This window comes from Pseudomonas sp. PS01303, from assembly GCF_029959385.1.
GTDB classification, from domain to species: domain Bacteria; phylum Pseudomonadota; class Gammaproteobacteria; order Pseudomonadales; family Pseudomonadaceae; genus Aquipseudomonas; species Aquipseudomonas rustica.
On the sequence record NZ_JASCPK010000002.1, the window covers coordinates 1 to 115,343 of the forward strand.

The 115,343-nt window shown below is 59.4% G+C and carries 81 protein-coding genes and 3 pseudogenes (1 of these 84 running past the window's edge); 39 read left to right on the plus strand and 45 right to left on the minus strand.

Annotation, left to right across the window (positions count from 1 at the left end; genetic code table 11):
- Positions 1–108: 108 nt before the first annotated feature.
- Positions 109–1,491, minus strand: coding sequence for an aspartate aminotransferase family protein (locus QMX93_RS00995; protein ID WP_282351637.1), 1,383 nt, complete (start codon positions 1,489–1,491; stop codon positions 109–111).
- 157 nt (positions 1,492–1,648) lie between these two features.
- Here QMX93_RS00995 and QMX93_RS01000 point away from each other — a divergent pair, with 157 nt between their 5' ends.
- A complete protein-coding gene (locus tag QMX93_RS01000; RefSeq protein WP_212549482.1) occupies positions 1,649–2,254 on the plus strand; it encodes a TetR/AcrR family transcriptional regulator in 606 nt (201 codons plus the stop codon).
- A 955-nt stretch (positions 2,255–3,209) separates the two neighbouring features.
- On the opposite strand, the gene proP is transcribed toward QMX93_RS01000, so the two are convergent.
- From proP to QMX93_RS01015, 3 genes are all read right to left on the minus strand, one after another.
- Positions 3,210–4,715 (minus strand): glycine betaine/L-proline transporter ProP, encoded by a 1,506-nt coding sequence (gene proP / locus QMX93_RS01005; protein ID WP_053120021.1) that lies wholly within the window; start codon positions 4,713–4,715, stop codon positions 3,210–3,212.
- A 190-nt stretch (positions 4,716–4,905) separates the two neighbouring features.
- Positions 4,906–6,183 carry an OmpP1/FadL family transporter gene (locus QMX93_RS01010; RefSeq protein ID WP_282351647.1) on the minus strand — a complete coding sequence of 426 codons (1,278 nt, stop codon included), beginning with the start codon at positions 6,181–6,183 and terminating at the stop codon, positions 4,906–4,908.
- Between the two features lie 206 nt (positions 6,184–6,389).
- Entirely contained in the window at positions 6,390–7,655 is a 1,266-nt protein-coding gene (locus QMX93_RS01015) for a mechanosensitive ion channel family protein (RefSeq protein WP_282351649.1), read from the minus strand.
- Positions 7,656–8,006: 351 nt separating this feature from the next.
- Between QMX93_RS01015 and QMX93_RS01020 the strand changes: the two genes are divergently transcribed.
- The 4 genes from QMX93_RS01020 (at position 8,007) to aspT (ending at position 13,591) form a co-directional block, all read left to right on the plus strand.
- Positions 8,007–9,122, plus strand: coding sequence for an AI-2E family transporter (locus QMX93_RS01020; protein WP_212549485.1), 1,116 nt, complete (start codon positions 8,007–8,009; stop codon positions 9,120–9,122).
- 55 nt (positions 9,123–9,177) lie between these two features.
- Entirely contained in the window at positions 9,178–10,188 is a 1,011-nt protein-coding gene (locus QMX93_RS01025) for an AraC family transcriptional regulator (RefSeq protein WP_282351657.1), read from the plus strand.
- A gap of 72 nt (positions 10,189–10,260) precedes the next feature.
- Complete coding sequence (locus tag QMX93_RS01030) at positions 10,261–11,874, plus strand: mechanosensitive ion channel domain-containing protein (protein ID WP_282351659.1); 1,614 nt, start codon at positions 10,261–10,263, stop codon at positions 11,872–11,874.
- A 25-nt stretch (positions 11,875–11,899) separates the two neighbouring features.
- Positions 11,900–13,591: an aspartate-alanine antiporter gene (aspT, locus tag QMX93_RS01035; RefSeq protein WP_282351660.1), complete on the plus strand. Its 1,692-nt coding sequence runs from the start codon at positions 11,900–11,902 to the stop codon at positions 13,589–13,591.
- A 1,079-nt stretch (positions 13,592–14,670) separates the two neighbouring features.
- Here the strand turns inward: aspT and QMX93_RS01040 are convergent.
- Genes QMX93_RS01040 through QMX93_RS01060 form a run of 5 tightly spaced genes read right to left on the minus strand, consistent with a single transcriptional unit; the run spans position 14,671 to position 31,761 of the window.
- The gene (locus QMX93_RS01040; protein WP_282351662.1) at positions 14,671–16,767 is read right to left on the minus strand and encodes an HlyD family efflux transporter periplasmic adaptor subunit; all 2,097 of its coding nucleotides are present in this window, start codon (positions 16,765–16,767) and stop codon (positions 14,671–14,673) included.
- A complete protein-coding gene (locus tag QMX93_RS01045) occupies positions 16,767–18,113 on the minus strand; it encodes an HlyD family secretion protein (protein ID WP_282351664.1) in 1,347 nt (448 codons plus the stop codon). The genes QMX93_RS01040 and QMX93_RS01045 overlap by 1 nt, the downstream gene beginning before the upstream one ends.
- Positions 18,110–18,883 carry an efflux RND transporter periplasmic adaptor subunit gene (locus QMX93_RS01050; RefSeq protein ID WP_282351665.1) on the minus strand — a complete coding sequence of 258 codons (774 nt, stop codon included), beginning with the start codon at positions 18,881–18,883 and terminating at the stop codon, positions 18,110–18,112. The genes QMX93_RS01045 and QMX93_RS01050 overlap by 4 nt, the downstream gene beginning before the upstream one ends.
- Positions 18,864–20,399: a TolC family protein gene (locus QMX93_RS01055; protein WP_053120049.1), complete on the minus strand. Its 1,536-nt coding sequence runs from the start codon at positions 20,397–20,399 to the stop codon at positions 18,864–18,866. Before QMX93_RS01055 ends, QMX93_RS01050 begins: the two co-directional genes overlap by 20 nt.
- A gap of 25 nt (positions 20,400–20,424) precedes the next feature.
- On the minus strand, positions 20,425–31,761 hold the full coding sequence (locus tag QMX93_RS01060) for a VCBS domain-containing protein (protein WP_282351670.1): 11,337 nt from the start codon (positions 31,759–31,761) through the stop codon (positions 20,425–20,427).
- Positions 31,762–32,002: 241 nt separating this feature from the next.
- Between QMX93_RS01060 and QMX93_RS01065 the strand changes: the two genes are divergently transcribed.
- The 4 genes from QMX93_RS01065 to QMX93_RS01080 all read left to right on the plus strand — a co-directional run bounded on the left by QMX93_RS01065 (position 32,003) and on the right by QMX93_RS01080 (position 34,249).
- Entirely contained in the window at positions 32,003–32,500 is a 498-nt protein-coding gene (locus QMX93_RS01065; RefSeq protein WP_282351672.1) for a hypothetical protein, read from the plus strand.
- 146 nt (positions 32,501–32,646) lie between these two features.
- Complete coding sequence (locus QMX93_RS01070) at positions 32,647–33,417, plus strand: DUF2092 domain-containing protein (RefSeq protein WP_159811807.1); 771 nt, start codon at positions 32,647–32,649, stop codon at positions 33,415–33,417.
- 1 nt (position 33,418) lies between these two features.
- Positions 33,419–34,000 carry a hypothetical protein gene (locus QMX93_RS01075; RefSeq protein WP_159811806.1) on the plus strand — a complete coding sequence of 194 codons (582 nt, stop codon included), beginning with the start codon at positions 33,419–33,421 and terminating at the stop codon, positions 33,998–34,000.
- Between the two features lie 3 nt (positions 34,001–34,003).
- Positions 34,004–34,249, plus strand: a complete 246-nt coding sequence (locus QMX93_RS01080; protein ID WP_282351679.1) for a hypothetical protein — start codon at positions 34,004–34,006, stop codon at positions 34,247–34,249.
- Between the two features lie 21 nt (positions 34,250–34,270).
- Here QMX93_RS01080 and QMX93_RS01085 read toward each other — a convergent pair whose 3' ends face one another.
- Together QMX93_RS01085 and QMX93_RS01090 are read right to left on the minus strand one after the other, a co-directional pair.
- Positions 34,271–34,933, minus strand: a complete 663-nt coding sequence (locus QMX93_RS01085; RefSeq protein WP_159811805.1) for a DUF3313 domain-containing protein — start codon at positions 34,931–34,933, stop codon at positions 34,271–34,273.
- A complete protein-coding gene (locus QMX93_RS01090; RefSeq protein WP_282351683.1) occupies positions 34,933–35,247 on the minus strand; it encodes a hypothetical protein in 315 nt (104 codons plus the stop codon). Before QMX93_RS01090 ends, QMX93_RS01085 begins: the two co-directional genes overlap by 1 nt.
- A 147-nt stretch (positions 35,248–35,394) precedes the next feature.
- Here QMX93_RS01090 and QMX93_RS01095 point away from each other — a divergent pair, with 147 nt between their 5' ends.
- On the plus strand, positions 35,395–36,117 hold the full coding sequence (locus tag QMX93_RS01095; RefSeq protein WP_282351685.1) for a response regulator transcription factor: 723 nt from the start codon (positions 35,395–35,397) through the stop codon (positions 36,115–36,117).
- Complete coding sequence (locus QMX93_RS01100) at positions 36,114–37,460, plus strand: ATP-binding protein (protein ID WP_282351687.1); 1,347 nt, start codon at positions 36,114–36,116, stop codon at positions 37,458–37,460. The genes QMX93_RS01095 and QMX93_RS01100 overlap by 4 nt, the downstream gene beginning before the upstream one ends.
- Here QMX93_RS01100 and QMX93_RS01105 read toward each other — a convergent pair.
- On the minus strand, positions 37,449–38,561 hold the full coding sequence (locus QMX93_RS01105; RefSeq protein ID WP_053120113.1) for a helix-turn-helix domain-containing protein: 1,113 nt from the start codon (positions 38,559–38,561) through the stop codon (positions 37,449–37,451). The two genes, QMX93_RS01100 and QMX93_RS01105, sit on opposite strands and share 12 nt — an antisense overlap.
- Before the next feature lie 47 nt (positions 38,562–38,608).
- Here QMX93_RS01105 and QMX93_RS01110 point away from each other — a divergent pair, with 47 nt between their 5' ends.
- From QMX93_RS01110 to QMX93_RS01145, 8 genes are all read left to right on the plus strand, one after another.
- Complete coding sequence (locus QMX93_RS01110) at positions 38,609–39,586, plus strand: ABC transporter substrate-binding protein (protein WP_282351692.1); 978 nt, start codon at positions 38,609–38,611, stop codon at positions 39,584–39,586.
- A gap of 61 nt (positions 39,587–39,647) precedes the next feature.
- Positions 39,648–40,766, plus strand: coding sequence for an aryl-sulfate sulfotransferase (locus QMX93_RS01115; RefSeq protein WP_282351694.1), 1,119 nt, complete (start codon positions 39,648–39,650; stop codon positions 40,764–40,766).
- 161 nt (positions 40,767–40,927) lie between these two features.
- A complete protein-coding gene (locus QMX93_RS01120; RefSeq protein ID WP_282352008.1) occupies positions 40,928–43,168 on the plus strand; it encodes a TonB-dependent receptor in 2,241 nt (746 codons plus the stop codon).
- Positions 43,169–43,240: 72 nt separating this feature from the next.
- Entirely contained in the window at positions 43,241–45,913 is a 2,673-nt protein-coding gene (locus QMX93_RS01125; RefSeq protein ID WP_282351696.1) for an RHS repeat-associated core domain-containing protein, read from the plus strand.
- Between the two features lie 132 nt (positions 45,914–46,045).
- Positions 46,046–47,335 (plus strand): FAD-binding oxidoreductase, encoded by a 1,290-nt coding sequence (locus QMX93_RS01130; protein WP_282351698.1) that lies wholly within the window; start codon positions 46,046–46,048, stop codon positions 47,333–47,335.
- 25 nt (positions 47,336–47,360) lie between these two features.
- Positions 47,361–47,918: an XRE family transcriptional regulator gene (locus QMX93_RS01135; RefSeq protein ID WP_053120121.1), complete on the plus strand. Its 558-nt coding sequence runs from the start codon at positions 47,361–47,363 to the stop codon at positions 47,916–47,918.
- A 25-nt stretch (positions 47,919–47,943) separates the two neighbouring features.
- Complete coding sequence (locus QMX93_RS01140) at positions 47,944–49,290, plus strand: glutamine synthetase family protein (protein WP_053120123.1); 1,347 nt, start codon at positions 47,944–47,946, stop codon at positions 49,288–49,290.
- Between the two features lie 83 nt (positions 49,291–49,373).
- The gene (locus QMX93_RS01145; protein WP_282351702.1) at positions 49,374–50,558 is read left to right on the plus strand and encodes a DUF2252 family protein; all 1,185 of its coding nucleotides are present in this window, start codon (positions 49,374–49,376) and stop codon (positions 50,556–50,558) included.
- A gap of 196 nt (positions 50,559–50,754) precedes the next feature.
- On the opposite strand, the gene QMX93_RS01150 is transcribed toward QMX93_RS01145, so the two are convergent.
- Both QMX93_RS01150 and QMX93_RS01155 read right to left on the minus strand, forming a co-directional pair.
- Positions 50,755–52,053, minus strand: coding sequence for a carbohydrate porin (locus QMX93_RS01150; RefSeq protein ID WP_282351705.1), 1,299 nt, complete (start codon positions 52,051–52,053; stop codon positions 50,755–50,757).
- An 89-nt stretch (positions 52,054–52,142) separates the two neighbouring features.
- Positions 52,143–54,548 carry a glucose/quinate/shikimate family membrane-bound PQQ-dependent dehydrogenase gene (locus tag QMX93_RS01155; protein ID WP_282351708.1) on the minus strand — a complete coding sequence of 802 codons (2,406 nt, stop codon included), beginning with the start codon at positions 54,546–54,548 and terminating at the stop codon, positions 52,143–52,145.
- A 373-nt stretch (positions 54,549–54,921) separates the two neighbouring features.
- On the opposite strand from QMX93_RS01155, the gene solA reads away from it, so the two are divergent.
- Positions 54,922–56,100 (plus strand): N-methyl-L-tryptophan oxidase, encoded by a 1,179-nt coding sequence (solA, locus tag QMX93_RS01160; protein ID WP_282351711.1) that lies wholly within the window; start codon positions 54,922–54,924, stop codon positions 56,098–56,100.
- Between the two features lie 183 nt (positions 56,101–56,283).
- On the opposite strand, the gene QMX93_RS01165 is transcribed toward solA, so the two are convergent.
- Complete coding sequence (locus QMX93_RS01165) at positions 56,284–57,492, minus strand: MFS transporter (protein WP_282351713.1); 1,209 nt, start codon at positions 57,490–57,492, stop codon at positions 56,284–56,286.
- Between the two features lie 231 nt (positions 57,493–57,723).
- On the opposite strand from QMX93_RS01165, the gene QMX93_RS01170 reads away from it, so the two are divergent.
- The 4 genes from QMX93_RS01170 to QMX93_RS01185 all read left to right on the plus strand — a co-directional run bounded on the left by QMX93_RS01170 (position 57,724) and on the right by QMX93_RS01185 (position 62,810).
- The gene (locus QMX93_RS01170) at positions 57,724–58,644 is read left to right on the plus strand and encodes an AraC family transcriptional regulator (protein WP_282351715.1); all 921 of its coding nucleotides are present in this window, start codon (positions 57,724–57,726) and stop codon (positions 58,642–58,644) included.
- Positions 58,645–58,732: 88 nt separating this feature from the next.
- Entirely contained in the window at positions 58,733–59,188 is a 456-nt protein-coding gene (locus QMX93_RS01175) for a (2Fe-2S)-binding protein (RefSeq protein ID WP_282351718.1), read from the plus strand.
- A complete protein-coding gene (locus QMX93_RS01180) occupies positions 59,188–61,440 on the plus strand; it encodes a molybdopterin cofactor-binding domain-containing protein (protein ID WP_282351720.1) in 2,253 nt (750 codons plus the stop codon). The genes QMX93_RS01175 and QMX93_RS01180 overlap by 1 nt, the downstream gene beginning before the upstream one ends.
- 17 nt (positions 61,441–61,457) lie before the next feature.
- Positions 61,458–62,810, plus strand: a complete 1,353-nt coding sequence (locus QMX93_RS01185) for a cytochrome c (protein ID WP_282351722.1) — start codon at positions 61,458–61,460, stop codon at positions 62,808–62,810.
- 24 nt (positions 62,811–62,834) lie between these two features.
- Here QMX93_RS01185 and QMX93_RS01190 read toward each other — a convergent pair.
- Positions 62,835–63,957: pseudogene (locus QMX93_RS01190) on the minus strand (sensor histidine kinase).
- 155 nt (positions 63,958–64,112) lie between these two features.
- On the opposite strand from QMX93_RS01190, the pseudogene QMX93_RS01195 reads away from it, so the two are divergent.
- A pseudogene (locus QMX93_RS01195) lies at positions 64,113–64,259 on the plus strand (LysR family transcriptional regulator); the annotation flags it as partial.
- The gene (locus QMX93_RS01200) at positions 64,259–64,507 is read left to right on the plus strand and encodes a hypothetical protein (RefSeq protein WP_282352033.1); all 249 of its coding nucleotides are present in this window, start codon (positions 64,259–64,261) and stop codon (positions 64,505–64,507) included. The pseudogene QMX93_RS01195 and the gene QMX93_RS01200, both read left to right, overlap by 1 nt.
- A 36-nt stretch (positions 64,508–64,543) precedes the next feature.
- Here the strand turns inward: QMX93_RS01200 and QMX93_RS01205 are convergent, their stop codons facing one another.
- The 3 genes from QMX93_RS01205 to QMX93_RS01215 all read right to left on the minus strand — a co-directional run bounded on the left by QMX93_RS01205 (position 64,544) and on the right by QMX93_RS01215 (position 68,111).
- A complete protein-coding gene (locus QMX93_RS01205) occupies positions 64,544–65,776 on the minus strand; it encodes a nucleoside permease (RefSeq protein WP_282352010.1) in 1,233 nt (410 codons plus the stop codon).
- A 69-nt stretch (positions 65,777–65,845) separates the two neighbouring features.
- Entirely contained in the window at positions 65,846–66,898 is a 1,053-nt protein-coding gene (locus QMX93_RS01210; protein ID WP_282352013.1) for a sugar phosphate isomerase/epimerase, read from the minus strand.
- Between the two features lie 19 nt (positions 66,899–66,917).
- Positions 66,918–68,111, minus strand: coding sequence for a Gfo/Idh/MocA family oxidoreductase (locus tag QMX93_RS01215; RefSeq protein ID WP_282351724.1), 1,194 nt, complete (start codon positions 68,109–68,111; stop codon positions 66,918–66,920).
- A 187-nt stretch (positions 68,112–68,298) separates the two neighbouring features.
- On the opposite strand from QMX93_RS01215, the gene QMX93_RS01220 reads away from it, so the two are divergent.
- Positions 68,299–69,318 carry a LacI family DNA-binding transcriptional regulator gene (locus QMX93_RS01220; protein ID WP_282351726.1) on the plus strand — a complete coding sequence of 340 codons (1,020 nt, stop codon included), beginning with the start codon at positions 68,299–68,301 and terminating at the stop codon, positions 69,316–69,318.
- A 7-nt stretch (positions 69,319–69,325) separates the two neighbouring features.
- Here QMX93_RS01220 and QMX93_RS01225 read toward each other — a convergent pair whose 3' ends face one another.
- The 16 genes from QMX93_RS01225 to rfaH all read right to left on the minus strand — a co-directional run bounded on the left by QMX93_RS01225 (position 69,326) and on the right by rfaH (position 88,232).
- Positions 69,326–70,228 carry a bestrophin family ion channel gene (locus tag QMX93_RS01225; protein WP_053120153.1) on the minus strand — a complete coding sequence of 301 codons (903 nt, stop codon included), beginning with the start codon at positions 70,226–70,228 and terminating at the stop codon, positions 69,326–69,328.
- Positions 70,229–70,341: 113 nt separating this feature from the next.
- Complete coding sequence (locus QMX93_RS01230; RefSeq protein ID WP_282351731.1) at positions 70,342–71,391, minus strand: acyltransferase; 1,050 nt, start codon at positions 71,389–71,391, stop codon at positions 70,342–70,344.
- Positions 71,392–71,509: 118 nt separating this feature from the next.
- Complete coding sequence (locus QMX93_RS01235) at positions 71,510–72,985, minus strand: family 16 glycosylhydrolase (RefSeq protein WP_282351735.1); 1,476 nt, start codon at positions 72,983–72,985, stop codon at positions 71,510–71,512.
- Positions 72,982–74,037, minus strand: a complete 1,056-nt coding sequence (gene galE / locus QMX93_RS01240; protein ID WP_282351738.1) for a UDP-glucose 4-epimerase GalE — start codon at positions 74,035–74,037, stop codon at positions 72,982–72,984. The genes QMX93_RS01235 and galE overlap by 4 nt, the downstream gene beginning before the upstream one ends.
- 30 nt (positions 74,038–74,067) lie before the next feature.
- Positions 74,068–75,486 (minus strand): oligosaccharide flippase family protein, encoded by a 1,419-nt coding sequence (locus QMX93_RS01245; protein WP_282351740.1) that lies wholly within the window; start codon positions 75,484–75,486, stop codon positions 74,068–74,070.
- A 13-nt stretch (positions 75,487–75,499) separates the two neighbouring features.
- Positions 75,500–76,453, minus strand: a complete 954-nt coding sequence (locus QMX93_RS01250; protein WP_282351742.1) for a glycosyltransferase family 2 protein — start codon at positions 76,451–76,453, stop codon at positions 75,500–75,502.
- Between the two features lie 17 nt (positions 76,454–76,470).
- Positions 76,471–77,784, minus strand: coding sequence for an O-antigen ligase family protein (locus QMX93_RS01255; protein ID WP_282351745.1), 1,314 nt, complete (start codon positions 77,782–77,784; stop codon positions 76,471–76,473).
- Positions 77,781–78,893: a glycosyltransferase gene (locus QMX93_RS01260; RefSeq protein ID WP_282351747.1), complete on the minus strand. Its 1,113-nt coding sequence runs from the start codon at positions 78,891–78,893 to the stop codon at positions 77,781–77,783. The genes QMX93_RS01255 and QMX93_RS01260 overlap by 4 nt, the downstream gene beginning before the upstream one ends.
- Positions 78,890–79,972 carry a glycosyltransferase gene (locus QMX93_RS01265; protein WP_282351749.1) on the minus strand — a complete coding sequence of 361 codons (1,083 nt, stop codon included), beginning with the start codon at positions 79,970–79,972 and terminating at the stop codon, positions 78,890–78,892. Before QMX93_RS01265 ends, QMX93_RS01260 begins: the two co-directional genes overlap by 4 nt.
- Positions 79,973–79,974: 2 nt before the next feature.
- Positions 79,975–80,679 carry a WecB/TagA/CpsF family glycosyltransferase gene (locus tag QMX93_RS01270; protein ID WP_282351751.1) on the minus strand — a complete coding sequence of 235 codons (705 nt, stop codon included), beginning with the start codon at positions 80,677–80,679 and terminating at the stop codon, positions 79,975–79,977.
- A gap of 13 nt (positions 80,680–80,692) precedes the next feature.
- Positions 80,693–82,033, minus strand: a complete 1,341-nt coding sequence (locus tag QMX93_RS01275; RefSeq protein ID WP_282351753.1) for a UDP-glucose/GDP-mannose dehydrogenase family protein — start codon at positions 82,031–82,033, stop codon at positions 80,693–80,695.
- A gap of 69 nt (positions 82,034–82,102) precedes the next feature.
- Positions 82,103–83,494, minus strand: coding sequence for an undecaprenyl-phosphate glucose phosphotransferase (locus QMX93_RS01280; protein WP_282351755.1), 1,392 nt, complete (start codon positions 83,492–83,494; stop codon positions 82,103–82,105).
- A gap of 145 nt (positions 83,495–83,639) precedes the next feature.
- Positions 83,640–85,952, minus strand: a complete 2,313-nt coding sequence (locus tag QMX93_RS01285) for a GNVR domain-containing protein (protein WP_282351758.1) — start codon at positions 85,950–85,952, stop codon at positions 83,640–83,642.
- A gap of 2 nt (positions 85,953–85,954) precedes the next feature.
- Complete coding sequence (locus tag QMX93_RS01290) at positions 85,955–86,488, minus strand: polysaccharide biosynthesis/export family protein (protein WP_053120180.1); 534 nt, start codon at positions 86,486–86,488, stop codon at positions 85,955–85,957.
- 12 nt (positions 86,489–86,500) lie between these two features.
- Positions 86,501–87,661 (minus strand): outer membrane beta-barrel protein, encoded by a 1,161-nt coding sequence (locus QMX93_RS01295; RefSeq protein WP_282351761.1) that lies wholly within the window; start codon positions 87,659–87,661, stop codon positions 86,501–86,503.
- A 37-nt stretch (positions 87,662–87,698) separates the two neighbouring features.
- Positions 87,699–88,232 (minus strand): transcription/translation regulatory transformer protein RfaH, encoded by a 534-nt coding sequence (rfaH, locus tag QMX93_RS01300; RefSeq protein ID WP_282352016.1) that lies wholly within the window; start codon positions 88,230–88,232, stop codon positions 87,699–87,701.
- 605 nt (positions 88,233–88,837) lie between these two features.
- Here rfaH and QMX93_RS01305 point away from each other — a divergent pair.
- From QMX93_RS01305 to QMX93_RS01330, 6 genes are all read left to right on the plus strand, one after another.
- A complete protein-coding gene (locus QMX93_RS01305) occupies positions 88,838–89,815 on the plus strand; it encodes an NAD-dependent epimerase/dehydratase family protein (RefSeq protein WP_282351763.1) in 978 nt (325 codons plus the stop codon).
- Between the two features lie 143 nt (positions 89,816–89,958).
- Positions 89,959–91,116 carry a two-component system response regulator gene (locus tag QMX93_RS01310; protein ID WP_282351768.1) on the plus strand — a complete coding sequence of 386 codons (1,158 nt, stop codon included), beginning with the start codon at positions 89,959–89,961 and terminating at the stop codon, positions 91,114–91,116.
- A gap of 43 nt (positions 91,117–91,159) precedes the next feature.
- Positions 91,160–95,533: a response regulator gene (locus QMX93_RS01315; protein WP_282351770.1), complete on the plus strand. Its 4,374-nt coding sequence runs from the start codon at positions 91,160–91,162 to the stop codon at positions 95,531–95,533.
- Between the two features lie 118 nt (positions 95,534–95,651).
- Positions 95,652–95,891 (plus strand): hypothetical protein, encoded by a 240-nt coding sequence (locus QMX93_RS01320; RefSeq protein ID WP_282351772.1) that lies wholly within the window; start codon positions 95,652–95,654, stop codon positions 95,889–95,891.
- Complete coding sequence (locus QMX93_RS01325) at positions 95,888–97,114, plus strand: radical SAM protein (protein WP_282351774.1); 1,227 nt, start codon at positions 95,888–95,890, stop codon at positions 97,112–97,114. The genes QMX93_RS01320 and QMX93_RS01325 overlap by 4 nt, the downstream gene beginning before the upstream one ends.
- Position 97,115: 1 nt before the next feature.
- The gene (locus QMX93_RS01330) at positions 97,116–97,679 is read left to right on the plus strand and encodes an AAA family ATPase (protein ID WP_282351776.1); all 564 of its coding nucleotides are present in this window, start codon (positions 97,116–97,118) and stop codon (positions 97,677–97,679) included.
- 271 nt (positions 97,680–97,950) lie between these two features.
- On the opposite strand, the gene QMX93_RS01335 is transcribed toward QMX93_RS01330, so the two are convergent.
- The 4 genes from QMX93_RS01335 to QMX93_RS01350 form a co-directional block, all read right to left on the minus strand.
- Positions 97,951–99,084 carry an aminotransferase class V-fold PLP-dependent enzyme gene (locus tag QMX93_RS01335; RefSeq protein WP_282351778.1) on the minus strand — a complete coding sequence of 378 codons (1,134 nt, stop codon included), beginning with the start codon at positions 99,082–99,084 and terminating at the stop codon, positions 97,951–97,953.
- A gap of 123 nt (positions 99,085–99,207) precedes the next feature.
- Entirely contained in the window at positions 99,208–100,806 is a 1,599-nt protein-coding gene (locus tag QMX93_RS01340) for a hypothetical protein (RefSeq protein WP_282351780.1), read from the minus strand.
- 12 nt (positions 100,807–100,818) lie between these two features.
- Positions 100,819–101,883: a hypothetical protein gene (locus QMX93_RS01345; RefSeq protein WP_282351783.1), complete on the minus strand. Its 1,065-nt coding sequence runs from the start codon at positions 101,881–101,883 to the stop codon at positions 100,819–100,821.
- A gap of 135 nt (positions 101,884–102,018) precedes the next feature.
- Positions 102,019–102,891 (minus strand): WYL domain-containing protein, encoded by an 873-nt coding sequence (locus QMX93_RS01350; protein WP_282351785.1) that lies wholly within the window; start codon positions 102,889–102,891, stop codon positions 102,019–102,021.
- Between the two features lie 117 nt (positions 102,892–103,008).
- Between QMX93_RS01350 and QMX93_RS01355 the strand changes: the two genes are divergently transcribed.
- Both QMX93_RS01355 and QMX93_RS01360 read left to right on the plus strand, forming a co-directional pair.
- Entirely contained in the window at positions 103,009–103,275 is a 267-nt protein-coding gene (locus QMX93_RS01355; protein WP_282351787.1) for a hypothetical protein, read from the plus strand.
- Positions 103,276–103,333: 58 nt separating this feature from the next.
- On the plus strand, positions 103,334–103,960 hold the full coding sequence (locus QMX93_RS01360; RefSeq protein WP_282351789.1) for a dTMP kinase: 627 nt from the start codon (positions 103,334–103,336) through the stop codon (positions 103,958–103,960).
- On the opposite strand, the gene QMX93_RS01365 is transcribed toward QMX93_RS01360, so the two are convergent.
- Both QMX93_RS01365 and QMX93_RS01370 read right to left on the minus strand, forming a co-directional pair.
- Positions 103,927–104,055, minus strand: coding sequence for a DUF2256 domain-containing protein (locus tag QMX93_RS01365; RefSeq protein ID WP_159811761.1), 129 nt, complete (start codon positions 104,053–104,055; stop codon positions 103,927–103,929). The genes QMX93_RS01360 and QMX93_RS01365 overlap by 34 nt on opposite strands.
- Positions 104,052–105,590 (minus strand): annotated as a pseudogene (locus tag QMX93_RS01370) (cryptochrome/photolyase family protein). Before QMX93_RS01370 ends, QMX93_RS01365 begins: the two are co-directional and overlap by 4 nt.
- Before the next feature lie 243 nt (positions 105,591–105,833).
- Between QMX93_RS01370 and QMX93_RS01375 the strand changes: the two are divergent.
- The 4 genes from QMX93_RS01375 to QMX93_RS01390 all read left to right on the plus strand — a co-directional run bounded on the left by QMX93_RS01375 (position 105,834) and on the right by QMX93_RS01390 (position 109,738).
- Positions 105,834–106,082, plus strand: coding sequence for a CsbD family protein (locus QMX93_RS01375; protein ID WP_053120194.1), 249 nt, complete (start codon positions 105,834–105,836; stop codon positions 106,080–106,082).
- Between the two features lie 87 nt (positions 106,083–106,169).
- Complete coding sequence (locus tag QMX93_RS01380) at positions 106,170–107,285, plus strand: aromatic ring-hydroxylating dioxygenase subunit alpha (protein WP_282351794.1); 1,116 nt, start codon at positions 106,170–106,172, stop codon at positions 107,283–107,285.
- Between the two features lie 75 nt (positions 107,286–107,360).
- Positions 107,361–108,932 carry a gamma-glutamyltransferase gene (locus QMX93_RS01385; RefSeq protein ID WP_282351796.1) on the plus strand — a complete coding sequence of 524 codons (1,572 nt, stop codon included), beginning with the start codon at positions 107,361–107,363 and terminating at the stop codon, positions 108,930–108,932.
- A 113-nt stretch (positions 108,933–109,045) separates the two neighbouring features.
- Positions 109,046–109,738 carry a GntR family transcriptional regulator gene (locus QMX93_RS01390; protein ID WP_282351798.1) on the plus strand — a complete coding sequence of 231 codons (693 nt, stop codon included), beginning with the start codon at positions 109,046–109,048 and terminating at the stop codon, positions 109,736–109,738.
- Here QMX93_RS01390 and QMX93_RS01395 read toward each other — a convergent pair.
- The 4 genes in view from QMX93_RS01395 to QMX93_RS01410 are tightly spaced (at most 3 nt apart) and all read right to left on the minus strand, a layout consistent with a single transcriptional unit that may run on beyond the window.
- Complete coding sequence (locus tag QMX93_RS01395; protein WP_282351800.1) at positions 109,735–110,961, minus strand: amidohydrolase family protein; 1,227 nt, start codon at positions 110,959–110,961, stop codon at positions 109,735–109,737. The genes QMX93_RS01390 and QMX93_RS01395 overlap by 4 nt on opposite strands.
- Positions 110,958–113,438 carry a branched-chain amino acid ABC transporter ATP-binding protein/permease gene (locus QMX93_RS01400; RefSeq protein ID WP_282351802.1) on the minus strand — a complete coding sequence of 827 codons (2,481 nt, stop codon included), beginning with the start codon at positions 113,436–113,438 and terminating at the stop codon, positions 110,958–110,960. Before QMX93_RS01400 ends, QMX93_RS01395 begins: the two co-directional genes overlap by 4 nt.
- Positions 113,435–114,304, minus strand: a complete 870-nt coding sequence (locus QMX93_RS01405; protein ID WP_282351804.1) for a branched-chain amino acid ABC transporter permease — start codon at positions 114,302–114,304, stop codon at positions 113,435–113,437. The genes QMX93_RS01400 and QMX93_RS01405 overlap by 4 nt, the downstream gene beginning before the upstream one ends.
- Positions 114,305–114,307: 3 nt before the next feature.
- Positions 114,308–115,343, minus strand: the 3' portion of a protein-coding gene (locus QMX93_RS01410; protein WP_282351806.1) for an ABC transporter substrate-binding protein. It continues 158 nt past the right edge of the window; the window shows 1,036 of its 1,194 coding nt (coding positions 159–1,194); its start codon lies beyond the right edge, outside the window; the stop codon is at positions 114,308–114,310.

Genomic DNA, 115,343 nt, shown 5'->3' on the forward strand with positions numbered 1-115,343 from the left:
ACCGATTTTCATCCCGACTGGCCCCATCGCGAGCAGGCTCACTCCTACATTTGAAATGCGTTCCAACTGTAGGAGTGAGCCTGCTCGCGATAGCATCATTTCAGCCGATCAGAGGACGCCGTACTCCCGCGCCGTGCGATCTACGGCGATGCGGGTCTTGTCGATCAACTCATCCAGCTCCGCCCGGGTCGCTACCAGCGCCGGCGCCATGATCATCCGGCCCAGTGTCGAGCGGATGATCAAGCCTTCTTCGAAGCCAATCGTGCGGCAACGCCAGGCCATGTCGTTCTCATTGGCAAAGCGCTTGCGGCTGGCCTTGTCTTCAGCAAACTGCAACGCGGCCACCAGGCCGACGCCCTGAATCTCGCCGATCAACGGGTGATTACCAAACACCTCGCGCAAGCAATTTTGCAGATACGGCCCGGTATCAGCTTTCACCTGAGCGACCACGCCTTCATCGCGCAACGCCTTGAGGTTGGCAATCGCTACGGCAGCCGCCACCGGGTGCCCGGAATAAGTCAGGCCGTGGGCGAACACGCCACCTTTCTCAACCAGTGCATCGGCCATACGCCGCGACAGAATCAGACCGCCCATAGGGATGTAACCGGAGGTCAGGCCCTTGGCGATCGACAGGGTGTCGGGCTCGAAACCGAAGGTCTGATGCGCGAACCATTCGCCGGTGCGGCCGAACCCGCCGATCACTTCGTCGGCGCACAGCAACACGTCGTACTTGCGGCAGATTTGCTGGATTTCTGGCCAGTAAGTAGCCGGCGGAATGATCATGCCGCCCGCGCCCTGGAACGGTTCGGCGACGAAAGCGGCGACCTTGTCGGCGCCCAGTTCGAGAATCTTGTCTTCCAGTTGTCGCGCGGCTTGCAGGCCGAACTCTTCCGGGCTGAGGTTGCCTTCGTGGGCAAACCAGTACGGCTCGTCGATGTGTGCGACGTCAGGAATGGTGCCGCCCATTTCGTGCATGAACTTCATGCCGCCCAGCGCCGTCGCCGCCAGCGTCGAGCCGTGGTAGCCGTTCCAGCGGCCGATCATGATTTTCTTTTCGGGCTTGCCCATCACTTGCCAGAACTTGCGCACGGTGCGGATCAGCACTTCGTTGGCTTCGGAGCCGGAGTTGGTGTAGATCGCGTGGCTGTAGTGCTTGGGTAGCAGGCTGAAGAGCAGCTCGGACAGTTCGATCACCGCCGGGTGGGTCGTGTGGAAGAACATGTTGTAGTAGGGCAGCTGTTCCAACTGCGCGGTCGCGGCGGCGGCCAGATCCTTGCGGCCGTAGCCGAGGTTGGTGCACCACAGGCCAGACATGCCGTCGAGGTAGCGATTGCCATCGTTGTCCCACAGCGCCAGGCGATCACCGCTGACCATCACCCGTGGGCCTTCTTCGTTGAGGGCCTTTTGGTCGACGAACGCGTGAATGTGGTGTGCGGCATCGGCGGCTTGGTAATCGCTGGTACTGCGGGTCGAATCGAATTCGGCGGACATGGCGGATCTCCAGAGAAAAGGGCGGGTGAGTGCGTTCGTTGCCGCGCTGCACGAGTAAAGTTTTGTCACCTAAAAATATTTTTGTAAAGAAAATATTTGTCGGTGAAAAAATATCGCCGTAGGCTGAGGGTCATTGGCAAGTATCATCAGAGGCAACATGAGCGGACTTCGAGAGCGGCAAAAGGAACAGCGCCGGCAGGTGATTGCCGAGGCGGCGCTGGAGCTGTTCAAGACCAACGGGTTTGCGGCGACGACGCTGGATCAGATCGCGGTGCAGGCCGGGGTGTCGGCGCCGACGGTGGTGAATTATTTCGGCGGCAAGCAGGAGATTTTGTTGGCGTTGCTGAAGCAGCCTGACGAAAAAGCCATGCGCGATTCGCGGGCCCGTCTTGATGACGACAGTGATCCGCTGGAGGCGTTGTGTGCGTTTGAGGGGTTGATGACGCATTACCAGTTGGAGGCTATGCCGGCTTCACTGTGGCGGGAGTTGGCGCCGTTTTTGTTTACCGGGGAATTGGCTCGGGCGCTTGATCCTTGGAATGCGGCGGTGATTGAGGAGACCAAGGCGCTGCTCGTGCATTTTCAGGGAGTTGGCAGGATTCGCGACTCGGTTGATATTGATGTGGCGGCGACGGTGTTTAATCAGTATGCGAATGTGGCGTTTATTCGGTTGGCGACTGAGGTGACGCCGGATCGGGAGGCGCATTCGCGGCATATGCGGAGTGTGTTGGGGTTGATGTGTCATGGGATGTTGTCTGGGTGATTGGGGGCATATCCGTTGCTGCGGGTGGGGCTGATTAGGGTTTCGCCCTTACGGCGAGTCACCTTTTCCAAACGCCGAAAAGGTAACCGAAAAGGCTTTGCCCTGACGTTCGGCCCTCGCTGGGGCTCGGGTTCCTTCGCTGCGGGATTGATCCGGGGGGCAGCGCCTACGGTTTGCTTCGCTGCACCTCCTCTCGCTGTGTTTGGCTGCGCCAAACGGTCGCTACGCTCCCACCCCCGGATCAATCCCTCCGCTCAGCCTGCCGACGGGCCGGTGAGTCAAGATCAAGAGCAGGCGAGCTGACACTCGGCCTATTGAGTGGTGAAGGGCGGGGCGTGCTTGGCTTTGGTTTTTGTGGTGTTTTCGCCCCTCACCCCAGCCCTCTCCCGAGGGAGAGGGAGCCGATTGGTGGGCTTTTTAAAATGTGTGTTCGATTCGGTAATCCACGTCGGCGTACCTCTCCCAATCCACGCAATCAGTCCCCTCTCCCTCCGGGAGGGAGAGGGGGCCGATTGGTGGGATTTTCAAGATATGCGTTCGACTCGGTCTTTCACGTCGGCGTACCTCTTCCATTCCACGCAATCAGTCCCCTCTCCCTCCGGGAGAGGGCTAGGGTGAGGGGCCTTTGATCTTGATCTGGCTTTTGATCTAAAGCCCCTTCGGCAGGCCGAGCGTAGGTGTCCATCCGGGGATCAGGCGCGTAGCGCCGTGCGGCGTAGCCGCACACATCGAGAGGAGGTGCAGCGAAGCAAACCGTAGGCGATGTCCCCGGATGGACACCGTAGCGAGGGAACACTGAGCCTCAGCGAAGTGCCGTACGCCGGGGCGAAAGCCTTTTGCTTACTTTTCGCTGGGCCGGCACTCCGGCGTCTGGAAAAGTGAGTCGCTGTAAGAGCGAAACCGCCAGCAGCCATCACCGCAGCAACGGATATGCCCCCACCCCTAGAAACCAACCTCACTCATTAATCCGCGGATGCTGCTGCACCAGGTTCTTGCGCTTCGCCTCCAGCTCAGCAATCTCGGCATCAATGTCTTCAATCTTCTGCTCAATGTTGTCGTGATGCTCTTTCAACAGCTCCTTCGCCTCCGCCAGATCCGAAGCCGCCGGGGCCGCGCCGCGTAGCGGTTGGTTGGCGGTTTCTTTCATGGTGACGCCGGTGAACAGGCCGACCACGGCGATGACCATCAGGTAGTAAGCCGGCATGTACAAGTCGTTGGTGCTTTCGACCAGCCAGGCGACGATGGTCGGGGTCAAACCGGCGATCAGCACGGAGATATTGAAAGCAGCGGCCAAAGCGCTATAGCGAATGTGCGTAGGGAACATCGCCGGCAGGGTCGAGGCCATGACGCCGATGAAGAAGTTGAGCAGCACCGCGAGCATCAGCAGGCCGGAGAAGATCAGGCCGATCTTGCCGCTGTTGATCAGCATGAACGCCGGAATCGCCAGAATGAACAGGCCGATACTGCCGACGACGATGAAGGGTTTGCGGCCGATCTTGTCGCTGATAAAACCAATCGCCGGTTGCACAAACAGCATGCCGACCATGATCGCGATGATGATCAGCACGCCACGGTTTTCGCTGTAGTGCAGGTTGTGCGACAGGTAGCTCGGCATGTACGTCAGCAGCATGTAGTAGGTGACGTTGGTCACGACCACCACGCCGACGCAGGTCATCAGGCTGCGCCAGTACTTGGTGGCGACTTCCTTGAACGAGACTTTCGGGCCATCGGCGAGGCCTTCGCGGTCGCCTTGTTCGAGTTTCTCGACGTGCTGCTGGAACGCCGGTGTTTCTTCCAGTGCGTGGCGCAGGTAGAGGCCGATCATGCCCAGGGGCAGGGCGAGGAAGAACGGCAGGCGCCAGCCCCAGGATTCAAACTGCTCTTCGCCGAGTGTCGAGGAAATCAGCACGACGACACCGGCACCGAGAACAAAACCGGCGATGGAGCCAAAGTCCAGCCAACTGCCGAGGAAGCCGCGTTTGCGATCCGGCGCGTATTCGGCGACGAAGATCGAGGCGCCGGTGTATTCACCGCCGACCGAGAAGCCTTGAGCCATTTTCGCCAGCAACAGCAGGATCGGCGCCCAAATGCCGATCGACGCATAAGAGGGAATCAAACCGATGGCGAAGGTGCTCAGCGACATGATCACGATGGTCGCGGCGAGGACTTTCTGTCGCCCGTACTTATCGCCTAGCCTGCCGAAAAACAGGCCGCCCAGCGGACGGATGAGGAAGGGCACGGAGAACGTCGCCAACGCGGCGATCATCTGTGTGCCGGGGTCGGCGCCGGGGAAGAACACTTTGCCGAGGACGTAGGCGACGAAGCCGTACACGCCAAAGTCGAACCATTCCATGGCGTTGCCAAGCGCAGCGGCGGTAATCGCTTTGCGCATTTTTGCGTCGTCGACAATGGTGATGTCTTTCAGTCTGATTGGACTGACGCTTTGTTCATTGGATTTCATGGGCGGTTTCCCTGTACCTGATCTGAATCGGTGCTATCTGTTTGATGGCATTGCGCTTTGGGTTCAGATACATGGCGATACGAAATAATTCAGCGTTCACTGAATTATTTCGTGGCGAGCTTCAAAAGGCAGTGCCGGGCGAACTGAAAGCTCCATGCAAACAGGCTAGTTCATCGACGGCCAATGTCGATCAGAAACGCCAGGTCGCACCGCCGCCAACGATATGAAGGAGGGCGTTGGGGTAGCTGCCCGACAGCGACTGGCCATTGCGTTTGGTCTGTTCAACGTCCATGTCACCGAGCCATACCAGGGTGTAGTTGAGGTTGATGTCCATGTCTTCGGTCATCTTGTAGCTGATGCCGGTTGCCAGCCGCCAGGCTTCGGCCATCGGGTTGTCGACGGTGCGATCCTTGTCTTTCACCGCCGAGCTGTCGTAGCCCACGCCCATGTTCCAGCGCAGTTTCGGCGTGAGCTGATTTTGCGCACCGAGCGACAGGTGCCAGGTGTCCTGATATTTACGGTTGACCGAACGCGACACGTCGGCACCGGCGGTATCCACCGAAACGCCGATGTCGGCAAAATCGCTCCAGTCCTGCCAGTCAACGGAACCCAATAATGTCCACTGCTCGTTCAACTGGTGGGCAACGCTCAAGGTTGCGGTTTGCGGGATGTTCATGTCGATTTCCAGATCGTCGACGTTGGCCCGGGAAAACGCGAAATTGAGCAGCGGATTGCGAATGCCGTGCACCGAGGGCGAATCCTTGAATTCCAGTTTGACCTTGCTGGTATACGCCAGGCCCACGGTGGTGCGCGGATCCAGTTGATAGCGCAGGCCGAGGTTGATCCCGGTGCCGGTGTCGGTGTCTTTGTATTGCACGTTGCCATCCTGCTGGAACGGCGTGCCGGGCAGGAGCGCGTTATTGTCGATGGCTATTTTTGTGTAGTAGTAGCCGTAGACCAGCCGCGGGCCGATACCCATCGAAAGGTCATCGGTGATCTTGTAAGCGAAGGTCGGTTGCAACGAGATGCCGATCAGCGTCGCTTCCTGAGTGAAATACCGGCCGGCCCAGTCATCGTCGTACTTCACGCTCAGGCCAAAATTGCCGTACATGCCGAAACCGATACTGGCGCGGTCATTGACCTCATGACTGATGAACAGACTGGTGCCCGGCAGGAAAGGCAGCGGATTGCCGCCCTCGTTGCCGGCGAAGTCATTGTTGCCGTCGCGATCAAACTTGATGCCGCCAAACAGCGCCTGACCGGTCAGACTGACCTGCGTGCCCTTGAGCGCCGCGATGCCCGCCGGGTTGTTCATCATCACGCTTGGGTCGGTGGCCTGCGCCGCCGACCCGGCATTTGCCAGCCCGGCCCCTTCCTGTCCTGCTTCATACAACTGAATGCCACCTGCCAATGCCTGCCCGCTGCAGCCGGCCAGTGCAAGAATCAACAGTGAGTGCGTGGATCTCATCCGTAACTTCCTTATACATAGGGACGTGCATCAGTTTTAGACGGGAATCGGCCCGCGCACCAGTCTCCAGGCGGATGTATCGTCAGTAAGTCAGTCCCTAATGTATTTCACCGCAGAATTGCAGGAGCCGGGCTTGCTCGCGAAGGCGTCATTTCATTCACCATCGCCGTCACGGACACAACGCTTTCGCGAGCAAGCTCAATGTTTCAAACGATCGCATCAGCCATCGGGAATACACCGCGCAAGTCCTTACCGCTCGGTTGCTGGTACAGGCTCAGGCCGAACTCGGGCAATACGGCCAGCAGGTAATCGAAAATATCCGCCTGAATGCGCTCGTAGTCCGCCCAAACGGTGGTTTGCGTGAAGCAATAGATCTGCAGCGGCACACCCTGAGCGGTGGATTGCATCTGACGCACCATGCAGGTCATGTTTCGCGCAATCGAAGGATGGCTGTCCAGATAGGCCTGGGCGAAGGCGCGGAAGGTGCCGAGATTGGTCATGCGGCGACGATTGGCCGAGAGCGCCGCGACATTGCCCTGCGCTTCGTTCCAGTGCTTGAGTTCAGGCAGTTTGCGCGCCAGATAGGCGCTCAACAGGCTGACCTGACTCAGGTGATGTTCTTCCTCGTCCGTCAGGAAGCGCACGCCACCGGAATCAATGTGCACGTCACGCATGATCCGTCGGCCACCGGCCTGCTGCATGCCACGCCAGTTCTTGAACGAGTCGGACATCAAGCGCCAGGTCGGAATCGAGACAATGGTCTTGTCGAAATTCTGCACCTTGACCGTGTGCAACGTGATGTCGACCACGTCGCCATCGGCACCCAGTTGCGGCATTTCGATCCAGTCACCCACGCGCAGCATGTCGTTGCTGGTCAACTGCACACTGGCGACAAACGACAACAGGGTGTCCTTGTAGACCAACAGGATCACCGCCGACATCGCGCCAAGCCCCGACAGCAGCAACAGCGGCGAGCGGTTGATCAGAATGGCGACAATGATGATGGCGCCGAGCACGTACAACAGCATTTTCGCCAGTTGCACATAACCCTTGATCGAGCGGGTGCGCGCATGTTCGGTGCGCGCATAGATGACCAGTAGGGTGTCGAGCACGGCGCCGATAGCCATCACCAGCGACAACAGGGTAAAGGCCAGTGCGATGTCACCCAGGATGGTTTGCAGCTTTGGGCTTAACCCCGGAATGATGTTCAAACCGAACTGGACGATCAGCGACGGGATGATTTGCCCGAGGCGCAGAAACACTTTGTTGTTGTGCAGATCGTTGATCCAGCGCATCGACGCCTGACGCCCGAGCAACCGGACGCCTTGCTGGATCAGAAAGCGACCCAGACGCCCCAACAGCAGCGCGACGAACACCAGCACCAGCAATGTCAGCGTGGCGTTCACGTAAGGATGATTGTCCAGCGAGCGCCAGAACTGCTCAACATTGAGCCAAATCTCTGTGAAATTCATCTGTTTGATATTCCTGTACGGCGCGGCCCTTTCCTTGATGAGAGAGGGGGCGGCTGAGGGAAAGACGTTGCGAAGGCTGCGATTGGCGGTTGTTTTTCAATCGCGGGAGAAGCGATTCAGCAAGTCCATCAAGGTTACGCAGCAAGCAAATAAGCAACTTGATTTTTCGCGAACAAAGGTTGATGGATCACGAACGTGGCATTGACGGGTCAGGCGCTGCGCAATAAGTTCTGCCGCGCCCGGGCAAGCCTCTGGCCGCTAAATCATGCGTAAAAACGGCTGGGCCCGGCCGTTGTGTTCTAGGCTGAGCCAACCGACATCCCGCAATGGGTGCTTCTCAGGAGAACCACGATGGAAGAGAAACCGCTGCTCACGTTCAACAGCTCAAGGGCGTTACTGGACGTGTTGATACGCGCCGGCTTGATCACGGTTCTGGTGCTGTTCTGCTACGACATCTTTCATCCATTTCTCAACGTGATGCTCTGGTCGCTGATACTCGCGGTCACCCTCTACCCACTGAACCAGATGCTCGGCGCCAAGCTGGGTGGGCGTAACGGCTGGGCGGCAGTGATTCTGGTGATTCTCGGGCTGGTGATCCTGATGCTGCCGTTAAGCTTGCTGGGTGCCTCGGTGGCGGACTCGGTGCAAACCGGCATCCACGCGGTGGAGAATGGTCAGTTCGAAATTCCGCCGCCACCGGCCAACGTCGAAAACTGGCCACTGATCGGTGCGCCGTTGTATGGCATCTGGCTGCACGCCTCGCAGGATTTGAGTTGGGCCTTTCACCAGGTCGCCCCACATCTGAAAGACTGGAGCAAGGTTGCGCTGCACCAGGTAGCCGGCGTCGGCACCGGCATTGTGGTGTTTATCCTTGCGCTGATTTTCGCCGGGCTGATCATGAAAAACGGCGAGCGCGGTCAGCGGACAGCCGTCGCAATCACCAGTCGTGTCTCCGGACCGGTGCGCGGGCCGCAGATTGCCGAACTGTGTACCGCGACGATTCGTGCCGTGGCGCAGGGTGTGGTCGGGATTGCGTTCATTCAGATGCTGTTGATCGGTGTGGCGCTGGTGATCATGGGCATTCCGGCAGCCGGCGTGCTGGCGCTACTGGTGTTGCTGCTGGGCATCATGCAATTGCCGGTTCTGCTGATCACGCTGCCGGTGGTGATCTATGCATTCGCTCAGGGCGGTGTCAGTGCCAGCACGATTATTTTTGCGATCTGGATGATCATCGCCGGGCTTTCTGACAACGTCCTCAAACCGATGCTGCTAGGGCGCGGTGTGGCCGTGCCGATGCCGGTGGTGTTGATCGGCGCGCTCGGCGGGATGATCACCAGTGGCATCATCGGCTTGTTCACGGGGCCGGTGATTCTGGCGATCGGCTACGAGCTGTTTATTGGCTGGGTGTATCAACCTGCCGAAGCCGTCACGCCATTGACGCAGACCGTTGAGGAACATACCCCTTGAGCGCCCACGGTTAGTAGCTGATCCATCACTTTTTTTACGGCTAAGGATGCAGGCAATGTTTCTGTTACGCAGCGGTGCCATCGAGGGCTACAGCGCGCTAGTGACCGAACTGGGTCACAACCCGGTAAGTCTGCTGCGCGATGGCGGCATGGTGGTGGCGCAATTGCGCGAACCGAACAGTTATCTGTCGTATGAAAAAACCGCAGACCTGCTGGATGACACCGCACGTCATTGTCAGGAACCGCTGTTCGGTTTGCGGCTGGCATCAAGACAGAATCTGCTCGCCATTGGCGACGTGGCCCTGTCCGGCAGTCGCCAACCCACCGTGGGCGAGGCATTGAATTTCGCCCGCCAATACTTGTACCTGCACGCCAGTGGCTTGCACCTTGAAGTCAGTCGACGGGGCGAGCGTGCCGAAATCAGGTTCAAGTTCGACTTCACCAATGACCTCGGCCTGCAGCAACTGAGGCAGCTCAGCGGCGCGCACCTGTTCAACGCGGTGAAGATTCTCACGGGCGCCGACAGCCCGCAGATTCGTTTGCACTTGCAGCAAGGCATCTTGAAAAACCCGGGTTGGTCATTTGCCGACGTCTACGGAAAAGTCCGTTTCGACAGCAGCTTCGACGGTGTCAGTTTTCCTTTCGATTACCTCAAACGCGCGCCGCTCGCCGATGAGGTTTTGATGCGCGAACACTGGAACAACCGCATGCAATTGCTCAAAACCCAATACCCCGACAACCTCAAGGCGCAGGTTTGCCATCTGATCGGCAGTCTGCTCAACACCGGCGAATGCAATATCGATGCGGTCAGTCACTCGCTGGGGCTGCAGCCACGTGTTCTGCAAAAACGCCTTAAAGCCGAAAACATCAGTTTCAGTCGCCTGCTGCAGGACACGCGCCTTGATATCGCCAGGCAAAACTTGCTGCTGGACAAGACCAGCATCACCGATCTGGCGCTGAATCTGGGCTACGCCGACGTCTCGGTGTTCAGCCGTCACTTCAAACAATGGACGGGTGTTTCGCCCAGAAACTGGCGGGCACAACAACTGTCGACTGTGGAAATCTGACAACCGTTCATCGCTCAACTACGCTGCCTTACGTATCCCTCACAAACAACTGTGGCGTAAGGAAAAAGGCGCATGCGAAGCAAGCTGCTGGCTGTATTAATAGTGGTTTTCGCGATGCTCTGGACGGGGGCTGGCTGGGCGCTCGACGCTGCGGAAAAAGCGGAAAATGATGCGGTAGAGCTCAAGGTCGCGAATCGCAGCATCATGCTGTTTCGCGCAACCATTCTGGGCGAGGCGCCGGCCTCGCGGGTCAAACGGGCGAAAATGGTCATCAGTGAAGCGCTCGATGAAGACGCCGAACTGAACATCAGCATCGATTCGATCCAGAACAGTTACATGGTGCTGCTCGGCAACAAACGGGCATTCATCGTTTCACCCAACGATGTCGACAGCCTGCAATATTCCTCGGTGCAGCAGGCCGCCGAAGGTGCGGCTGAAAAACTGCGTCAGGTCGTCTCCGAGACCCGTGAAGCGCGCAGCATGGATCTGATCATCAGGTCGCTGGCCTTGGCGGCGGTGGCCACTGTCATCTATGTCGCGTTGTTGTGGGCGCTGGCCTGGATGCGCCGGCGCTTGCTGAGAAAACTCCCCGAACTGATGGATCGCCACACCAAGGCGTTGAAGGTCGGGCGGGTGCAGGTCATCGACGCCAATTTCCTTTATCCCTTGGTCAGCCGTTTACTGTTGGTGCTGCGCTGGCTGGTGATTTTGCTGCTGACCTATGAGTGGTTGGGCTTTGTCCTGTCGCGGTTTCCCTACACCCGGCCTTGGGGTGAAAGCCTCAACAACTACCTGTTCGAACTCGCCGACTATCTGCTGCAAGGCATCGTTGGCGCCGTCCCGGGATTGGGCGTGGCGTTGGCGATTTTCTTTATTGCGCGCGGCGCTACCGCGTTTACCCGGCGCATGCTGCGGCGCATGTCGACGCCGGGCACGTTCAGTTGGCTCAATCACGAAACCCTGCAACCGACTCAGCGGCTGACGTCGCTGGCGATCTGGTTGTTTGCGCTGGCGATGGCTTATCCGTATCTGCCCGGCGCCGGTACCGATGCGTTCAAGGGCTTGTCGGTGTTGATCGGTCTGATGATTTCCCTCGGTGCGACCAGCGTGGTGGGGCAGGCAGCGGCAGGGTTAATCCTCACGTATACCCGCACATTGCGCCCGGGCGAGTTCGTCAAAATCGGCGAATACGAGGGTACGGTCACCGAGCTGGGCATGTTCACCACACGTATTCGCACGGGGCTTGGTGAAGTGCTGACGCTGCCCAATTCACTGATCACCGGTACGGTGACCAAGAACTACTCGCGCACCGTGCAAGGCCCGGGTTACGTGGTCGACACGGTGGTGACCATCGGCTACGACACACCGTGGCGGCAGGTCGAAGCGATGCTGCTGGAAGCGGCCAAACGCACGCCGGGGATTCTCGAAGACCCGGCGGCGCAGGTGTTTCAAACCGCGCTGTCGGATTTCTATCCCGAGTACCGATTGGTGGCGCAGGCGATTCCGAGTCAGCCACGGCCACGCGCGGTGCTGTTGAGCATGCTCCACGCCAATATTCAGGACGTGTTCAACGAGTACGGCGTGCAGATCATGTCGCCGCATTATCTGGGCGATCCGCAGGCCGAGAAGTGGGTGCCGCGAGAGAAGTGGTTTACCTCGCCGGCGCAAGAACCGAAGGATCAGTGACCGTCGCTGCAAGGGAGTCCGCACCATGCTCGATTTTGTCCTTCACGCGTTACGCGCTGATCCGGAAATCGCCGTGTTTCTGGCGATCGCGCTGGGCGTGTTTGTCGGGCGCATTCACATCGGCAGCTTTCATTTGGGCTCGGTGGCCGGCGCGCTGTTGATGGGGTTGCTGATCGGCCAGATCGGTCTGGAAGTGCCGACGGGTTTGAAGTCGGTGTTCTTCGTGATGTTCATCTACGCCGTCGGCTTCAAGAGCGGGCCGGAGTTTTTCGGCAGCCTCAATCGCGGCACGCTGAAACTGGTGTTGTTGTCGGTGGTGCTGTGTGCAACGGCATTGGTGGCGATTCTGGCGATGTATTGGCTGTTTGATTTCGACGCCGGTTTCACCGCCGGACTCGGTGCCGGTGCGCTCACCGATACGGCGATCATGGGCACCGCGACCAGCGCGATCAATCAGTTGAATCTCGACGCGGCAGCCGTGGCGAAACTCAACAGCCACATGGCGATTGCCTACGCGATCACTTATCTGTTCGGCACCATCGGTTTGATCGTGTTTGTCGGCAGCATTGCGCCTAAGTTGCTCGGTGTGAATCTGCGCGAATCGGCGCGTGAACTGGAGCTGGAACTGGGCATCGCCAAGGAAGAGGAGGCGATCACTGTGCCGTACACGAGGATCGTTGTGCGTGCGCATCAGGTGGCGAGTAACGGCCAGGCCGATGGGCAGCGGATCATCGACATCGAAAAGCTGCACGAATCGCTGACGGTCGAGCGGGTGGTGCGGGCCGGGCAGGTGATCGAGCGCGATGAAAATTTTGTGTTGATGGCGGGGGATGTGGTCGGTGTGTATGCCTTGCGCGACGCGGTGGGCACGCTGAGCCATTGGGTCGGGCCAGAGATCGATCATCCGGAATCGCTGTCGTTTCCGACCCGTGAGGTGGACATTGTGCTGACCTCGGCGGAGTTCGCCGGCAAGACGATTCATCAGGCGAAAAGCCGTTTAGCCAATGAAAAGCGCCTGGGCTGCTTCGTCAACAACATCACGCGTCAGGGCTATGACTTGCCGTTGCTGCCGAACACTGTGTTGCGCCGGGGGGATGTGATTACGTTGACCGGGCGCACCGCCAGCGTCGAAATGATCGCCAAACGGCTGGGGCGCATTCGCAAGAACAATTACAAAAGTGACATCGCCATGCACACGCTGGGGATGGTCGTGGGCTCGTTGATCGGCTTGCTGTCGACGCATATCGGCATGATCCCGGTGGAGCTGGGTATTGGCGGCGGGGTGTTGGTCGCGGCATTGGTGATTGGCTGGTACAACTCGCGCCACCCGGAAATCGGCGCGTTGCCACCGGCGGCGCAATGGGCGTTTTCCGAGTTCGGCCTGACCGCGTTTGGTGCGGTGGTCGGCTTGCTTGCAGGGCCAGCGGCGTTTGCGGCGATGAAAGAGCAAGGGTTGGCGTTGTTGCTGTCCGGCGCCGTGGTAACGATTGTGCCGCCGCTGGTGGCACTGTACTTCGGTCGCTACGTGCTGCGCTTGCACCCGATGATTCTTTTTGGCGCATTGGCCGGGGCACAGACAGAGGCGGCTTCGATGAACAAGATCATTGAGCAGTCTGGCAGCAATACACCGGTGATTGGCTTCACCGTGTGTTATGCAATTTCCAATGTGCTGCTGGCGGTGTGCGGGCCGATCATTATCTTTGTGGTGGCTGGCTGAATTTCCCCGGAGCTACCTACACACCACCTTGAAGCTCCCCATTCCCTGTGATGTGTCAGTGGAATTGAATTTGATGGCTGGCTGGGGTCAGCAGAAGTGCAGATTTTTCTGAGTAACCCAGCTCTCCTTGTGGTGAGGGGATTTATCCCCGTTCGGCTGCGCAGCAGTCGTGAATCCAGTGCATGCGGTGTGTCTGATGTATCGGGATTGTAGGTTTTGGGGCCGCTTCGCAGCCCAGCGGGGATAAATCCCCTCGCCACAGGGTTTGTGGTGTGTCAGTTGAAATGGGGTTGATGGCTGGCTGGGTTTCGCAGAAGTGCAGCTTTCTGAGGTGACCCCCATTCCCCTGTGGTGAGGGGATTTATCCCCGACCGGCTGCGCAGCAGTCGTGAAGCCATTGCATGCGGTGTGTCTGATGTACCGGGATTGTAGGTTTTGGGGCTGCTTCGCAGCCCATCGGGGATAAATCCCCTCGCCACAGGGTTGGTGGTGTGTCAGTTGGGATGGGGTTGTGATGTGTCGGTTGATATGGGTTTGTGGTGTGTCAGTTGAAATGGGGTTGATGGCTGGCTGGGTTTCGCAGAAGTGCAGTTTTCTGAGGTGACCCCCATTCCCCTGTGGTGAGGGGATTTATCCCCGACCGGCTGCGCAGCAGTCGTGAAGCCATTGCATGCGGTGTGTCTGGTGTACCGGGACTGCAGGTTTTGGGGCCGCTTCGCAGTCCATCGGGGATAAATCCCCTCGCCACAGGGTTTGTAGTGTGTCAGTTGGAATGGGTTTGTGGTGTGTCAGTTGAAATGGGGTTGATGGCTGGCTGGGTTTCGCAGAAGTGCAGTTTTCTGAGGTGACCCCCATTCCCCTGTGGTGAGGGGATTTATCCCCGACCGGCTGCGTAGCAGTCGTGAATCCAGTGCATGCGGTGTGTCTGATGTACCGGGATTGCAGGTTTTGGGGCCGCTTCGCAGCCCATCGGGGATAAATCCCCTCGCCACAGGGTTGGATGTGTTCTCAAGGGTTGGGGGTGTGTCTGGAGGACAGCCTTTGCTTGTGGTGAGGGGGATGGACTGAGAGCTTGGGGGTTAGAAGCCACTTTCGCGCATTAGCACCGCCAATACATGCGTTGCACCATCGGCCAGCAAACTGCGCCGTTCGCCTTCGATTTTCAGATGCCCACGGGTTTCGCGAAGGGTGGGCATGGGTTCGTCGAGTTGGATCAGTACCTGAAACAACGCGCTGCTCGGGATCAACGAGTGCTCGGCAGTCGTGGTGGGTACCGGGCCGCCGAAGCGTGACGAGAGCATGCGGTGGGACAACTGGCTCGCGCGGGTGCTGCCGATTTGCAGGACACGGCCGCTACGTGGCGTGGTCTGGCCGTCGGGGTAGAAGCGTACGTGGTCGCCGATGGCCATGCGGTGCACTTGATCCTGCGCGACATACGCATCCACCTGCCAGCTGCGCGGGTCAACCAGCATGCCCAGCGACTCTTGACGACCGACCCATTGCCCCGGTTTCCAGTCCGGGTTGACGTCCAGCCACACCCCGGCAAACGGTGTTTGCAGATTCAGCCGGGCGATTTCCGAGCGGGCCGCGCGGGCTTCTTCGAATTGCACGTTGAGACGCTGACGGGTCACGGCATCTTCAGCCAAACCACCAGGATCGGCGATCAGCCCGGACAGCCGCGCTTCATAGCTACGTGCATTGGCTTCACTGCTGCGTACCCGCGAGGCGATGTCCGGCTCATCCAGCACCACCAGATTGGTGCCAGCCTCGACCGGGCCATCGGCGTGAATCGATTGCAACCGCGCCGGGTAGGGCGCATAGACGCGCATCTGATGCTCGGCCCGCGCCACACCCACCGCATCGATCTGCGTGCGCCAAGGGATCGCCAAACCCGCCAGAATCGCCAGCAACACCAGATACAGTTGCACCTTGCGCCGGCTCGGTACCGCCGCACGGTGCTTCCACCAGTGACCGAGTTCGCGCATGACGGGCAGGGCGATAAACCACGACAGTTCGACCATGAACAGGAAAATCCCCAAGACCTTGAAGAAGAACAGATAGACCGCCAGCGCGATCCCCAGAAACAGCACCAGACGGTATATCCAGGTGAAGATCGCAAACGTCACTAACAGTCGCCGCTGACCGGTCGGAAACGTCTCCGGCCAGTCCTCGCGCAAACCGAGCAGATTGCGCCGCAACGTCACCCGCGCCAGTGCCGACGCACGCTCATGCAGATTGGGGAAATCAAGTAAATCGGAAAGAATGAAGTAGCCGTCAAAACGCATGAACGGACTGGCATTCAACGCCAGCGACAGCAACCAACTGGTGGTCGCCAGATACAGCAGGGCATTGCGCAGCGCCCCCGGATCGCACACCGCCCAGCCCAACGTCGACAGACCGGCCAGTGACAATTCGGTGATGATCCCCGCCGAGGCAATCGCCAGACGCTGCCGCGAACGGCTGAGTTTCCAGCTCTCGCCGGTGTCGGTATAGAGCATCGGCCACATCACCACAAACGCGATGCCCATGTGCCCGACGCGTAAGCCCAGCCGCGTCGCGACCAAGGCATGGCCGAGTTCATGCAGAGTCTTGGCGACGATCAACGCCAAGGCAAAACTCAACAGGCCTTCGGTGGAAAACGACTCGACCACCGCGCTGGTAAACGTGTCCCACTGCTGCAACACCAGAACGATGCCGAGCAGGCTCAAACCGAGCACGAGCATGCCGGTGAGCGGATGAAACAGCCAGCCCAGCGCCTTCGCCAGATGCTGTAAATGTTGTTGCGGGCGCAGCAGCGGAATGCGGAAAAACAGGTAATGGTGCAGCCACCAGCGCCAGGTCAGCCAGCCACCTTCTTCGCCTTTGGCTTTAAGCTTTTCCAGCGCCGCCGGGCCGGCACGCAGCAGCTGATGCTGTTCAAGAAACTGGCGGAAATCGAGAATCTGTTCGACGTCGGGTTTCAGTGCCGTGCCTTCAGCTATCTGCTCGCTGATCTGCCGGGGCGATTGGCCCCAACGCAGCAGGCACTCGAATTCCAGCCAGCCGATGCGGTAGAAACGATTGATCACCGTGTCTTGAATCACCCACGCCGGTTCACCGTTGCTGCCATCGGCAGCCTCGCTCAGGCGCAGGTCTTCACGCAGCGGGGGCAGGGGCAGATCGGCCGGATCGAGCATTACCAGCCACTCCACGCCCGCATTGTCGCCAGTGGTCGACGCAGCAAGTAATAACCGAGCATCACTCGCCCGCCGTACAGTTTCGCGGTGCCGTGCAAGCCCAGTCGCGCGTGTTCCGGTGCGCCGTCGATGCTCGCCAGCAAGCGATAGGCGACCACGCCTTCGTCACTCGGCCGTGCCTGATAGCTGGTTTCAAGGATCTTGCCCTTGAGCGGCGTCAGCGGGTAAGCGGTCAAAAACAGCGTGACTTCGGCGCCCGGTTCCAGCGCGATCGCGTCGGCTACGGCCAGTTGAATCAGCATCGCCGGCTGCGTCGGATCAGCGACTTGCATGATGCGTTCGCCAGTCACCACCGGTTTGCCCAGCCAGTCATTGGGATCACTGAACACCGCAACGCCGCCTCTCGGCGACAGCACTTTGGTGCGCTTCAACTGCGCGGTGACTGCCGCCAATTCTGCGCGCCGTTGTTGCGAACGACCTTCGAGCAGGGTCAATTCGCTTTTGCTTTGCGGGTTGTCGAACGCGCGTTGACTGGCCGCCTGCAACTCGGCATCGGCCACCGCGACTTCCTTGCCGAGCACTTCGGCGCGACTGCGCAATGTGGTTTCGTCGAGGGAAAACAGCAGCGTGCCAGCATCGACTGGTTGATTGGGGCGAACCTCGATCTTCTCGATCACGCCATCAATGGGCGAACTGATGATTTGTGCCTGACGGGAAACGATTTCGGTCGGCGCCAGCGCGGTTTGCCGTACCGGCAACAGCAGCAGGGCACCGAGCACAATCGCGGTCAGCAGCAATTGCTTGCGACTGGGCCGCAAGCGATTGAAACGCTTGCGCTTGGTCAGCGCCGCCCAGCAATACGCCCAGGTACCGACCAGACCTTTGAGGTGCTGCCACAACACCGCTGGCGGTTCTTGCTCCAGGAGCAACAGCAGCAAGCCGAGGCGCTGCTCATCGCGATCCTGAATCGGAACGCACCAGACGCCCGACGGCCACCATTCGCCCCAGCCTTCGGCGATGTCGGCCGGTGCGTCGACCGTTTCCTGTGTCAGCCACACCGGTTCGCCAGCAGGGACTTGCGTGGCGATCCAGCGACTGGCGCGGCGCAGCCACACCAGATACGGCGAGTCTTCACTGGGCCGGGACAATCCCGAGACGTTCAACAATTCCAGTGATGATTCACGCTGGGCAAACACCAGCGCCTGATGAAATTGCAGCAACGGATACAAGTCGTTGGCCATGCTGAATGCCAACGCGTTCAGCGAGTCGGCCGCCATGGCCTTGTCGCGCAGCGCGTCGAGTTCGAGCAGCAGGTGAGGGTGCGGCAGTTGCTCGTTCATCGTCATGGTTGCGCAGCTTGATCAAATTGCGCCGTGCCGCTCATGCCCGCCATCAGGTCGGGATATTTGTTGTCGAGGCGCGCTTCGAGTTCGACGGTTTGTGCCACCGCATCGACGCGCGAGTTGATCCCGCTGACATGCGCGGGATAGGTCTTGCCGGTCTCATGAATGCTGACTTGCAGCGGCAGGCCGGGTTTCAGATTTTTCAGCAGATTGGACGGCACGTTCAAACGCACTTTCAGCGCGCCATCGCTGACCAGATCAAACAATGGCGTACCGGCGGTGACGGTCTGATACGGCTTGACGTACACCTTGGCGACGCGTCCGGCAAACGGCGCGAGCACTTGGCAATAACTGCTTTGCGCGGCACCCATGGCCCGCGCGCCGTCGGCTTTTTGCACTTCGGTGTTGGCCATCGACACTTCGATATCGCCAACGGCATTGAGTTGGCGCAGTTGTTTTTTTGCCTCCAGATTCTGTTTGGCCATGGCCAGTTCTGCCGCCGCGACTTTGGCCCGCGCTTCGGCCTCGTTGCAGTTGAAGCGGGCGAGCAGTTCGGACTTGCCGACCTGTTCGCCGAACCCGGCTTTCAATTCGCCGAGGGTGCCGCTCATTTGGCTCGACAGCGTGGTTTCCAGCTCCGAAGCGAGCAACACACGAATGGCGCTCGCGCTTTCCAGGGACGGGGCCGAAGGTGCGTCTTCGGCGTGGGCATTGAGGATCAGACTGGCCAACAACAGAACCCCGAAACGGGGTTCAAGGGCGATTTTGCGCATTCGGCGTTCCTTGCGAAGTGACGAGCAGGCGTTGCTGTTCTTGTTGGTTCAGGGTGCGCTGGATTTCCCGCGACAGGGTCTTGATGTCGTGTTGGTCGATTTCCTTCGGCAGCACATCGAGGCCGACCGAGTTGTACATCCGCCCCCACGCCGCTTGAGCACTGGAGAACGCCGCTTCACGCTGATAACGCGAGAGCAGATAACGCCCTTCGGAGCGGATCACTTCCAGTTCCGAGCCAAGTGCGCCGGTCTTTGCGGCTTGCGCATAGTCGAGCAGGCTGCGGTCGACGCGCAGGCTGTCTTCAGCAAACTCCACTTCCTGACGCGCCAGTTGATAGCGCAGAGTGCCAACGCGCACTTGCGTGAGAATCGCCATCGACAGCGCCACGCGGCGGGTGTCATCGGTTTCGCTCTGGGATTTCTCCGCAGCATTGAGCGACGGCAGTTGCAGCAGGCGCAGCAGGTTGGTCGACACTTGCAGGCCGGTGCTCATCCAGTCGTTGTTGTAGAGGTATTTGTTCGAGTCGTATTTGTAGCCGAAATCAACGCTGACGTTCGGCCACAACTGCGCCTTGGCAATCTCCAGATCCTTCTGGTTGACGCGTTTGCGATACCACTCTTCCATGATTTCCGGGCGGTTCTCCAGCGACAGCTGTTCAAGCTGCGCCATGCTCTGACGCACTTCCGGCAGCGGTGGATCGGGCACGTCAGCCAGCACCATTTTCGAGCCCGGTGGCAGCGACATCAGCGCCGACAATTCGGCTTGGGCGAACTCCAGATCCTGACGGCGCACGGTCAGCAGGTAGATCGAGTCGAGGAGGGCGCGTTGATAGGCGAGGATCTCCTGACGCGGCAACAGGCCCCGAGTTTCCGCTTCACGCGCGGAGGTCAGCGCGGTGTGGGTGCGCATCAACAGCTTGTCGACTTCCGGCATCAAACGTTGCGCGCCGAGTGCTCGCCAGTACGCGTTGCGCACATCCTGCAGGACGTTTTGCGCGACTTTGCGTCGACGCTCTTCGGCCATCAGAATCTGGTCGGATTTCTGTTGCGTGCGGTAATAGGCGACGCCGAAGTCCAGCAGGCTCCAGCTCAAACCGAGGCCGTAGACTTCGCGGTAGCGTTCCTCTGACGTCGATGGCCGCAAGCTGACCTGACGATCCTCGATGCCGATCGAGGTGCCGCCGGAGTCATTGTTTCGTCCGGCATAACCGGCGGAGGCCACCAGCTTCGGCAGCATTTCATGGCTGGACACGTCGCGCAGGTCTGAGGCCAGCGCGCTCTCCATCAGTTTCAGTCGATAGTCGAGGTTGTATTTCAGCGCTCGGGCTGCTGCGTCGTAAAAGGTGATCGGCGCTGTGACCGGTTCCTGCCCGGAGTACATGCGCGACTGATCGGCAATGATGCGTTGGCGGTTTTCCTCGTCGGTGGAAGGTTTTGGTTCCGTCGACGAACAGGCACTGAGCAGCAGTGCGGAGGCGATGGCGGTACTGAGAAGCCGGGTCGCGTTTTTACGCATGTTCATTCCTTTGCATTCTTGGAATTTATTCGGATCTGCTGCTGTTACCGCTGGGATTGCTGGTATGCAAGCGCTGGGCCGCGTGTCGCAGCTGCGCCGAGAAGCCTTTGCCGTGACGCGTTTCTGCGGGTTTTTCCGCGTGGATCGGATGTTTCGTCATGTTTGCCGGATCCAGCGCAAACAACGATGGATCACTGAGCAAACCGTCGGCGCTCAAATTGGTGCGACCCTGCCGGCCTTGCACCCAGAGCTGGTCGAACTCGCTGGCGCGGCGACTTTCGCGCACCGCTTGCGCCACGAATTGCCCCGGCACCAGACCCAAGCCGTTACCCAACGAATCAACCTCGAATTCCCCCACCGAGGCCAGACGCAAATTACTGCCATCGACACCGTAGCTGGTCAGCTCGTTGACCTCGGCGTAACGCTCGACCACCGGGGTGATGAAGATTGCTGGTTGCGGATCAGGAATCAGGAAATCGCTGGAATCCAGATCACTGTCGCGACTGAAACGGTTGCCGCCATCCGGTGCCGGAATGAACGGCGTGGCGATGTCCAGGGTGATCACCAGTTCGGCCTGATCGCTGGCACCGGCGCGGTCATTGATGGTGTAGGTGAACACGTCACGCAGCACCCTGCCCAGTCCGGCTGCGGCGAGCACGTCCGGGTTGCTCTGATCGATGGTGTAGGTGTAGCTGCCGTTGGCGTTGAGTACGAGCGTGCCGTAGAGGCCTTTGATCGGTTGACCGATCACACCGTCCGCGCCTGAACCCGCTTCGGCGCCGGTGCGTACGCCAACCACGACCAGGCTGTCATTCGCATCGATGTCACCATCGTTGGGCAGCACGTTGCCGGTGGTTTGTGGCCCGGCGATCTGATCGCTGGCGAAGCCGCTGTCGTTGCGTGCAATCGGCGCATCGTTGGCGCCCTGAATGACCACGGTCAAACGCGCGTCGGCAGTTGCACCGGCGGTGTCGACCATGCGGTAGGTGAAGGTTTCGCTGAGGGTTTCACCGGCCGTGCGCAAGGCTTGAACCAGCGGGTTGTTATTGTCGATGACGTAGGTGTAGCTGCCGTCGGCATTGATCGTCAGTTGCCCATAGAGGCCCATCAATACTTGCCCGGCGCCTGCCGACTGACCGCCCTGATTGCTGACGCTCAAGACGTGTTTGCTTTCGCCATTGGCGACGCTGTCGACATCGCTGTCGTTGTCGAGCACGTTGCCGGTGGCGTTGCTGCCCGGAGTACCGTTGTTGACGCCGCCGGCTTCGACAGCCACGGATCCATCATTGACGGCGGTCGGCGTGTCGTTGCGGCCATCCACCGTCACGCGCAATTCGGCGGTGCTGGTTTCACCCCACTTGTCGACGATGGTGTAAGTGAACACCTCCGACAGCGTCTGGCCACTTTGACGCAAGGCTTGCACGGCGGCGAGGCTGTTATTGACGGTATAGGTGTAGCCGCCATCGGCGTTGAGCAACAGTGTGCCGTACTGTCCTTGCAAGGTTGTGCCCACGGTGCCGACCGTGCCGATATCGCTGGTGGTACCGGTATGGATGCCGATCACCGTCAGCGGATCGCTTTCAGCATCGGTGTCGTTGTTGAGGACGTTGCCGCTCGGGTTGACCCCGGGTTGGCCGTTATTGACGCCGCCGGCCTCAACCGCCGTCGCTGTGTCGCCATTGGCCACCGGTGCCGAGTTGCGCCCGCGAATGATGATGTGGATTTCCGCCAGATCATTCTGCCCGCCGCTGTCGGTGACCTGGTAGGTGAAACGCTCGTTGAGAAATTGCAGTGGCCCCAGCGCCAGAACGGTCGGGTTACTGGAGTCGAGGTTGTAGGTGTAGCTGCCGTCAGCGCCGATGATCAACTGACCGTAGAGGCCGTTGATCAGCGTGCCGTTGCTGTTGTCGGTCTCGGCATTGACGTCGGTCAGGGTGCCGTTGGCCCCTTCAGCACCGAAGCGGATACCGGTGACGGTTTTGCTGTCACCCTGATCGACATCGGTGTCGTTGGGCAGCACGTTGCCGCTCGGATTGACCCCGTTGTCATTGCCGTTATCGGCCACGGCGACAGCCAGATCGTCTGCCGCGACCGGTGCATCCCATGCGCCGTCGATGCGAATGCTCAGTTGCGCGGTATCAGTGGCACCGGCGATGTCGCGCATGCGGTAAGTGAAGGTTTCCACCAGCGAATCGCCAGCCTTCAATGCTTGAACCGCCGCCAGATTGTTGTCGAGCACGTAACTGTAAGTGCCGTTGGCGTTGATGGTCAGGGTGCCGTACAGACCGGCGAACGATTGCGTGACGCCAATGGTGGTGAACGTCCCGCCCGCCGCTTCGGTACCACTGCGAATGCCAGTGACCAGCATCGCGTCGTTGGCATCGACATCGTTGTCATTGGTCAGCACATTGCCGGTTGGATTCACCCCCGGCGTGCCATTGAACGTGCCACCGGCCTCGACCGAAACCGAGCTGTCATCCGTCGCCAGCGGGTTGTCGTTGGCACCGCGAATGGTGATGGTCAGCGACGCGGTGCTGGTAGCGCCGGCGAGGTCGCGGATCTGGTAGGTGAACGTTTCGCTGAGGGTGTCGGCGTTACTGCGCAGTGCCTGAACCTGCGGATTGAAGTTGTCGACCAGATAGCTGTAACTGCCGTCGGCATTCAGGGTCAGCCTGCCGTAGGTGCCATTCAATGCACTGCCGACCAGGCCCACCGAGCTGCCCTGATTGAAGCCGATCACGCTGATGATTTCACCGTTGCCATCCACATCGGTGTCGTTGGTCAATACGTTGCCGGTCGGGTTGACGCCCGGCGTGGCGTTGTTCAAGCCTCCGGCTTCGACGGCCGTGGCGCTATCGTTCTGCGCCACCGGCGCGTCGTTGCGCCCCTGAATATTGATATTCAACGTGGCGCGATCAGTGGCGCCTGTCCTGTCGACGACCTCGTAGCTGAACGAGTCTAGGAGGCTGTTGCCAGCGCGCAAGGCCTGGACTTCAGCCATGTTGTTGTCGAGGCGATAGCTGTAGCTGCCGTCGGCATTCAGGGTCAGCCAGCCGTAGGTGCCGCGCAATTCTGTGCCCAGCGTGCCGGCAGTGCCGGTGTCGAGTTCACCGCCGGTGCGTACCGAGAGCACGGCTTTGGTTTCGCCATAGTCATGGTCGGGCAGGTCGCCGGGCACTTCGCCGCCGTCGACATCGGTGTCGTTGTCCAGCACGTTGCCGGTCGGATCCTGGCCTGGAAGCGAGTTGTTGACGCCACCGGCCTCGATAGCCAGACCGCTTTCATCGTTCGCTACCGGGTTGTCGTTTTGCCCACGGATCAACACGATGATTTCCGCCGAGTCGGTTTCCGGGGTCGCGCCAACGCCATCGCTGATGGTGTAGGTGAAGCGCTCCAGCAGTAGATCGACGCCCCGGCGCAATGCCTGAACGTCAGGGTTGCTGTTGTCCAGTTCGTAAACGTAGCTACCGTCCGGGAAAATCGTCAGCGTGCCGTACTGTCCGGCAATGATGGTGCCGCTGGCATTGACGACCGTTTGCGTCCCGGGATCTCCTTCAGCACCTGCCTTGATCAGCGTGACGGTCAGCGGATCACCATCGGGATCGAAGTTGTTGACCGACGCATCGCCGGTGGGATTGACGCCGGGTATGTTGTTGTTAATTCCGCCCTGTTCAGTGGCAATGGAGATCACCGTTTGTGCCACGGGAGGATCGTTGACACCGTGCACGGTGATCACCAGTTGCGCGGTATCCGTCAAGCCGGTGGTGTCGGTGATGCGGTAGGTAAAAAATTCCGTCAAAGTCTGGCCAGCGTTCAATGCCTGCACTGTAGTGTTGGTGCTGTCGACATCGTAGAAATACGAGCCGTCTGCTCCGATACGTAAAGTGCCGTAAAGCCCGACGACCAAGGTGCCGTCGGCCGACGTGGTGCCAGTGGCTACGCCGCTCAGTACGTCGACAGCCGGGTTGTAGCTGGCTTCACTTTTGTTGATGACACCATTGACCAGCAATTGACTGCTTGGCCGATCGTTCTCGTCGACATCCTGATCAATGCCGTTGCCGCCTGGCTGATCGGCGGTGCCGGGCCGGCTCGGGAACTGAACGACGTTGCCGGTAGGATTGCTTTCCGAGGCGTCGCCATTACTGGACGCCGCTTGCGCTTCGGCAGCATCATCGCTGGCCACCGGATTGTCATTAGCACCCTGAATCGTGATGCGCAGTTGCGCGACATCGTCCAGACCGCCAGTGTCGGTGAGGCGGTAGCTGAAGAATTCGATCAGTTGTTCGCCGGCACTCAGGCGCTGCACCGTGGTGTTGGCGTTGTTGATCACGTAGGTGTAAGTGCCATCGGGGTTGATGGTCAACGTGCCGTACGCGCCGATGATATTGGTCGGCCCGGTGACCGCCGTGAAATTACCCGTACCAGCTTCGGCCGCCGCACGGATACCCGTCACGGTGCGGGTTTCGCCATTGGCCACGCTGTCGACGTCCTGATCGTTGGTCAACACGTTGCCGGCGGCAGGGCTGCCGGGGGTGCCGTTGTTGATGCCGCCAGCCTCAACCGCCACGCCGTCGTCATTGATGCCCAGTGGCGTGTCGTTGGCGCCCTGAATGGTTACGGTCAACACGGCGGTTGACGTCGCCCCGGCAAGGTCGGCAAGCACGTAATTGAAGGTGTCTTGCAGGGTCTGGCCGGACAGCCGCAACGCCTGCACGGTGGCATTGTTGTTATCGACGACATACTCGTAGGAACCGTTGCTGCCGATGAGTAATTGGCCGTACAGACCGTTGACGACCACCACGCCGTTGCTCGGTATCGGGATCCCGGCGCCGGGGCCAACCGACACTACCTGCAGCGAATCGGCGTTGGTGGCGATGTCGACATCGGTGTCGTTGTCCAGCACATTGCCGCGCGGGTCGACGCCGGCCGAGGCGTTATTGGTGCCGCCGGCCTCGACGGCTGTGGCGCTGTCGTTGACACCGACCGGGTTGTCGTTGACCGCAGCGAGGACGATTTGCAGAGTGTCGGTGTCGGTCAGCGCATCCGCTGCCGTACCGGGAATACCGTCGCCATCCGCATCGCCGTAATTGCCACGGTCGTTACTGATCACTGTCAGGGTGTCGGTGCCGTTGAAGTTGGCGTTGCCCAGATAACGCAAACCGGCCAGCGCGGTGTTGATGTCGGCGAGGTTGCCGGTCAGGGTCAGGGTGGCGGTGTTGGCGCCAGTGACGGTCACGCCCGGCACGGTTGCACCGAGGAACAAGGTGCCTTGGGTGACTTGCAGGGTCACGCTGATCGCACGGTCGTTGACGTTCGGATCGCGGTTGGCGTCGACGTCGGCAACGCTGATGCCGCCGATCGCCAGCACGATATCTTCCTGACCGTTTTGCGTGCCGGGCAGGGTGTTGACCGGCGCGTCATTCTGTTCGACATAACCGGCGTTGGCGCTTTGCGCGGCAGCATCGCCGAGGCTGATGGTGATCTGACCAAGAGTGCCGGCGTCGCTGTCGACACGCACGCGCAAATCACCGATCGGTTGCGGATAGCTGACCAGGCCGGCCGGCACATCAATGCGGAACACGCCCAGCGGCAGCACGCCGAAACGGTACTGACCGTTGGCATCGGTGAGGGTGGAGAAAATCAGGTTATCGGCAGTGGTCGCCAGATTGCCGTCGGCACCGGCCCACGTCAGGGTCACGGTTTGTCCGGCGAGGCCTGCGCCGTCCGGTGTGGCGCTGGTGGTCGGGCTGGCGGTGTCGTTCCACAAGGTGCCGCTGATCACGCCGAGTCCGGCGTTGTCGCGCAGGATGTATTGATTCGGGCCAACCGTGCTGCCGGTGCGTTCGCCGGTAGTGGTGCCGTCGACGCCGACGCTGTTGCCGCCCCAACTGGTGAAGTCTTCCGGCAGGCTGCTCCAGGTCAGCGTTGCGTTGCTGCTGGCGACAATGGTCGAGTTGGGCAGGGTAACCTGATAGCGCACTTGAATCTGTGCGCCGACGTCGAGCTGGTCGAAATTGACGCTCAAACCGCCGCTGGTACTGAAGCTCACACCCGCCGGCAAATTGCCCGGGCCGTAGGTCACGCCGTTAATGCTGATACTGACCAGCGTGTAGTTGCTGCCGCCAGCAAAGCTGTCGCTGACTTGCGCGTCGAAGGCCGGCAGGCCGCCGTTCTGGGTGAAACTCAGTTGCACCGTGGCGTTGCCGGTGGTGCCGGTCGGATTGGGATCGAACGCAACGATCTGTTTGTCGAGGCCGCTGAAGCTCGGTTCGACGATGCGCTCCACCACCGTGTCGCTGACGGCCCGTCCGCCGCCGTTGACGATTTCCCGGGCGGTCGCCCCCAATTGCACGCCGGCGACGTTGGCGGCAATGTTAGTCACGCGTACGTTGAACTCAATGGAAATACCTTCCAGGTCATCGTCGTCGCCGGCGTTGACCACGTTGCCCAGGTTGAACGTCACCACCTGGCTGCCGTCGGGATTGGTGATCACGGTCACGCGGCTCGGGTCGAACACGCCTTGCGGGGCGGCACCTGAAAGGTTGGCGGTAATCGGCAGGGCTTCCGGGCTGTTTTCGTTGCCATCGATATTCAGCGTGCCCCCGACGATCAGGTTGGCATCACTGCTGAGCCCACCGTTGGAAATGAAGGCGATGCGCAGCGCATTGACCAAGGCGTCCGGGGAGATGAATTGCAAGCCGTTGGCCAGGGTGATCTGTATCTGGTAATTGGGGTTGTCACCCTCGGGCACGACCACCACGACACGGTAGCGGATGACTTCGCCGACCGTCACTTGCTCGACAATTGCCGTGGTCGGCGAGGGCGCGGCGGTGTCTGGCAGACCGCCGACCCGGGAAATCTCGATGGCCTGGGCCACAGGGATAATCAACGTCGAGAGGTTGCGGTAATCGTTGAGTGTGCCGCCATTGAGTGTGCCGTCGACACCGGTACGCTCACCGGCATTGGCGCCATCAAGGCTGGTCCACTGCACGCTGGCGACGTTGGCGATATTCGATTGCGCGGCAGCGCTGGCGTTGACGACGCCCGACAGGCGCAAGACGATGCTGCCACCCTTGGCGATGTCGATATTGGCGCCGTTGGCGGTCACCAACTGGCCATTGATGATCTGGAAATCGACGCCGCCGTTGTTGGTGGCGCCGTTCTGATACAACACGCCCACCAGCGTCACGTTGCTCAATTGGGTCGGGAGGTTGTCGAGGAAACTGATATCGAACGCGGTGAAATCGTTGCTGCCATTCCCATTGCTGATGGTAATGGTGAACGTCACCGTATCGCCCTGATCGTAACCACCGAGGCCAGAGGTCGAGGTGATCACCTGGTTGATCTGCAGCGTTGGTTCGCGCACGGTCACAGTGGGCTGGCCACCAGTGAGCGCGACGTTACGATCCTGCGCGACCGTGCCATTCGGCGTGCTGCCATCAGGGTCGCTGTAGGTCAGTTGCGCATTGTTTTGCAGGGAGACGCTGGCCTGGTTGGCGATGACGTTATTGGCCACCAGTTGCAGGCGAATCACAAAGGTGTTGTTGCCAGTCACGTTGTCGGCCGAAACGCTGGACACGCTGAATGTCCAGCGCGCATCGACACCGTCAGCGCCCAATGCGCCGCCGACACCGGCGAATCCGCTGATCAACACGCTACCGGCAAAATCGGCTCCAAGTGCGCCGCTGCCGGCGCGGGTGGTGATGATCTGATAACCGAGGCCGCCGTTGAAACTGGTGTCCAGACGCATGCCCGGTGGAATCAGATCCTGAATGCGCAGGTTCTGCGTAGTGCCTTCGGGCAGGCTGATGACGATGTCGTAACGCATGCTTTCGCCGACCACCAGATCGCTGCCGGTGGTGTGTGTGGCGCTGGAATCGCCGTTGTCGAGGGAACCGTCGGCGAAGCCTTTTTTGATCACTGGCGCGGCGACTTGCTGGTTGGCCAGATCGGTCAGATCGGTCGGGGTGAAATCGGTGCCATTGTTGACGCTCGCGTAGTTGTTCAGGGTCGCACTCGATTGCAGGGTGCGATTGGCTTCGATGGTGCTGCTGACCACCACGTCATAACTGATCACCACGACGTTGGCGCCGCTGGTGTCAGCGGCGGTGCCGGCGCGTCCGGCGAGCAAAGTCGCCTGTCCGCCGGCATCGAGGAAGGTAATCTGGTTGCCACTGACGCTGTAATCAGTGCCGAGTACCAACAGGGTGCCGTCACCGCGATAGATCTGCAGATTGGCCGCGGCCAGACTGCCGCCAACAAAACTCAGCCCCGTGGGCAGGGTGATGCTGGTGCCGACATCGAACGCGCCGCCGCCACCGGTGTTTTCAATCGCGGTGACCAGGCGCAGGCGATCAGCGCCGTCAATGTTGCTGATGTTGCCATCGACGGCGGCCAGGTTGGTGACGCTGCCATTGAACGGTACTCCGGTGCTGCCCGGTGGATTCCAGCTGCCGGTGGTGCCGGTGACGGTGCCGTTGGTGCCTGAAACTACGCCGTGTTTGATGTTCAACACTGGCTCTGCGACGGAGACGATCGCCACCACGTCCGAGGAAATCAACGTGCGGTCGGTGAGGGTGGTTTGCTGGGTCGATTGCGCCAGCACATCCAGCGAGCGCTGGTCGGCAAAGGGTTGATCGCCGACGCGCACGGTAAAGCGAATGACAATGCGACTGCCGGTGGTGGTGTTGGTGGCAAAACTGCCGAAGTCGAACACCACCGAGTTGCCGTCGGCGCTGGTCACGCTGACGACGCCGCCGGCATTGGTATTGCCCGGGCCCAGTTGCCACTGACCGACATCGCTGCCGCTGCCCCAGGTCACGCCGTTTACGTTGAACAGCGGCAATGGCAGATACGCGGTAAGTTTGAATTGCTCGTAGTCACCGGTGACCAGGTCATAGCTCAGCTCGAACGTGACTTCATCGCCCGGACGCAGTTCGCCGTTGCCGGGTGGTGTGCCGTTATTGACCTCGACCAGACTGATGTCGACGGTACTGGTCGGAATCACGCTAGTCGTCGAGGAACCGTCGGTTTCGCTTTGACCGGTCAGGTTGAACTGATCCACCAGCAACGTGCCATCGACAGTGGCCGTGTTGCCCAGCTCATCGCCTTCATTGATGTCCGGTTGCGGGTTGCCCGACGGTGGCTTGTAGGTCTGACCGACCACGGCCGAATAGCTCAACACCGCGAGCACGGCGCCTTGCAGCGTGTCGTCGAAGGCCAGATCGCCGTTGAGCCAGCCGCGGATATTATTCGATGAATTACGCAGCGACTGGCCGATGTCGAACACGATCGAGGTGCTGCCGTCAGCGTTGGCCACTGACGTGGTCACCAGGTTAATGGTTTGCGCAACGCCATTGATGGTCACGGTGACGGTCGGCGTGCCGCTCAGGGTCTGGCCGTCGCTGAGTTGATCGCGCACCACCAATTGCCCTTCGTTGAAGAAGTCCTTGCCGAAGGCGAAGTAGTCGGAAATCGCCACATTGAGGCTGTATTGCAGCGTGTCGCCCGGGCTGATGCCGACGTGGCCGATATCGGTTTGCATCGACACGGTTTTCAGCAGCGTGATCGACTTGGCCACAAACTGTGTGCCCAGGCCGGTGCCGCTGAAATCAATGGTGGTGTTCGGTGCGGTCACGTCGCGCGGATCAAGCGGCGTCCATTGCCCGGACGCGGTCGGAGGGCCCATGGTGATCGTGACAGCATCACCGGTGACCGGGTTGATCACTGGCTGACCGTTGGCATCGACTTCTGGTACGTAAAACGCAACCACGGTGTCGGTCTTGCCGGTGAGGGTGGCGTACTCGACCGTGAACGAATTGATGTACACGTCGTTCGCGGCCAGCAACACGTCAATTTGCGCAGGATTGCTGACCACGGTGCCGTCGTGCAGGGTGATCGACGCGAGACGGCCACCGGCCCCCGGGGTAATCGAATTAACCTGAATGTTGTCAGGCAGCGGTTGGGTGATGACCACATTGGTCAGGGTCTGCCCCGGCGCGGGTGTGGCCGACAGCGTCAGCGTGCGCGCGTAGTTGGGGCCGCTGACCGTTTCGCCTTCGGGAGTGTTGATGATTTCGCTGACGGTGATGACGGTCGGATGCACGACAAACGCTGCGGTACCGGCTTGAATCAGGCTTGGGTCGTTGGTCGGATTGTCCAGCGCATCGTTGCCGAACTCGAAGCCACCGCTGGCGCGTAAGGTCAGGTCAGGTGTGCCGTTGGAAAAGGACGTGTCGGCCAGATTGCTCAGGCTGGCGGTGACCTGCACGCTGATCAGCGGTTGCTGGTTGGTAACACTGGCAAACGGCAGTTCGATCACCACCAGTTTGTCGCCGGCGCGCATGCCGTAGCTGGCGGCATTGATGATCAGAAAGTTGCCGCTGGCGTCTTTTGCCAGCGGGTGGGTCGCGTTGCCATTGGCGTCAAACGTCAATACTTGGGCGGTCAGGTTCTGACCAAGGAACGTGGCGGAGATGAAGTTGACGCCGTCATCGCCATCCTTTCCGGTGGCCGGCATGGCCAGGTTGATGAAGGGCGCGAAACCGGTTTGGCCCGAGGTGTTGCTGAAATTCACGGTAAAGGTGAACCGCTCGCCGATCAGCACATCGGTGCCGGCGGTGGTGACGGTCGCAGTGGGCGCAGCGTCGGCCAGCAAGCCATCGAAGTGGCTCATGGCCAGGCCGCTGATGGCGATGCTCTTGTCGATGTCGCCGACTTTGGTTTCCAGCGTCCAGTCGCCGCCAGCCTTGGCACTGCCGGTGTCATTGCTGGAGGCGCCGACATCGGCACCTGTCCAGCGCGCCAGTTCGGTGACCAGCGTTTGCCCGGCAGCCCCAGCGCCGACGTCGCAGCCGTACAGTTGAATGTCCGCACCCTGCGTGAGGTTGCCGCGCCATTGTTCGAGGGTTTTGCTGAGGGAGTCGACGTTGTCCGAGGTAATGGTGCGATTGCCGAGGGTGAACTGGCCGGATGCGCCGTGGGACATCACTTGTATTGAGTCGACCTTGCCCAGTTGCGCCAAAGCGGCAGAAATGGCGGCGAGACCGTCCTCGCCGACGTTGACCACAATCGCCGTGACATTGCCGGGCAATTGCGCCAGCAGTTGGTCGCGGTTTTCGATTCGACTGTCGATCACCAACAGGCTGCGCGCGGCAGAAGGCGCCTGTTCTGGCGTGGCGCGGGCTTCGGTGGGCGGGACTTGTGCATCGACCGCTGCCGGCGGCGCAGCAGGGTCGCTGTGATGCTGGTCGACAGCGGCAGACGCGGCGGCGCCGTCAAAGAGAATCCGTGGCTCCAGCGCAAGGGCCTGACGTTGTGGGCGCAAATGGGAGCCAAACTGCGAACGAGGAGACTCTTGCATCGTTTCCATACCTCTAACTGCGTGGTCAGAAATTTCGTCCGTATCAAGTCCTTTACGAACAGATTCAGCGTAGGGGCTTTCTTGTGATTTTCCAGTTTGTTGAGGCTGTAGCCCATGCAGAAGCGGATTGGGTTGGCCAAGTCGTTGGCGGGTGTGTAGGGTCGGGCGCGGGCAACAAAGCCATTTCGGAGAATTCCGGGTATCAACAGCAGGGCCTTACAGGAGTGAACGTGAAGATGGAATGCTGCAGGAAATGGTTTTGAAGACGACTCGACTACTGGTTGCTTTGGTTTTGGTGATAGTGGCGGGTTGCCACGGCGATCGGGATTTCGATTACAACGAGCGCGTCATGCCGCAATACCTTGCGCACCGGGACAAGGTTAATGAGGTTCAACAAAGGGTCGAAAGCGGGGAATTTACCTTCGATTACTACTCGTTGAAGTACCGGACGATGCAACGCTTGAGTGAAGCAGCGCGGGAGGCCACGGCAGAGGTCTATAACCTGCCCCACAGTGCCCACGCCAACGGCTTTTCTCAGGCGTTGGCGCGCTACTACGAGACTGAGGCGGTCTACTATCTGTGGGTCAAGCGCTACATCCAGAAGAAGGGTAATTTCAACGGGTTGATGTTGCTGACAAAAATTAACACTGCGCACGCAAAACTCCTGGAGCTCTCGCAACAGGTTCAACTGACTCAACTTGAATTCTTCAAACTGGCCGGCATTCAGACGCCCGGCTAAGGCGCTTGAGCAGGGCGGACCATTGGCGCACTGCAAGACAGCGGTCTAGGCTGAACTTTCCGGCGCGCGAACCTTGGCGAAAACCCTCAATCGCAGCGTCGCAATTTACCGGGAGCGACGGCCCGACTGGGCCAGGAGTGGGATCCATGAAAGCCGGAACACCTGTTTTGTGCCTGTTCTTCAGCCTGATCCTCAGTCCCGTGGTGCATGCCGACGATCCGCCGGCAACCGACGACAGCCCGCCGGTCAACCCGCAGGTGGTCGACAAGCTCATCGACATGGGCAATTACCTGCGCAGCCTGCCGAAGTTTCAGGTCGATGCCGATGTGTCGCGGGACACCGTTCTGGAGTCCGGGCAGAAAATCAAAACCGAGTCGTCCAATACCCTGAAGGTCGTCGGCCATGACCGCATGTACGCCAAAACCGAAGGCGATGTGCGCACTCGCGAGTTTTTCTACAACGGCAAAAAACTCACTCAGTATTCGCCGTACCTCAAGTACTACACCACCGTCGATGCGCCGCCGAAGGTCGCCGAGGCGCTGCACATGATCGAGGATCACTACGGCGTGCAAGTGCCGATGGAAGATCTGTTTTTGTTCGGCAGCGACCAGTCGCAGATTGATGCGCTGAAAGCGGCGCTGTACGTCGGCCCGTCGACGATTAAGGGGCAACTGTGCGATCACCTGGCGTTTCGGCAGGAGGGCATTGACTGGCAACTGTGGATCACCCGCTCCGACAAGCCGTTGCCGTGCAAACTGGTGATTACCACCACCGACGAAAAAAGCTCGCCTGAATACAGTGCCGTGTATCACTGGAATCTCAAGCCGACGATTGCAGATTCGATCTTCACCTTCAAACCGGCCAAAGGCGACGTGGCGATCGCGATGAAGAAAGCCAGCGATCAGGGAGGGCAGTGACATGATCAAGTCAATGTCGTGGAGTTTGTGCATCTCACTGGCGACCGCTGCGCTGCTGACCGCCGGCCTGATCGCTGAAGCGGACGCCAGACCCATGCGCGCCCAAGGGCATGCGCGAGCCTCGGTCAACCGCGCCCCTGCGCCGAATGTACATCGCGCGCAACGGATCAACCCGCCGCAGCGGGCGAACGTGAACGCTGGCAATCGGGCGCACGCGGGTAATCGGGTCAACTCGGGCAACCGGGTCAATGCCGGTAACAACGTCGGCAATCGCAATTACGTCAACAACAGCACACGCAATGTGAACGTCAATAACCACCGTGACGTCGACATCGACGTGGATGGTCATGGTCGCTACGGCTACGACGACCATTACCACCCGATAGCAACCGCCGCCGCCGTGACGGCCACCGTCGCGGTGACGGCAGCGGTAGTCGGTTCCATAATGACGCCTGCGCAAATGCCCAGCAGTTGTACGCAGGTCATCCGTTACAACGTCGCCTACATGCAATGCGGCTCAACCTGGTATCAACCGCAGTATCAGGGCAGCGACGTGACCTACGTGGTGGTCAACGCGCCATAACCCATGCAAGAGCAAGCGTGCCCGCAAAAAACCGCCGTCCCGATCAAACGGAGCGACGGTTTTTTAGCAGAAGCCCCTTCAATCCCTGTAGGAGCTGCCGAAGGCTGCGATCTTTTGATCTTGCTATTAAAGATCAAAGGATCGCAGCCTTCGGCAGCTCCTACAGAGGTCAAAAACGTCTACTACTCGATGCAAATTGGGCAGGCCATGGCGGAATCTTCGCGAGCATTCAGCGTCGATGTTGAATGACCGGATGCGTTCGCGAGCAAGCTATTTATGGAGGGCGGTATAGGACTGGCTCAAATCGCTGGCCCAGCCATCGAGCACCACTTTGATGTCATCGGCCTTGAGGATTTGCTTGTCATTGTCCAGCGGCACCCCGGTGCCTTTGCGCACGACTTCGGCAACCACTTCACCGGTCGAGCCATCCTCAAACGACACTTCGGTGCTGATTTCACTGTCCTGATCGCGGATCCCGGTGGCCGTGCTCACGCCAGCGGCGACGAGGGTCACCGGCAACCATTCATAGAAGCGCAAACCTTGGGTGCTGGTCGCCACCCGGGTGATGGCGGGTCTGACAATTAACGTGTTCGGGCCGGGTTTGTTGACGATGTGCAGCACCTTGCCCAATTCGAGCCTGAGCGCCGCGTCGTAGTAATCGGTGACGCCAGCCAGCGTGCTGAGGGGTATCCGTTCAGTCGGGACGGCGTTGGGGTAAAACTGGCTCGGCGCCAGATAGACCTGGGTATAGCGCGCTCTGGCCAACGCCGGGCTGACCCAACTCAGCACCGGTTGACCCGAAGGCGAATGGCGTTCGGTCAGCACGCTGTAGCTCTGCAGAAATCCGCTTTTCGGTTCAACTTTGTTATTGCTGCAGGCTGACAGACTCAGGGTGGTCGCCATGACCAGCGAGAGTGAGCGAATGCGCATCATCAACGTGCTTCCTTTTGGTGAGACGGGGTGTTGTCCGAGCACTCGATGTGCAGATGACCGTGGCTCATGACCCACTCGATAAGGTCCGCGGTAGAAATGCTGTGAACGTACTCAACCCAGTGCGCATTGGTCGGGCTGAAGTGCTCGAAATAACGACGCAGGACGACCCGGGTCTGATCGTTGGAAACCCCCAGGCATGACTCCTGAAAAACGATCGGCGTATCGTGGCCCAACGCGCCGGTACGCTGGCTCAGAATCAATGGGCGATTGGCGGTGTGGCTTTTGCTGTTATGGCCGCTGTTGAAATCCATCATGCAAACCCTTTGGATTGGAATGCGCACAGGGTGCCCGAGGGTTTTTGCCGGACGATGTCCGCTTGATGTCGCTCCGGACGAAATGTTGCTCGATTGAAATAAATGACCCGCAGCGGCAAATGGCTTTAGATTGGCGGCTTTCGGTCCATGGATTTTGTACCCGTGAGCAAATTGCTGTTCGTCGACGATGACGTGGAAATCCTCTCCCTGTTGAAGAAGTTCTTCACCCAGCACGGCTATGACGTCGATGTTGCTGAGAACGGCGAAGCGATGTGGGCGGCGATCGCGCAAAGCCGCCCGGACACGCTCATTCTCGACGTGATGATGCCCGGCGAAGGCGGCCTGAGCCTGTGCCAGAAAGTGCGGGCACAGATGGGCATTCCGATCATCATGCTCACGGCGATGGCCGAACTGAGCGATCGCATCGTCGGCCTCGAACTGGGCGCCGATGATTACCTGACCAAACCGTTCGCCCCGCAGGAATTGCTTGCTCGTGTCCGCGCATTGCAACGCCGCGCCGGTGAACAGGCCAGTCCGGTTGAGCCGTCGCGACCGGTGATTGCCTTTGCCGGTTGGCATCTGGACATCACTTGCCGCGAATTGCGCTCACCCGAAAACGTGATGATTCCGCTGTCCGGCGGCGAGTTCGATCTGTTGGTGGTGTTCCTCGATCATCCGCAACGCATCCTCACGCGCGAACAGTTGATCGACCTGACTCACGGCCAAGGACATGACGCTTTCGACCGCAGCATTGATGTGCAGGTCAGCCGTTTGCGCCGCAAGATCGAGCCCGACTGCAAACGTCCGGATCTGATCCGTACGGTGCGCAATGGCGGCTATATGTTCACTGCCAAGGTCAGCCGCACGTGATCGGGCGGCTACTGCGCGGCGACACGCTGCGGCGACGCATTGCCCTGACCATCGTCGCGGCGATGCTCGCATCGGTGGCGTTGAATGCTTTGTTTATTCAAGTCGCCGGCATCTGGGCTCGTCCGCCCATCGAACGCACCGGCCTGCTCGAGCAGATCGCCGTCACCTCGCGGCTGATCGAGGTCGCGCCCGCTGACTTGCGCCCGCAACTGGCGCAAGCCGCCAGCAGCGACATGCTGCAAGTCGTGTGGAAGGCGCAGCGCGCCGATTTTGGTTTGCCCAACGACGGCGCCCGCGTGGAAGCGAGTCGGGTGCCGGTGCTGGAGCAGTTGTTGGGGGGAGATCGAAACATCGAAGCGTTCAACCCCGGTGACTGGACGCGGGACAATCCTCAGGCGCATTACGCCGCGCTGGTGCAATTGGTCGATGGCAGCTGGTTGTCATTCACCCCGCCTGAAAGGAGTTGGGGCCTGGAAATCGGCACGCGGATCGCGATCATCATCGCCTTGGGATTGATCGCCACGTTCCTCGTCGCCTGGGTCGCTACCCACCAATTGGCTAATCCACTGCAACGCTTTGCCACTGCCGCGAGACGCTTCGGCACCGACTTGCGCGCACCGCCGATCAAGGTCGAAGGGCCTCACGAGATTCGCCAGGCCATCGTCGCCTTCAACACCATGCAGGCGCAGATTCAGCATTTCATTGCCGAGCGCACGCACATGCTCGCTTCGATTTCCCACGACTTGCGCGCGCCACTGACGCGCATGCGTCTGCGCAGCGAATTCATGGAAGACCTCGACCATCAGCGCAAACTGATCCGCGATGTCGAAGAGATGCAATCGATGATCAACGCGGCGCTGGAGTTCTTCCGCGAGGACACCCATCGCGAGGCGACAACGGCGTTCGATCTGTCCGAGTTGCTGCAAACCATCGTCGACGATTACCGCGACCAGCATATCGAGGTCGACTTCAACGGCCCGGCGCATCTGGTTTACAACGGCCGGCCGCTGGGTATCAAACGGGTAATCGTCAATCTGCTGGAAAACGCCGTGAAGTACGCGCGCAACCCGCGCATCACTTTGAGCCGTGATGATTACGCGATTCGCATCGAGGTCAGCGACGAAGGGCCGGGCATTCCGGAAGAGGCGCTGGAAAAGGTCTTCGATCCGTTCTTCCGTCTGGAGACTTCGCGCAACCGCAGCACCGGTGGCGTCGGCCTCGGACTGTCGGCGGCGCGAGCGATCATACGGGAGCAGGGCGGTGATCTGACGTTGCGCAATCAGCGCCGCAAAGGTTTGGTGGCGCGCGTCGAGCTGGCCGTCGCGCCGATGCTATTGGGCTAACCACTCCAGCGCGATGCCGACGCGGGAGGATTGCCGGCGATCTAACGGTTCAGGTGCGTCGGTCTGGTTGCGATAGCCATTCGGGCTCGTAGCGAGATGCTTCTGGAAGGTGCGGCGCATGCGTTCCTCGCGACCAAAACCGACGGTTTCGGCGATTCGCTTGATCGGTTCATGGCTGGTTTTCAGCAATCGGCAGGCCGCCTCAAGACGCAATTGTTCGACCGCTTGCGCCGGTGTCTGCCCGGTCGCGGCGACATAGGCGCGGGCGAAGTGCCGAGGACTCATGCCGAATTGCTCGGCCAGTCGTTCCACGCGTAAATCTTCGTTGAGGTGCCCGGCAATCCACGCGTGCAGCCGCGCCACGCGCACGTCCGGATCGGTGCGCAAAGCACTCGATTGTGCGTTGAGTGAGGCGCTTAGCTGCGGTTGTTCCGCGCCGCGCCAGAGGAATACCGTGAAATAACGCGCCAGTGACAACGCCGCTTGCGCGCCCAAATCCTGCTCAACCAGCCCCAATGCCAAATCGATGCCCGCCGTCGCGCCGCCACACGTCCACAGATTGTCGTCGTGCAGGTACAGCGCGTCGGTCTGGCAGCGCACCGCCGGATAACGCGCCTGCAATTCAGCGGCGAATTTCCAGTGCGTCACCACTTGGCGCCCGTCGAGCAATCCGGCAGCCGCGAGGGCAAAGGTGCCGGTGCCAATCGAGCAGAGCCGGCGGATGTTTGCAGAGCGAACCCGCAACCAGTCGCAAGCACGCTCGTCAGCTTCAAGTGCCGCCATGCCCGGGCCGCCCGCGACTATCAGCGTATCGATCTGCGGCGCCATTTGATCGATTTGCTCAAGCGAGCACGTACTCACGCTGATCCCCGAAATCGACATGACCTGACCACCCTGCGCCGAGGCGATCAACAGTCGGTAGGGCGGGCTGTCGATGAACGCTCCGCCGAGCACGCGCGGGATCGCCGCAAAAACCTCCAGTGGCCCGGCCGCGTTGAGTAACAGCAAATCATCGAACGCCAACACCACCACGGTACGCACGGGCTGCGGCGCGATGTCCGGGATGGCAGGAAAGGAGGGGTGTTTGGCATGGAGCGGCACGGCGGGCCTCGACATACTGAATTCAACGCAAAAATGAGAGCACGACAATGCCGGTAAAACCTTCTGCTGCCAAGCCATCGCTCACCCTGAAAGCGCTGTTGTGCTGCGCTGCGTTGTTGATCGCACATCCGCTTTGGGCGGCGAACGAGGGGCTGAAAGTCGGTGACCAGAGCGGTCTGACTCAGGCGCTGCTGCACGCCGCCGGCGAAGATGAGGGCATCACGTATTCGCTGTCGTGGCATCCGTTTCTCGCCGGCACGACGATGCTTGAAGCACTGAGTGCCGGGGCAATCGACGTCGGCGTGGTCGGCAATGCGCCGCCGGTATTCGCTCAGGCCGGCGGCTACGATGTGCGCATCGTTGGTGTGGCGAGCGGCGCACACAACAACAACGCGTTGCTGGTGCCGGAAGGCTCAACCGTCACGCAAGTCGCCGATCTCAAAGGTCAGCGCGTGGCCGTGGCCAAAGGCAGTAGCGGCCATTACTTGTTACTCGCGGCCCTGCAGCGTGCCGGGCTGACGCCGCGTGATGTGAACATTGCTTACGTCAGCCCGGTGGATGCGCAAAACGCTTTCGCCAGCGGCAAACTCGATGGCTGGGCGGTGTGGTATCCGTTTGTAGGGCAGGCCACTTCGCGCGGGGCTCGCGTGTTGGTCGACGGCAGCGGCTGGCCGGAAACCGGTCTGAACTTCACCGTCGCCGGCCTGCAAACGTTGAACGACCCGCAGCGGGCAGCGCAACTCGGCGACCTGCTGGGCAGATTTGCCCGTGCTCAAGCCTGGGCCACCGCGCATCCGCAAGCGTGGGCCGAGGTATTCGCGCAGACCACGCGTCTGCCGGTCGCGCTGGTGCAAGAGATGCTTGCACATCAAGACCTTCGTTATGTACCGATTGAGAAAACCGTCATCAATTCGCAGCAGCACCTTGCCGACATGTTCGCCGCCGAGCGCTTGATTCCGCGACCGCTGCAGGTCGAGCAAATCTTCGACGACCGCTTTAACCGCTTGCTGCCCAACCCTCAATAACCCTTTGAACTGACCGTGCCGCGTTGCTCGCGGCCGGGATTCACTCGCCTGGAGAAAAGCCATGCCTCAACTGCATCCCACCACACTCAAACGTCGCAAAACCGGCCTCATCGCCGTCGATCACACCCGCAGCGCCGGCGGCTACACGCTGTTCGCGCCGCAGACGGCGGACGGCAATGTGTTCCTCATCGATCTAGATGGCGAAGTCGTGCACCGCTGGAAACTCCCGCAACGCCCCGGTCGCGACGCGGTGATCTTGCGCAACGGCAACCTCGGCTACAACGGCAATCACCCGGATTCGCCGGATCTGTTTCCGGGCTGGTCGGTGTGGCACGGCGGCGCGTTCAGCGAAGTCACCCCGGATGGCGAAGTGGTCTGGCAGCACACCGATCTGCTTCATCACCACGATGCGCAATGGCTGGATAACGGCCATCTGCTCTACACCACCGCCGAACCCTTGCCGCCGGAACTGGCGAAACGCGTGGTCGGCGGCATTCCCGGTAGCGAGGCGCCGGGCGGGGTGATTTATGCCGACGTGGTCAAGGAAGTCGATCGTCAGGGCAACACGGTGTGGGAATGGCGCAGCTGGGAGCACCTGCAACCGGAAGACTATCCGCTGCACGAAGCCTTCGAGCGGCATCACTGGCCAATGACCAACGCGGTGACGCCGGGCCGTGACGGCAAGGTGATTCTCAGCCTGCGCAGTGTGTCTTCGGTGATCGCTGTGCAGCGCGGCAGCGGCGAGGTGTTGTGGCGTTTGGGCCACGATTTGGTCGCCCAGCAACATTGCCCGAGCGAACTGGAAAACGGCAACGTGCTGGTGTTCGACAACGGCATCTTCCGCCCGCACGTGAGCATGCCGCACTCGCGCATCCTCGAAATCAATCCTTCGACTCAGCGCATCGAATGGCAATACGCCGACACCCCGGGCTATGCGTTTTTCACCCCGTTCATGGGCGGCGCGCAGCGGTTGCATAACGGCAACACGCTGGTCACCGAGGCCAATTTCGGCCGACTGTTCGAAGTGACACCGGCCGGCGATGTGGTCTGGGAGTTCGTCAATCCACACTTCGCCACGTACCCCGATGCTGCCTCGCGCCGCTATCTGCCGGGGGAAAACAACGCGATCTTCCGTGCTCACCGCTATCAGCGCGAAGAACTGCCATGGCTGCGTGACTGAAAACCCATAAACCTCAACCGCAACGATCACGCTCACGCAGGCCACGCGCAGCGAAGTATCGATTCCTCTCAAAGAGCTGCGTGATGCAGCTCCAGGAACCACCGATGAATCTTCTTTATTCGCGCAATTTTTCCGCAGGCGCTCTGGGTTTGTGTTCGTTAATGCCGCTGCTGCCGGCGATCGCCAATGATTTACCCGGCACCAGCGATGTCTTGCAAACGGTAACGGTCGAATCCCGGCGCCGTAGCGAAGACGCGCAACAAGTGCCCACGGCAATGAGCGTGCTCGGCGCGCAAACCCTTGAGGAACAACGTCTGTATCGCCTGCAGGATTTGCAGCAGGCGATGCCGAGCGTCAACGTCGCGTTTATGCACGCTCGGCAGTCGAGCCTGTCGATTCGCGGCTTGGGCAACAATCCGGCAAGCGATGGTCTGGAAGGCAGCGCCGGGATCTATCTGGACAATGTCTATCTCGGTCGGCCTGGCATGGCCGTATTCGACTTGCTCGATGTCGAGCAGATCGAACTGCTGCGCGGCCCGCAAGGCACCTTGTTCGGCAAGAACACCACGGCGGGCGTGCTCAACATCACCACGCGTCGCCCCTCAGCGACACCGCAAGGCACCCTCGCGACGTCGGTCGGCGAGGACGGTTACTCGCAGACTCAAGCGAGTTTTTCCGGGCCGTTGAATGACACGCTCACCGGGCGCATCGCCGCTTACAAGACTCATGAAAACGGCTACGTGAAAAACGAGTACGACGGCCATGACCTCGGTGGCGGCATGCGCCAAGGCGTTCGTGGGCAACTGGAGTTTCAGCCCAACGATGATTTCAATCTGCGCTGGCTCGCCGATTATCACGAGGAAGATTCCAGCGCCGGCACGCGTTCGCTGTTCAGCACCGGGCCGGTGATCAACGGCGTCAACCGTTACCAACAGCGTGCAGCGGCGGTCGGGGCGACGCTGGTGGACGGCCGTCGGGTCGATCTGGATGCCGATCAGAACGTCACGGTGTTTCAGGGCGGCACCTCGCTGGAGGCCAACTGGAATCTGGCCGGGGATTACACACTGACGTCGATCAGCGCCTATCGCTGGTGGGATTTCACCCCGCGCAATGATGATGAGCTGAACGTCGACGTGATGCACAACGTCGGGCAATCGGCCCGCGACAAGCAATATTCGCAAGAGATACGTCTGGCCTCACCGGTGGGTGAACATTTCGACTACGTGCTTGGCGCCTATTACTTCCGCCAGGAAATGAGCAACACCGTGTTCACCGATTACGGCCCGTTGGCGGACACGTGGAACGGTACCCCGCAGGGCGCGCTGAACAACGTCACCAGCGTCGGCCATGGCGATGTCGACACCGACAGTTACGCCACGTTTGCCCAAGGCACCTGGCATCTGACGCCAACCCTGGATTTCAGCGTGGGCGTGCGCGGCACCTATGAGCGCAAACTCGCACAGGTGACCCGCAACGCGCCGCTCGGTGGCGATGCGGCCAGCGCCGCTGCATTGCGCGTCAGAGATGCGAGGGTCGGTGCTTACGATTCCGGCGATTTGAGCCTCTACAGTTTCAGCCCCTCGGCGCTGGCCAGTCTGGCCTGGCATGTCAGCGATCAAGTGCTGGCGTACGGCTCGTTGTCGCACGGCGAGAAATCCGGCGGCGTCAATCTCGGCGTGGCCAGCGCCCCCGTCGCAGGTGCCGACTCGTTGTTGATCGGCAGCGAACGCGCCAACGACGCCGAACTGGGCATCAAAACCACGCTGTTCGACCAGCGCTTGCTGCTCAATGCCAACCTGTTCTGGACGGTGGTGCATGGCTACCAGACCAACGCTTACGACGATGTCTCGCTCACCAGCTATTTGACCAACGCCGGCACGGTGCGCAGTCGAGGCCTGGAACTTGAAAGCAGCTGGCGGCCGATGCCGGGCCTGACGATCAACGCCAACGGCTCGTTCAACGATGTGCGTTACCTGTCTTACGACGATGCACCGTGTCCCGCCGAAGTGGCTTTGCGCCCCGGCGCCCCGGCATCCTGCGACCTCAGTGGCCACGCGGTGGTGGGCGCGTCGAAATGGATCTTCAACACCAGCGCCAGTTATCAATGGAATCTCGCCGACGGCCTGCAACCTTACGTCAACGGTAATTACGCATGGCGCTCGCATGCGGTCGGCACCGTTGATGATTCCAGTGAAGCGCAGTTGCCGGGCTATGGACTGGTCAACCTGTCCACCGGTCTGCGCGGTGATTGGGGCAAAGGTCAGTGGGACGTGTCGTTGTGGCTGAAAAATGCCTTCGACAAGACTTACTACACCACGCTGTGGAACTCGCCGAATGGCGCGTATACGGGAGTGTTGGGCACGCCGAGGACGTTGGGGATGACGGCGCGTTACGATTTTTGAACCGGCCAGCGTCACGTCGCTGACTACACTGCGAGCTATCACCGCAGGGACGCGCATCCGATGGCAACGCTTATGAAGCAAACGCTCAACTCAAACACACCGATTTTGACGGTCGTTGATGCTCGACGTCTTCTGGTCAGAACGGTCAATTATTGCCGAACGCAGATCGACGATGCGGCAGAAGTGCGAGTGGATCGTCAGCTGCATGACGCTGGCGGCCGTGCGGTGAAACAGTGGGATCCGCGATTGTGGGCGTTGGCTGAGTCTGATGCAGAGACGCCGGCAAACCAGTCGACGGTTTGCTCTTTATCCGGTCAGGACTTGGCCAGCAACAACGTCGACGCTGGCTGGCGGGTCAATCTGGTAAACGATTCCGGGCAGACGATCTGCCGTTGGGATGGCCGCAAAAATCAATCGCGCTTTGAGTACGACTTGCTCTTGCGGCCGGTCGCGGTGTTTGAACAAGTCCACGGCGAAAGCGAGCGTTGTGTCGAGCGTTTGCGTTATGCAGGCACTGAAGCATCCGCGAGCAATTTGTGCGGACAGTTGATGCGTCACGACGATCCTGCGGGTTCATTGCATATTCATGAGGCCAGCCTGCAAGGTGCAGTTTTGCGGCAATCACAGCACTTTTTGGCGCTGGCATCTGCTCCGGATTGGCCGAAGTCTGTGGCGCAATGCGATGCGTTACTGGAGCCAGGAGGCGGCGCAGTCACCCTTCAGCATTACAACGCACTGAATGATTTTCTTAGCCTGACCGATGCGCGGGGACATTGCCGCCGTTCTACCTATGACGTGGCGGGTCAATTGCACCGAAGCAGTTTGCAACTGGCGGGTCAGGCTGAGGCGGTGTTGCTGTCAACGATCAGTTACAACACCTCTGGCCAGATCGAGCGGGAAGTCGCTGGCGATGCGGCCATCACCACGGCACGTTATTCGCCAATCGATGGTCGTCTGGAACAATTGCTCGCACTGAAGCCCGACGGCACTCGCCTTCAAGATCTGACGTACACCTCTGACCCGGTCGGCAATATCCTGAGCATTGAGGACGGTGCACAAACGGTGCGCTATTTCAATAACCAACGGATCGATTCCGTCAGTACCTACCGCTATGACAGCTTGTCCCAGCTCATCGAAGCCACGGGGCGAGGGGCTGCGGCATCCAGCCCCGATCAGTTCGCCAATTACACCCAACGCTACAACTACGATGCCGGCGGCAACCTGGTTCGGCTGCAGCATGTCGGCGCGCACTCCCATACCCGCGAGATGCAGATCGCGGCGTTCAGCAATCGCGGTGTCGTAAAAAATCAGGGTGATCCAGACGCAGCGTTCGATGCCAACGGCAATTTGCAGCAATTACAACCGGGTCAGGCATTGGCTTGGGATCTGCGTAACCAGTTGCGGCAAGTCACACCGGTCGAGCGAACCGAGACAGCCAACGACACCGAACGGTATGCCTATGACAGTGCAGGTCAGCGCGTTCGTAAAACTCGCTTTACCCAGGCTCGTAACAGAACTCATCAGGCCGAAGTGCGCTATTTGCCGGGTCTGGAGCTGCGCACTAATACCGCGACTGGCGAAGTCCTGCATGTCATCAGCATCTCTGCCGGGCGCAGCGGGGTGAGGGTATTGCACTGGGAGAGTGAGCCGCCCGCCGAGATGACCAATGATCGATTGAGCTACAGCTTGAGCGACCATTTGGGCAGCAGCAGTCTGGAGCTGGACGCGGCAGGGCGATTGATCAGTCAGGAAGGTTATTACCCTGACGGCGCAACCGCTTGGTGGGCGAGTCGCAGCGAGGTCGAGACGTCGTACAAGACCGTTCGTTATTCGGGCAAGGAACGTGATGCGACAGGGCTGTATTACTTCGGATTCCGGTATTACGCGCCGTGGTTGAATCGCTGGATCAATCCGGATCCGGCGGGTGTTGTTGATGGTTTGAATCTGTTTCGGATGGTCAGGAACAATCCGCTGCGGTACCGGGATGGGGATGGGCGGCTGCCGGAGGAAATCGAATACGATTATTCAGAAAACGCTCCGAGCGCAAAGATTCCGGGGTACCGACAGGATCCGCAGACATTCAGACGTTGGGATGTTGATGAGCCTACGGCGGTTGCTCGTAAACAGGCTGTTTCGCGTGGACTTTTACACGAGATAAAATCCGATACGAACATAATCACATCAAATTACACCCACCCATCCATACCCGCGCGCCGACGTTTTAAAAACGAGTATTCACCGGGCCGTTGGAGAATGATGGCTAATTATCGGGCTCCCGGAGATGGCCCGTACGCGACCGATGTGACCTGGCACCAGTACGAACAGGTTGCAAAGCAGAACAATTTTTACGGTGTACTTCCGAAAGTCATTGTGCGTTGGGGCGTTACAAATAAAGAGGCCCTACGCGCTACAGAGAAGCCTGAAGGTATTCTTGAACGTTTCTTGAATAGTGAAGGAAATGGTCGCTCTACCCAGAGAATCATGAATGCATTCGGCCTGCAGGCGACCAAGGTCGAGCGGAAACAAATCTATGATGATTCAAGCAGATCGGACATTGAAATCATTGCGGTGCATGTTGAGCCCGTTCCCATGGATCGCCCGTTGACCCACGAAGCTTTGCGAAAAGAAGTTGAGCGAGACTTGCGACGTGCAAGCCGTAACCCAATATCCCGAGCCGCGCACGCGGTATGGCGAACGGCCAAGCAGGCCGTATTGCCTGCTAACACCAATACTGGGCCCAGGTAGTCACGGGCAATGCTGGCAGTGAATGCAGATTACCTCCGACACCCAGCGGTTTGACGTCTGCGGGTTGCTGATATGAAATTAATTCTGTAGATTTTCATGAAATTATAAAAAGATAATTTCATGAGGTCACGAATGTTTCAGCAATCCACGCAGCACGTCGACAGCTATTACGCCCACAGTTGCGCGGATATTTTGCGTGAGCGACCTGCGCTGGAAGGTGAGCAGCACACCGACGTCGTCATCATCGGCGCCGGTTTCAGCGGTCTGCACACCGCGTTGCGTCTGGCCTTGGCCGGTAAACGCGTGACGTTGCTGGAAGCCAGTCGGGTGGCGTGGGCGGCTTCGGGGCGTAATGGCGGGCAGGCGATTCTTGGCTGGTCGTGCGACATGCCGCCGCTGGAAGCCGCGCTCGGCCATGAACGCGCCAAACGTCTGTGGGACGGTATGCGCTGGGCGGCGCAGGAGTTGCGTGAATTGCCGGGGCGTCATGGTTTTGATTGCGACTACCGGCCCGGCCATTTGTGGACGTCGGTGATGCCGCGTCGGGTTGGATTGCTGACCGAATGGCAACACGAGGCCAGCCACAAATGGGGCCACGATGCTTTGCAGTTCATTCCGCGTGAACAGTTGCCCGAGTGGGTGGCCAGCGATCGCTATCAGGCCGGGCTCTACGATCCGGAAGGCGCACACCTCAATCCTTTGAAACTGGCCCTCGGCCTTGCCGCCGCGATAGAACGTGCCGGTGGCCACATCTACGAACAAAGCAAAGCGCTGAGTTATCAGGAGGAGGGCGCAGGTTTTCGGGTCAACACTGCGCGCGGATCAGTTCGCGCTGATGTGTTGATCCTTGCCTGCAACGCTTATCTCGATGAACTCGATCCGCAACTGGCCGCCTGCATTTTGCCGGTCGGCACTTATCAGGTCGCCACCGCGACGTTGACGCCGGAGCAAGCCACGGCATTGCTGCCGAGCAACGTCTGCGTGACCGACAACCAATTCGTCCTCGATTACTTCCGCCGCACACCGGACAACCGCTTGTTGTTCGGCGGTGGCTGCACGTATCTGGGCGGCATGCCCAAGGATATTGCGGCGGCCACTCGGCCGTTTCTGCAGCGAGTGTTCCCGCAACTCAAAGGCGTCGAGGTGGAATTTGCCTGGGGCGGCCATATCGATCTGACGTTGAAGCGCACGCCGGATGTCGGCAGCGAGGGCAACCGCTATTGGCTTCAGGGTTACTCGGGGCATGGCGTGTTGCCGACACTGGCCGCCGCCCGCGCGGTGTCCGATGCCATTCTCGGTCAGAGCGATGAATTGGCGTTGTACCAAGGCCTGAGCAACGGTCGCTTCCCCGGTGGTAAACATTTTGCAGCGCCGCTGGAAGCCATCGGCAAGGCCTGGTATCGACTGCGTGACAGCGTCTGATGCGTCACTTTCCGGAAGTTGAATCATGAACAAGCAAGAAGAAATCGCCGCACTGGCGATCCTCATCCACGACCTGCGCAAGCACAAGAAGTGGACCTTGAAGGAGTTGGCCGACAAGATCGGCCGCTCGGTGGGTTTTCTCTCGCAGGTCGAGCGCGGCTTGTCGCGGCCAACCGTGGCAGACCTCACCGCGATCAGCGAAACCTTTGGCGTGCCGACCACGTATTTCTACAGTTTGCCCAAACCCAAAGAGCTGCCGTGGGTCACGCGCCCGGACGAACGCCGCACACTGTATTACGCCAACGGCATCACCGACATTCTGGTGTCGCCGCAGATGCGCGCCTCGTTTTCGATGCTTGAAAGTCATCTGGAAGCGGGCGCCAGCAGCGGCGATCGGCATATGACGGACAGCTCGGAGCAGGGTGGTTACGTGCTCGAGGGCGAGTTGACGCTGTGGCTGGGCGACGACGAAGAGCCGGCAACGCTCAAGGCCGGCGACAGTTTCCAGTTCGACAGCCACACCGTTTGCCGCTACGGCAATCTCACCGATCAGCTCACACGCGTGCTGTGGGTCTACACCTGATAACAACAAATAAAGGATGAACACGATGGACGCTGTCTGCGCCGACCTGTTGGCTGAAGTGCGCGCGTTTCGCCAACAACACCCCGAAGTGCGTTATGTCGACCTGATTTCTCTGGATATTCCGGGGCACTTTTACGGCAAGCGCTACCCGATCGACATGCTCGAAAAAGTCGCGGCGGGCAGCGCGCTCAAGCTGCCGCAGAACTGCGTGCTGCTGGGCGTGCAGGGCGGTTTGTTCAAAATTGGTGATTACTGCTTTAACGATGGCGATCCGGATGCCGTACGGCGTTTGGTGCCGGGCACTTTGAAACCGGTGACCTGGGAAGCGCAGCCGCTGGGGCAGATGTTGATTACCTCGGACGGCACTGAAAAACCCATCGAATTCGAACCCCGTGAAGTGCTGGCGCAGGTGCTCGATCGACTGGCGCGCAAAGGCATTCACCCAGTGGTGGCGTTCGAGCTGGAGTTTTATCTGTTCGATAAAAAGCTGCGCGACGGCCTCCCGCAATTCCCTCGTGATGACCTGACCGACGATGCCGATGATCAGCCGAACATGCACATCGAACGCCTGTCGCGGTTTGCGCCTGTGCTCGATGAAATGGTTGAAGCGACGCGCGCTCAAGGCATCGACGCCACGGTGATCACCGCAGAACTCGGCCCCGGTCAGTTTGAAATCAATTTCGGTCATCTCGACGACGGTTTGCGTGCAGCAGATTGGGCGGCGCTGTTCTGCCGCAGCACCCGTGGCGTGGCGCTCAAGCACGGTTATCGCGCCAGTTTCATGGCCAAACCGTATTTGCAGCACCCGGGCAGTGGCATGCATGTGCACGTCAGTTTGTACGATGCTGACGGCAATAACCTGCTGGCGGCGAATCAGCAACAGCCGTTGCGTCATGCGGTGGCGGGGTGTCTGGAATTGTTGCCGCACAGCATGCCGATCTTCGCCCCGAACCAAAACGCGATGCGTCGCTTGGGCGGTACGGTGAACACGGCGACCAAGGCAAGCTGGGGTTTTGAGGATCGTGATGCGTGTTTGCGCATTCCTGAATCGGACGCGAAAAACCTGCGCATTGAATATCGACTGGCCGGCGCGGATGCCAATCCGTATCTGGTGTTGGCAGCGATTCTGGTGGGACTGGAGCACGGCCTGGCAGCGGGCAAGGAACCCATTGCGCCGCTGAATGAAGACCGTGACAGCGGTATCGGTTTCCCCACGGAAATGTTTGAAGCGGTAAAAACCATGCAGCAGCAGCCGCAATTGCGTGAAGGGCTGGGCGCCGAGTTTGTGGACGTGTATTGCGAGAACAAACGTCAGGATCATTTGGCGTTTATGCAGGAGATCAGCGCGCGGGAGTATCGCTGGTATTTGTGAAGATTTATAAGAATCCAGAAACATTCTGAAACATTCACTCGATGGCAGGGGTCAACAGAGCACATCCCCTGCCAGAAGTCCCCATGAAAACACCTCGTCCCTCCGCACGCCTGGAAACCCTTTCGCAACTGCGAAATTTCAAGATGGCGAGGTCTGCGCATGCTTATGTTCGCGGTAGCACGGTGCAATTTTATGAATGGCTGCACAGCCAACCCGGCCGGCGCCTTCCCCACGGGCCTGCCGTATGGATCTGTGGCGATTGCCACGCCGGCAATCTCGGGCCGACCGGGGATCTGAAAGGGCAAATCGACATCCATATCCGCGACCTCGATCAGACCGTTATCGGCAATCCCGCGCACGACCTGGTCAGGCTTGCCCTGTCATTGGCCACGGCGGCACGCGGTTCCGATCTGCCCGGTGTCGCGACCGCGCGCATGCTCGAAGAAATGATGCGCGGCTACGAACAAGCCTTTGTCGACGACGTCGATAAAGAACCGCCACGCCCGGCGCAGGTCAAGGCGGGCATGCGCAGTGCCGTGCAGCGCACGTGGAAGCATCTGGCGCAGGAGCGTATCGAGAACACCAAACCGACGATTCCCTTGGGCAAACACTTCTGGTCGCTTTCGCGGGCAGAGCGTGCGGCGCTGAAAACCCTGTGCGCGAGCGATGACATTCATACGTTGGTGACCTCGTTGAAGGGCCGGTCGAAGGATGACCGGGTCAAACTGCTCGACTCGGCGTATTGGGTCAAAGGCTGCAGTTCGCTCGGACTGAAGCGTTACGCGGTGTTGTTGGGCGTGGGCGAGGGCGATGATCAGGATTTCTGCCTGCTCGATGTCAAAGAAGCGGTAACGGCTGCAGCACCCCGTGCGGCCAGATCTTCGATGCCGCGCGATAACGGTAAACGTGTCGTAGAAGGCGCGCGGCTTCTATCGCCGGGGTTGGGTAACCGCATGATTGCGACGCGCGTGCTTGATCATGGCTTTTTTGTCCGCGAATTGTTGCCGCAAGACATGAAGCTGGAACTCGATCAGTTGAGTCAGCGTGATGCGATGTTGGCGGCGGGGTATTTGGCGCGAGTGGTGGGGATTGCCCATGCGCGACAGATGGATCTGGCGACGCGGTCAGCGTGGATCAGCGAACTGCAAAACTGCCGTTCGAAGACACTGGATGCGCCGTCGTGGCTTTGGTCGAGCGTTGTGCAGTTAGTCGGCAGTCATGAGAAAGGCTATTTAGAGCATTGCCGACGCTACGCGCTGCAACACTGAAACCTCTGCGTTGTATGCACCACCGCTTTCGCGAGCAAGCTCGGCTCCTACAGGGATTTGCGGGTGTTTGGGATTCTGAGTACGGCCCAAAACTCGTAGGAGCAAAGCTTGCTCGCGAAGGCGGTGGTTCAGCCGATGCACAGGCTGAATGTAGAGACGCTTTCGCGAGCAAGCTTTGCTCCTACAAGGCGTGGTGTTAGAGCGAGGCTTTTACTTGCAGGCCCACGACCAGTGCGTTGTCGATGTCTTGCCCCGAGAACGCGCCCGGTTCGATGATGTATTGCACATTCGGGCGCAGCGTCAGCCATGGCGTGGCTTGATAGCCGTAACCCAGTTCGATCAATTGCTCGGCGCTGTCCAGGTTCGGGAACGCGGTGTCATTGGCCAGCGCGGCATCTTGCTGCACATCACGGCTGCGCGGGTTAGGCACGGCGCGACCGTAACCCAGCGCGACGGTGTCATGCGGGCGGCTGTCGAACGGTTTGTACAACACCACGCCAGTGCCATACCACTTGCTGAACGGCGAAGCCGCGTCGCTGGCCGCTGAATACTGCCCGAACGCGTGCAGGCTGCGGCCGGTGGAAGTCTGCGAAGCCCACACCGCTTGATCAACCAGCAAATAATGACCGCCGCGACCGGACACTTCATCGTCGCTGCCGATGCGTTTCACGTCGGAGCTGTCGTAGTAGTAACCCACCTTGTATTCGCCAGGCAATTCGCCGCCGTGCTTGTACACCAGCTCGATCGGCACCACGGTACCGGTGGTGTGTTTCGGCCCAAGGTGCCAGGCGCGGCTGGAGTTGCCGTTGCTTTGCGGGTCGACGTTGAACGCCGCCACGCGCAATTGCCAGGAGGACGACAGGTCATATTTCACCCGCACGCCCAAATGCGCGTTGGGGTAGTTGGTCCAGCCGCTGCCACCGGACATGTTCAGCGGATGACCGCAGAACCCGGCGTTCATGAAGTTGCAGAGAATGCCGCTGTCGAGGCCGCCGAGGTCGTTGCCCATCGCCATGTAGCCGAGTTTCACATTGAGCGCCGGGGTAAACAGGCTGCGCTCGTAACTCAGTTCGGTCAGGCGCGTGTACAAGCCGCCGTAGTTTTCCTGAATCGGCAAACGGTTGCCGACAAGGTCTTCCGAAGCGCTGTTGCCGCGGCGGTCGTTGATGGTCAATTGCACTTTGCCGGCGTTGTCGACGCCGTACAGTTTGCTCAGATCGAACTGCACGCCGAGCTTGATGTTCTGCGAGTAACGCGCCGAACGGTGCAGGCCGCCGTCAGCGTTGTAAGCGGTTTCACCGCTGTAGTCGCCGGTGAATTTGACACCTTCTTCATCCATCTGATGACGCAAGCCGCTCCAGTCGCCGGTAAGCGTGCTGCGGGTCAACAGATCGGAATCGCCGGCGGCCAGCGCGGGGAGGGCAGTGGTGCAGGAAAGGCCGATCAACAGGCCTTTGAACAGGTCGGAACGAGAAAAACGAACAGCCGATTGCATGTGAATCTTCCTGCTGGAATCTTGGGCAATGGAGCAAAGCAGCGCGGCACCCTAAGGTGCCGCGCTTGACTGGATGAAGTGACGACGGCTTACGGCAACGCGTAGGCCATGACGAGGTCGCCACGATCGGTCGACTGACGAGCGCCGCCCGCGGTGATGACGATGTACTGCTTGCCGGTTTTCGGCGAGACGTAAGTCATCGGGCCGCCCTGGCTGCCCACCGGCAGACGCGCTTTCCAGACTTCTTCACCGTTGCCGCTGTTGAACGCGCGCAGGTAGAAGTCTTGCGTGCCGGCGATGAAGATCAGGCCACCCTGGGTCGACAGCGTGCCGCCGAGGGTTGGCAGACCGATCTTGATCGGCAGGTGCATGCGGATACCCAACGGACCGGTGTCTTCAACCGTGCCGACTGGAACCTGCCAGGCGATTTTCTGCGTCTTCATGTCGATTGCGGTCAGGGTGCCGAACGGCGGTGCCTGGCATGGAATGCCGGCCACCGACAGGAAGCGGTTTTTGTTCACGGCGTAAGGCGTGCCCTTCAGCGGAACGGCGCCCATGCCGGTGTTCAGTGCTTCGCCGCCGGATGTGGCCTGGCCTTTGTTCTGCGACGGGATCATCTGAATCCACAGACCCAGGCGCATGTCGTTGACGAAGATGAAACCGTGTACCGGGTCAGTCGAGATGCTGCCCCAGTTCATGCCGCCCAGCGAACCCGGGAAGCTCAACGATTTATCCATGCCCGGCGCGGTGTACAAACCGTCGTAACGCATGCCTTTGAAGTCGATGCGGCAGAGCAACTGATCGTACGGGGTGGCGCCCCACATGTCGGATTCGGTCAGGTGCTGCGCACCGATCTGCGGCATGCCCACCGATTTCGGCTGGGTAGGGGAGTACGGTTCGTTCGGGATGTTCGCCGCTTTGACCGGCACTTCTTTCACGTCGGTCAGCGGTTTGCCGGTGGCACGGTCGAGCACGTAGATCTGCCCTGCCTTGGTGCCGATGACCAGCGCCGGAACGGTTTTGCCGTCCTTGGTGAAGTCGATCAGGCTCGGCTGCATTGGCAGGTCGAAGTCCCAGAGATCGTTGTGCACGGTCTGGAACACCCAGCGCTCTTCGCCGCTGCTGGCGTCCAGCGCGAGAATCGAAGCACCGTAGGTGTGATCGAGTTTGCTGCGCTCGACACCATAGATGTCGGTGGACGAACTGCCCATCGGCAGGAAGACCGTGTTGGTCGCCGAGTCATACGACATCGGCGCCCAGCTGTTCGGCGTGCTGCGCACGTAAGTGCTGCCGTCTGCCGGCGCGTTGCGATCCTGCGGGTTGCCCGGGTCGAACGCCCAGCGCATGGCGCCGGTCATCACGTCGAAACCACGGATCACGCCGCCCGGCATGTCGGTTTGCACGTTGTCAGCCACGCGACCGCCGACCACGACAGTGGTGCCGGCCATCAACGGTGCGGAGGACAACTGATAGTAGCTGTCCGGGACGTTACCCAGACCGGCCTTCAGATCGACCTGACCGTTGTTGCCGAAACCCTGACAGAACTCGCCAGTGTCGGCATCGACCGCGATCAGGCGAGCATCAATGGTGTTGGTCAGCAGACGACGCTGGCAATTGGCGGCCGGCACCGGTTTGGCTTCGATGATGCTCGAATTGCTCGGCTGAGCAATGGCGGCAGTCGCATCGAAATAGGCCATGCCACGGCAGCGCTGCCAGACTTTCGACTGGGCGTTGATCGAGTTCTTCCACAGCTCTTGGCCGGTGTCGGCATCGAGGGCGATCAGGTTGTTGTGCGGGGTGCAGATGAACACTTTGTTGCCGATTTGCAGCGGGGTGAGCTGGTCTTCGGCGCCGTTGCCATCGCTCTCGGCGATGTCGCCGGTGTGATAGGTCCAGGCGACTTTGAGCTTGTCGACGTTGTTGCGATTGATCTGATCCAGTGCAGCGAAGCGGCTGCCACCTTCGGTATTACCGTAGTGCGCCCAATCCTTCTGCGCCTTGTCCGGCTCGACCGGAGTGAGGCCCGGGCCAGTGCCGGTGGCGGCAACGGTCGGATGCGCGACGAACATGTTGCCCGCAGCGACGGCCAAACCGACCGCCAATACAGCGGCAACGCCGTAAGCGCCGCGACCCGCAACGCCACCGTTGGCGCGCTTGAGCATCGGGTAGACCAAGGCCACCACCAAGCCGATCGCGCTGAACATGAACAGGCGCGAGAACACCGGCCAGAACACCAGACCGGCATCACTGACAGCCCAGATCGCCGTCCCGACCAGGAACGCGGCGAACAACCAGGCACCGCTCAGCTTGAAGCGCGCGATCAGCAGACCGGAAACGGCCATGACCAAGCCACCCACCAGGAAGTACCACGAGCCTCCCAGGCTGACCAACTTCACGCCGCCCGCAGCCAGCGCCAAGCCGAGCAGGGCGATGACGACGCCCAGCCCGACCAGAATGAATTTTGATATGCCCGAGAGGCGTTGACTCTGCTTCACGTTGAGTGTCCCGTTGAAATGAGGCACGCATTATATAGTTAGGTAACTACCTAGTTAAATCACAAATTTCACCGTGAAGCGTAGTTCGCGGTTTTGGCTCATGCCTGAGGTGAAGCTTAGACGCTGAAATGTCTGTCGAAATATGCAAAAAAACGCTGTTATGTCAGCTCTATTGTGATTTGTGACAGACACTGAATGTCGCGCCGCAAGGCGTAAATCATTTGCGCCACGTTGTAAATGCGACGAATAACCACCCGGAAGCCCGAACCAGAGCCTCCGGTGGACGCGTCGAGCTATATGGATATGCTTTTTTAATCTTGGAATTCCGATTCTTTTACCGCTCAACTGGCGCCTTTTTGATCGGTGACTATTTATGTCCGAGCGATGTGAGGTGCTGGTTTTAGGCTTGGGCGCGATGGGCGCCGCCACGGTTTACCAGTTGGCGAAAGCGGGGGTGAACGTCGTCGGAATTGATCGTCATCACCCGCCGCATAACCTCGGCTCCAGTCATGGTGATACCCGAATCACAAGGCTTTCGGTTGGCGAGGGCGCGCAATATGTGCCGATCGTGCGCAATTCGCATCGCATCTGGCGTGAGCTTGAGGCGTTGTCGGGTGAGTCGCTGTTCGAGCAATCCGGGCTTCTGGTGCTGACGTCGAGCGCCGAGTTCGATCCTGCAGATCAGAGCGACTTCACCTTGCGCACCATCGGGCTGGCGCAGACCTACGGCATCGAGCACGAAGTCTTGTCCGCCGAGCAGATTCGCCAGCGCTTTCCTCAATTCGCCAACGTGCACGACTCGGCCATCGGTTATTTCGAACCCGGTGGCGGCTTCGTGCGTCCGGAGCGCTGCATCGATGTGCAGCTCAAACTGGCCGAGCAGCACAAGGCGACGCTTTATAAAGGCGAGACCGTCACCGCAATCACCTCGGACGCGGACGGTGTCACCGTTACCACCGACCGCCGCACGCTGTTTGCCAACAAACTGGTGATCAGCGCAGGCAACTGGAGCGGTGAGTTGCTCGGCAAACCGTTTGAAAATCTGCTCAGTGTGTACCGGCAGAAACTGTTCTGGTTCGAACTGGAAGAGAACGCCGGACTGGTGGGCCATTCACCGACGTTTATCCTGACCCACGGCCGTGGCGACGACAAAATCAACTATGGCTTCCCCGCATTACCCGGCGAAGGCAGCCTGAAAATCGCTACCGCGCAGTACCACACCGCATCGGCGCCGCAGGCCATCGACCGCACGGTTTCAGCAGCCGAAGCGCAGGACATGTACGAGCAGCAAGTACACAAGCGCATCGCCGGCGTGACCGCAAAGGTCAGCAAATCCGCCGTCTGCGCCTACACCGTCACGCCGGATCGCCACTTCATCATCGACGAGCATCCGTCGCTGCAACACACGCTGTTCGTGTCGGCGTGTTCGGGCCATGGCTTCAAGCATTCCGCGGCACTGGGCGAGGCGTTTGCACAGTGGTGCATGCGTGGCTCGACCGACCTGGATCTGTCCTCTTTCTCCCTGAAACGCTTCGAAGGAAAACTATCGTGAAACGTGTCGCGCTCTCCGTCGCACTGCTGGTCGCCGCCATGGGTTCTGTTTCTTAAACCTCAGCTTGCCAAAGAAGCGTGACATTCGACGACAAAGTTTTCTCTGACGACATTCAGCCCGACCGGTGAAGCAGTTCATTCTTGAGCGTTATCACGGCGATGTAGTGCCGGCGTTCTGATCACGTCAGGCCGTCACGTTCGATTCGGCAAAATGCACTTCAGTGGCTGCGCGACCTGCCAGCCACGCGAGTACGGACGCGACGACCAACACGGCAGCGCTCAGCTCGAATGTGGCTTTGTAGCCGCTCAGATCAAAGGCCAAACCGCCGACGATGGCGCCGCCGGCGATCGCCAGTTGAACAATCGCCACCAGCATGCCGCCACCGGCTTCCGCATCATCCGGCAGCGTCTGCGCCAGCCATGTCCACCAGCCGACCGGCGCGGCCGTGGCGACCAATCCCCACAGTCCGAGCAGCACGGCCGTCAGCATTGCCGACTCGCCGAAGTTCACCAGCGCCAAAGCGATGCCGGCCATGATCAACGGGATAACCGTGAGCGTGCGGTAGAGGCCGCGGCCCATGAATCTTTCGATCAGAAAGGTGCCGATAAACCCTGCGAGTCCCAGCCCCAGCAGCATCAAAGACAGTGTTGAAACACTGACGCCGGTGACGCCCTCAAGGAACGGGCGCAGGTAAGTGAACAACATGAACTGGCCCATGAAAAACACGCTGACGGCGATCATGCCCAAGGCCACGGGCGGCTGACGCATCAGTTGCAGGGCGTTGGCGCCGCCGGCCTTGCGTTCGGCCTTGAAGGACGGAAGGCTGATCATCAACCACACCGCGGCCAGCGCTGCCACCGGCACCACACAGAAAAACGCACCGCGCCAGCCGATCAACGAACCGAGGAAGGCGCCCGCCGGGGCGGCGATCACCGTTGCGAGCGCGTTGCCACCGTTGACCATGGCCAGTGCGCGCGGTACTTGATCAGGCGCCACCAGACGCATGGCCGTCGCCGCCGACAATGACCAGAAACCACCGATGGCGATGCCGATCAAGGCACGTCCGATCATGAATGACGGATACCCCGGCGCGAGCGCGACGATCGTGCCTGACACGATCATCAGCAAGGTCAGACTCAACAGCAATTTCTTGCGTTCAACGCGGGCAGCGATGCTTGCAATCAGCAGGCTGGTGATCAACGCGAACGCACCGGACACGGAAATGCCCTGACCCGCCTGGCCTTCGGTGATGTGCAAATCGGCGGCAATCGGCGTCAGCAGGCTGACCGGCATGAATTCTGAAGCGACCAGAGCGAACGCGGCCAGGGACATGGCCAGCACGGCGCTCCAGCCGCTTTTCTTTGTAGCAGGATCGGTAAGAGGGGTTGTCATGGAAACTACCTGTGTTGCGCGAAAAGCGTAAGGAGGTGATGCGCAGGGGTTGAAGCGATGGATGCCTGCAAGGGCATGCCCCTGTAACAGTTCGACACATTCTCCCGGTCGATCCGCCGCTGCTCTAGTGCATTCCTCTTGAATGCTTGCCTGATCCTCTGAGGATGCAGGGTTGTGGATAGGAAAGCTCGGTTGCGCGGACTACAGTTCGGTCAACAGGAGTGACCGACCATGATCCACATCCCCCAACGCCATGAATCGCCGTTAGCGTTGCAGATTGACCCGCGCATCAGCGCAGCGGGTGACTTCGCGACGTGCATACCCGGGCTGTCGCTGTTTCGCCGCGACCAGCCAGCGCCACCTGCCGTGTGCATGATCGAACCGAGCCTGATTCTGGTCGGCCGTGGCGAGAAACGCTTGTGGGTCGGCGGGGAGGGTTATCGTTACGACCCTTCGCGGTTTCTGGTCACGTCGCTGGATTTGCCCGCCAACTCCGAAGTGCTGCTCGCCAGCCCTGAGCAGCCCTGTGTCGGTCTGGTGTTGAAACTGGACATCGGCATGCTCGCCGAGGTCATCACCAAAAGTGGCTTGCCCGCCAAGCGGCAGCCATCCACAGGCACCGGCGCCGGCATTGGCAATGTGTCCTCGGCGCTGGAAGGCGCGCTTGATCGGCTGTTGGCCCTGCTTGATGAACCCGAGGCGATCCCGGTGCTGGCGCCGCTGATCCTGCGTGAAATCCACTACCGGCTCCTCAATACCGATCAAGGTTCACGTCTGCGGCAGATCACTGCGGTGGATGGTCAGGGCTATCGCATCGCCAAAGCCATCGACTGGTTGAAACTCAACTACACCGTTGCACTGCGCATCGACGATCTGGCCGCACGCGTGCAGATGAGTGCGCCGACTTTTCACCTGCATTTCCGCCAACTGACTGGCATGAGCCCGCTGCAGTACCAGAAGTGGCTGCGGCTCAACGAGGCGCGTCGGCTGATGCTGGTCGAGCGCCTGGACGTTTCGCGCGCGGCGTTTGCGGTCGGTTACGAAAGTCCTTCGCAGCTCAGCCGTGAATATGGCCGCCTGTTCGGTACCGCGCCCAGTCGCGACATGGCGCTGCTGCGCGGGCAACCAATCGAAGCAGAAGCGGCAAGTTAAACCACAGACACGCTTTACCGGGGATGCGCCTCGCCGCGCGTCACCGTTCATAACAATGCACGTCAACCGATGATAGAGCGGGTGAGCCATGGAATTACGAATCAACCAGAAGACCTATCAGGTCGATGCCGACGCCGATACGCCCTTGCTGTGGGTGATCCGCGATGACCTCGGCATGACCGGCACCAAGTACGGCTGCGGACTGGCGCAGTGCGGCGCCTGTTCCGTGCTGGTCGACGGCAATGTGGTGCGTTCGTGCGTGACGCCGGTGGCCGGCGTGGTCGGCCGCGAAATCACCACCATTGAAGCCATCGAGGCTGACGAAGTCGGCAAACGGGTGGTCGCGACCTGGGTCGATCTCCAAGTGGCCCAGTGTGGTTACTGTCAGTCGGGGCAGGTCATGGCCGCCACGGCGTTGCTCAAGCAAAACCCGCAGCCAAGTGACGCGCAAATCGACGCGGCGATGGTCAATCTGTGCCGCTGCGGCACCTACAACGCCATTCATGCCGCCGTGCATGAGCTGGCCGGCAAGAGGGACGCCTGATGAGCATCCGTATCGATCCGTCCAGTGAGGCATCCGCGTTCGCGCTGCACGAGCCGATCAATGTCTCGCGCCGACGTTTTCTGACCGGTACCGCCGTCGGTGCGCTGGTGCTTGGCTTCGGTCTGCCGCTCGGTTCGACCCGCGTGCAGGCCGCAACGGCTGCGGCGACTGCCGAGCGCGGTACGCAAGTCCCGGCGTTTCTGGAAATTCGCCCGGACAACCGCGTGCGTCTGCTGTGCCCGTTTATGGAAGGCGGGCAGGGCACGTTCACCGCGATGGCGCAAATTGTCGGAGAAGAACTCGATGCCGACCCGGCGACCTTCCTCGTCGAAGCCGCACCGCCCGGTGAAGCCTATGTGGTTTTGAAGAACGGCATGCGCATCACCGGCGGCAGCATGTCGGTGCGCATGAGTTACCCGGTGATGCGCCGCCTCGGCACACTGGCCCGCGCCATGCTGTTGCAGGCCGGCGCGGAAAAACTCGGCGTGCCGGTCGGCGAGCTGACGACCGAACCCGGTAAAGTCCTGCATGCCGCGTCGGGCCGGTCGTTGACCTACGGCGAATTGGCCGGGCGTGCGATGGATCTGCCGGTTCCCGATCCCGCCTCAATAACACTACGAGATCCGAGCCAGTTCCGCTGGATCGGCAAACCGGTGAAGCGCCTTGATGCCTATGACAAGTCCACGGGCAAGGCGGTGTACTGCATCGATCTGAAGGTCGACGACATGCTGCACGCCGCCGTTCAGCATGCGCCGCGTTTGGGCATGACGGTGGGCAACCTGCGCAACGAAGACCAGGTCAAGGCGATGCAAGGCGTGCATTCCGTGCACCGTCTGCCGGGCGCCGTGGCAGTGGTTGCCGAGCGCTGGTGGCACGCGAAACGCGCGGTCGAGGCGATTCAGGTCGACTGGCAAGAACCATCAGCCGACAGCAAAGTCCGGCCGATGCCCGCCGACTTTTCCAGCGATGCCTGGCTCAAGCGCCTCGCTGAAGATAAAAGCCCCGCCAAAGATGATGAACATGAAGGCGACGTCGCGACCATTCTTGCTGATACCAAGACGCGGATCGACGCCACTTACCACAATCAATACCTCAACCACGGTCAGTTGGAGCCGCCCTCGGCGCTGGCCAGATTCAATCCGGACGGTTCGCTGGAGGTCTGGCTGCCCAATCAGGCGCCGGACATGTTCCGCGCGGACATCGCCAAGCGCACCGGCCTGGATCCGTCGCGCATCACCTTGCATTCGCCGCTGCTGGGGGGCTTCTTCGGTCGGCATTTCCTCTACGATTCCGCCAGTCCTTATCCGCAGGCGATCGAGTTGGCCAAAGCTGTGGGTCGCCCGGTCAAACTGATCTGGAGTCGCGAGGAAGAGTTTCTGCGTGACGTGCTCCGCCCCGTTGCGGCGGTGAATTTCCGCGCCGCGCTGGACAAGGACGGCTGGCCGCTGGCAATCGAGGCGATCAGTGCCACCGAAGGCCCGACCGAGGCCCTCGCTGGCAAGCAGGGCGAAAAACTCGACCCTACCGCGCTTGAGGGGTTGTCGGGCAAATCCTATGCAATCGCCAACAAGCGCATCGCGCAGATCTATGTCAAAGGCCCGGCGATGCTCGGTTACTGGCGTTCCGTGGGCAATTCCCTCAACGACTTCTTCTACGAATCGTTCCTTGATGAACTGGCCGATAAGGGCGGCAAAGACCCGTTCGAACTGCGCCTGCATTTGCTGCGCGACAACAAACGTTTGACCACCTTGCTGCAAGCGGCGGGTGAGTTATCGGGTGGCTGGAAGCGCGGCCCGTTTACCGCCGAGGACGGCAGTCGCCGTGCGCGTGGCGTGGCAATGGCTTCGCCGTTCGGAACGCACACGGCGGTAATCGCCGAGGTGTCGATCGAAAACGGCCAGGTCAAAGTGCATGACATCTGGCAGGCGATTGACCCGGGCAGCATCGTCAATCCGGCGATTGTCGAGGCGCAGGTCAATGGTGCCGTGGCGTTGGGGTTATCGCAGACATTGGTGGAAGAGGCCGTTTGGCTGGATGGCAAACCACGCGCGCGCAACTACGACTTGTACCCGATCCTGCCGCCTGCGCGGATGGCGCGGGTGCATGTGCGTGTTGTCGAGAGCGGGGAAAAAATGGGCGGCATCGGCGAACCACCATTGCCCGCCGTCGCGCCAGCCGTGGCGAACGCAGTGGCAACCCTCACCGGGCAACGGGTTCGCAGCCTGCCCATGAGCCGACACACCTTCACTTGATCAGCGCCGGAGCGTCCATGAATAACAGCCGATTCGCAAGAACCGCTGGCTGGCTGGCAGTGCCGTGCCTGGTCGCGGCAGGCCTGCTGGCCTGGTATGTCACCCGCGAGCCTGTCTCGCCTTTTGAAGATCACACGATCACTGCCGCCGACGTCGACCCGGCGCTGCTGGCTCGGGGCGAATACGTCGCCAGGCTCAGCGATTGCGTGGCTTGCCACAGCGTACCGGGCGCGGCCCCGTTCGCCGGCGGCCTGGAAATGGCCACGCCGCTGGGCGCGATTCACGCGACCAACATCACCCCGGATCATCAAACCGGGATTGGTCGTTACAGCCTGGCCGATTTCGACCGTGCCGTGCGTCACGGCGTGGCACCTGACAGTCGCCGTTTGTACCCGGCGATGCCTTATCCGTCGTACGCCAAGCTCAGTGACGACGATGTGCGTGCGCTGTATGCGTTCTTCATGAAAGGCGTGGCGCCGGTCAAACAAGCGAACCTTGCGAGCTCGATTCCCTGGCCGCTGAACCTGCGCTGGCCGATTGCCGTGTGGAACGGTGTATTTGTCGACGGTGGATCCTACCTGCCCAAATCGTCGCAAGATGAAGTGTGGAATCGCGGCGCTTACCTGGTGCAGGGCGCCGGCCACTGCGGTAGTTGCCATACGCCTCGCGGCCTGGCGTTCAACGAAAAGGCGCTGGATGATTCCGCTGCGCCGTTCCTCGCGGGCTCCTTGCTGGATGGCTGGTACGCGCCGAGTCTGCGTGATGACCACAACACCGGGCTGGGCCGATGGAGCGAGGCGGAAATCGTCCAGTTCCTCAAAACCGGTCGCAATCGCCACGCGGTGGTCTACGGCTCAATGACCGAGGCGTTCAACAACTCCACGCAGTTCATGAGCGACGAAGATCTGACGGCCATCGCCCGCTATCTCAAATCGTTGCCTGGCGACCCGCAGCGCGACGGCCAGCCATGGCAATACCAGGCAGTTTCGGCAGCGACGCGTCTGGATTCGCCGGGTGGTCACACCTACGTTACGCGCTGTGCCTCGTGCCACGGCCTCGACGGCAAGGGGCAAGCGCAATGGATGCCGCCGCTGGCAGGCGCCACTTCTGCGCTGGCCAAAGAGAGTGCCTCGGCAATCAACATCACCTTGAACGGCTCGCAGCGCATCGTCGCTGCCGGTGTACCGGACGCCTATCGCATGCCGGCATTCCGTGAGCAGTTGTCGGATCAGCAGATCGCCGAAGTGCTGACATTCATGCGCAGCACATGGGGCAATCAGGCCAGCGCTGTTGATGCGCAAGCCGTTGGCAAGCTGCGTGAACACACTGATCCAGCCAGCAGCAGCCCGATCATTTTGCACATGCGCTAGAGGAGTCAAACGTAGAACTCGCCGTCAGTCGAGCGGCACCTTCACCAGAAAAGAGGTGCCGTGCTCGGTGTTGGAGACAACCTCGATTGTTCCTTGATGTGATGCGACGATCTCGGAAGCGATGAACAGCCCCAGACCCAGCCCATCTGAAGGCGGGTGATCAACGACCGAGCGTTGGGAAAAACGCCCCATGGGATTGAAAATAAACGGCAGTACATCCTCGGCAATAGGCTCTCCGCGGTTGTGCACGGTAAAGATTGCCGAGCGATCAGAGACCGCCAACTGCACTTCAATGGGCGTCTGAACATCGCCATGCTGGACAGCGTTGCCGATGATATTGGAGAACACCTGCTCCATACGCGGCCCATCAAATTTGCCTGCAACCGGTGATTCCGCCGTGAAAACAACGTTGGCGTCAGGGTGAAACGCTCGTATTTCATCGACGATGCGTTCACACAGCGGCGCTAGATCCAACGCCGTTTTTTTAACAGGAATGCCTGGCCCCATCTGGCAACGGGTCAAGTCCAGCAAGTCGTCAACAATCTGATTCGCGCGTCTCACACTGGTGAAAATCTGGTTCGCCAGTCGGGTACCGCGTTCTCCGACATCGGCAGACCGGCGCAGGCTGTCCGCACCCAGCAGAATGGCGCCTAACGGTGTGCGCAAATCATGGCCGAGGATGCCCAGAAAGATATTGCGTGACGCGTCCACGGCTCTTGAATAACTGGCAATGGATTCGGCGAGCGCCTGATCGATGGCTTCGTGGAAGCGGTTCATGTCGTCAGCATCGAAGGGCGTGCCGGACTTCACTTTGACCATCCACTGATTGAGCACGCTGGTGCGCAAAGCCCGATACTCAGAGACCATCTGATCGATGGTAAATCCCGCCATCAACCGGGTGACGGCGTGGGTTTCGGCGGGCGTCTCTTCAGCGCTGCTGGGCCCATGCCCCAGAGATTGCGATTTGTTCCGAGCGTGTCTGTTGGGTGCGTAGATCTATTACGATGGCTTCGAGCATCTGGCCGGCATGATCGCGCAAGGCTTCACGATCCAGCGCCGCGCCGGGCGTTTCGATGGTTCTGGCGAAATCCTCCCACGCCTGAAGAATAGGCTCGATATGTTCAATGATGAAATCGGGGAGGCGCATGTCGGTAATCCTGGTGAGGGCTTATGAAAAGTCGCCGAGCGTTCATTTCACAGCATGAATCGATCCAGTATGCTCACTTTCGTCCGACTCTGGGCACTCCGATCGCAGCATCCATCAGTCGGGTTTGATACTGCTACTTTTCCAGGAACTGTTCCATGCGCTATCGACGACTCGATCTGAATCTTTTAGTGGCGCTGGACGCTTTGTTAAGTGAGTGCAGCGTCAGCCGCGCAGCTGAGCGATTACATCTCGGGCAGTCGGCGACCAGCTCGGCACTCGGGCGCTTGCGCGAGCATTTTAATTGCTGGTGCAGGCGGGGCGGATCACCAGTCAGCTGGATCCCAAGGACGCGCGGCGTTACACCGTGCGATTGACGGCCAGCGGCAAGGAGCTGCATGACCGTGTACTTAAAGTGGCGCTGGAGCGCGAGTCGCGTCTGCTCAGCGGATTGACCCCGGGCGAGGTCGACACGCTGGTTGACTTGCTTGGGCGCCTGCATCTGCAGGTGCCCAATGTGAACAGTTATGACCCGAGTGACGATCAAGTCTGACCACCGCTGGCACACGCAGCGATCTGCGGGTCGCACTTATATCGCAGGTTTCATATCGCGCTCGCCCCGCCCGGTGAACGTAAGCCAGAACAAAATAAACACCGCGATGGCGAAGGCTGCCGGAAACAGCCAGATGCTTCGCCAGTCGTGAACGCCCGCTGTCGAAAAGTGGTCGGTCACCTGACCCGCTACCCAGAATCCGATCAGCATGCCGAAGCCGTAGGTGGCCAGTGTAATGAGTCCCTGCGCGGAACTGCGAAAGCGTTCGGAGGCTTTGGCGTCGGTGTAGATTTGCCCTGAGACGAAAAAGAAGTCATAGCAGACGCCGTGCAAAGCGATGCCGGCCAGCAGCATCATGGCTTGATCACCGTTACTGCCATAGGCGAACAGCAAATACCGCAATGCCCACGCCGACATCCCGATCAACAGTGCGATTTTGATGCCGAAACGATGGATGAACAGCGGCAGCAGCAACATGAAAAGCACTTCGGACACCTGCCCGATAGCCATTTTTGCGGTGGGGTTTTCGACACCGATTTCGGACAGAAACGGATTGGCGTTCTGGTAGTAAAACGCCAGAGGAATACAGATCAGAATCGAGGCGATGAAGAAGATCAGGTAGCCTCGATCCTTCAGCAAACCTAGAGCCTCCACCCCCAGCAGCTGTTTGAGCCCACCGGTATTTTCACCGTGCTCGAGCGGCGCGGTCGCGGGCAAAGTGAAGCTGTAGAGACCAAGGATCAACGAGGCGACGGCGGACATCAGAAACGTGTTGCGCAGCGCTCCCTCCGCGATTGCCTGTTGAGAGTCCCAGGCAAAGCCGAAGCTGATCACCAGCCCGGCGATAATCCAGCCGATCGTTCCCCAAACGCGAATCCGCGAAAACTCCAGCGCGGGATCTTTCATTTGCCTGAACGCGACGGCATTGACCAATGCCAGGGTCGGCATATAGACCATCATGTAGGCGAGGACGTAAGGGTAAAACGCGCTGAAATCATCAACGAGATAGAGCTGATAGAGCAGGGCGGCGCCCAGTAGATGCAGCACCGCCAGAATGCGTTCCGCGTTGAAAAAGCGGTCAGCAATCAGGCCAATCACGAACGGGGCGAAAATCGCTCCCCACGATTGCGTGGAGAAGGCCATGCCCACCTGACCGCCGCTGGCAGCCAGCGTCGTGGTGAGGAACGTCCCGAGGGTGACGAACCAGCCACCCCAGATAAAAAATTGCAGAAACATCATCGCGCTCAGTCGCGCGTTAATTCCAGGCATGTGAGTCACCCTATTATTCTTATTGGATAGACGTTATTGGATAGACGTTAGTGGCCAGCCGCTGTGGCGTCAGTCATCGACCAGGCCGAGCAGTCGTCGATTGGATTGCTGATCGGCCGTAACACGGGCGAAATCGTCGAAAGCCTTGTCGGTCTTCTTGATCATGTGTTGCTCTATGAATGCCGCGCCTTCTGCGGCGCCCTGGGCGGCGTCCTTCAGGCAGCATTCCCATTCCAGCACGGCCCAGCCGCTGAAATCGTATTGGGTCAATTTGCTGAAGATCGACTTGAAATCGATCTGACCATCGCCCAGCGATCTGAATCTGCCGGGCCGATCCATCCAGCCCTGATACCCGCCGTACACGCCGGAGCGGGCGTCGGGACGGAACTCGGCGTCCTTGACGTGGAACATGCGGATGCGCTCGTGGTAGCGATCGATGAAACCCAAGTAGTCCATTTGTTGTAAAAGCAGATGGCTTGGATCGTAGAGAATCGCCGCGCGCGAGTGATGATTCACCGCTTCAAGAAAGCGTTCGAACGAGGCGCCGTCGTGCAGATCTTCCCCAGGATGGATCTCGTAGCAGAGATCAACGCCCGCTGCTTCAAAGCAATCGAGGATCGGTAACCAGCGCCGCGCCAACTCGGCAAACCCCTCATCGACAAGCCCGGCCGGACGTTGCGGCCATGGGTACAGAAACGGCCAGAGCAAGGCGCCGGAGAATGTCGCGTGAGCCGTCAGGCCCAAGCGCTGACTGGCGCGGGCGGCGAGTTTGAGCTGGGAAATTGCCCACTCTGTGCGAGCCTTAGGCTGGCCGCGTAAATGTTCAGGGGCAAAGTCGTCGAAGACGGCGTCGAACGCGGGATGCACGGCGACCAACTGGCCTTGCAAGTGCGTCGACAGTTCGCTGATCACCACGCCGGCTCGCGCACAGGTGGCGATGAGCTCGTCGCAGTAATCCTGACTCTCGGCTGCTCGCTCAAGGTCGATGAATTGCGTGCCGAGGGTCGGTATCTGGATCGCCTTGTAGCCTTGGGAAGCGGCCCATTGCGCGATCTCGGATAACGTATGGAACGGGCTCTCGCTGGACATGAACTGGGCGAGAAAAATACCCGGCCCGCGCATGCCTTTGGTCTGTCGCAACTCAGCGTTCATCTGAGGACTCTCCTGCGGTGTAGGTGTCGGGGATTTCGCTCCACTTGGCGTCACCCCGATGGTTGGCGATGGCCGTCTCGATGAACGCCATGCCGCGTAAACCAACGTTGATTCCGGGAACGCCCGGCGCATCGTGGCCAGGCACTTTGTGCAAAATTGATTGCGCCAGCGCGCGATAAAGATTGGCCATGGCTTCGAGATAACCCTCCGGATGCCCGGCGGGCAGGCGCATCCGCGATAAGGCGTCGGCGCACAACCAGGGTTGCCCGATGCCTGAGCGCAACAGGCGGATCGGCTGGTCAATCGAGCGATGGATCAGGCTGGCCGGGTCTTCCTGACGCCACTCCAGCCCGCCTTTGTCACCGTAGAGGCGGATCTTCAGCGGGTTTTCCTCTCCCGCGCAGACCTGGCTGGCGATCAATACACCGCTGGCGCCATCGGCCATTTTGAACAGCATCGAGGCGTCGTCATCCAACTGACGGTTATCGAAGTGAGCGCTGAGCATTGCGCTGACGTGTTGAATTTTCTGGTCGGCGACAAACTCCGCGAGAGAGAAGGCGTGAGTGCCGATATCACCAATGCAGCCACCGATGCCGGACTGCGCGGGATCATCTCGCCAGTCCGCCTGTTTATTGCCGCGTCCGGAGACATCTTCGCTGAGCCAGCCTTGAGGATATTCGACCAGCACCTTGCGCAGGCGGCCGATCACACCGCTGCGTACCATTTCGCGGGCCTGCCAGACCATCGCATAGCCGAGGTAAGTGTGAGCCAGCCCGTAGATTCGATCGCTGTGGATGACGTCGTGTCGGAGCGACTGCAGTTCAGCAAGATCCAGCGCAGCAGGTTTTTCGCTGAACACATGGAAACCGGCGCGCAGCGCTTTACTGGCAATCGGTGCATGCAGATGGTTTGGCGTGACGATCACCAGCAATTCCATGCGCTGCTCAGGCGCAAGCACACTTTCGGCGTCGAGCATCGTCTGCCAGGTGTCGTAACAGCGTTGGGCAGGCACACCCAGTGCAGCGGCGGTGCGCTGGTTATTTTCAGGCGTGCGACTGAAGGCACCACAGACCAGCTCGAACTGGCCATCCAGGCGTGCCGCCTGCCGATGCGCCTGAGCAATGAAGGCGCCTTCACCGCCGCCGACAAAACCCATTCTTATTTTTCGACCTGCTGAACTCATGTCACTCGTCTCGGTGGGGTGATTGTTCACTATGCTTGAGTGGTGATGTAACCGGTTACATCTGCCCGGAAATTTAGGCTTCAATTCCGGCAGTGTCAAATCCTGCGACGATGTGGAGTGGACATTTCCGCCTGTCGCGACGTGCGGTAAGCTGCCGCACTCGATCTTCCGAACACGCGAGGCGTTTGTGTCAAATATCCGTGAGGTGGCTCGACTGGCAGGTGTATCCGTGGCGACGGTGTCCAGAACACTGAAATCACCGGAGAGGGTGCTCCCCGAAACCCGCGACAAGGTCAACGCTGCCGTCGAACAAGCCAACTACCGGCCGAACCTGATGGCCGTGCAGTTTCGCTCGCGAAAAACCGGCAACCTGGTGATCCTCGTTCCGGCAATCGCCAATACTTTTTTCGCACGGGTGATCAGTGGGGCGCAGAAGGCGGCGCAGGCGGCCGGGTATCGGCTGCTGCTTTGCGATACTCAAGGGCAAGAAGCCGTCGAGCGGCAATTCGCCGAACTGGTGTATGCCCACCAGGCGGACGGCGTGATTCAACTGCGCGCGTTTGATCCCTTTGATACCGCGGCGTCGAACGCGGATCTGCCGCCGATCGTCAATGCCTGCGAAGTCATCAGTGACGGGCGTCACGCCACCATCAGCCTGGATAATTTCGCGGCCGCCAAGGCAATGACGCAACACCTTATCGCGCAGGGACATCAGCGGATCGGACTGATCAAAGGCTCAAGAAGCAGTCCTCTGACACGCGACCGACTGGCCGGGTATCAGGCCGCTTTGCGCGAAGCCGGAATCGGTTTCGACGAGGAATTGGTCTGCCATGGCGACTTCACCCTGAATGCCGGGTTCGTCGGCGCCTCGAAAATGCTCACGATGGCCACGAAGCCAACTGCGCTTTTCTGTGAAAACGACGAGATGGCCATCGGTGCCTTGAAACGCATCAAGCAAGCGGGTTTGCGCGTGCCTGAGGACATTTCGCTGGTGGGCTTCGACGATATTCCGATGGCCGCCTACTGCGATCCACCCCTGACAACCATCTCGCAACCCGCTGAGGCGTTCGGTGAGAAAGCCGTGCAAATGCTGATCATGCTGATCGATAAAAAACCGCTGCCCAAGCGCCACGTCGTGCTGCCGTTCGAGTTCACCGGCCGCGCCAGTTCAGGCCCTTGCGCGGCTAGCAAAGCGCAGCCGGTTTAAGCAGGGTTCAAGCAATTTCACCGTGCCGGCGCACGTCGCCCAACGAATCGCGTTGCATCGACTGCAGGTTTTTCTCGATGGTTTCGCACAGCGCTTCCATCTGAATTTGATGCTCGCTATGACGAAACGGACTTTGCAGATCGGTACCGATGCGCTCGATCGCCAGCAACATAAACCCGACCACGGTAGAGGCCAGCGGCGTAAACCAGCCCAGCGATTCCACCAGCCCCACCGGCACGATCAGGCAGAACAACGAGATAAACAGCCGCGGAAAATACACATAAGGGTAGGGCAGCGGCGTATTCGCGATTCGCTCCATACCGCCCTGACTGTTCGACAGATCCACCAGCGTCGACTCCAGCCGCGCCAGACGAATGCTGTCCAGACGCCCGGCCTTGTATTCCCGCGCCAACAACGCAGCGGAGCCGGTGAGAATGTCGTTGGCGAAGTTATTGGTCGTGCCGCTGCGCGCAAACTCATCAGCAGGAATAAACGCCCGGACTTCCTCAGGGCAAGGCAAACCTTGCAGATGCGCCGCAAGGCAATTCACGTAAGCAACGTGACGACGCAGCAACGTCGACTTGACCGGATTCACCTCGGTGCCGGGATCATCCAGCAACGTCAGCACCTGCCGGGCAAAACTGCGCGAACTGTTGATCATCGAACCCCACAGCGTCCGCGCCTCCCACCAGCGGTTGTAAGCGCTGCTGTTACGAAAACTGATCAGCACAATTAGCGCCGAACCCAATAACGTCAGGGGCATCAGCGGCAAATTCAGCTTGGCGTTGAGAAACAGCATGAAGTCGACCGTGACGGCGATGTCCCACAACAACAGCCAGAACAAGGCCCAGCCGACATAGCCCAGGGTCTTGATGATCAAACGGTATTTTTTGACGATGGCAGCTTTCAAACGGAAACCTCGTGGCGAGCGGGAAGCAGTGATGCTTTAGCTCGGACGGTGTTTTCGCTGCAAGGTTCGATGAGGGCGGCGGGGGGCATGGTAGATAGGGTGCAGGAAGCCGGCTAATCGGCTCTGACACGTTTGAAGGAGATTGAAAGGTATCTTTTGATGAAGCGGGCAATTGGCGTTTCGATTTTCCTGTTGATGAACCAGGACGCGGCAATCATCAGGATGATGGTGCCCCAGAACAGCAGGTGCGCGTTCACCGCCGGGTAAGCGATGTTGAAAATCATGAAGCCGATCATTTGATGGAGCAGGTAAAGCGGATACGTCAGCGCACCCAGCACCGTCCAGTTGCGCCGACTGATAGCAGGCGTTCGGTTGGTCGTGATCAAGTAGAACAGGATGAAAAACAGGCCGATCAGACCGCAGATGATCAGCGGGTTGTATTCAGTCGAGTATTTGGTTTCGATCGATTCGGCCCACACCATCGCGGTAAAGCAGGCTAACGCCAACGCGCCCAGCAGTAGCAGAACCCGGGTTTTGTTAAAACCCTTGACCCACGCCAGGTAGAACGTGGCTCCGGCGATGAAGTAGGCGGCGTAATCAGTGATCAATAGCGAGCGTAGCTTTTCCAACACCAGTATTTCCGCTGTTGCAGAAACCAGCAGCCAGGCCACGAGGAACGGTTCGATTTTGTCTATTTTCTTCACGCTCAACAGGACGGAAATCATCAGGTAGAACTTTATTTCTACAAACAGTGACCAGTACACCCCGTCGATCGGTTCTACATTCAGCATCTCGCTCAGAAAGGCCATGTTGATCAAATATTGGTATAAATCGGCCGAGAAGCGTGGCTGGCCGATGGCTAACGTGAACAAAAACGTCAGCGTGCAGCACACCCAGAACGCCGGGCAGAGACGCACGACGCGGGATATGAAAAATACACTGAGGTTGTTGCTCGACGCGGTCATCAGGATGACGAACCCGCTGATCATGAAAAAAAGTTCGACGCCCAAGTAACCGTATTTGGCAGGCTCGGCCAACCAGGGATATGGCATTGTCGACATGTCGCCTTTTGCATAGCCGCGAAAAGCATAGTGAAAAATCACGACGGCGATAGCGGCGAGGAAGCGCAGCAAATCCAGTTCCTGCAGCCGTCGGTTGTTCATATAGGGCGCTCCAGACTTTTTCGCGCTGATTGAAACTGACGACTCTGGTCACTGACACTTGACCCCAGGCGAAAGCGATTGAAGCCGTGGCGATTCGTCCCCCGGTTTGATGAGACGGCTATGGACTGCGTTGCCACATGTGGATGTAGTCGATTTCGAAGGTGGAGGGCAGGTCAGCGTCATCGACGATGCCGAACCACTTCCACATCGCCTCACTGTCAAAGACGATCTCCATGGGGAAGAAGAAGTGGCTGTTCTTCGATTCCCGCACCAGCACACCATCGACGTACCAGCGCAGGGTGTCGGGTTGCCAGTCGAAGCCGTAGACATGGAAGTCCTCGGCCAGGCGCCATGGACTCAGCCAAATGCTGCCGTCGGCGATGTGTTCGCTGCTTTGCGGCGTGGCCCATAAGTGGGCGTTCATGTTGTACGAACGGTCGAGGGCGGCATTTTTGGTTTTGCCGCCGATTTCGAAAATGTCGATTTCGGTGGCGTTGTCCATCATGCCCGTCCACGCCAGCCAGAAAGCGCTGGAACCAGCGGAGTTCATCGGCTTGGCCCGTGCTTCGTAGTAACCGTAAAAACCGCGTTCAAGGGTGCGAACCATCGCTGAGGTGTAGTCCTTGAAACCGAGTTTGACGTACTTGTCGGGCAAGCTTTCTTTGCGGAAGACTATGTTCAGGTTGCCATCGTGGACGAAGGCATTGTTCGGCGAGTAAAGCGCCGGTTTACGTCCGAGCGATTCATTGCCGATGCCGTTGTTGACGTGCCAGCGGGTGCGATCGAGGGTGGTGCCATTGAACTCGTCCGACAGTGTCGTGTTGAGCGTCCACTGACCGGCATTGGCCTGATCGGACAGCGGCAGATCGGGATTACTCCGCGTCGGCAACGGGCCTAGCGACCCCACGCGCGTCCAGGTATTGGCCACGCTGGGGACGGCCACTGACCACTTGTTTGCCAGGTAATGAAAGACTTGCTGGCGCTCGGCGAGGGAGGCAAACGCTCGGTCGTAAACCAGCACTTCGGCGATGTCGCCACGAAAGTTTTCGGCATTGCCCACGGCATTACGACCGACCCCATACGGGCCAATCGGTACGTCGTAAAGCTCCAGCACCGACACCGTCGGCGCGTACGCGTCGGTCTGCGCCAGGCTGATGGCGATATTCGGCAGCACGTTGTCGTTTTGCGCCGTCTGTGGGCGTGAACTGAACAAGCGTTGCCAAGGGTCACTCCCTGACTGTTCGGGCAATCGGCGCGACACGATCAATACCGTCACCGGGCCTTTGGCGCTGCGCAGAGTCGTACCCAGAAACCCCGACTCACCAGTGAAACGCACCACCGGAAGGCTATTCAGTGCGTTCGCCATGCGCTGTGGCGGCGCGATGGCCTCGTCGACGCTGGCATCATTGCCCTTGCCGGATTTGTCCTTCCAATGCCGGACACGGTTCTGTCCGTCCAGGGTCATCGTTGACGGATCCGCCGCATCCAGCCACAGCACCAGCCCGGTGGTGGGTACAGCCGGCGGCGTCGAGGCGGCGTTGCCCGCCATCGAAACCGCCAGCACGGCGATCAGCAAAGCGCCTCTAACGCTCATTTGACTGCAATCAGCGTTGGCACTTCGAAGGAAGACTGATACCCCTGCGGATTACACGACTGCCACCGCCACGTATCGACAATCATCTGTTGCAGATCGCGTTGCGCCGTCCAGCCAAGCTCGCGTCCTGCCTTGCCGGGGTCGGCCCAGCATTTTGCGATATCACCTTCGCGTCGCGGGGCGAAACGGTAGGGAATGGTGATGCCGGTGATGTCTTCAAAGCTCTGGATGATCTGCAGCACGCTGTAGCCCACGCCGGTGCCGAGGTTCCAGACATGGATGCCGTTATTGCGCTGCAACACCAGCAGTGCCTTGAGATGACCAATGGCAAGGTCGACCACGTGGATGTAGTCGCGCACGCAGGTGCCGTCCACCGTGGGGTAATCGCTGCCGTACACCGTGAGTTCGGCAATCCGGCCAATGGCGACCTGGGTCAGACACGGCAACAGATTGTTGGGACGGCCTCGGGGATCTTCGCCGATCATTCCGCTTTCGTGGGCGCCAATCGGGTTGAAATAGCGTAATAAACCGATGCTCCAGCGTGGGTCGGAGTGGCACAGATCGGTGAGCAACTCTTCGATCATCAGCTTGGTGCGGCCGTAGGGATTGACCGGTTTGCCGGTGCCGCAATCTTCGGCAATCGGTATCTGTGTCGGCTCGCCGTAGACCGTGGCCGAGGAGCTGAAGACCAATTGAAAGACGTTATTGCGCGCCATCGCCCGGCACAGTTCAAGGGTGCCGGCGACGTTGTTGGTGTAGTAATCCAACGGCTTGCGCACGCTTTCTTCAACGGATTTGAGGCTGGCAAAATGCACCACGGCATCGATGTCATAGCGTTGGAAGATGTCGTCCAGCAGGGCCGCATCGCGGATATCGCCGTGGATGAAATCGACCCGCGTCAAGGTCAGTTGCTCAAGACGCTCGATGCACTCTCGACAGCTGTTGCTCAAATTGTCGAGCACCACCACGGGGTGACCGGCATTGATCAGTGCCAACGCGGTGTGTGAGCCAATGTAGCCGGCCCCTCCGGTAATCAAGGTCGTTTTGCGCATAGTGCGGGCTTCCTGTCTCAGGGAGTGAATTCAGCGGGAGGTAAAAACCGATTTGAATTCTTGCGGCCAGCGCGGGTGCATGACGCTATACGTCACGGCATAGCTCAGCGCGCCGATCACAACGTTGCCGATCAGGTGCAGGTAGCCCTGCAAACCGGACTGTGCCGAGGCATACGAGACGGTGGCGGCCATCACCAGGGAGGCGGTCACGCTGCGGTAATTGGAGTCGAAGAACCGCTGCCAGCCGTAGCCGATGGCCGCGTTGAGCCCGCGGATTTGCAGGGGGGTGATGATCAGCATCCGCGCCAACAGGGCAATGGCGGCGGCCATGCCGCCATAAACGTTGCCAAAGCCGTAGACCAGCGCCAGCGCCAGAACGGTGGTGAGCACTTCCGCCTTGATCGTCAGCTGGCTGCGGTTGACCGCCACCAGTGCGGTAGTGGCGTACATGGCGGTGTTGCCAATGGCCACTGTGCAAGCCAGCACTTGCAGCAGGGGAATGGCTTCGGCCCACTTGGCGCCGAATATCAACAGGATGAGGTCGTTGGCCGTGAGCGCGATGCCGATGAACAACGGCGTCAACACGAAGCCGCTGACGGCGGTGGAATCGCCAAGGATCCCGAGCAGTCGTCCCGGCTCCGCACTGCGTCGTGAGAACACCGGCAGCGCATAACTGAGCAGGCCGTTATAAATGGCCGTGCGTGGCAGATCGATGATGCGCATTGCCATGTTGAACATGCCGACCGCATTCGCGCCGGCCGTCATCCCCAGCACCACGTTGACCCCGCGCTGCAGCGTTTGTGAACTCAGTGCGTTGATGGCAACCGGAGTGCCGGCCTTCAACAGTTCGCGCAAGAACCTAAGGTCTATATAAAACGCTATGCGCCGTGGCTCTGCGCGCATCAACACGATGATCGACACGAACTCCATGATCAGAGCCTGGGCAATGACCGCCCAGGCCCCCAATCCCCACAGCGCGACCGCGATGCCGCCAACACCGCCGAAGACTTTGCCCAGTAACGTACGCGACGCCAGCATCTTGAAATTGCCGCTGCGGCGCATCTGCGCCACATAGACCCTCGCCATCATGGTGAAGAGGATTTTCACCGAGGCCGCCGCCGTCATCCATCGCAGCAACGGGTCCGGCGTGTACAGCATCACCGCGCCCGAAATCATCACGATGGACAACAGGCTGACGATGACCGACGCCCAGAACGCCGTGCTGATGTGTTTTTCCTCCAGGCGCTCGAGGCGTACCAGCGGGTCTTCCAGCACCGATGAATACACCAGACCGACCAATTCGACGATGGCAATGATGATCGTGCCCACGCCTAACTCGGCGGGCGACAGCAGCCTGGCGTAGGCAACAAAGGTGATCATCGAGAGGAAGATCAGTCCGAATTTCTCGGTGAATATCCAGCCCAGTGTGATGAGGCGACGATTGGCCATGGCGGATACCGGTTCAATGAGCGGCGGTTGAAACCGTTGGCTTGCGCAATGTTTTGGCGCGGGCGTAGAGGTAGCGCAACGTCGGCTTACCGTGGTCGAAGATCAGGGTTTGCCAGGAATGCCGGAACATGCGCTGGTACACGTCGATCACTTCGACATGCTCGCCGCCTCGGGAAAATGTGTTGAGAAAATCGGTGTGGTTGCCCAGCACGAAGTCGATCTGTTGCTGCTTGCTCAACTGTGCGGCGTAACGGGCGAGGTAAACCTCAATGAAGCGGATCTTGTTCTGGTAGTACTTTTTCGGTTGCGCGGTCATGTTGCCGCTGTTGATCGAACGCTCCAGCAACACCTGCGGCACCGTGTGGATTTCCCAGTTTTCCGCGATTCGCGTCCACATGAAGCGGTCTTCGCTGTAACGCAGGCCCGCATCGAAGCCGCCGAGCTGCATGATCACGTCGCGCTTGACCAGTGCCGCGGACACGCCATTGACGACATTGGCGTGGATGAAATCGTAGAAGTGCATGCCGTTCTTCAGGCGGTTGTCCATCTGCCGTCTGCCGTCGCTGTAATTGACCTGCACGTAGCAGTCGATCAGCCCCACTGGTCGGCCCTGACGGGTGAGTTCGTCATACAGGGCCAGTTGCAGCTCCAGCTTTTGCGGACGCCATTGGTCGTCGGCATCCAGCATCGCCACAAACGTCTCCTGGCTGTGGCGCATGCCGTGGTTGCGGGCGCTGGACTGGCCTTCGTTGGCTTGTTGCAGCAACGTCAGGCGAAACGGCGCTTTGAAATCCCTGACCCGTTGCGGGCCGTCATCGGTGGAGCCGTCGTCGATGACGATGACGTGATCGGGCAGGCGGGTCTGGTCGGCCAGGGATGCCAGCGTTTGCTCGATACTGGCGGCGCCGTTGTACATCGGGATGACCACGCACACGGAATGCGCTGAACGGAGGACTGGGTTGGGCACGGTTGTTTCTCCTGCTGTTACGCCTTGGCTGAATCACGCGGAAATACAGCGCCAGCGCGAGGCTGACGCAGGGTGGCCGGTGATGACTCGGGGAATGTCGCGGGGTGACGCCGAAAGGACAGAGCGAGGGTGCAGAACACCAGGAACTCGGCGGATCGATAGTTGGGGATCACGTACGCCACGTAATTGGTGACGGCGAACAAACCGATGATGACCAGCGCGCTGGCGCGAAACTGCGCGGCCTGATTCGCCGTCACGGCGCGGTATTGTTTGAGCAGCGCTTCGCCCAGCAGCAACACCAGTGCCGCCAACTGAATCAAACCGCCGTTGAGCAGGGTTTCCATGTAGCCGCTGTGGGCGTTGCCGATGTAACCCCAACGCGTGATGAACGCGTCGGCATCAGGACTGGCCCAGAACGCGCCGTAGCCATAACCCTTGAGCCATTGCTGGTCGACATACGGCGCGAGCAGCTCCCAGATCAGCGTGCGGTCAGTCAGTGAGGGATCGCGGCCGGCCACCTCCAGCAGCCATGCAATGTGGTTGTACAGCAGCAGGCAAAACAGCATGAACACCAAGGTGCAACCGAGGAACAGCCACTGCGAGCGATTGATACGCAAGCGGATCAGGGTGAGGAAGTAGCCGTAGCTCGCCGTGCCGCAAATGATCAACGCCACGCCGGTGGCCGACTGCGCGAGCAGGATGGCGATCAGCGAAAAAAACGAGCAGAACAGCGCCCAGCGGTTGCCTTTGCGGATCATCGGCAGCAACAGCAGGATGGCGATCGCGTTGAGCCGTGCGCCGGCGTTCTTCTCGGCAAAAATCCCTTTGAATGCGCCGTCGCGGATCCCCCCGGACAGGAACGCGACGCTTGGCATGACCACGGCGAGTATCAAGCCGATCAACGCCGCCACGCCGATGGCACAGCCGAGCATGAACGTGATTTTTTCCAGTGGGTAGTTGTAGGCAATGAACCCGGCAAAAAACACCACGCTGAGCATCGCGACGACGCGTTTGAGGCTCAGCATCGGGTCGTAAGACCAACCGATTGAGGCGATCACCGTGAGCAGGAACAGCAGCAGAAAGACGTTGCTGCGATAAAAGGTTTTGCTCAGGAAAACCTTGTTGCGGATGAAGAAGAACAGCGGCACCAACAGGGTGATGAGACCGCAGACCTGGTTGGCGACGCTGCCCTCGAGGTCGCGATCGACATCGCCGAAATTGAACCCGCCACCGAGGCCGAAGATAAAGGTGAGCACTTGGATGTAAAACAGCACACCGAACAGGGTGAAGCCATCCCGCAGCGTCGAATATCGGATCGCCAGTGTGTTCACGGTGATGGACTCCCCAGCAACGCATCGAGGTAGGACTGCACCGCTTTGGCATTCATGAATCGGGCGGCCGCCTGAAGGCGCAGATGACGTTGAAAATGCCGAGGTGTGGCGAGTTGCAGGGCAATCGCTTGCGCCAATGCCGGCGGGTCGTCGACGTCGACAAGCGGGGCAACCAGACCACCGATCAAAATATCCTGAGGCCCATGGGGGCAGCGCGTCGCCACCACCGGAGTGCCCGTCGACAACGCTTCAACCAGTGCGTTGGGGCTGCCTTCGAAGCGCGACGACAGCACAAAGCAATCGGCCGCCGCGACTTCCGCCAAGGGGTTGATGGTGTAACCGGGGAGGTCGACGCGAACGGCGACGCCCAATGTGCAGGCCAAATCAACCAATCGCGACTTGAGCGCGCCTTCACCAAAAATGATCAAACGCACACGGCTGTCCGGCAACGCGGCGAACGCTCGGATCAGGGTGTCGAAACCTTTTTGCGGCGCCAGGCGCCCGACCGCGACGACTACTGGGCCGGACTTTTCCCGCAACCATTGATGGCTGGGCCGCGCCGGTGTCTTCTCGCGAAAGTCGTTGTCGAGCACCGGGTTGTCGGCAGTGGTCACGTCCTGGTGCCGCGCAATGGTGGTTTCGACCAGATCCAGTGCGACACCGCGCGAAACGCAGATCACCGGGTTGGGTATCAGCCGATACAGCAGCGGAGCCAACAGATAAGCGACGCGCACCATGAAAGCGGGGTTGACGTGTTTGTCATGGGAAAAGGCATTGCGTTCGCTGACGTGCAAACGTGCGAGCGTGCCGGACAGTGCAGCCGCAGCGATCGCCACGACGTTGACGTGAGTGAGGGCCGCCAGTTGCGCATCAAAGCGATTGCGCCGAAGAAATCGCGCGAGTGCCGGCACCGCACGCACGCTACGCGGGCTGTGCAATTCAACTTTTTTCACGCGCGGGTCGAGGTGCGCGACATTTACGCCGCCGCCGGTGAGCATCAGCAACGTCACGTCGTTACCGGCGTCGACCAGCGCACCGGCCAGTCGCGTCATCATTTTCTCGGCACCGCCGGCGCCCAGATCGTGCAGGATAATCAGTAATTTTTTCATTGGTTCCACACCTGGTAATAGGCCTGCGCGGCGTGCTGACTGGTGTACGGGCGGATGGCGTCAGTGATCATGGTTTCGCTGGGCGCGAGATCATCCCGCGCTGTCAGGCTTCGGAGCATTCCATCGGCCAGTGCCGGTGCGTCGTTGACCTTGACCAAAAGGCCCAGTCGGCCGTCGTCGAGCAGTTCTCTGGGGCCTGTCAGGCAGTCGCAGGCAAGTACTGGCGTGCCCAGCGCTAAGGCCTCGATCAGTACGGTCGGCATGCCTTCATGCAGGGAACTCAGGATGAACAGGCGCGCGTGTCGGAGCAGGGGGTAGGGGTTGTGCAAATAACCGGTGAAGTGCACCCGGTGCGCGACGCCCAGGCGCTGGGCCTGCGCCGCTAACGCATCGCGCAAGTGGCCGTCGCCGGCGATCACCAGATCCGGCAGCACCCGGCGGTGCAATGCCAAAGCGTAGGCATCGAGCAACAGGTGAAACCCTTTTTGCTCGGTCAGTCGACCCAGCGCCAACCAATAAGCGCCGGGTAATCCTGCAGGCAGCGGCGCCTGTGCAGCTTGAAACAGTTGCTCGCTGATGACCGCATTGGGGCAATAGCTGACGCGCTGCTGACCCCAAGGCAGCAAGTCGACAAGCGACTGGCGCAGCACCGTGGAAACCGTCACCACTTTTCCGCTGCCGCACAGGTACAAGGCATAGAGCAGGCGCAGGCTCGAAGGGCTGGTTTTTTGCTCAGTGCTATCGAGCGTCACGTGCCGACTATAGATGACTTTGCAGGCACTGCCCAGGGTGGCGAACCAAGTGCAGACGTTGGCCTGTTCCTTGGCGGAAATGAGATGAGTGACGTTCTCGCGATGAATCAGCCGGCGCAACAGGATGATCGAACGGATCAACCCGGCGATGCCGCTGCCACCGCCGTTGTGATGACGCTGATCGCCTTCAGTGTCCGGCGTCTCACCGTTCATGACAAAGAAGCTCACCCGCTGGCCATCCTTGAGAAACTGCTCGGACAACCGTCGCTGGACGCGCTCGACGCCGCCGCCCAACTTGAAATCCTTGAGGATAAACAGGATGTGCATGGTCATTCCCCAACGCTGATGGCGACTTTGTGCCGGGCCAGCATCGCCAGCAGCTGCACAAAGTTGCTGGGGTAATCGATGAGGTAGCGCTTGATCGTGTGGGGCTCGCGGTACATGCGATAAAACGCGCGCAGATGCAGGCGATTGATCAGTGCCGGGTAGTACTGTCGCGTTGCCAACGCTTCCTGACGGATGAACCCGCCGCAGGTAAAAGCGACCCCGCGAAAGCCTGCTTGCAACGCATCCTGCTCGAACTGTTCCTGCAGTCCGGCGCCGAGGCCGACGATCAGAATGTCCGCCTCGCTGTGACAGATATCAGCCCGTATGCCTTCGGCCTGTTCGGCGTTGAAATAGCCATGGTGATAACCGGCGATGACCAGTTGCGGATAGAGGCTTTTGATCTTGAGGATGAACAGATCCAGCTCGGCTTGCCGGGCACCGACGAAGTACACACGCTTGCCCAGTTGTTCGGCACCGCTGAGCACGCGGTCGGCAATCGAGGTGAAGTCAAAACTGACCCGGCCGATCGTCCTGCCAGTCACGCGCGACATGAATGTTGACATGAGCATGCCGTCGCAAAAATAGGTAATGGTGCCCGGGTTCTGCTCGAACACGCTGCCGATGGAGGCGAAATTGATGAAGGAATACGCCTGGTTGGCGTCGAGTAATTGCGGTGAGTAATGCCCGACCAATTCCAGTTTGAACATGGCGTGGCTCCTTTCAGATGACTGAAGGGGTTGGCCGCCCCACGGATACGTAGGTGAAGCCGCGCTTACTCAAACGCTGCGGATCGAACAGATTGCGCCCATCGAAAATCAACGGGTGCTTGAGCTGCTGAGCGATCCGGTCGAAGTCCGGCGCGCGAAACGCTTGCCACTCGGTGACGATGATCAGCGCGTCGGCATTTTTCAGCGCGGCTTCCTTGGTGCCCGCCAGCGTCAGGTCATCGCGCGCGCCATAAATGCGCTGGGCCTCTTCCATGGCTTTCGGATCAAAAGCCTGGACGCTGGCGCCGGCCTGCCACAACGCCTCCATCAATACGCGGCTGGGCGCTTCGCGCATGTCGTCGGTATTGGGTTTGAAGCTCAACCCCCAAAGGGCAAAGGTCTTGCCGCGAAGGTGACCTTCGAAGTGGTTGAACACCTTGCTGTACAGGCTGGCTTTCTGCTCCTGGTTGCGCGACTCCACTGCCTTGAGCAGCCGAGCGTCAATGTCGACACTGGTCGCGGCATGGATCAGTGCCTTCACGTCTTTGGGAAAACACGAGCCGCCGTAGCCGAGGCCGGGATAGATAAACTGATAACCGATGCGCGGGTCGGCGCCGATGCCGTGGCGCACCTTCTCGATGTCGGCACCGAGCTTTTCCGCCAGGCAGGCCATTTCGTTCATGAAACTGATCTTGGTCGCGAGCATGCAATTGGCGGCGTACTTGGTCAGTTCCGCACTGCGCACGTCCATGACAATGATTTTTTCGCGGCTGCGATTGAACGGCTCATACAGTTCGCGCATGACCTCTTCGGCGCGCGGGCTATCGGTGCCGACGATGATTCGGTCGGGGCGCATGCAGTCTTCGACCGCACAGCCTTCCTTGAGAAATTCAGGATTGGAAACCACGTCGAACGTCAGATCGCCGCGATCATGGTCGGCCAGCACCTGCTCGACACACTCACGCACCCGGTCGCCCGTGCCCACCGGCACCGTGGATTTGTTGACGATGATGAGGTGACGATCCATGTTCAGCGCGATGGTTTGCGCCACGCTCAAGACGTATTTGAGATCGGCTGATCCGTCTTCATCTGGCGGTGTGCCGACGGCGATCAACAGCACATCACCGTGCTGTACGGCTGCGGCCAGATCCGTACCGAAGCGCAGTCGGCCACTTTGGTAGTTGTCGCGCACCAAGGTTTTCAGGCCCGGCTCGTAGATGGGCAGCGTGCCTTCTTTCAGCGCCTCGACCCGGGCAACATCGACGTCGACACAGAGCACGTTGTGCCCCACCTCGGCCAGTGCAGCGCCTTGAACAAGGCCCACGTAACCAATACCGAATACGCTCACATTCATGGTCAAACCTCAGGTCGTTTGATGGGTGTCAACGCAGGGGCAGGGGGGGCTGAAGCGCTCGGGCAGCGGTCAGTAGATGTTTTTCGAAAACAACGTGAAGGGGGTCTTGAGGAGGATTTTCAGGTCGAGCCACAGCGACCATTGGTTGATGTAGTTGAGGTCTTGGGCGACGCGCAGCTGCATCTTTTCCACCGTCTCGGTTTCGCCGCGATGCCCGGTAATCTGGGCCAACCCGGTGATGCCCGGCTTGAGACGATGACGGGCCATGTAGGCGCGCACCTTGCCGGTGTAATAAAGGTTGTGGGTGACGGCATGCGGGCGCGGGCCAACCAGCGCCATCTGGCCGCAGACGACATTGAACAGCTGGGGCAATTCGTCGATGGAGGTGCTGCGCAGAAAGTGCCCGATTGACGTCAGTCGGTCATCGTTACGGGTGGCCTGACGCACCTCGCGGTCGTCGTGGACGCGCATCGACCGAAACTTCCAGACCTTGATCACTTCACCGTTGCAACCGTGGCGGTTTTGCTTGAACAGCACCGGGCCCGGCGAGGTCAGTTTGACCGCGGCGGCCACGCCCAACAGCAGCGGGCTGAGCAGAGCAATTGCCAGCGTGGCCAGGCTGCGTTCCAACAGATCCTTGCAAAGCAGGCTGGCAGGGTGCGAGCTGATCAGGCTTTCATTGAGGTAAATGGCGGGCATTCGCTCGATTTCCGAGATCGAATGGTTGAGGAGCATCATGCTGCCAAAATCAGGTATCCACACGACGTCGACATTCATGTCCAGCAGGTCGATGTAGAGCGCTTCGATGGTCGCCGCATGGGCCAGGGTCAGCACGATATACACGCGGCGCACTTCCCGGCGCGTGATGATTTCGCGGATCGCATTGACGTGGCCGAGCAGCGGCAAAATGCTCGGCGCCGGGCCGCTGTCATCGGCTGCGGCGATGAAGCCCAGCACCAATGCGCGGTTCGGTCTGGAGAGTTTCTTCGCCAGCTCATGGGCGGTCGGGCAGGTGCCGATGATCACTGCGCGACGCCCGTTGCACACCCTGCGCGAGTGCAGCCTGGCGAAGTAATGCAGCGGCAGAAAACTCAACGCCTGCACCACAAAACCCAGCACCGCCCAAAGCATGATCACTTGGCGCGAATAAATCGCACTGGTCTGGGTGCTGAAGGCAATCGCGGCGAGCACGGCCAGCAGGATCAACCAGCCAGCCAGCAACCTGCCGAGTCCGACCACCAGGCCATGGCGCTTGTGGTAGACCTGCATCACGCTGTAAATCGGCACTGAACCGAGCACGGTCAGAATGATCAGGACGCGGTATTCGCTGGTCAGGCTGCCGACGCGCCAATACACCAGCAGCATCAGCAGCGAGGTGGCCAGCGCCAGCGCACAGGCCCACTGGCCCCAGAACGTCAGGCCGCGGCGGTGCGTCATATGAGCGGTATAAAGCGGCGTCATGGGCTTAACCTCAGGCAACAGTTATCCATCAGCGCTGATCGGGCAGACACGAGGTCTCTTCCGCAGGCTGTTCCGTGGTCAGGCAGAGGTGACGCGAATAAGTGATGGCGAGACGGGGCGTAGCGGCGGGCGTGTCAGCCCGCGATTATCTGGGCGCGAAGTCGTAGTCGTAGAACGCCCGGGAGTGGTGATAGCCGTACTTGCGTGCCTTGCGCAGATCCACCTGGTTGAGGACGGAGCCAAACACCGGCACCTGACTCTGCTGCAACATGGCGATTCCCCGCTGTACCTGGCTGACGGGCGTGCTGTCGGCCTTGACCACATAGATCACGGCGTCCGAATGCTTGGCCAGCAGCAAGGCATCGCTGATCATTTCGGCAGGTGGAGAATCGATAATGATGTGGCGATACCGCGACCGCAGCACCTCCAGCATCCGCGCCATGCGCGGCGAGCTGAGCAAATCCTGCGGTGGCGGCTGCAGCGCCGGGTTGAGCGCAGCGGCAGGGGATGGCAAGCGCGGCGCCGCGAGCATGTCCAGCGCAGGCGGGAGGACTTTCCCGGCCGGCAACATGTCCAGATTGCCCACCGAAACAATGCAGTCTTCGAGTCTGGCGGTGCCGGCAATGACATTTGCCAGTCCCGGACTGTCCGGTGGGAAATCAAAGTTCAGCGAGAGGGTCGGCTGACGCATGTCGGCGTCGATCAGCAGCACACGCTCGAGCGACGTCAGGGAACTGGCCAGATTGGTGGCGATGGTGCTCTTACCTTCACCGGCAACCGTCGACGTCACCAGAACAACCTGCGAAGGCATTTCACTGCTTTGCAGCATTAGCCAGGTGCGCAGATTACGGATGGTCTCGGAAAAGCGCGGGTTGTCGTTGTCGGCAAACAAGCGTGCCAGTTGCCGGCGGGTTTTCTTGGTCACCAACGGCACGACGCTGAGCAGCGGAATGTTCAGCATGCTTTCGATCGACTCGTCGGTTTTGAAGGTGTTGCTCAGACTGTCGAACAGCAGCGCCAACGCGACACCGATCACCGCCGCGATCAAACCGACGATGGCGACGATCAGCGTTTTACGCGGTTTGCTCGCGTCGACTGGAACGATGGCCGGGTCGACGATGCGGACTTTTGTCGAGTCCATGTCGGCGGTGGCGGTGGTTTCTTTCAAGCGGGTGACGAAGGTTTCGTAGAGCGCTCGTGAGCTGTCGACCTCACGCTGGAACTCGCGCAACTGAAACTCTTTGCGCGCGATGTCCTGAATTTGCGCCTTGTTGCTGTTGAAGGATTGGCGCAGTGACGCCTCGCTGGCCGTGGCGAGTTGGTATTGCCGCTCGATCCCGGCCACCACTTGTTGTACCTGTAATTGCAGGCTGGTGGTCGCGGTACGCAGTTCGGATTGCGCCGAGAGCAGGCTCGGATGTTTGGGGCCGTAGCGTCCCGCCAGTTCATCAACCTTGGCTTGGGCGAGGGCGCGATCCGCCTGGAATTTCTGCACCAACGGATTGCTCAAGACCGCCGGCACGCTGGACAGTCGGCTCAGATCGCCATTGCCCAACGCCTTCGCCTGGCGGTACTCGCTTTCCGCTTCTGCGCGGTTACGCCGGGCATCAACCATGCGATTACCGGTCATTTCCAGTTCATTGGCGCTGATGGTCGCCACCCCGCCAACGTCGACCAGACCTTGCTCTTCGCGGTAGCCCTGAAGCTTTTTCTCGGCAGCACGCAAATTGTCGCGCAGCTTGACCAACCGGGTGTTCATCCAGGCGGTGGTGGTTTGCGACGACTTCTCGCTGGTGTCGAGCTGGCTGTCGGTAAAACCCTGAGCCAGCGCATTGGCTGCCGCTGCCGCCAGAGCGGGATCGGGCATCTCGACCTCGATCTCGAGCAATTGGCTCTTGCCGACAAATTTGACGCTGGTGTGCAGCATGAGGTTTTGCGTGACCTCATTGAAGGCGTCTTCCTCAGTCGGTGCCTCGTTGGGCGGCAAAAAGCGGCTCCAGCCAGGGATCCATTGGTCAAGGTCAAGCCCGCCCAGCCAATCGCGCGGCGTAAACCAGGGTTTCGGTTGCTGACGCGGGTCGGTGATCGGGTTGCTGGTCAGGCCGAGCTTTTTCACCGCGCGTTCGGCTAGATCGCGCGATTGCAGCAGCGCTTGTTGGGTCTGCAAGTAATCAGTGGCGTTGCCGCTGGAATCCTTGACCTGCTGGAACGACATCAGCGGCGGTGTTTTATCGTTGAACAGCAGGGTGGTGCTGCCGATGTATTGCGGGGTGATGGTGGAAACCACCGCGGCCGCGAGCAGAGCGCTGAGTAGAACCCCCCAGCCGATGGCCCATTTGGCGCGCCAGATGACCCTCCAGAGTTTGAGAAGATCCAGGGTGTCCTTGTCTTCGCTGTACTGCTGATGCAGATGCGCTTGGAGAGGACGTTCGACGTAGGTGCTAGGGCTGTTGTCCATGATTAGAAAAAGCCTTGTGCAATGGAAATGGTGTCGCCGGGAGCAATCGTGGTGTTTCGCGTAACGTTATCGGTGAGGGTCGAGCCACCGTCGCCGCGCATGATGGTCACGCGCTTGATCGAGGCCCGCTCGGTCAGGCCGCCGCCCAACGCGATGGCTTTCTCCAGTGTCAGGCCCGGTACGAAGGGGTAGCTGCCGGGTTTTTGCACTTCGCCATTGATGTAGAAAGCCCGGTATTCAATCTGGCTCAGGCTGACTTTCGGATCGATCAGGTAACCCTGTTTGAGCCCGTCCACGATGATTTTTTCAACCTGGCCCGGGGTCAGTCCTTTGGCGGAAATTTCGCCCAGAAACGGATAGGAAAAGGTGCCCGCGTCGCTGAGGCGGATCTTTTTCAGACTCAACTCCGGTTCACCGAACACGATGATGCGCAAGACATCGCCGGCAGCCAGTTTGTATTGAGTGCCCGGATCCGCAGCAAAAACGGAGGGTACAAACGCCAGCGCAAACAAAAAGAAAAGACCGTGCCTGTTCATGTCGATACCCTCTTAAAGGCTGACGTTGAAGCTGATCTGAAACACGTTGCGGGTGAAGCTTTCATCGTCGGCATCGGAATCGTTGTCGCGATATCGATAGCCGAGTTCGATGTCCAGCCATCGGCGCATCGCGTACACCACCGCCAGGTTGTAGTCCTGAAAGTTGTCGGTGCGGCTTTGGCCTTCGTAGACATAACGGCCGATCCCGGCCTGCGCCACCGTGGTGATCCGTTCCGTCCAGCCATGACGCCAACCGACCTGGGTGAACGTCGACTTCACTGCCTCCGCGCCATCGTCACCCTCGGCGAGTGCCTGGCGGGCGACAAAGGTAAACGTTGAATAAGTGCGCGGTTTCCATTGCAGATCCACCTGCCAGGTGGGGTTGTCGAGGTCTTTGGATTCGCTGTTGTCGAAGTTCTTTTTTTCATAGCCCACACGCACTTTGCCGGTCGTGCGTGCCGTGAAATCCCAGACGGCACCGGCCAGTACGGCGTCGGAGTTACTGCTGCGCGGACTGTCGGCTTGCAGGTAATCAAAGTGGGTGTGGTCATATTCCAGCAAGCCTCGGGTGTTACTACCGATACGGTGGTACCAGGTGCTGGTGAGTGCGGTGGTATTACGTTCTTTGTCGTCGTTGATGCCGTCGCCATTGTCGTAACGAAGTTCGGCGTAATTGGCCCCGACATCGATTTGATTGTCCGCGCTCTTGGCGCCAAAGGTGTAAAGACCGCCGACGCGTTTGTTGTTGAGCTTATCGTTGATGCCTTCCACCGCCGTCGATTCAGTGCGCTCCCATTTGCGGTATTCCGCTTCGAGCTTCAGGCGATGGCGATCGGTGAACTCCATGACACTTTCCGCGCGCACGCGCTGTGCGGTGTTCGAGGCATCCGACTCGTCGTGATAAGTATAGCGAGTGGGCTGCCAGATCAATCGTGTGGCGCTGTTGCGGTCTTCGGCCTTGAGTTCGAAGGTGGGCGCCAACTTGGTGATCATTGAGGACTTTTTGTTGTTTTCCACTTCGCGAAAGTTGTCGTCGTAACTTTCTGAGAATATGAACGAGGGCGTGAAGTCGAACCCGTACACATCAATGGCTTGCGGATTAATGCTCCAGGCCATTCCGGGATAGAGAGAGGCCATAATCAGTGCGACAGGGCATCGTGACTTCAAGGCCATGTTTAAGCTCCTGAGCAAAGGCAGAAAAGACACGTCGTCAGTGGCAGGGCTGAAAGGCGCGCGTTTGACGCTCGATAACGCTGCGTGGCAAGCAGACCGATTGCTCCCGGTTGAGAAACTGCAAAAGCAGCATCACGCGGTCGTTGCCGTGCAAAGCGAGGAAGACACCTTCCAGTGGCGATAGCGGGCCACTGATGATTTGCAAAGGCTCGCCGGGCCGCAGGGCCTCGTCTGTCGCCATCTCCGACGCCAGGCAACGCCCACGCAGATGCTCGATGACGTGCTCTGCCACCGTCGCAGGACCATGATTGAATTCGACAACTCGACTGACGCCACGCGTGGAGCGCAAGGGTGCCCAGTTGTCATTTCGGCTGAGCTGGATAAACAAATATCCGGGGAACAGTGATTCCGACACCCGCTGTCGTTTCCCGCGAATAACGCGCTCACGGACAAGCTGGGGGTGGTAGACCACGTAATTCTGCTGAAGCAGATTCAGGTGGGCACGTTCATCCTGACGGGGTTTGCATTGCAACAAGTACCAATTAGGTCGATCCGGGCTGGTGACTGGCATGCTGGTAAACTCTGGAATGATCGAAAGTTTAAGCAGGCAGGCGCTCAATTGAGGGCGATGAAGAGACCATTGGCAAAAGATTGTTTTTATGATGTAACGCGAGAAGTGTTTCATTAATGAATCAATTAACGAGTCATTAAGGTGCACAGCAGAGGAGTGTGACACTATTGTGTGCGGTGTAGCAGGTATACGGTCTAGCCCAACTTCTTCAGAGACAAAGCTACCGCACGGTCTGCATATTGCAGTACGGGTGAGGGGGCGCTAAGTCGTTGTCTCTATAATGCCGTTTGTCGAGTCAATATAAACTCGCGCCTTATACAGCGAGACCTCGGTAGTTATCGGCCAGTCTGTGCAATCTGTCAAACGTTAGCAGTCAAAAAACTCGCCATTTGTCCAATAGCGGGCTAGTTCGCCCATAGGCTATTGAATTTATTATTTATTTTTTTCTGGCATATCGAACAAAATTTTCTGTGTTTAAGGGGCGCGGCTATTGGAAGAATGCGATAGCCGGTTCCCCATAGTTGGGGGGTCAATATAAAGTCTGGACGTCATTTCCCTAACGACGTTATAACTAATCGTCTACCAGATTGATGGGAGCAGGGACTATGACCGTTCTTGTGACAGGTGCTGCGGGCTTCATCGGATATCACACGGTCAAACGATTGTCTCTGGAGGGCCATACAGTAATAGGCATCGATAACCTCAATGACTATTACAGCGTGGCGCTTAAACAGGCACGGCTCAACGAGTTGACCGACGTGAAAGGATTCCGTTTCCAAACGATGGATATTGTTGATAAACCGGCCTTGATGGCGCTGTTCGAGGAGGAAGGTTTTAGCGAGGTTATCCACCTCGCCGCACAGGCGGGTGTTCGTTACTCCCTGGATAATCCGGATGTGTATGGGCAGTCGAATCTGGTGGGTTTTTTGAATGTGCTGGAAGCCTGCCGACATTATCCGCCCGCGCATCTGATCTACGCGTCGAGCAGTTCCGTTTATGGAGCCAACAGCAACTTACCCTACCGGGTCGATGACGCAGTGGAACTGCCGGTTTCCTTGTATGCCGCGACCAAGCGCGCCAACGAGTTGCTTGCCGCCAGCTACTGCCATCTCTACGGCCTGAAGGCCAGCGGGCTGCGTTTTTTTACCGTTTACGGGCCTTGGGGGCGACCGGACATGGCGCTGTTCAAATTCACCGAAGCGATCCTCGGCGGCCTGCCGGTTGATATTTACAACCATGGCCAGATGGCGCGGGACTTCACCTACATCGATGACATTGTCGAAAGCATCGCCCGACTGTGTCCAAAGCCGCCGTTACCAGCCAAGGACGCCGCGGGCGTCAACCGTATTTTCAATATTGGGCGCGGCAGCCCGGTCGCGTTGCTGAACTTTGTTGATTGCCTGGAGAGAGCCTTGGGCAGCAAAGCTCAGCGCAACTTTTTACCCATGCAGGCGGGCGACGTCGTCAAGACTTGGGCAGACGTTTCGGCGCTGGCCGAGTGGATCGGCTTTTCTCCGCAGGTGGAAGTCGAGGCGGGCGTGGGGGAGTTCGTCAGGTGGTATCGCCAGTTTTATCAGGTTTGAGTCTTGGCGGTGATGCTGTCCTTGGCATCCAACGCACTCCTCAAACCCAACTAGCGATTGCAGCTTTTCTAGCTACGCTTGCCAGCAAGAGATTGGTGCAAGTACGCCGACTCGTTAATTGTCTGGCAAGGGAGCCAACAAACATGGATAGCACTCAGGGCGTTTATCCATCAGCGACCGTGCTGGTGGTCGACGATACCCCCGACAACCTGATGTTGATCGCCGAGTTGCTGAAGGACAAATATCGGGTCAAGGCCGCCAATAGCGGCGAGAAGGCCTTGCGTCTTCTGCAGGCGGATCCACTGCCCGACCTGATCCTGCTGGACATCATGATGCCGGGCCTGTCCGGTTATGACGTTGCCGAGCAGCTCAAACGTGATGCCCGCATTCGCCACATACCGATCATTTTCCTGACCTCTATGGCCGCCACGGAGGACGAGATTCGCGGCTTGAGCCTGGGGGCTGCGGATTACATTACCAAACCGATCATTCCCCCCGTGCTCATGGCCAGGGTCGAGACGCAGATCAAGCTCAAGTCCGTTGCCGATTTCCTGCGCAATCAGAACGAATTTCTCGAGCAGGAAGTGCAGCGCCGCACCCGCGAGGTGATCGCCATCCAGGATGTCACGATCCACGCCATGGCTTCGCTGGCGGAAACCCGTGACAACGAAACCGGCAACCACATTCGCCGCACCCAGCACTACATCAAACGCCTGGCTGAACTGTTGCGCAATCACCCGCGCTTCCGGCACTTCCTCGACGAGGACACCATCAAACTCTTGTTCAAATCGGCGCCGCTGCACGATATCGGCAAGATTGGTATTCCCGATCGCATTCTGCTCAAGCCGGGACGCCTGACCCCGGAAGAATTCGAGGTCATGAAGACCCACACCACGTTGGGGCGCGACGCCATCCAGCACGCCGAGGATCAATTAGGCATCAACGTCGACTTCCTTCATTTGGCCAAGGAAATTGCCTACGGTCATCAGGAAAAGTGGGACGGCAGTGGCTATCCGCAAGGCGTGGCCACCGACGACATCCCGATCAGCGCCAGGTTGATGGCGGTGGCAGATGTCTACGATGCACTGATCAGCCGCCGCGTGTACAAGCCCGGCATGTCCCATGAGCAGGCGGTGGCAATCATCCGCGAAGGCCGGGGCTCGCACTTTGATCCGGACATCTGCGACGCGTTTCTCGCCAATGCCGAGCAGTTCCGCACCATTGCCGAACAATTTGCCGACAGCGACCAGGACATGGCCAGGCAGTTAGCCCTGCTTGAGCAGATCGCCGACCGTCCCTGAGCCCCACGCATCCGTTTGCACATTCCGTTGAATGAGGCCGTTTATGAACAGACTGTTCGAGATGCTCGAGCGCCTGTCTCTGCGCAGTAAATTGATCATCGGCTTCGCTGCGCTGCTGATATTGATCCTGATATTGGGTGTGCAAAGCCTGCGCACTCAGTATTCGCTCAAAAATGAAATGCAGCAGTTGTACCAGCAGGATCTGGTGGGTATTCAGCATGTGCAGGAAGTTCGGGTGCAGTTGCCGCATCTGTTGCTCGCCATGCAACGTGCAATCGCTACCAACAACGCTGACATCCGTATCAGCGCCAGAGCCCAGATGGATGTCGCCCAACAGCGACTGCATGAAGCGCTCGAGCAGGTTCGTCCGACACTGCGCCGACAGAGCAGCATCAGCAGCCTGGTGGAATTTGAAGTGTTATTACAGCGTCTGCAAAAAAATGGCGATGAGGCACTGGAACTGGCCGGCAAGGGCTCCTTGGGACAGGCCTTGATGTTGCTCAACAGTAAGGATTTTCTTGCGCTGGAGCAGGGCGGCGACGGGTTGCTCTCGCAGATCGAGAAAAACAAGGAAACCGACATCCACGATACCGCGAAGAACCTGGCGGAATACGCAGAGCGCAGTACTGCGATCACCTACATCTTGCTGCTGGGTGGTTCGGCGCTGGCCTTGCTGTTGACCTGGCTGGTCAGTTATTCGATTCGCGTGCCATTGAATCGCGTCCGCGTGGCGGTGGACGAATTGGCATCCGGCAAGCTGGACGGCCAGATCCCGCACACCGATCTTCGCAACGAAACCGGCGACCTGGCGCGTGCTATCGCCACGCTGCAGCTGGAAGCTTGTCAGCTTGAGCGCCAGCGTTGGGTGAAAAACCACACCTCACTTCTGCAAGTGGGCCTGCAACAGGCGGAGACGCCGCAGCAGTTGACCCAGGCTTTTTTCAGCCACATCGCGCCGCAGTTGGGCATGTGCCAGGGAGCGCTTTACGTTCTCTATGAAGGCGCGGCACGCCTGCGCCTGGTGGGTGGTTATGCGGTGGACAGTGCTCACCCGCTACCCACAGAACTCGATCTCGGGGAAGGGTTGCTTGGCCAGTGCGCAGTGGATCGCCAACCTCGTCAGCTTGAGGGTCTACCCGAACCGTTTTGGCATGTGCGCACGCCGTTGGGCGCAGCCCCCGCCAGCGTCCTGTTGGTTCAGCCCGTGTTGCGTGGCGAACGCCTGCTCGGGGTTATGGAAATGGCCGGTTTTCGTCAACTGGAAGAGAACGAAGCGCTGCTGCTGCAAGAAGTCCTGCCCAGACTGGCCGGTGCCATGGCTATTATGGAACGCAGTGAGGCAGCCCAGGCGCTGCTCCTGGAAACGCGCCGTCAGGCAGACGAAATGGGCGCGCAAGCCTTGCAACTGGAACATCAGGCCAGCGAGCTGGAGGCCCAGCAGGCCGCATTGCGCGCCACCGAGGCCTGGTATCGCGGCATCATCGAGGCCGCACCGGACGGCATGCTGGTGCTGGGAGCCGATGGCCGCATCCTGATGACCAACCCGCAAATGGACACTTTGTTTGGCTACGCCTCCGGCGAGCTGATTGGCGCGAGCATTGAGCGTCTGGTACCGCAGGCTGCCCGCGAGCGGCACGTCAAGTTACGCGATGGCTTCATTGCCAGCGGCGGAACCCGGCAGATGGGCGGCGATCTGGACGATCTGAGCGGCGTGCGCAAGGACGGCAGCCTGTTCTCCGTGGAAATCGGCCTTTCCCACTTGCCCCGTCTGGAGGGGCGTGGCGTCTGCGTGTGCGCCTCGGTGCGCGATGTCAGTGAGCGCAGGGCGATGGAAGCCAGGTTGCGCACTGCCAGCGATCGCCTGAACCTGGCACAGGAGTCGGGTGACATCGGTCTGTTCGACGTCGATCTGGTCAGCGGCACAAATTATTGGACGCCACAGCTCGAAACCCTGTTTGGTCTGGAGCCTGGCGGCTTCGGTGGCACGCTGGCGCACTGGCAGGCGCTGGTGCATCCCGACGATGTCGCACGGGTCAGCAGCACCTTCGAAAGTGCCGTCCAGAGTGGCGAAGATCGGGCCGAATTCGATTTTCGCATCGTGCGCAAAAATGATGGTCGGGTGCGCACGTTCCGCTCGCTCAACCGTTTTTCACGCACGCCGGACGGCAAGCCATTGCGCGCAACCGGCATCAACATCGACGTGACGGCTCTGGCGGAGGCTCGAGCAGTGGCCGAAGAGGCCACTCAAGCGAAGAGTGAGTTCCTTGCCAACATGAGTCATGAGATCCGCACGCCGATGAACGCCATCATCGGGATGAGCCATTTGGCGCTGCGTACTTCGCTGGATAATCGCCAGCGCAATTACATTGAAAAAGTCCATCGCTCGGCGGAGAACCTGCTGGGCATCATCAACGACATTCTCGACTTCTCAAAGATCGAAGCCGGCAGGATGAGTCTCGAACAGATCCCGTTCCGTCTGGAAGATGTACTCGACAGCTTCGCTGCCATGATCGGCCTGAAGACCGAGGACAAGGGTCTGGAATTGTTGTTTCAGATCCCGCCTGACCTGCCCACAGCTCTGCTTGGCGATCCCCTGCGACTAGGGCAAGTGCTGATCAATCTGGGCAACAACGCGGCCAAGTTCACCGAACACGGTGACATCGTGGTCGGCGTTGAAGAAATGGCTTCTGACAACGAACACGTGCAGCTGCACTTCTGGGTGCGCGACACGGGCATCGGCATGACCGTTGAGCAGTGTTCACGCTTGTTCCAGTCGTTCAGTCAGGCTGACAGTTCGATCACGCGCAAGTACGGAGGCACCGGCCTGGGGTTGTCTATCTCGAAGAAGCTGGTGGAACTGATGGCCGGCCGAATCTGGGTTGAAAGCCAACCGGGAGTCGGCTCCACCTTCCATTTCCAGGTGCAACTCGGCGTGCAGCAAGGCCTGCAACCGCGTCGTATGTTCAAGGCCGGCGAACTGCTCGGCATGCGGGTTCTGGTCGTGGATGACAACGCGAGTGCCCGTGAAATTCTCTCGGGCATGGCGCGCAGCTTTGGCCTGGAAGTGGACGTCGCGCAGAGCGGTAGCACGGCGCTGCACATGCTGGCCGACGCCGAGCATAAGGCACTGCCTTACGATCTGGTTTTGATGGACTGGCGGATGCCGGGCATGGATGGCATGGAAGCCGTGAACAGAATGCATTCTGCGAGTCTGATGCGCACACCATCGGTGATCATGATTACCGCTTTCGGCCGCGAAGAAGCCCGCGAAGAAGCCGTACGGCAGGGCATTCAGTTACCGGTGGTGCTGACCAAACCGGTCACGCCGTCTTCACTACTCGAAGCCATCGGTGTCGTGCTGGGCAGAGACACCCAAAGCGATACGCGGGCTGGCGAACGCTCACAACAGAATGCCAGTACCGTTGCCAGTCTCAACGGCGCCCGGCTGCTTTTGGTCGAAGACAATGAGCTGAATCAGGAACTGGCCAGCGAGCTGCTGGAAAGTGTCGGCATCCGCTTGCGACTCGCTACGCACGGCCAGGAGGCCCTGGATATCCTCGCCGAGGATGGCGACTTCGATGGCGTGCTGATGGATTGCCAGATGCCGGTGATGGATGGCTACACGGCCACCCGGAAAATTCGCCAGCAACCGCGCTTCAGCACGCTGCCAGTGATCGCCATGACCGCCAACGCAATGGACGGCGACCGCGAGCGCGCGCTCGAATGCGGGATGAACGACCATATATCCAAGCCGCTCAATGTCGAAAGCATGTTCGCCACAATGGCAAAGTGGATCAAACCTAGAGCGGCGCAAGCATCGTTGAACGCAGGTTTCGCCGATGGATTCCCAAATCGTCTTGAGGGCATTGACTTGGCTGCGGGGCTCGCCACCTGCATGGGCCGGCGCGATCTCTACATACGTTTGCTCTGCAAGTTTCGCGATACTCAGACAGACTTTGCCGAGCAATTCCAGGCCGCACAAACCGATCCGGATCCTGCTGCCGCCGCACGCCTGGCGCACAGTTTGCGCGGCACCGCCGGCAACATCGGCGCCAAGGACGTGGCGCATGCCAGCGCTTTACTCGAGCAGTCCTGCCAGGACGGCGAGCCCGCTACGTTGCTGAAGACGCTGGCGATGCAGGTCGAGCAATGCTTGCTCCCGACCTTGGCGGCTCTGGCCGACCTTAAGGCGGACACACTGGCCTCCACGGAGGGTTACCTGCCGGACGACTCGGCAATCGGCGAGCAACTGAATAGGCTGATCAGACTATTGGAGGAGGGGGATACGACGGCTTTGGACGTACTGGCGGCACTGCGCAATATGCCACTCGATCGCGCGTTGGCAGAACGTCTGACACTCGCCGCGGCGCAGGTGGAATTGTTCGACTTTGATCGCGCCTTGAGGCTGCTTCAGTAAATATGAGTTGGGTTAGCAGAGCGTGCCATTTTTAGATTTTTCTTTCGGCTGGGTGTCGGGCTTCGACAGCCACCTCTGTCGCATCGTGCCCACAAAGCCACGCAATAGAGGAGCAACCATGTACTTCAGGAAAAACAAAGAGATCAACCAACTCGTGCAAGAACTGATTCAGTTTGGCTGGAGCTACGCTAAAGGCCGGCAGTACAAGGTCTTTCCACACGATAGCCGCGGCATGTTTATCGTGACCGGCACGCTTGGGGATCGACATGCTTTTCAGAATTTCCGCCGCGATATGGGACAGCGCCTACGCGGCTTTGCTGAGCGATATCGGGACGCTCGCCAGGAGCTGATGCCATGAGGCCGGTAATCTTGATTTCACTGGATTGGCGTCGACCACAAGACGGTAAAACTGGATTAGGTATCGCATCTATAGCTGCGGCTTTGCGCGCAGCAGATGTGCCATTTCAGATTATCGACGCACAAGTTAATAGCCCGGGTTTCTTACTAGAACACGTGCTCGCTAGTTTGCTGCAGGCGATCAAGCAGGCTGGCCCTGGCTGTCTGGTTGGCTTCGGTACTTTTGTATGGAATGACTCTGAGGTTCGCATTCTGATTCACTTGATTCAGGGCACCGGTGCAGTGGTTGTTCTTGGCGGGCCGCAAATCTCTTATATGGCCAAGGGTCAACTCGAAAACACTTACCCGCAAGCGAAGTATTTCGTTCGTGGCCAGGGCGAGATGGCCATGGTTGCACTGGCCTGCGGTACCACATCCGATGACTGCGGCATCCATGTCGCCGGCACTCCCGATAATGGCAGCAAAGCTGATCACGATCTGCTGACCTTGCCCTCACCTTACCTGTATGAAACAGCTGAATTGCAGAGCAACATCCGCTGGGAAACTCAACGCGGATGCCCTTTCAAGTGTTCCTTTTGTCAGCACCGTGAGCCAGGGAAGCGCCTCAAACATCAGTGGTTTGATGGTCGTCGTCTGGAAAAAGAACTGGACATGTTTGCCGCAGCGAAGGTGAAACGCATATCTGTGCTGGATCCGATTTTCCATACTGATGCAGAGCGCGCCATTCAAATCCTGAATAGCATTAAAGCGGCGGGTGTAACGGCGCATCTTTCTTTGCAATGCCGCTTCGAGACCTGTAGCCCGGACTTTCTGGATGAGCTTGAGGGGCTCAATGTCACGCTGGAGTTCGGACTGCAGACCACAGTAGAGGCTGAATACCTGGCAATCAAAAGACCCAACCATCTGGATATCATTTGCAGCCGCATTCGTCAGTTACATGAACGGCAAATAGACTTTGAGGTTTCACTGATTTACGGCCTGCCCAATCAAACACTGGACAGCTTCCGTAGCAGCGTTGAATGGTGTGTGCAGCGGCGAGTGCCTCGCCTAAGAGCCTGGCCACTGATGCTCCTGAGGGGGACGCCTCTATACGAGCAGAAACAGCTCTATGGCTTCAAGGAAAGCGACGATCAGGCTATTCCTATTGTGGTCTCCAGCAATAGTTTTTCTAAAACGGAGTATGCCGAAATGGCTCGCATCGCTACGTTGCTGGAGGAGAACTGAAATGGCGGGATTTGTTGCTATTGAGGGCCTCGACGGCGTAGGAAAATCCACGGTGCTGAACAAGCTGGCCGAACGCTTCTCCGGCCACGCACTGAGTACCCCTGGGACAGCACTGAGTAGCAGCCGCCCAGCCATATTAGAGGCCTTTGCCCATGATGAGCTTGCCAAGGCGCTGTTCTATACGGCAAGCGTTTCCAGCCAAGGAAGGCATGCACGCAGCCTGGTTGAACGTGGCGAGTGGGTATTTATGGATCGCTATTGGGCCTCGACACTGGCTTATGCAAAAGCTCGCGGTGTATCGGCCGAGCTGGCGCTTTTGGGCCAAAGCCTGATCAAGCCGGACATAACTATATTGCTTCTGCTTGACGAGCCTGACCGCCAACAACGCCTTCTTGCTCGTGGCCCAACAGCAGAGGATAAGGAAACGTTTGATCCCGTCTTTCGCGGGTGCGTAATGGACGAGCTAATGGCGCATGCAGACATCTCACTGAACACAACTCACTTTACCGCGGACGCTTTGGCGATTGAGCTGGAGCAGATGATAAGACGCCCGTCCTGTAGTTGACCAAACATGGTCGTGGCCGGATCGCTGATCATCAGTAAACACAGGGCATGCCAAGCAAATCTTTCGGTGAACTGCTGCCAGCCCCTCTTGGGAAAACTTCAGTCGCGCCACCCATAGAAAACTGACTGGATGGACTCAAAGCAGCTAACCCAAGGCGTGAACCCACCCGAATTTAGTAGGCACTCTTATTGATCCACTTTTGGCCGGAAACGGCCGCTCTGAGCGACCGCTTTATTCTGCAATGGATACGTGCTGCGAGACCGATGAAGTCTCAATCAACCATCACCTCATCCAGCACCTGCTCAAGCGTGCTCACCGTACGCTCGATATTGTGCAGCTTCTCCAGCCCGAACAACCCGATGCGGAAGGTTTGAAAGTCGGCCGGCTCGTCGCATTGCAACGGCACGCCGGCGGCGATCTGCAGACCGTGGTTGGCAAATTTCTTGCCGTTTTTGATGTCGGCATCGTCGGTGTAACTCACCACCACACCCGGGGCCTGAAAGCCTTCAGCGGCCACGCTTTTGAAGCCTTTGCCGGTCAACATCGCGCGTACCCGATCGCCCAGAGCCTGTTGCTCGTCGCGAATCTTGTCGAAACCGTAGGCCTGGGTTTCTTTCATCACGTCGTTAAACCGCGCGAGGGAATCGCTGGGCATGGTCGCGTGGTAGGCGTGGCCGCCCTGTTCGTAGGCTTGCATGATTTGCAGCCATTTTTTCAGGTCGCAGGCGAAGCTGCTGCTTTGCGTGTGTTCGATGCGCTCAAGGGCCAATGAACTGAACATCACCAGCGCGCAGCAAGGGGAGGCGCTCCAGCCTTTCTGCGGGGCGCTGATCAGCAGGTCGACCGCGCATTTGTGCATATCAACCCAAAGCGTGCCCGAGGCGATGCAGTCCAGCACGAACAGACCACCCACCGCATGCACGGCATCGCCGACGGCCCGCAGGTACTCGTCGGGCAGGATAATCCCGGAGGACGTTTCAACGTGGGGAGCAAAGACTATCTTCGGCTTTTGCGCGGCGATCGCTGCCAGCACTTCGTCCAGCGGCGGCGGGGCGTACGCAGCCTGGTGACCGGCATCGACGGGGCGAGCTTTCAGCACCGTGGTGGCCGCCGGGATGTTGCCCATTTCAAGGATCTGGCTCCAGCGATAACTGAACCAGCCATTGCGTATCACCAGGCATTGCTGGCCAGTCGCAAACTGCCGCGCCACCGCTTCCATGCCGAACGTGCCGCTGCCCGGTACCACCGCAACGCCTTGGGCGTTGTAGACCTGCTTGAGGGTCTGGGAAATGTTCTTCATCACCGCTTGAAAGGACTGCGACATGTGGTTCAGCGAGCGGTCGGTGTAGACCACGGAGTACTCGACCAACCCCTCGGGATCGATACTGGGATAGAGCTTCGACATGGCGTAATTCCTTCGGCAGAGATGTCAGTGGTATCGACCGTGCCTCAAGTGTTGGTAAATGACAAGGCTGCACAAAAGGGTAGGCGCGGGGGCATTGATGGACAAGCCCCCACGCAGCCCCACTCAGGCCGGGGAGGGCGCGGTCAGCAGATACCCGTCCAACTCTTCAATCACCCCCATCGATAGAGTTATCTGCGCATCGATACGCGTGTCCAAGGCCCCGATCACCTGCTTGTCCTGCTCCGCGCGCATCACACCAAACAGATCGATCTTGTCGAGCAAGTAGCATACAAACGTCATGCTCAGTGCGGTCGCAGCCCCAACGAGCACGGCTGTCAGCACGCCAGCAAACGGGGCGAATAGAGGAACAGCGAGAATCAGTTTTTCAGCGGCTTCTTCAAGCGCGACGCCACCTACGACGACACCGCCAACTGCAAGCAACTTCAGGGCCTCATGTGCTGCTTGGGCGAAGGTCATGTCCTTGGGCGGGAACAAGAACGTCTTCAGCGCTTTGAGCAGCGAGAAAATTCCTTCGCGGATCATCCGTACAGCACGTTTGCCGGTGGTCACGAACAGGTTGACCATCACCGTCACAGCATTGGAAACGAAACCGGAAATAAAGCCGCCGCTGAAACTGTGCAGCATCTGTTCCCATCGACCCGCAACCTTGGCACCTACGCGGTGGAGCCGTTCGCCCAGCTCTGCGAGGATGGTTTCGCTCTGTCGGCCGTTGCGATACAGATCCTTGATCTCGTCCAGCGCACCGCTGAACAGTTCGACCATCAGCATGCCGAAGGCTTGCTGCGCGCCCATCTTCAAGCCCTCGGTCATCCCGGTCTGGGCGGCATGGGCGGTGTAGTAGGCGGCCTTTTCCGAACTGCTCGGGGCGTGGCGTTCGGCCGTCGCGTGCCCCCGTTCCAGTGCCGTCTCCACGCGTTTGCGATCGATACCGTAATATTCTTCGTTGGTCACTGCGCGGCCGTTCGAGTTCTTGTCCAGCCACACCAGCTTCTCTTCATCGCTCATTGAGCTGTTGATGTTTCGCTGCGTCGAGATGAGATTTTCAGTGTCGGTCGCGAAGTCAGCTCTCTGGGTCTTCGACTGCATGAAGCCGCCGTTCTGGTGGTAATTCTTCAGCGGTACGATGTGGTCAGGGCTGGTGTGTTTGGCCATCACTGTCTCGCCGGTGTAGCCGTCGGTGAGTTGACCTTTGCCGTCCAGTTGGTCTCTGGTGAAGCTGGCACCTACAGAAGACTTACTGTCTCCAGAGAACTTTTTGCCGTCGCTGTTGCGGCCTTTGTCGTAATGATCGCGGTTGTATTTTTCTTCATCCGGATTGGCGTAGATATCCTGTTGGGCATTGTGAACGGTTGTCACATTCCCCCCGTGCTTGTCGTAAACGGCAAGGAATTTGCCCAAACCCATTGGGCCGGCAATGGCGCCAATAATGTCGCGCTGTGCCTTGCTCAGAAGGGCATCCACTCGATCCTGGTCAAACTCCTGATGAAGCTCTTTCAGTAGATCGCGAGCATCTTTGGGAGCGGTCTGAAGTGTAACGCTCAACGAGGCGTGGTAATCCAGGCTGGCGAGACGTGCGTTATCCGTTGGCATGGCCAGCAGCGCCGCCACATCTTCTGGTGCGGCAGCCGCGTAAAGCATGGGGCGGGTGGCCAGTTGCTCACGCATGGCCTGTTGTTTTCTAAACAGTTCGAGCTTGCTCATCGGGCGCTTTCCTTACGCGGTTTTCAGGCTATTCCAGGCTTGCATGAAGGCCGCTTCCCGCGGGTGAACGGTGTCGTCCGAGAACACCACCAAGTTGATGATTTCGTCGAAGATGGACAGACTCATGCCGGACTTTTTAGCCAACTCGAAGGCTTCCGTTACCGTTGGCGGTTGCTGATAGAGCGACTCGATTTTTGCTTTGATCGCTTCCGGGATGGCGCCAGCGGCGAGGCCATTGATGAAAAGTTCAATGTTTGCCCGCTCGTCAGGTGTGATATCGCCGTCGCATTGTGCAGTCGCGACAGCCACGGCATTCAGAGCAACGATGGCATTGAAGTGGGCGCCGGCTGCCTTGAGGCTGTCCATGGCTTTTTCGAGGCGCTCTTTGAGCATCGAAATCTCGGCCAGTTGCTCGGCTTTGACGTGCTTGACGCCGTCATCGAATCCGGCCTTGCGTGCTTCCTCGTCTCCGTCCAGATTTGCTGCCACGACTGCACCAGCAACACCAGCACCAACAGCCGCAGCAATGGTGCCCACCCCAGCCAGCGAGCCAAGCAGACTAGCGCCACCGACCAGCGATCCGCCGCCGGTAAACGGCGCTGCTGCAATGGCCCCCACACCAATCGCGGCACCACCCAGCACTTTCAGGTAGTCGATCTCCTTTTCACCGGAAACCACATCGCCCACGTAATCACGCGTGGCGTCGTAGCCATTGGATACGGTTTCGCGCGTTGCGTCGTAGGCATCGGACACAACGTCGCCCACTGTCTCGGCTGCGTCGGACAGCGTTTCGACAGTGGAGCTATAGACAGTAGAGGCGGTGTCGGACACGGCTTCAGCGACATTGCCGACCGTTTCGCGGGTGGCGTCATACGCATCGGAGACGGTATCGGCCACTTTGTCAGCAACGTCGCTGACAGTTTCCTTGGCCGAATCGAAAGCTCGAGACAGGGCATCGCCGATAGAGGAAAAAATAAAGGTACAGCCCAATGTATCGTGGGCCATGGGCTCACTGTCATGACTCAGCAGATTGGCGCCGAAACCTTGAGCCGATTGCAGGAAGATACGTCGATACATAAGCAGGCCATCCATGGTGGACAAAAGTGCCTGCGATTCTCCACAGCATGCGCATGGTGTCAATATGCCTCTAGTAGCATTTTCGCATGAACTCTGTTTATGCCAAGCCGACGTAGAATCTCATTCGCTTGCTGTCTATTCATAAAGCCACGGCTTCAATGCTTCCAGGTTTTTCACCACAATCTGCTGCGCCGACGCCTTTGGCTCGAGTTTTTTTGGGTCAATCTGGTAGCGCTGCAACACATATCCCACCAGTGCACAGCGGGTCGGTATCACCAGTTCACCCAACTCCATCCCGAAGTCGATTTCAATGATCGCTTTCTGTTCGGGGTTCAAACGGGAATCAGGCTCGATGACCACATCGATCAAGGTATTCCATTCCTCATCGTCGTCGATCAGGTTCTCACTCATCCGCTCGAACTCCGGTTCCCCTCGAAATCTGCTCAATACAAAATCCCGATATTTGCGATTCTTCTCGCAATAAGCCCGCACATGCCAACGCATGCCTGTATAGATCAGGGTATGCGGTGAAATCAGCCGTGTTTCCGGCAAGGGATTGGACAGCGAAACGTATTCGATAGCGATCACCTCGCCATTGCGACAAGCCTTGAGCAGTGGTCGCAATACTTGCGGGCGAATAGTCCGGTCAGGCACTTCCAGCACCTTGGTATGTGCATACGCAAGCGCCAGTCCTTCGACATGTGGCGCCCGCGAGTGGGTCTGGTTCAGCAACTGCAAATAGGCATTGGCACTGTCATCAATGAACAATGGTTTGAAGTGTTTGCTGGGTACATAACCTTTCAGCTGCTTGTCATATGTAAGGTTTTTAGGCGCATGTTCACTGATGTAAGTGTTGATGTCCTTGGACGCCTGTTGGCGGCTGATCCCGAAGCTCTGCATCAGGTGGCCCGTGGTGAGGCGGCCTTCCCACCAAACCACGGTTTCTATCAAACGATAGCGAAGTGCCAGATCCCAGCGAACCTGATTGATCTCTTGTGTCCGTTTCATGGCCCGTCCATCTGTGTGTTTTGTTTACCTGTACAAGTCTACAATCTATACGTGTAAGGAATCACTACATATCCTTTGGTCGTCTTCCAAGCAAATGACCAGGCAAAAGGATTGAACATGATTTCTACGGATGTGATCTCGGCTACTGCATTGGTGATGATGGTGGTGATTGCGGCGCTGTTGCTGGCCAATTATCTGAAGTTGCAAAAGGTCTGGCACACGATTTTCAATTGCCGCACGACCCTTCGTTGGGCGCGCATTCACGAGTCGGAGAACAAGGAGCTACGTTCTGCACTGCGTGCCGAGAAGGCGCATGTCGATCAGTTGCAGAGGAAAGTAACGTTACTTGAAGCGTTTGTTCGAGAAGGTACGGGGATGAGCTGATTGAATGGCATCAATACGGTTAAAGTGCCCACCAATGTCTCAACACGCCGTGTGAACGATGAATCCCGCGCTGTTTATTTCTCTCGATGGCCCCAAAGGCACCGGCAAAACCACATTGTTGGAAGCCGTGACGGCAGCCCTGAGGGCCGACAACAAGAAAGTCATTCGCCTGTGCGAGAGAAAAAACGATCCCGACAGGGCTGGCACCATGGCCCTCGTCAATCGACTCGCAAGAGACCCCTCCACAGATCTGGAGTGGGCTATTTGTCAGCGTCTGGCGGATAGCCGCAGTTGGATTTCACAGCATGTGCTGCCCAAGCAACCGCTGGACAGCATCGTCCTGATCGACCGTTGGTACCCGTCAGACGCGGCGTTTCGGCGAACCGTCCCGTTCGCAGAGATTCTTCAGTTGAACATGGCGCGAGAGGTGCGCGTGCCGGATCTGCATGTTGGCGTCGTGACCGATCCTGATATTTCCTGGGCAAGGGCGGCGGCACGCTCCCGGGGGTTGGGCAGCACGGTGATCCACAAGCGCGAAGAACACGTCGCGTGTACCGAGGCGTTCGCGCGAGCGGTGGCGGATCAGGGTTGGGTGTTGTGCCGCAATGAAGGCACGATTGAAGAGGCCGTGGCGCAGGTGGTTGGCGAGATCTATCGGGTTCTTCGGCAGCGCTCCGAGCAGTAGCGTACTTGCTCCCAGCAGCGCGCCCATTTCTTTCTCCAAGTGAACGGAAGGCCGCAGGTCACGCAGGTTTTGACCGGCAGCTCGCTCTTTTTCACAACGACTCACCTTGATCGAGTTTGGCGAGCAAGAACTCGCCGCGTTGCCACAGCGCCTGCTGCTTGGCGTCAGGCATGCGGTCGAGGTTTTTATAGAGCATGCTCATGCGCTGATTGCCGCGCAGAAGGTCGCCGTGGCGCATGAGGAAGTGTCAATACAAAGAATTGAAAGGGCAGGCGTCGTCGGTGGTGCTTTCGCTCACTTTGTAGGCGCAGCCACGACAATAGTCAGACATGCGCTTGATGTACTGGCCGCTCGCGCAATAGGGTTTTGAACCCAGATAACCACCATCGGCGTGCATGACCATGCCCAGTGTGTTGGGCAGTTCCACCCAGTCGAAGGCATCCATGTAGATCGCCAGATACCAGTCGCATATCTGGCTGGGTGCGATACCCGCGAGCAGGGCGAAATTGCCGGTGACCATCAACCTTTGGATGTGGTGCGCATAAGCATGTTCAAGGCTTTGACCGATGGCCTGGCGCATGCAGTTCATCTGCGTTTTGCCTGTCCAGTAAAACTCTGGAAGCACGCGGGTGTTGCCGAAGACATTGCCTTGTGCGTAGTCGGGCATCTTCAGCCAGTAGACGCCATGGACGTACTCGCGCCAGCCGATCAGTTGCCGAATAAAACCTTCAGCCGCGTTGAGCGGAATGCCGCCCGACCAATAGACTGATTCGACATCGCTGCAAATCTGCCGAAGATCCAGCAGACCAATATTGAGCGCCGCGCTGATCCGCGCATGGAACAGAAAGGGTTCGTTGCTGGCCATGGCGTCTTGATAATCGCCGAACGCGGCCAGTCCCCAATCGAGAAAGTACTCCCACAATGCCTGTGCGTCGGCGTGTGTCACCGGGTAATCGAACGTCTCGAGAGCGCCGTAGTGGCTGGCGAAGTGTTCGGCCACCAACGCAAGCACCTCTTGGGTGATGGCGTCGGGTTTGAAGCGCACGGGAGGAGGGGGCCGCACGCCCTTGGGCAAGGCTTTGCGATTGTCGGCGTCGAAGTTCCAGGCGCCTCCGACCGGGCTGCCGTCACCGTTGAGTAACAGCCTGCTTTTGCGACGCATCTCACGGTAAAAGAACTCCATGCGCAGCTGCTTTTTGCCCTGCGCCCAGTCGGAAAATTCGTTACGTGTGCAAAGAAAGCGAGCATCGCTGTGCAACTGGATGGGCAAGCCGCAATCCTTGATCGATTGCTCCAGGCGCCAGTCACCGCACTCTGTCAGGTGAATCTCACTGGGTTTGAGCAGTGCGTGCCAGCGCTGTAATTCGCTCGGCACCGATCCGCTGTTGTCCGGATCCGTTAGCGTGACGTAGTGCACGCGAACGCCACGCTGACGCAAAGCCTCGGCGAAATGCCGCATGGCACTGAAGATCAGGACGATTTTTTGTGGATGGTGGGGGACATGGCTGGCTTCCTCCATCACCTCGACAAGCAACACGGCATCGTGATCCTGATCGAGGCCTTGCAGGGAGGCGAGGTCGAAAGACAATTGGTCGCCCAAGACCAGGCACAAGCGCCGCGTCGCATTCATCAATCGGAGTCCGTTAAATTCGAGGTCATCGCCAAGCCGGCAATAAGTTATACAAGAGTAGTCTTCTGTATAGGTTTTTGCGAGTTTAGGCGGACGTAAGCAAACAGTGGTTTTCGGCTGCTGACGCTCATTTCGATGGAACCAATCACCACGCCCGTTCCCCTAATGCTGTGCAGATAGCCTCTCGGCACACGCTCAGGTCGATTCTGAACTCTCCACTTACAGACGAAGGTTTGATGAATTATGAAAAGTGAACAAGTTGAAGGCGTTGCAGAAAAACTCGCTGGCAAGGCGCAGAGCGCAGTCGGGAAATTGATCGGTGATTCAAGGCTGGACGCTGAAGGCGCTGCACGTCAGGCCTCGGGCCAACTGACTAAAACCTACGGCGACACGTTGGACAACGTCTCGACGTTTGTTAAAGAAAAACCAGTGGCTGCACTGGCCATCGGTGCGGCAGTGCTGCTGTTGGTCAACCGCTTTCTGCGTCGTTGAATCACGAAAGGCAGACATGGCGGCTCTTCGGAGCCGCTTTCGTTTTATGATCTCAGTTAACCGAATTGACGGAATCACCCGCGCCCCATGCTCACGAACCTCTGGTATGTCGTTCTGCCCTCGTCGCAATTGACTGAAGGATTGATGCCGGTGCAATTGCTCGGGCAACCGTTTGTGGCGTTCCGTGATGAGGCGGGCGTCGCGCATCTGCTTTCAGACGTTTGCGTGCATCGCGGCGGTTCGCTGTCGGCCGGCAGCAAGGTCGGCAACAGCGTGCAGTGTCCTTATCACGGCTGGCGGTTTGGTGCGGATGGCGTCTGCACGCACATACCTGCGCAGCCAGACCTGCGGATTCCGGCGAAGGCTCGCGTCGACGCCTACCCAACGCTGGAACGCTATGGCTGGATCTGGGCGTTTTTAGGTGATCTTCCAGAAGCGGAACGTCCGCCTCTACCAACGCTCGACTGGATCGACGATCCGGCCATTCGGGTGGTCAGTGGTCATTTCGATTGGCAGGCCAGTTGGGATCGGATTATCGAAAACGGCCTCGATTTCGCCCACGCTCCCTTTGTGCATGGTTCAACCTTCGGCGATCCGGATCATCCCGAGATTGAAGCGTTCGATGTGGAAAGCGATGCGTGGAGCGGCAGCGCACAAATGCTCATGCGCAGGCCCGCGCGCAAAGGGCTGTTGAGACGCAAATCTTCCACCGAGTTTGTCAGTGTGGTCACTGTTCCGGGTTTTCATTTGTCCGGCCCGTGTACAACGCTGGAGCTCGAATTACCCAATGGCTGGCGGATCTACATCGTCTCGGCGCACATGCCGATTGACGCCAACCGCACGCGAACCTGGTGGATGATGGGCAGAACATTCCTGCGCTCGCGACTGCTGGATCGCCGGTTCATTGCCAGCAATATTCGTATCTTTGAACAGGATCATGCGGTGCTGAAAAACGTACGACCCGAGCGCGTGCCGGACTCCTTTCAGCAAGAGGTCTCGTTAAAATCCGACGCGCTGCAAATCGCCTTCCGCAAAGACGTGCAGGCATTGGAGCAGCGTGGCTGGCGCATCGATGAAGAACGCCTTGCGCGAACGTTCACCGGGCGTAAGGCCTGTGCGGTGCCGAGCCCCGAGCGTCGTCAAATCCGTGCCTGGGCAATCGAGCCGATCCCGCTGGTGGACATTACCCACGAGCAGGAATAGCGGCTCCTGAAGGCATACATCTTGCTTTGCTAGCAATCAACATAACGATCACTAGCAAAGAGAGAGCCCGCCACCATGATCGCAACCTCCAGCCGTGCGGTGATCTGTACGCCTCATGTCGATGCCAGCGCTGCCGGCCTGCGGATTCTCGACGCGGGCGGCACGGCCATTGATGCCATGCTCGCCGCCAGTGCGATGCTTGCTGCGGTTTTTCCGCACATGACCGGCCTGGGCGGCGATGCCCTATGGATGATCCACGACAGTCAGGTGCGCACCATCGTGGGGATTGGCCAGGCCGGGCAACGTTTGCCCGAGGGCGGAATCATCACCGTGCGCGGCCCGGCGTCGGTTGCCAGCACGGCGGGCGCGATGGCCAGTTGGCGGACGGCGGCGAACATCAGTCGGCATGAATGGGGCTCGCGGCTCGGCTGGGCTGATCTGTTAAGTGACGCCGCGAGCGTGGCCGATGCCGGTGTGCAGGTGTCGCGCTCGCAGCTGTTCTGGCAAACCCTGCGCCAACCGCTGATCGAGCAATTGCCGTATCTGCATCGGCTGTGCAAACACGATGGGCATTGGCTACGCGAGGGCGATACGTTGCGCCAGCCCGAGTTGGCCAACATCCTGCGGCATCTGGCGAAACACGGCGTCGAGGATTTCTACCACGGCGAACTGGCCGAGGCGTTCGGAGCTGCGTTTGATCGCTTGGGCTGCGGTTTGACGACGGCCGATCTGGCGGCAACTCGCGCACCTGAAGTCGCACCGATTTCGGTACGTTATCGCGATGGCCAACTCTACAACGTCGCGCCACCAAGTCAGGGTTTGTACACGCTGCAAGCCATGGCCGCGCTGCAACACAAGCCGCTGGCGGACGTTGGTAACGGTAGCGCGCTTTACTATCACTATCTCGTCGAAGCGATCAAACAGGGCCTGCTGCGACGCAATGCGCAGTTGTGCGATCCGCTGAGCCAGTCGTGGGATTTTGCTGCCACTCTCGAAGATGCGCAGATTAAAGCCTACGCCGATGCCATCGACGATCAGCGCGCGGCACCGTGGAACGAGCCGGGACGCCCGGCCGATACCATCTGGATGGCCGCGACCGATGCGCAGGGCCGTACGGCTTGCCTGATCCAGAGCCTGTTCCATGATTTCGGGTCGGGCTGCATCCTCGGTGACACCGGCGTGCTGTGGCAAAATCGCGCGGCCGGATTTAACGCCAATCCCCAACACGTCAACGGCTGGGCACCGGGCAAGCGTCCGGCGCACACGCTCAATCCGTCCTGCTATCTGGCTGACGATGGCCGCCGCTGGTTCTTCGGCACGCAGGGTGGCGATGGTCAACCGCAAACGCAGATGGTGCTGGCGACGCAACTGATCGACTATCAACAACCGATTGATCAGGCGTTGCATGCGCCGCGCTTTCTGTTGGGCCGCAGCTTTTTCGACAGCACGGACAACCTCAAGCTTGAAGGCGACATGAGCGTCGCGACGATTGAAGGCCTCGGCATGCTGGGCCATGAGGTGGAAATCATTCCGGTGCGCAGCCCCATGACCGGCCACGCCGGGATTATTGCGATTGACGCCGAGGGTCGGCGCAGCGCCATGCACGATCCACGGGGGGAGGGCACCGGGCTCGGTCAACCGGACTGATCCTTGCAGCGCACATTTGCCGGGCTCGGGCGGCTGGCGGATAATGCCGCCGATTGCCCGCCAGACACATTGTTGTGGATTGGCCTGCGGCGTTCTGAAAAACAGAGGAAAGGATGGGCTTGAGCACTGTCACCGCCAAACAGCTTGAGGTGCAACGGATTGTCGATGCGCTGTTCAAGGCTATCGCCCAGCATCGCCTGCCGCCCGGCACGCGATTGATCGAAGCGCATATCGTCGAAACCCTGCAAGCCAACCGCAATCATGTGCAGGTGGCGTTGCAGCGTCTGGCGATGCAAAAAGTGGTGACCATCGAAGCCAATCGGGGCGCCATGGTTGCCCAGCCGACGGCACGCGAAGCGCGGGATATTTTCAGCGCCCGGCGTGCCATCGAGCGCGCAATTGTCGAGGCGATCACGCCGGACACCATGCGCACGCAGCGCCAGCGTATCGCCCAACACATGAACAATGAACGCAAAGCCACCAACGACACCGATCGCCGCGCCATCGTCCGCGAGCTGAGCGAGTTTCACCTGCTGCTCGGCGAGATCAGTGGCAACACGGTGCTCAGCGATATCCTCGCCAACCTGATGGTGCGTAGCTCATTGATCGTCGCGCTGTATCAGCGTAATGACGTGCCGTCGTGTGCGTCCGACGAGCACCAGGAGATCATCACCGCGCTGGAAAATGGCGATAACGCCAAAGCCGTGGCGGTGATGATCGAGCATCTGGACGAACTGGAAGCGCAACTGGCGCTGGAAGAAACTGCGCCCGCCGAGTTCAACCTCAAGCAGGCGCTGATTGATTAACGCGGTTTGATCAACGTTGCTACTGGGCGACTGAACGTCTGGCGCCCGCCCTTGAAGCCCATCAACGGTGCGCTTATTTCAGCGATCACCGCCGCTGGCGAGGACGCGTCGAACACGATGAAATCGGCGCGGCAGCCTGGTCGCAAACCGTAATCCTGCAATCGCAGCATCACCGCCGACTCGCTGGAGACCCACGCCAGGCATTGCAGCAGTTCCGCCACCGTGCCCATCTGACTGACGTTGGCGAACAGGTTGGCCTGGCGGATCAACGACGCATCGCCATACGGCGTAAACGGGTTGCCGATGTTGTTGGTCGAGACCGAGCAGGTCACGCCGCACTCATGCAAATGCGCGAGTGGCGCCAAGCCTCTGGGTTTGTTGTGGAACGCGTCGCGGCCGAGCAAAAACAGATCAGTGCTCGGCAGGCAGGTGACCTGCACGCCTGCTTTGGCCAGATGCAGAGCCAGCACCGTCAGTGGCTCACGGGGCAGCGTCGACAATTTGGTCGCGTGCCCGATGGTGACGCGTCCGCCCCAGCCGTGCAGCTGCGTGCAGCGTGCGACTTCCATGACCGTCATGCCTTCGGTGTTCAGGTCGAAATCCAGGTGCAGATCGAGGTCGCAGTCGTAGCGCACCGCCAGTTCAAACAGACGCTGGATCTGTCCATGAGGGTCGCTGTCCATGTACGGGCAGCCGCCAAGCACGGTTGCGCCGCTTTCCAGTGCCTGACACAACAGCGCCTCGGTCCCCGGATTGTTCAGCAGACCCTCCTGGGGAAATACGCAGATTTCCAGGCTGATGGCCCAGGCGTAATCAGCCTGCAAACGGCGAATCGCGTTGAACCCGGTCAGACCGATTTGCGGATCCAGTTCGACGTGGGTGCGCATGTGCGTCGTGCCTTGCACAATCGCCTTGTCCAGAACCTGCGCACCACGCTGATAAACATCGTCTTCAGTGAATTCGGCTTTCGCCGCGCGGGTTTGCGTGACGGCTTCAGCCAGGGTGCCTTCCTGCAAATGACAGCGCTGCATGATGCAGGCCTTGTCCAGATGGATATGGGTTTCGATCAGCCCCGGCATCATCAATTGACCGTGCAGATCAAGGATTTCCCAGTGGCTCGCATTCGGACTGAAGCCGTCGACAAAGTAACCGTTCTCAACGTAGAACTCGCTCACGCGGTGATCGCTTCCGAGCCGTGCATTGATGATTTTCAGGGCGCTCATGCGCTGGCCCCTTCACCCAGATAAGCCGCAGCCAGCGCTTTGTCGGCGCGCAGTTCTGCGGAGCCGGCGGCTTTGACGATGATGCCGGTTTCGAGGACGTAAGCGCGATCCGCCACTTGCAGCGCGAGGTTGGCCATTTGATCCACGAGCAGGATGGTCACGCCTTCGTCGCGCAGCGCCGCCAGTGCATCGTACAACTCGCCGATCATCGCGGGCGACAGGCCCAGCGACGGCTCATCGAGCAGGAGGATTTTTGGCTTGGCCATCAGGCCACGGCCCACGGCGACCATTTGTTGCTCGCCACCGGAAAGCAGCCCGGCCGGGTTGTCGATGCGATCTCGCAGGCGCGGGAAGCGCTTGAGGATGGCCTCGATTTCAGCCTCGGCATCGAAGCTGTCACGGCGCGAATAGCCGCCGAGCAACAGGTTGTCGCGCACACTCAGATACGGGAAAACCTGACGGCCCTCCGGCACCAGGGCCAGACCTTTAGCGGCGATGGTGCTGGCGTTGGCCAGTTCGATGTTTTCGTTGTCCAGCAAAATACTGCCGCCGCTGGCGCGATGCAGGCCGGCCAGACATTGCAGGATGCTCGATTTGCCCGCGCCGTTCGCGCCGAGAATCGCCACCAGTTCGCCGGGATTGACCAGCAAATTGACCTTGTCGACCACGGCTGACGCGCCGTAATCGATGAGCAGATCCTTGACGTACAAACGCGCATCGCGGCTGCCATTCCACACCTGTTCGCGAGGCGTGGCTTGATACTCGGTACCGCCCAGATAAGCAGCGATGACTTGCGGGTTTTGCCGAATATCCGCCGGCGGCCCCGAGGCAATAGGTTTGCCGGCGTCGAGCACCAGCAAGTGCTCGGACACCGACATGACCAGCGCCATGTCGTGCTCGACCAGAATCACTGTCAGGCCGAAATCCGCCAGTTTGCGCAGCAGAATGGCCAGGTCATCCGTGTCACGACGACTGAGGCCCGCTGCCGGTTCATCCAGCAATAACACTGCAGGCGCCGTCGCCAATGCACGGGCGATTTCCACCAGACGCCGATCCACATGCGGCAGATTTTCGGCGGCAATATTCACTTCACCGCGATAGCCGACCAGTGCCAACAGATCCAGCGCCAGACTGCGCTGCTCGACTGTGGAAAGGCTGAACGGCAGGCCCATACGGCCCTGCTGCATCGCCACCAGAAGGTTGTCCAACACCGACATTTCGCCGAACAGCAGGGTGGTCTGATACGTGCGGGCAATCCCGGCCCGAGCGCTTTTCCAGGCAGGCAGCCCGGCCAGCGGTTGTTGCAGCTCAATCTGTCCAGAGTCCGGCACATAGAAGCCGCTGATCATATTGAGCACAGTGGTTTTGCCCGCGCCGTTAGGGCCGATGATGCTGGTGATGCTGCCGGCGGGGGCATGCAAACTGACGTGTTGCGCGGCCTGCACGCCGCCGAAGCGAATGCCGATATCAGTCACCCGCAAGCCTGAGTTCACGCCACGGCTGCGCAGATGCGCGGCGATACGTTGCTCATTGAACTGCGTGGGCGGCAGCAAACGCGTGGGTATGATCCAGCGTCGGGCGAGGGCGCCCAGCAGGCCATTCGGTGCGATCCACAGCACCAACAGCAGCAGCGTGGAAAAAATCAGCAAACGATATTCGGCAAAATCCGAGAGCAGTTCCGGCACCAGCACAATCAACAACGCGCCAATCAGCGGCCCGAAGAGCATGCCACTGCCACCGACGATCACTGCCAGCACAAACAAAATCGACTGCGAAAACGGAAAGGATTCCGGGTTGATGAACATCAGCAACGGCGCGAGCAAGCCACCCGCGAGTCCGGTCAACGCCGCCGACAAAGCAAAGGCGAGGGTTTTGCTGATGACCGGATTGAAGCCCAGCGAGCGCGCAGCAATTTCCGAAGCTTTCACAGCGCGCATGGCTTTGCCCCAGCGGCTGTGACTGAGGCGCTGATAGAAGAGCAGGGCGCCAATCATCAACGCGGCAGCCAACAGGGCAAGGAAAATCGACGGATCAAGCCCGGCGAATTCCGGCATGGGGATACCCATCAAACCGTTGGAGCCGCCCGTGACGTCACGCCATTCGATCAAGCTGTGATGCACAACAAACGCAAAGGCAATGGTGATCATCGCCAAATACGGGCCGCTAACCCGCAGGGCCGGAATCGCCAACAGCGCGCCAATCACCCCAGCCGCGACACCGGCGATCGGCAGTGCCAGCCATAACGGCCAACCCGCCAAGGTCAGCAGCGCCGACACATAGGCACCGATCGCGTAGAAGGCGATATGGCCAAAGGAGATCTGCCCGCTCAGGCCGATCAGAATATTCAGGCTCACGCCAACCACTGTCGCCAGCGCGCACAGGGTGAAAACCAGCAGGGAATAGCTGTCCAGCGTGAACGCCATGACCCCAGAAACGACCGCGAGGAGGGCGATCAGCAAGGAGGGAAGGTTCTTCATACTTTCACCAATGCCTGGCTGCCGAACAGACCGTTGGGACGAATCGCCAGCGCGACAATCACCAGCGCAAACGTGAATATCTGGGTAAACGCCGAGCCGAAATACATCGTGATCAGCGCTTCCGTCAGACCAAACAGCAACCCAGCGGTGAACACGCCGCCGGCACTGGTGATGCCGCCGAGAATCGCCACCGCGAAGGCTTTCAGGCCGAACAACATGCCCATTTCCGCGTTGACGCTGAACAGCGGCGCAATCAACAAACCGGCGACGGCGGCGAACACCGTCGAGATCGCAAAAGCGATGGCGACCACACGATTGACGTTGATGCCCATCAGCATCGCCGCGCGAGGATTCTGCACGCAGGCTTCCAGCACTTTGCCCAGCCGGGTGTAACGCCGCACCAGATACAACGCCAGCGCAATCGCCGCCCCGGCCAGCGGAATCAGCAATTGCAGGGCACCCACATTGCTGCCGAACATCTCGACATTCAGGTTGGCCAGGCTGCTTTCAAACTGCCGAGGCTCCTTGCCGAAGGTGAACAACGCCAGGTTATCCACCAGAATCCCGCCGGCCACCGTCGCCATCAGCCACGCCTGTGAGCCGCGACTGTGAAACGGCCGCACCAGCCAGCGCTCGATGGCCAAGCCATACAGCGCACAGAGCAGCAACGTCAGCGGCAGCGCAAACCACAGCGACCAGCCCCAGTTGATGCAAAAGGTGTAGCCCAACACCGCGCCGACCATCATGGCGCTGCCCTGGGCGAAGTTGACGGTGCGCGAGACGACGTAGGTCAGGTGAAACCCTAACGCCAGCAACGCGTACATGCTGCCGAGGCCCAGCCCGGAGATGATGGCGGCGGTGTACATGGCTTACTCCTTAGGCGCGAGCGGGACGATTTGGTCGTTGACGAAGTGCGTGAACAGGTAATCGTCCGGCCCCAATGCGTCATGCTTGGTCGGGGTAAACGGTTGCTTGTAGTCCTTGATCAAACCGTCGTATTCGCTGATGGCGTAAAAGCCGTCGCGGATCGCTTTGCCGTCGGTGCTGCCGGCTTTTTTGATCGCTTCAACGGCGAGGTGCAGCCCGTCGTAAGCATTGGCGATGCCCACCGCCGGGGTGACGTCAGCCAGTGACTTGATCTGCGGGTAGGCGGTTTTCAATGCGGCCAACAAGGCATCGCCCTTGGCGCTGTTGTGCTCGGTGAACACGTAGGTCTGGATGAAATGCACGCGCCCGGCGTTCGGTCCCGCGAGTTCGCCGAAGCGGCCACCGGCCGGGCCCCAGTGCGAAACGACCGGCACGTCCCAGCCCATACGATCCAGAGATTTCACGACTTGCGCAGAGGGGCTGACATTACCGACAAGGAGGAGGGTGTCGGCACCGGCGTTTTTCAAGCGAGTGAGTTGCGGAACGACGTCGAGATCGCTGTCCTGAATCCGCTCGACACCGGCGTTGGCCATGCCGCGTTTTTCCAGCGCACGCTTGAAGCCCGCCTCGTTGGACTCGCCCCACGGATTGTTGATGAGGATCATCCCCGGCTTCTTCATGCCGTGGTCGACGCCGTAATTCACCAGCGCCTCATCCACCAATTCATCGACGGCAGAAACACGGAACACATAGTTATCGGCCGCGCCGTTCTCAGTGATTTTCGTACCCGCTGCCCAGATGCCCATGAACGGCACTTTCATCTGATTGACCAGCGGTACGATGGCCAGCGAAACCGGTGTATCAAGACCACCAAACAGTACGGCGACTTTCTCGCGCTGCACCAGTTCGCGCGCGGCGAGGATGCCCTTCGACGGATTGCTTTCATCGTCGCGACGCACCAATTCCAGCGGGCGCCCGAGCACACCGCCACTGGCGTTGACCTCATTAATCGCCATGGTCAAACCCCGCGTCAGGGCT

Bases quoted from the DNA above. Each gene is read 5' to 3' on its own strand.
- QMX93_RS01385 (WP_282351796.1), top strand. From the start codon at position 107,361: ATGATCGCAACCTCCAGCCGTGCGGTGATCTGTACGCCTCATGTCGAT.
- QMX93_RS01360 (WP_282351789.1), top strand. From the start codon at position 103,334: ATGAATCCCGCGCTGTTTATTTCTCTCGATGGCCCCAAAGGCACCGGC.
- QMX93_RS01315 (WP_282351770.1), top strand. From the start codon at position 91,160: ATGAACAGACTGTTCGAGATGCTCGAGCGCCTGTCTCTGCGCAGTAAA.
- QMX93_RS01030 (WP_282351659.1), top strand. From the start codon at position 10,261: ATGCGAAGCAAGCTGCTGGCTGTATTAATAGTGGTTTTCGCGATGCTC.
- QMX93_RS01150 (WP_282351705.1), bottom strand. From the start codon at position 52,053: ATGCAATCGGCTGTTCGTTTTTCTCGTTCCGACCTGTTCAAAGGCCTG.
- proP (WP_053120021.1), bottom strand. From the start codon at position 4,715: ATGAAATCCAATGAACAAAGCGTCAGTCCAATCAGACTGAAAGACATC.
- solA (WP_282351711.1), top strand. From the start codon at position 54,922: ATGTCCGAGCGATGTGAGGTGCTGGTTTTAGGCTTGGGCGCGATGGGC.
- QMX93_RS01295 (WP_282351761.1), bottom strand. From the start codon at position 87,661: ATGGCCTTGAAGTCACGATGCCCTGTCGCACTGATTATGGCCTCTCTC.
- QMX93_RS01245 (WP_282351740.1), bottom strand. From the start codon at position 75,486: ATGGCCAATCGTCGCCTCATCACACTGGGCTGGATATTCACCGAGAAA.
- aspT (WP_282351660.1), top strand. From the start codon at position 11,900: ATGCTCGATTTTGTCCTTCACGCGTTACGCGCTGATCCGGAAATCGCC.
- QMX93_RS01310 (WP_282351768.1), top strand. From the start codon at position 89,959: ATGGATAGCACTCAGGGCGTTTATCCATCAGCGACCGTGCTGGTGGTC.
- QMX93_RS01285 (WP_282351758.1), bottom strand. From the start codon at position 85,952: ATGGACAACAGCCCTAGCACCTACGTCGAACGTCCTCTCCAAGCGCAT.
- QMX93_RS01085 (WP_159811805.1), bottom strand. From the start codon at position 34,933: ATGATGCGCATTCGCTCACTCTCGCTGGTCATGGCGACCACCCTGAGT.
- QMX93_RS01210 (WP_282352013.1), bottom strand. From the start codon at position 66,898: ATGCGCGGGCCGGGTATTTTTCTCGCCCAGTTCATGTCCAGCGAGAGC.
- QMX93_RS01185 (WP_282351722.1), top strand. From the start codon at position 61,458: ATGAATAACAGCCGATTCGCAAGAACCGCTGGCTGGCTGGCAGTGCCG.
- QMX93_RS01205 (WP_282352010.1), bottom strand. From the start codon at position 65,776: ATGCCTGGAATTAACGCGCGACTGAGCGCGATGATGTTTCTGCAATTT.
- QMX93_RS01330 (WP_282351776.1), top strand. From the start codon at position 97,116: ATGGCGGGATTTGTTGCTATTGAGGGCCTCGACGGCGTAGGAAAATCC.
- QMX93_RS01125 (WP_282351696.1), top strand. From the start codon at position 43,241: ATGAAGCAAACGCTCAACTCAAACACACCGATTTTGACGGTCGTTGAT.
- QMX93_RS01290 (WP_053120180.1), bottom strand. From the start codon at position 86,488: ATGAACAGGCACGGTCTTTTCTTTTTGTTTGCGCTGGCGTTTGTACCC.
- galE (WP_282351738.1), bottom strand. From the start codon at position 74,037: ATGCGCAAAACGACCTTGATTACCGGAGGGGCCGGCTACATTGGCTCA.
- QMX93_RS01080 (WP_282351679.1), top strand. From the start codon at position 34,004: ATGCAAGAGCAAGCGTGCCCGCAAAAAACCGCCGTCCCGATCAAACGG.
- QMX93_RS01045 (WP_282351664.1), bottom strand. From the start codon at position 18,113: ATGACGATGAACGAGCAACTGCCGCACCCTCACCTGCTGCTCGAACTC.
- QMX93_RS01345 (WP_282351783.1), bottom strand. From the start codon at position 101,883: ATGTATCGACGTATCTTCCTGCAATCGGCTCAAGGTTTCGGCGCCAAT.
- QMX93_RS01270 (WP_282351751.1), bottom strand. From the start codon at position 80,679: ATGTTCAAACTGGAATTGGTCGGGCATTACTCACCGCAATTACTCGAC.
- rfaH (WP_282352016.1), bottom strand. From the start codon at position 88,232: ATGCCAGTCACCAGCCCGGATCGACCTAATTGGTACTTGTTGCAATGC.
- QMX93_RS01180 (WP_282351720.1), top strand. From the start codon at position 59,188: ATGAGCATCCGTATCGATCCGTCCAGTGAGGCATCCGCGTTCGCGCTG.
- QMX93_RS01260 (WP_282351747.1), bottom strand. From the start codon at position 78,893: ATGAAAAAATTACTGATTATCCTGCACGATCTGGGCGCCGGCGGTGCC.
- QMX93_RS01145 (WP_282351702.1), top strand. From the start codon at position 49,374: ATGAAAACACCTCGTCCCTCCGCACGCCTGGAAACCCTTTCGCAACTG.
- QMX93_RS01060 (WP_282351670.1), bottom strand. From the start codon at position 31,761: ATGCAAGAGTCTCCTCGTTCGCAGTTTGGCTCCCATTTGCGCCCACAA.
- QMX93_RS01400 (WP_282351802.1), bottom strand. From the start codon at position 113,438: ATGAAGAACCTTCCCTCCTTGCTGATCGCCCTCCTCGCGGTCGTTTCT.
- QMX93_RS01265 (WP_282351749.1), bottom strand. From the start codon at position 79,972: ATGCACATCCTGTTTATCCTCAAGGATTTCAAGTTGGGCGGCGGCGTC.
- QMX93_RS00995 (WP_282351637.1), bottom strand. From the start codon at position 1,491: ATGTCCGCCGAATTCGATTCGACCCGCAGTACCAGCGATTACCAAGCC.
- QMX93_RS01390 (WP_282351798.1), top strand. From the start codon at position 109,046: ATGGGCTTGAGCACTGTCACCGCCAAACAGCTTGAGGTGCAACGGATT.
- QMX93_RS01090 (WP_282351683.1), bottom strand. From the start codon at position 35,247: ATGATGGATTTCAACAGCGGCCATAACAGCAAAAGCCACACCGCCAAT.
- QMX93_RS01325 (WP_282351774.1), top strand. From the start codon at position 95,888: ATGAGGCCGGTAATCTTGATTTCACTGGATTGGCGTCGACCACAAGAC.
- QMX93_RS01230 (WP_282351731.1), bottom strand. From the start codon at position 71,391: ATGAACAACCGACGGCTGCAGGAACTGGATTTGCTGCGCTTCCTCGCC.
- QMX93_RS01340 (WP_282351780.1), bottom strand. From the start codon at position 100,806: ATGAGCAAGCTCGAACTGTTTAGAAAACAACAGGCCATGCGTGAGCAA.
- QMX93_RS01275 (WP_282351753.1), bottom strand. From the start codon at position 82,033: ATGAATGTGAGCGTATTCGGTATTGGTTACGTGGGCCTTGTTCAAGGC.
- QMX93_RS01140 (WP_053120123.1), top strand. From the start codon at position 47,944: ATGGACGCTGTCTGCGCCGACCTGTTGGCTGAAGTGCGCGCGTTTCGC.
- QMX93_RS01040 (WP_282351662.1), bottom strand. From the start codon at position 16,767: ATGCTCGATCCGGCCGATCTGCCCCTGCCCCCGCTGCGTGAAGACCTG.
- QMX93_RS01170 (WP_282351715.1), top strand. From the start codon at position 57,724: ATGATCCACATCCCCCAACGCCATGAATCGCCGTTAGCGTTGCAGATT.
- QMX93_RS01070 (WP_159811807.1), top strand. From the start codon at position 32,647: ATGAAAGCCGGAACACCTGTTTTGTGCCTGTTCTTCAGCCTGATCCTC.
- QMX93_RS01000 (WP_212549482.1), top strand. From the start codon at position 1,649: ATGAGCGGACTTCGAGAGCGGCAAAAGGAACAGCGCCGGCAGGTGATT.
- QMX93_RS01305 (WP_282351763.1), top strand. From the start codon at position 88,838: ATGACCGTTCTTGTGACAGGTGCTGCGGGCTTCATCGGATATCACACG.
- QMX93_RS01115 (WP_282351694.1), top strand. From the start codon at position 39,648: ATGCCTCAACTGCATCCCACCACACTCAAACGTCGCAAAACCGGCCTC.
- QMX93_RS01215 (WP_282351724.1), bottom strand. From the start codon at position 68,111: ATGAGTTCAGCAGGTCGAAAAATAAGAATGGGTTTTGTCGGCGGCGGT.
- QMX93_RS01055 (WP_053120049.1), bottom strand. From the start codon at position 20,399: ATGCGTAAAAACGCGACCCGGCTTCTCAGTACCGCCATCGCCTCCGCA.
- QMX93_RS01395 (WP_282351800.1), bottom strand. From the start codon at position 110,961: ATGAGCGCCCTGAAAATCATCAATGCACGGCTCGGAAGCGATCACCGC.
- QMX93_RS01095 (WP_282351685.1), top strand. From the start codon at position 35,395: ATGGATTTTGTACCCGTGAGCAAATTGCTGTTCGTCGACGATGACGTG.
- QMX93_RS01120 (WP_282352008.1), top strand. From the start codon at position 40,928: ATGCCGCTGCTGCCGGCGATCGCCAATGATTTACCCGGCACCAGCGAT.
- QMX93_RS01280 (WP_282351755.1), bottom strand. From the start codon at position 83,494: ATGACGCCGCTTTATACCGCTCATATGACGCACCGCCGCGGCCTGACG.
- QMX93_RS01175 (WP_282351718.1), top strand. From the start codon at position 58,733: ATGGAATTACGAATCAACCAGAAGACCTATCAGGTCGATGCCGACGCC.
- QMX93_RS01050 (WP_282351665.1), bottom strand. From the start codon at position 18,883: ATGCGCAAAATCGCCCTTGAACCCCGTTTCGGGGTTCTGTTGTTGGCC.
- QMX93_RS01375 (WP_053120194.1), top strand. From the start codon at position 105,834: ATGAAAAGTGAACAAGTTGAAGGCGTTGCAGAAAAACTCGCTGGCAAG.
- QMX93_RS01235 (WP_282351735.1), bottom strand. From the start codon at position 72,985: ATGAGCGTTAGAGGCGCTTTGCTGATCGCCGTGCTGGCGGTTTCGATG.
- QMX93_RS01020 (WP_212549485.1), top strand. From the start codon at position 8,007: ATGGAAGAGAAACCGCTGCTCACGTTCAACAGCTCAAGGGCGTTACTG.
- QMX93_RS01320 (WP_282351772.1), top strand. From the start codon at position 95,652: ATGTACTTCAGGAAAAACAAAGAGATCAACCAACTCGTGCAAGAACTG.
- QMX93_RS01025 (WP_282351657.1), top strand. From the start codon at position 9,178: ATGTTTCTGTTACGCAGCGGTGCCATCGAGGGCTACAGCGCGCTAGTG.
- QMX93_RS01350 (WP_282351785.1), bottom strand. From the start codon at position 102,891: ATGAAACGGACACAAGAGATCAATCAGGTTCGCTGGGATCTGGCACTT.
- QMX93_RS01335 (WP_282351778.1), bottom strand. From the start codon at position 99,084: ATGTCGAAGCTCTATCCCAGTATCGATCCCGAGGGGTTGGTCGAGTAC.
- QMX93_RS01380 (WP_282351794.1), top strand. From the start codon at position 106,170: ATGCTCACGAACCTCTGGTATGTCGTTCTGCCCTCGTCGCAATTGACT.
- QMX93_RS01135 (WP_053120121.1), top strand. From the start codon at position 47,361: ATGAACAAGCAAGAAGAAATCGCCGCACTGGCGATCCTCATCCACGAC.
- QMX93_RS01130 (WP_282351698.1), top strand. From the start codon at position 46,046: ATGTTTCAGCAATCCACGCAGCACGTCGACAGCTATTACGCCCACAGT.
- QMX93_RS01355 (WP_282351787.1), top strand. From the start codon at position 103,009: ATGATTTCTACGGATGTGATCTCGGCTACTGCATTGGTGATGATGGTG.
- QMX93_RS01010 (WP_282351647.1), bottom strand. From the start codon at position 6,183: ATGAGATCCACGCACTCACTGTTGATTCTTGCACTGGCCGGCTGCAGC.
- QMX93_RS01065 (WP_282351672.1), top strand. From the start codon at position 32,003: ATGCTGCAGGAAATGGTTTTGAAGACGACTCGACTACTGGTTGCTTTG.
- QMX93_RS01110 (WP_282351692.1), top strand. From the start codon at position 38,609: ATGCCGGTAAAACCTTCTGCTGCCAAGCCATCGCTCACCCTGAAAGCG.
- QMX93_RS01165 (WP_282351713.1), bottom strand. From the start codon at position 57,492: ATGACAACCCCTCTTACCGATCCTGCTACAAAGAAAAGCGGCTGGAGC.
- QMX93_RS01405 (WP_282351804.1), bottom strand. From the start codon at position 114,304: ATGTACACCGCCGCCATCATCTCCGGGCTGGGCCTCGGCAGCATGTAC.
- QMX93_RS01075 (WP_159811806.1), top strand. From the start codon at position 33,419: ATGATCAAGTCAATGTCGTGGAGTTTGTGCATCTCACTGGCGACCGCT.
- QMX93_RS01015 (WP_282351649.1), bottom strand. From the start codon at position 7,655: ATGAATTTCACAGAGATTTGGCTCAATGTTGAGCAGTTCTGGCGCTCG.